This window comes from Serratia sp. BNK-12 (genome assembly GCF_047456085.1).
In the GTDB taxonomy this organism is placed as follows: Bacteria; Pseudomonadota; Gammaproteobacteria; order Enterobacterales; family Enterobacteriaceae; genus Serratia; species Serratia liquefaciens.
In genome coordinates this window covers 4239691-4352817 of sequence record NZ_CP179896.1, presented here as the reverse complement: position 1 = coordinate 4352817, position 113127 = coordinate 4239691, and the positions used below count along the sequence as shown (strand labels likewise).

Sequence of the window (113127 nt, the reverse complement as noted above, 5' to 3'; positions counted from 1 at the left end):
AACCTTTACTGGATTGGGCCTCCGGGTGATAAGTTTGATGTCGGGCCGGACACGGATTTCGCTGCGGTAGAACAGGGTTATGTCGCGATTACACCCTTGCAGGTGGATTTGACCGCTTATGCGGCCCAGGATGTAGTAAAAACGTGGTTAACCAAAGCAGGGGTTGGCGGGGAATGGTGAACAAGCGTATGCAAACATTGCTGACGCAACTGCGTCAACAAGGGATCCAGGACGAACGATTACTGCGGGCCATTGAGGCAGTGCCGCGTGAACGCTTTGTTGATGAAGCGCTTGAGCACAAGGCTTATGAGAATACCGCGCTGCCGATCGGCTCGGGTCAAACGATCTCCCAGCCCTATATGGTGGCACGGATGACCGAACTGCTGAACCTGACGCCCACTTCCCGAGTTCTTGAAATTGGCACGGGTTCCGGCTATCAGACCGCCATCCTGGCGCATCTGGTGCAGCACGTGTGCTCGGTTGAGCGTATCAAGGGATTGCAATGGCAGGCGAAGCGCCGCCTGAAGCAACTCGATCTCCATAATGTTTCTACTCGTCACGGTGACGGTTGGCAGGGGTGGGCTTCGCGGGGGCCGTTCGATGCCATTATTGTCACCGCCGCACCGCCGGAGATCCCCCCGGCGCTGATGGAACAGTTGGACGATGGTGGCATTTTGGTGCTGCCGGTCGGTGAGCAGGCCCAAACCCTCAAACGTATTCAGCGTCAGGGGAACGAATTTGTTATCGATACCGTCGAAGCGGTACGCTTTGTTCCTCTGGTGAAGGGCGAGCTGGCCTAGCGATTGTCTGAATTTTCGGCAGGAAATGAAATCTGTTGCACTTTCATTCACTCCGGTTAAGGTTTTAGCGTTTCAATAAAACTAATTTTCAATACAATTGCCTTTCTGCGCAGTTGTCTTATGGTGCAGCAGCGCTAATGTGGTTAGCATTGGCGCGCTGTTTTGAGGCTCCGGTATGAGGTTTTCTGACGTTCAGAAATCGGCCGCGGGCACCTTTCATTGTAGGAACGTAGAGAATGTTAAAAGCTCAGCTACGATGTAAAGGGTATTTTGGATATATCGCTGATATTGCTGTCATGGGGGAAGCATGAGCACGGGAAGCCCAATGATTACATTACGCCGGGTTGCGGTGTGTACGATGGTAAGTTTGTGGTTGGCGGGTTGTACAAACACTGCGTCGACATCGGCCCCTATCAGTAGCGTGGACGGCGGTGGTGCCGGAGCCGCTGCATCCAGCAATGCTGGGGCGCAGGTGGGCTCTGAGGGGCACATTGTTTACAACCGCAGTTATACTTCGATCCCCAAAGGGAGCTACAGCGGTAATACCTATACGGTTAAGCGCGGAGACACGCTGTTTTACATCGCCTGGATCACCGGAAATGATTACCGTGACCTGGCTCAGCGTAACAATATTCCTGAACCCTACAGCCTGAATGTGGGTCAAAACATTCAGCTTGGTAATGGTTCGGCTAGCGGAAATGGCGGTATGCTGGCGGCGACAGACGCAACCAGCGGCGGCGTACCTAAGCCGCCATCGACCTCCCAGATACAAACTGCAACGGTTGATTCTCAATCAACTAACGCGTATTCTGATAATTCGGGTAAACAGAATGTAGGTAAGATGTTACCTGCAGCAGGCGCAGTGGCGGCAACTACCGCAACAGCCCCTGTTACCGCACCGGTTGTTGCTCCTCCAGTGAGCAGCACCGTCAGCAACAGCGCTCCGGTAAGTACCTGGAGATGGCCGACTGACGGGAAGATTATTGATAACTTTTCCTCATCAGAAGGTGGGAATAAAGGTGTCGATATCGCCGGTTCTCGTGGGCAGCCTATCTTCGCTACCGCCGATGGTCGTGTAGTGTACGCAGGCAACGCTTTACGGGGTTACGGTAATCTAATCATCATCAAACACAATGATGATTACCTGAGCGCCTACGCTCACAACGACACAATGCTGGTCCGGGAACAACAAGAAGTGAAGGCGGGTCAAAAAATAGCCACCATGGGTAGCACCGGAACCAGTTCAGTACGTTTGCATTTTGAAATTCGTTACAAGGGGAAATCCGTAAACCCGCTGCGTTATCTTCCGCAGCGATAGATTGGGCAGAATACGCTGTTATTCTGCTCGCGGTATCACGGGTAGGAGCAGCATATGAGCCAAAATACGCTGAAAGTTAACGAGTTACATGATGATGCGGATTTCGACGAGAACGCAACGGAAGCGGAATCATTCGACGAAAAAGCACTGGTAGAAGAAGAGGCCAGTGAGAATGATCTAGCGGAAGAAGAGTTGTTGTCACAAGGCGTGACCCAACGCGTATTGGATGCGACGCAGCTCTATCTGGGCGAAATCGGTTATTCTCCGCTGCTTACCGCAGAGGAAGAGGTTTATTTTGCGCGGCGTGCACTGCGCGGTGACGTGCCGTCCCGCCGCCGAATGATTGAAAGCAACCTGCGGCTGGTGGTGAAAATCGCCCGCCGTTACAGCAACCGCGGCCTGGCGCTGCTGGATCTGATTGAAGAGGGCAACCTCGGACTGATCCGCGCAGTGGAAAAGTTTGACCCAGAACGCGGTTTCCGTTTCTCGACCTACGCTACCTGGTGGATCAGGCAGACGATTGAACGGGCGATCATGAACCAAACCCGTACCATTCGCTTGCCTATCCACATAGTTAAAGAACTGAATGTCTATTTGCGCACCGCGCGCGAGCTTTCTCACAAACTGGATCATGAACCGAGCGCTGAAGAGATTGCAGAGCAACTCGACAAGCCGGTGGATGACGTCAGCCGCATGCTGCGCCTGAACGAACGTATCACTTCTGTGGATACGCCGTTGGGTGGGGATTCGGAGAAAGCGTTGCTGGACATTCTGGCAGACGAGAAAGACAACGGACCGGAAGACACCACGCAAGACGATGACATGAAACAGAGCATCGTGAAATGGCTGTTCGAACTGAACGCCAAACAGCGTGAGGTGCTGGCGCGTCGCTTTGGCCTGTTGGGCTACGAAGCGGCGACGCTCGAAGATGTGGGCCGCGAAATTGGCCTGACTCGCGAGCGAGTTCGTCAGATCCAGGTTGAAGGTTTGCGCCGCCTGCGTGAAATACTGCAGATGCAGGGCCTGAGTATCGAGGCACTGTTCCGCGAGTAACGTCGGCAGTTGAACCGCATCAAAATAAAAACGGTGAGCATAATGCTCGCCGTTTTTTTCTAACGAATACCCCTGATGCGGATAAAGGCCGTGTTTAGAGAAAACCTTCACCGACTTGGTGGGTGAGGGTCAATGTGAACTTTTTTCTGTCAGCCTATAGAACATTCTTAGAAGTCGCCGATGCGCAGGCACGACGGGAATGAGATCAGTGAGAGTCGTAAAGGTTAGCTTTGGTTGCGTGCGCGACGTAACTGATTGCTTCCTGTGCACGGACACTATTGCCGGCTTTATCCAGGGGGGGTGAGTAGACTGCAATGGCGTATTGGCCTGGGACCACTGCGACCATACCGCCGCCAACACCGCTTTTGGCTGGGACACCCACGTTGTATAGCCATTGGCCTGAGCCGTCATAGAGACCTGCAATCGCCATTTCTGTCAGCACGTTAGGGACGTATTGTTGCTGCAGTAACTGCTTGCCGGTGTAGGGAGATTTCCCTGCGTTAGCCAATACGGCCCCCATCTTGGCCAGTTGCTCAGTGGTGGCACTGACCGAACACTGTTTGGTATAGATATCGAGCGCTTCGTCTGCGTTGCTGTACATGCGGCCATAAGACATCATCAAGCGACTCAGCGCCTGGTTATGCTGGTTAGTCACGGATTCGGAATGATAAACCTCCAGATTAATGCTCAATTTAGCATCGGCGTAGGCGTTCATATTATCGATAATCTGCTGCCAGCGATCGTTGGCATTTTTCGCATTGATAAAGCTGACGGTGCTAATGGCGCCGGCATTAACCAATGGGTTCTGCGGACGCTCTGGACGCAGTTCGATGGCAAGGCCGGAATTAAAGGGTAATCCGGTTGAGTTGGCGCCCAGTTCATTCAGTACTTTGTCTGCGCCATGTTGATTTAATGCGATAGATAAAGAGAATATTTTGGTTAATGATTCCAGTGGAAATGTTTTTTGTGTATCCCCGGCTGTGTAGAGTTTTCCATCTATAGTGGCAATCGCGATAGCGTAATTCTTATCACTGTAAGCCGCCAATGCAGGAATACAATCGGCCACCTTACCACGATTATCATTTTTAAATTTCTGATAAGCCGATTGCACAATGGCAGCATAATCGGGAGAGTCGGCAGCTAAGGCACCGGTGCTTGTCAGGGAAATGAACGGAATGGAAAAAAGTATAGCTAAAAGCTTAGGTTTCATAAAATGACTCCTACAGGATGGATAGGTGTTTGTATTAAATGAAGTTACTGACGTGAGCATTACAATGGGTATTGTGAATGTGAGAATGCTTTATTGATTTAAATACATGCAGCTATAGCGGTACTGTTTTAAAAGGATTTTAATAACAGCGTGGTGGTGCAGAGTACCGTAGGAAAGGTTGTCCTGTCTCCAATGCAGTAGCAGTGGGCGATCCCACATTATCAACTGACTGGATATATTGAGACCTAATTATTCGCTTCGACTTGCATCACGTCCAATTGATTATTTTAATTAATACACATTGGCTAATAGTCATGGCGAATCAAAAACAGGATATGAAACATTGTTACTTTCATTGTGTAACAATAACGATAAACCTTATTAAATAAAAACGGTGAGCGTGATGCTCACCGTTTGCCGTTTATGCGCCGAGTTAGACCATATTCTTCAGGCGGTAAATCCATTCCAGCGCCTGGCGCGGAGACAGTGAATCCGGATCCAGGGCCTCAAGCGCTTCAACCGCCGGAGAGGTTTCCTCGTTCAGCAGCGTCATTTGGGTGGCGTCAACGGTACCGCTGGCGGTGTGGTTGGAGATGGCTTCCAGTTCACGCAATTTCTGGCGCGCGCGTTTGATCACTTCACGTGGCACCCCGGCCAGTGCGGCAACCGCCAGCCCGTAACTTTTGCTGGCGGCACCGTCCTGCACGCTGTGCATAAAGGCGATGGTGTCACCGTGCTCAAGCGCATCCAAATGCACGTTAACCACGCCTTCCATTTTTTCCGGCAGGGTGGTCAGCTCAAAGTAATGAGTGGCGAACAAGGTCATGGCCTTGATGCGGCTGGCCAGATTTTCAGCACAGGCCCAGGCCAGGGATAAACCATCATAGGTCGAGGTGCCGCGGCCAATCTCGTCCATCAACACCAGACTATGTTCGGTGGCGTTATGCAGGATATTGGCGGTTTCGGTCATCTCAACCATAAAGGTGGAGCGGCCGGAAGCCAGATCGTCCGCTGCACCTACGCGGGTAAATATGCGATCGACCGGGCCAATGACTGCCTTGCTTGCCGGCACGTAGCTGCCGATATGGGCCATCAGTACGATCAGCGCCGTTTGGCGCATATAGGTGCTTTTACCGCCCATATTAGGGCCGGTAATGATCAACATTCTGCGTTGGGGCGACAGTGACAGCGGGTTGGAAATAAAGGGTTCGCTCAACACCTGCTCCACCACCGGGTGGCGACCTTCGGTGATGCGCACGCCAGGCTGCTCGCTCATGGTCGGGCAGGCGTAGTTCAGCGTTTCGGCGCGTTCTGCCAGGTTGGCCAGTACGTCCAGTTCTGCCAATGCCGCCGCGCTTTGTTGCAATTCACCCAGATGCGGCAACAGCAAATCGAACAGTTCTTCGTACAGACCTTTCTCGATGGCCAGCGCTTTCCCTTTAGAGGTCAGCACCTTGTCTTCGTACTCTTTCAGTTCGGGAATGATGTAGCGTTCGGCGTTTTTCAGCGTCTGACGGCGTACGTAATGGATCGGTACCAGGTGGCTTTGCCCGCGACTGACCTGAATGTAATAGCCATGAACACCATTGAAACCGACCTTCAGCGTATCCAGCCCCAGTTTTTCGCGCTCGCGGATCTCGAGACGGTCGAGATAGTCGCTGGCACCATCGGCCAAGGCCCGCCATTCGTCCAGCTCACTGTTGTAGCCGGGGGCGATAACGCCACCGTCGCGAACCAGCACCGGCGGGGCTTCCACCACGGCGCGCTCCAGCAAGTCCTGCAGTTCATCAAACTGACCCACCTGGGACAGCAGGTGCTGCACATGCGGAGTATTTACGCCTTTTAACAGCGCATGGATATCCGGTAGCTGCTGGAAGGCATGACGCATGCGTGCCAGATCGCGCGGACGTGCGCTGCGCAACGCCAGACGGGCGAGGATACGTTCCAGATCGCCGACCTGACGCAAAGAAGGTTGCAGTTCAGCATACAGATCCTGCAGTGCGCTTATGGCTTGCTGACGATCATTCAGTACCTTGATGTCACGAGTAGGCATATGCAGCCAGCGCTTAAGCATGCGGCTGCCCATGGCCGTGACGCTGTGATCGAGGATCGCCGCCAGGGTGTTTTCAGTGCCGCCGGACAGGCTCTGGGTCAGCTCGAGGTTACGCCGGGTAGCGGCGTCCATGATGATGCCGTCCTGTTGACGCTCCATGGTGATACCACGGATATGCGGCAATGAGGTGCGCTGGGTATCTTTTACGTATTGCAGCAGGCAGCCGGCGGCACGCAGTGCCTGATGGGCCTGTTCAACGCCGAAGCCGGTAAGATCGCGGGTGCCGAACTGCAGGTTAAGCTGCTGACGGGCGGTCTCCGGTTCGAATTCCCACAGCGGGCGACGACGCAGACCATGGCGCTGTTCAATCAGCGACATCTGTTCAAAGGTTTCGGGATAAAGCAGCTCGGCGGGGTTGGTGCGTTGCAGCTCGGCCGCCATGGTCTCAATATCTGCTGGTTCGGCAACGCGGAAACGGCCGGAGCTGATATCCAGCGTCGCGTAACCAAAGCCACGTGCGTCTTGCCAGATGGCGGCCAGCAGGTTGTCCTGACGCTCCTGTAGCAAGGCTTCGTCGGTGATGGTGCCAGGCGTGACAATACGCACCACTTTGCGCTCAACCGGACCTTTACTGGTGGCCGGATCGCCGATTTGTTCGCACAGGGCAACGGATTCGCCAAGCTGCACCAGTTTGGCTAAATAGTTTTCCACCGCATGATGGGGAACGCCGGCCATGGGAATAGGCTCCCCTGCTGAGGCACCGCGTTTGGTCAGCGAGATATCCAGCAGTTGGGACGCGCGTTTGGCATCATCATAGAACAGCTCGTAAAAGTCGCCCATGCGGTAGAACAGCAGGATCTCGGGATGCTGAGCCTTGAGGCGCAGGTACTGCTGCATCATCGGCGTGTGTGAATCGAGCTTGTCGGTGCTATTCATAAGATTACTGTTTCCAATCCATTGAATTTGAAATGAGTTTTGACGTTGTTTTTCATCATTAGGTATCACGCCGTGTTACAAAAATCACGCCTGCAGGCGGTCGCAGGGCGAGGTAAAGCCATTGATCAAACCAGTCCCAAACGGAACGGAGGGCGCTGCGGCTACCGACGATGGGGATCAATAAGCTTTTATACCGACGCTATACTAGCCCAGCGGGCAATCCGCTGTCACAGGTAAAAATGGGGAGCTTTACGCAAACTGGGGTTGTAATGAACGAAAGGCGTTACAATCCCCGTTCTGGCTCTAAAAACCAAGCGTATCTGCTCAGAAATCACCCCATTCCCATCCGTTTTTCCTTCGGTCTCGACGCCTTCCCTTGATGACCAGTTCTAATCAAGGGCGAACTATTCTGTGCTCACTTATCTCCCGTTGCACGATCCCGCGAGAAGAATAATCCATAAATACTCTGCATGTTTATAACGTATTGTTTATAATTGGTATTTGTTTATTTTCGATGAATTAATTCGGTAATTTAAGGTTATTTGTGAGCCCGGTCACACTAATTTTTTATGCAAAATGTGAAGAGGGTCAATCGGGAAGGTCAAGGAGAGACGGTTCTTTACGCCGATGGCTTACCGGTCCGCTCCGATGCCTCCGTATACTGTTCGCAACCAGGGCAGAGCAACGGAAATTTTCATAAGGAATGTGCGCGAGGCAATCGCTATTGCATCTGGCAAACAAATGACACGGGGCTTTTTTGATTATCTTGAGGGATTGGGTATGGAAAAGAAAAAAATCTATCTGTTTTGTTCTGCCGGTATGTCGACTTCTCTGCTGGTCTCAAAAATGAAGGCGCAGGCCGAGAAGTACGAAGTGCCAGTGATCATTGCCGCTTATCCCGAAGCGCTGGCAGCGGAAAAGGGCGCAGAGGCAGATTTGATCCTGCTGGGGCCGCAGATTGCCTATACGTTAGCCGAAGTACAAAAACAGCTGCCCAATAAGCCCGTCGAAGTGATCGATTCCGCTTTATACGGCAAGCTTGATGGCCTTGGGGTGTTGAAGGCCGCGGTCGCCACCATAAAAAAAGCTAACCAATAAAGGGGTCTGCCGTGAATACGTTAATTGCCTCGTTGGAAAAGGTCATACTGCCCTTTGCCGTGAAAATTGGTAAACAGCCCCATGTTAATGCCATCAAAAACGGGTTCATTCGATTAATGCCGCTGACGTTGACCGGGGCGATGTTCGTTCTGATCAACAACGTATTCCTCAGTTTCGGCGAAGGCTCGTTCTTCTTTTCATTGGGGGTACGGCTGGATGCGTCCACCATTGAAACGCTAAACAGCCTGAAGACCATCGGTGGCAGCGTTTATAACGGCACCCTGGGGATTATGTCCCTGATGACGCCCTTCTTTATCAGCATGGCTTTAGCGGAGGAGCGTAAGGTTGACCCGCTGGCGGCCGCGCTACTGGCGGTTGCCGCCTTTATGACGGTAACGCCGTTCAGCGTCGGTGAGGCTTATGCCGTCGGTGCTAACTGGCTTGGCGGCGCCAACATCATTTCCGGCATGGTGATCGGCCTGGTGGTGGCGGAGATGTTTACCTTTGTGGTGCGCCGCAACTGGGTCATCAGCCTGCCCGACAGCGTACCTTCTTCCGTGTCTCGCTCGTTCTCCGCACTGATCCCCGGATTCCTGATCCTGTCGATCATGGGCGTGATTGCCTATTGCCTGACGCTGTGGGGAACCAACTTCCACCAAATCATCATGGACAGCATCTCGGCTCCGCTGGCGAAAATGGGCAGCGTGGTCGGCTGGGTGTATGTGATGTTCTCCTCGCTGCTGTGGTTCTTCGGGGTGCATGGCTCGATGGCGCTGGCCGCGCTGGACAGCGGCATCATGACGCCATTCGCGTTGGAAAACGTAGAGCTTTACAACAAGTATGGTTCAGTCGAAGCCGCCGTTGCCGCCGGCAAAGAGTTCCATATGTGGGCGAAACCTTTCGTCGACTCTTATATCTATCTGGGCGGGACCGGGTCTACGCTGGGGCTGATTATCGCCATCTTTATCGCCTCGCGCCGTGAAGACTATCGCCAGGTCGCCAAGCTGGCTACCCCGTCGGGCATCTTCCAGATTAACGAACCTATCCTGTTCGGCCTGCCGGTGATCATGAACCCGGTGATGTTTATCCCGTTCATTCTGGTTCAACCGGTATTGACGATCATCACCACGGTGGCCTATTACACCGGAATGATCCCGCCTATCACCAACATTGCGCCCTGGACCATGCCGGTAGGCCTGGGGGCGTTCTTCAACACCAACGGCAGTATCGTCGCCATGTTGCTGAGCTTCTTCAACCTGGGCGTGGCGACCTTGATTTACCTGCCGTTTGTGATGATATCCAACAAGGCGCAGAGCCAGATCGATCAGGCTACCGAAAGCGAAGAAGACATCGCCAAGGCGCTGAAATTCTAACTGTCAGTCTGGGGCAGCCCTTGCTGCCCCGGTTTTAGGGGCGTTTGGATGAAATATCAATTTGCTGACGATTTCTGGTGGGGAAGCGCGACCTCTGCGCCGCAGTCGGAAGGGGCCTCTGCACGGGATGGCAAAAGTCAGAACATCTTCGATTACTGGTATGACATTGCGCCAGAACGCTTTCATCATCAGGTCGGTCCGTCCGAGGCATCCACCTTTTATGACCGTTTCCAGCAAGACATCCTGCTGTTAAAAAAGCTTGGGCATAACACCTTCAGAACCTCTATTTCCTGGTCACGGCTGATCCCGGACGGGGAGGGCGAGGTGAATCCGAAAGCCGTCGCTTTCTATAACGCGCTTATCGATGGCCTGCTGGCTGAGGGCATTACGCCATTTATCAACCTTTACCATTTCGACATGCCGATGTGCATGCAGCGAAAAGGCGGCTGGGAAAGCCGGGCGGTGGTGGAAGCCTATGCCCGCTATGCCAAAACCTGTTTCAGCCTGTTCGGCGATCGGGTCACTCATTGGTTTACTTTTAACGAGCCGATTGTGCCGGTCGAAGCGGGCTATCTGAACGACCTGCATTATCCTTGCGTGGTTGATTTTAAAAGGGCAGTCGCGGTGGCTTATCACAGCGTGCTGGCCCATGCCAAAGCGGTGAAGGAGTTCAGGGCGTTGGGCCACCAAGGCGCGATAGGCATTATTTTGAACCTGAGCCCGACCTATCCGCGTTCGAACAGCCAGGAAGATGGCGTGGCCGCCCATCATGCGGATCTGTTGCTGAACAAAAGCTTCCTTGATCCTGTGACCAAAGGGCGTTATCCGCAAGATTTGGTTGATTTACTGCGCGCCAATGATTTGTTGCCACAAACGGCACCGGAGGACGCACAGCTGATTGCCGACGGCGTGGTGGATATTCTGGGCGTCAATTACTATCAACCGCGCAGGGTTAAAGCGAAAGAAGGCTACCGGGCCGACGCACCCGTGACGATGCCGGAAGATCTGTTCAGCTATTACGACATGCCTGGCCGCAAGATCAATCCGCATCGGGGCTGGGAAATCTATGAAAAAGGGCTGTATGACATCCTGATGGATCTGAAGGAAAACTACGGCAACATTCCCTGCTATATTTCAGAAAACGGCATGGGCGTAGAGGGTGAAGAGGCCTTTATCGGCCCTAGTGGACGGGTGGAGGATGATTATCGAATCGACTTTATCCGCGATCATCTGAAATGGCTGCATCAGGCGCTGTCGGAGGGTTCCAACTGCAAAGGCTATCATTTGTGGACCTTTATCGACTGCTGGTCCTGGCTTAATGCCTACAAGAATCGCTACGGGTTAGTTCGGCTGGAGCGGGAGAGCCAACAGCGCACGTTGAAGAAGAGTGGCTATTGGTTTGCCGAGACGGCCCGGCAGAACGGCTTTGATTAACGGGAGCGCATGCGATGTCTGAGAACCTGGTTTCGCTGAATGCGAACGACGTTAAGCTGATTCGGGAGCAGGATTTCTTTAACTGCAAAGATTTCCATTTGTTCATTTATAACAAGGTGGAAAGCGCCACTGGGCTGCATCAGCATGACTACTATGAGTTCACCATCGTCCTGAGCGGCAAATGTTATCAGGAGATCAACGGCAAGCGCGTGCTGCTGGAACGGGGCGATTTTGTTTTCATCCCCATTGGTTCGCGCCATCAGAGCTTTTATGAGTTCGGCGCCGCGAAAATCTTCAACGTGGCGGTTGGCAAGGTGTTCTTCGAAGAGAACTATTTGCAGCAGTTGCCACGCTGTTTTGTCGCCTCCCAGGCCTATAGCCTGAAGAATGAATTCCTGGCTTATATCGAGTCGGTGGTGGGTTCCCCCCAGTTTCGCGAGGATGATTTTGCCGAATTCCTGGAAACGCTGACCTTTTATATCATCAGCCGCATTCGTCACTATAAGGAAGAGAGCGGCGAGGGGGACGATATCCCGCAGTGGCTGAAAAACACCCTGGCCGGCATGCATGATAAAACCATGTTTGGTGAAAAGGCGCTGCTCAATATGGTGGAGTTGTCGGGAAAAACGCAGGAGTACCTGACCCGGGCGATGCGACGCTATTACCATAAAACGCCAATGCAGGTGATCAATGAAATCCGCATCAACTTTGCCAAAACGCAGCTTGAAGTCACCAACTATTCGGTTTCGGATATTGCCTTCGACTCTGGCTATGGCGACGTGAGCCTGTTTATTAAAAACTTTAAGAGACTCACCGAAGTGACGCCGGGTAATTACCGAAAAAAGTTCTACGGCCCTGTTTAGGGCCGCTCCCGATAAGCATTAACGCCGATATTCCGAATGCCTTTCAGGCCGCCAATAGCCTGATGAAATAAATTTCTTTGCTTAAGCGAAGGGGAATTGCCGTACCTGACGGACGGTATTCCCTTGCCAAAAATTTGTTAAATGGATGCCAAAATGGAAAAGTTACTGATAGTGAATGCCGACGATTTTGGTCTGAGCAAGGGACAGAACTATGGGGTGATTGAGGCGTTTCACTATGGGGTGGTCACTTCAACCACGGCAATGGTGAATAGCCCGGACGTACAGCATGCCGCCAGCCTCAGCCGGCTTTATCCTGGGCTGAAGATCGGCCTGCATTTTGTGCTGACTCACGGGCATCCATTGACGGCCATGCCTTCGCTGGTTAACGAACGCGGAGAGCTGGGCAAGTGGTTATGGGAAAGGGCAGAGTCTGGGCTGCTGAGCATGGACGAAATCCACGATGAGTTGGTGAGCCAATACGACAGGTTCATGGCGGTGTTTGGCAAAGCGCCGACGCATATCGACAGCCATCATCACGTGCATATGCTGCCGCAGATTTACCCGCTGGTCGAGGCATTTGCTCAGTCCCGTGCCATCCCGCTGCGTATTGGGCGTCAGGAGGTTGAACGGCAAGATATCCCATTGCGTTATGACCGCAGTACCGAGTGGTTTGATGCGGGTTTCTATGGCGAATCGATATCCGAAGCGCTGTTTTTACAGGTGCTAGATCGTGCCGATCAACGTGGTGCCAAGTCGGTGGAGATGATGTGCCACCCGGCGTTCCTGGATAACACTATTTTGGCGAGTAAATATTGCTACCCGCGGCTTGCCGAAGTGGACGTCCTGACTTCACCAGGCATGAAAAACGCCATCGCGGAACGCGGTTACCGTCTGGGATCTTTCCTCGATCTGTGACCAGCCTATCGTATACAGCGATGGCCGCTTAAAGCATGGAGTGGGCCTTTTTCAATCCGGTATCTTCCTCAGGATCGGCTCCCTGCGGAACAGGGGGCTCCGCTTCTTCCTGGCCCGACGCTTCGCTGGCCTGCGGCTCTATCGGATCGGGGGCCGCCTCCGGTGGCGGCATGGTGTCATGGATAATCTGTTCATCAAAGGTTGGGTTCAGCGCCGGAGAGAGCGGCGAACTGGTCAGGCTGTCCGGCAGGGGAATGTGCGGCAATGGCGCATCTTGAACAAACTGCGATTCGTCTTGTTTTACCGTCCGGCTGAAGGCCACCAGCAGCACACCACACAGTGCAAAGAAGGCATACAGCGTATTCCCCCCCAGCGGCTCTATCAGCGCGCCGACCGCCAGGGGGCCAACACTGGCGCCCACGCCGAAGGCCATCAGCAAACAGGCGGCTAACGAGACGCGCCGCTCAGGCTCTATCAAATCGTTTGCCAGGGCAACCACCAAGGGATAGAGCGTGAACTGCAGCATGCTGACGATAAAGCCCACCACCAATAGCACTGGGAAATCAATGTGCGGTACCAATGCCAACGGCAGCGCGGCTACGATCAATAAAATGGCGTTGATGCGCATCAACAGCGTACGGTTATAGCGATCCGACAGCCAGCTAAGCGGGAATTGCGCCACCAGCCCGGCGAAGATCGATATCGCCATAAACAAGCCGGTCTGCTGGGTGGTCAGTGCCTGCATGCTGGCATAGACCGGGGCCAGCCCGTAGAAAGATCCCACTACCATGCCGATGACCAGCGTGGTCGCCAGCACCTTGGGGATGGCGCCGATAAAATAGCGTAGCTCCATCGGTGCCGGTGACATATGGCGTGCATTGGTGCGGGTAGTCAGGGCGATAGGCACCAGGCAGAGCGCAAAGCACAGGGCGATCACCAGCAAAGTGGTAATACCGAGGTTGGCCTGCAGCATCAGCACCACCTGGCCTAACGACATGCCCAAATAGGTAGCCGCCATATAGAAGCCGAACACCATCCCGCGCTGATTGGATTCCGACTGATCGTTAAGCCAGCTTTCCAGCACCATGAACTGACACATCATGCACAGGCCGATAATCAGCCGCAGCACCACCCACACGGGGATGTATTCCGTCAGGCCATGTCCCAGCACCGCCGCGGTAATAATGCCGGCGCAGGAAACGTAAGCGCGGATATGGCCGACGCGAGCAATCAGAAAATGGCCGACTTTGCCGCCGATCACCAAACCGATGTAGTTGGCGGCAATAATCGCGCCGATCAACGCGCCGGTCACGTGAATAGACGTTAAACGCAGGGAGATGTAGGTGGTGAGTAACCCTGAACCCAGCAGCATCAGCAGGGTGGTGGTATACAACGGAAAGAAGACGCCTAACGTTTTTTTCACTCTATCATCCTAATCTTTTATCCTGGTTTGCCATGGGCTGGCCATGCCGGCGGCAAAAACAACCCTGTGAGATCCCTCGTGAGAAAACGTCGCTCATTAACCCGAACGTTACATTCGATACTAGCAGTTTGGGTTAAGGCTTAACACCGCATCGCCTGCGAAGCGTCGCGCATTTCTGTCATCGCCGCGTCAGATAAGCTTGATAAATGCTACTATCGGGCGCATATACCTGATTCGCTAAGGAGAGGTTATGAGTGAACAGCAACTGCGTAAACTCAGCGTTGCAGTAGGGGAAAAACTGAAGGCTAATGGCCAGTGGATCACCTGTGCAGAATCTTGCACCGGGGGGGCTATCGCCAAGGCCATCACCGATATTGCCGGCAGCTCCGCTTATTTCGATCGTGGTTTTGTCACCTACAGCAATACGGCGAAGCATGAGCTTCTAGGCGTGGCGGAAGCGACCCTGAATGCCCATGGCGCCGTAAGCGAAGAGGTGGTGCGCGAGATGGCTCAGGGGGCTTTGCATGCGGCTCGGGCCAACCTGGCGCTGTCGGTTAGCGGCATTGCCGGACCGGACGGTGGCAGCGTGGAAAAACCGGTGGGTACGGTCTGGTTTGGTTTTGCCGAATCCTCAGGACGCGTGCTGGCGCAAAAGATGCAATTTTCCGGCGATCGTGATGCAGTGCGGCTTCAGGCGACAATTTTCGCGCTGCAAACCGCCCTTGACGAATTTTTGTGAAATTAGGCTTGATACTGTATGACCATACAGTATAATTAGTGACATTTCCTGCACAACATACATTCAGTGGCAGTGTGGGGTAACACCGACATTGCGTAACGAAGGAGCAACAATGGCTATTGATGAGAACAAGCAAAAGGCGCTAGCTGCGGCACTGGGCCAGATTGAGAAACAGTTCGGCAAAGGCTCCATCATGCGTCTGGGTGAAGACCGTTCTATGGACGTAGAAACGATCTCTACCGGCTCGCTGTCACTTGATATCGCACTGGGTGCAGGCGGCCTGCCAATGGGCCGTATCGTTGAAATTTATGGTCCGGAATCTTCTGGTAAAACCACCCTGACGCTGCAGGTTATCGCTGCGGCGCAGCGCGAAGGTAAAACCTGTGCCTTTATCGATGCAGAGCACGCGCTGGATCCGATTTATGCGAAGAAGCTGGGTGTTGATATCGACAACCTGCTGTGTTCTCAGCCGGACACCGGTGAGCAGGCGTTGGAAATCTGTGATGCCTTAACCCGTTCTGGCGCGGTTGACGTGATTATCGTTGACTCCGTGGCGGCCTTGACGCCGAAAGCGGAAATCGAAGGTGAAATCGGTGACTCACACATGGGTCTGGCGGCACGTATGATGAGCCAGGCGATGCGTAAGCTGGCCGGTAACCTGAAAAACGCCAACACCCTGCTGATCTTCATCAACCAGATCCGTATGAAAATCGGTGTGATGTTCGGTAACCCTGAAACCACCACTGGCGGTAACGCACTGAAGTTCTACGCATCAGTCCGTCTGGATATCCGCCGTATCGGCGCGGTGAAAGAAGGCGATGAAGTCGTCGGCAGTGAAACCCGCGTGAAAGTCGTCAAAAACAAAATTGCTGCGCCGTTCAAACAGGCCGAATTCCAAATCCTGTACGGCGAAGGTATCAACAGCCGCGGCGAACTGGTCGATCTGGGCGTGAAGCACAAGATGATCGAGAAAGCCGGTGCCTGGTACAGCTACAACGGCGATAAAATCGGTCAGGGTAAGGCAAATGCCTGTAACTTCCTGAAAGAAAACCCGGCGGTTGCCGCTGAGTTGGACAAGAAACTGCGTGACCTGCTGCTGCACAGCAACGGTGAACTGGTTGCGGCAACTGACGAAGGCTTCGATGACGAAGCTGAAACCAGCGAAGAGTTTTAATCGCTGCTGACGCCTGTGCATGCCGTTATGGGTTTACGGGCGTCGACTACATCAGGCTTGAATAATGAATGACTTGCTAAGCCGCGCCATGCGCCTGCTGTCGCAACGCGATCATAGTGAAGCTGAACTGCGCCGCAAGCTTGCGGCGCAGCCATTTATGGCGAAAGCCAGATTTGGCACCAAAACGCCGACCTCCTCCACACCTGCTCCGTCTTCCGAAGAACCGATTGATCCTGCCGTTATCGAACAGGTGATTGCCTATTGCTATCAGCATAATTGGTTGGACGATCAACGCTTTGCCCGCAGCTATATCGGTAGCCGCAGCCGTAAAGGTTACGGTGCGCAGCGCATCCGCTCGGAACTGATGCAAAAGGGCGTAGACAAAGAGCTGACGCAAACTGCCCTGGCAGACTGTGATATCGACTGGTGTGAGCAGGCTAAACAGGTTGCGCAGCGTAAATTTGGCGACAAACTGCCAACTGACTGGAAAGAGAAAGCCAAAGTTCAGCGTTATCTGCTCTATCGTGGCTTCTTCCAGGAAGAAATTCAGTCAATTTACCGTGATTTTGCGCAATGAACGCACACGGGGTTTTACTTCCCCTTGAAGAAAATTTATCTTATCCCCACTTTTTGTTCGTGAGTTAGATGCCATCGTCAGGATGTCGCGTATCTTGCTCACGTGTCGTTATTCTAGCCTTTCCGGGAAAATTATGAGCAAGAGCACCGCTGAGATCCGTCAAGCGTTTCTCGATTTCTTTCATAGTAAGGGCCACCAGGTTGTAGCAAGCAGCTCCCTGGTGCCTAACAATGATCCGACATTGCTGTTTACCAATGCCGGCATGAACCAATTTAAAGATGTTTTCCTGGGGCTGGACAAGCGCGCCTATTCCCGAGCCACCACCTCACAACGTTGCGTACGTGCAGGCGGTAAGCATAACGATCTGGAGAACGTCGGTTATACCGCACGTCACCATACCTTCTTCGAAATGCTGGGCAACTTCAGTTTCGGCGACTATTTCAAACATGACGCTATCAGCTTCGCCTGGGAACTGTTGACCGGTGAAAACTGGTTTAACCTGCCTAAAGAAAGGCTGTGGGTGACCGTCTATGAAACCGATGACGAAGCTTTCGACATCTGGCAGAAGCAGATTGGTGTGCCGGCAGAGCGCATTATCCGTATTGGCGACAATAAAGGCGCGGCTTTTGCCTCTGACAACTTCTGGCAGATGGGCGATACCGGCCCGTGCGGTCCGTGCACCGAGATTTTCTACGATCATGGCGATCATATCTGGGGTGGTCCTCCGGGCAGTCCGGAAGAAGACGGCGATCGTTACATTGAGATCTGGAACATCGTTTTCATGCAGTTCAACCGTCAATCCGACGGCACCATGCTGCCGCTGCCAAAACCTTCGGTAGATACCGGTATGGGTCTGGAGCGTATTGCGGCAGTCCTGCAACATGTGAACTCCAACTATGAAATCGACTTGTTCAGTACGCTGATCGCTGCAGTGGCCAAGGTGACAGGCGCGGCAGATTTGAATAACAAATCTTTGCGCGTTATCGCTGACCACATCCGCTCCTGTGCTTTCCTGGTGTCCGATGGCGTGACGCCGTCAAACGAAGGCCGTGGTTACGTGCTGCGCCGCATCATTCGCCGCGCTGTTCGCCACGGCAATATGCTGGGCGCGAAAGACAGCTTCTTCTACAAGCTGGTTGCTCCGTTGATCGAAGTGATGGGGCCGGCCGCTGACGAACTGAAGCGTCAACAGTCTTTGGTTGAACAGGTACTGAAAACTGAAGAAGATCAGTTTGCTCGCACCCTGGAGCGTGGTTTGACGCTGCTGGACGAAGAACTGGCTAACCTGCAGGGCGATACCCTGGATGGCGAAACAGCCTTCCGTCTTTACGACACCTACGGTTTCCCGGTCGATCTGACGGCGGACGTGTGCCGTGAACGTGGCCTGAAAGTGGATGAAGCCGGTTTTGAACTGGCGATGGAAGCGCAGCGTCGTCGTGCACGTGAGTCCAGTGGTTTCGGCGCAGACTACAACAGCATGATCCGCGTTGATGGCGCCAGCCAGTTCTGCGGCTATGACCACGAGCAGCAGCAATCAACCGTGATCGCGCTGTTCCGCGACGGTCAGTCGGTCAATGAGATCCACGCCGGTGAAGAAGCCGTAGTGGTACTGGATGAAACTCCGTTCTACGGTGAATCCGGTGGCCAGGTTGGCGATAAAGGCGTGCTGAAAGCCGCTGGCGCCGATTTTGAAGTGAGCGATACCCAGAAATACGGCCAGGCCATCGGTCATCAGGGCAAGCTGTCTCAAGGTTCCTTGAAAGTGAACGATCGCGTTGATGCGCAGATCGATACCGTTCGCCGCAATCGCATCCGTCTGAATCACTCCGCTACCCACCTGCTGCACGCTGCACTGCGTCAGACGCTGGGTGAGCATGTGGCGCAGAAGGGATCGTTGGTTAACGATAAATACCTGCGTTTCGATTTCTCGCATTTCGAAGCGATGAAGCCGGAGCAGATCCGCATTGTAGAAGACTTGGTGAACCAGCAGATACGTCGCAACCTGCCGGTCCAAACCGAAGTCATGGCGCTGGATGATGCCAAAGAGAAGGGCGCTATGGCGCTGTTCGGTGAGAAGTACGACGATAACGTGCGCGTACTGACCATGGGCGACTTCTCGACCGAACTGTGCGGCGGCACCCATGCCAGCCGTACCGGTGACATCGGTCTGTTCCGCATTCTGAGCGAGTCAGGTACCGCTGCGGGTATTCGTCGTATTGAAGCCGTCACCGGCGAAGGTGCGATTGCTACCCTGCATCAGCAAAATGATTTGTTGCAGGACGTTGCGCACCTGGTGAAAGGGGATAGCAACAACCTGACGGACAAAGTGCGTGCGGTACTCGATCGCACTCGCGCGTTGGAAAAAGAACTGCAGCAGTTGAAGGATCAGCAGGCGGCGCAGGAGAGCGCTTCATTATCCAGCAAGGCCAAAATGGTTAACGGCGTCCCGCTGTTGGTCAGCAAGCTTGATAACGTCGAGCCAAAAATGTTGCGTACCATGGTTGATGATCTGAAAAATCAACTGGGTTCCGCAATTATCGTGCTGGCTACCACGGCCGATGATAAGGTGAGCCTGATTGCCGGCGTGACCAAAGATCTGACCGACCGGGTTAAAGCCGGCGAGTTGATCGGCAACGTGGCGCAGCAGGTTGGCGGCAAAGGGGGCGGACGCCCTGATATGGCGCAGGCAGGCGGGACAGACGTCAGTGCCCTGCCGGCGGCACTAGACAGCGTAGAAGCCTGGGTGGCCTCGAAACTGTGAATATAAATAAATAGCACTTACAAACGCCATAACTCATTGTTGATTATGGCGTTTTTAAACTGTGCTAACACAATTTGGTTACAATTACGGGAACAAAGTTTTTCAGGTCGGCTAAACTTATCATTATCTGAGGTGAGACCAAGTCTGCTTACACTTATTGTGGGTTACATGACTTACGTTTTCACAGCATATGATGGATAATGACGGGGAAACTGAGAGACCCGACTCTTTTAATCTTTCAAGGAGCAAAGAATGTTAATTCTGACTCGTCGAGTTGGTGAAACCCTCATGATTGGCGATGAGGTCACGGTCACAGTGCTAGGGGTCAAGGGCAACCAGGTTCGTATTGGTGTGAATGCCCCCAAAGAGGTGTCAGTTCACCGCGAAGAAATCTATCAGCGCATTCAGGCAGAGAAGTCTCAACAGACGACTTACTGATTTCGAAGCAGCGTCTCGTTGCTCAGCGAGACGCTACTGCGCTTTTTTGTGCCTATCATCGTTCCTTTCCTGACTTCTCCGATTAAATCTTTTTGCTGCCTCCCTGACTTTGTTTGCTATTTCGCTATGGTTGCCTGTTGATAAAACACTCTTTTTGCCGTGAAATCGCCCATGTTGAGTGTGAATTGTGCAAACGCGCATGAGTTGGGAAAAATTGTTTGACTTAAAAGTCGGAGAAAGTAATATGTGCGCCACGCAGTGCCGATGAGCTTCTCCAAAGCAAGTTAGGCACAATTCGAAAGAAGCGTATGGTGAGGTGGCCGAGAGGCTGAAGGCGCTCCCCTGCTAAGGGAGTATGCGGTCAAAAGCTGCATCCGGGGTTCGAATCCCCGCCTCACCGCCATTTGCATCCATAGCTCAGCTGGATAGAGTACTCGGCTACGAACCGAGCGGTCGGAGGTTCGAATCCTCCTGGATGCACCATATTTTGCAGTATGGTGGGGTAGTAACAACGTACCATACGGTATCAAAAAAGAATTCCTGTGCATCCATAGCTCAGCTGGATAGAGTACTCGGCTACGAACCGAGCGGTCGGAGGTTCGAATCCTCCTGGATGCACCATTCTTTCTGTCGAACTTGTTTCTTCAAGCAGACAAACCAAAAAATTAGTAATGCATCCATAGCTCAGCTGGATAGAGTACTCGGCTACGAACCGAGCGGTCGGAGGTTCGAATCCTCCTGGATGCACCATCTAAAGAAAAACCCGCTTCGGCGGGTTTTTCGCTTTTCCGACCGCGAGGAGAGCGGTTGGAGGTTCGAGCCGAGCGTAGCGAGACAACGTTGCTTCAGCAACGGCCCGCAGGGAGAGGCGCAGCCGAATCATCCTCCTGGATGCACCATCTAAGAAAAACCCGCTTCGGCGGGTTTTTCGCTTTCTGGCCCCGAACATAGATTATTGAACCCCCGGTCCTTCACTCTCACGCACAGCACATTCCGCTATTACGCGATCAGCGACAACCTTCCGGCTTTACGCTAAAGTAGTTTTCTTTCCTCAACGATCATGGAGTAACGATGTACGACCGCTATCAGGGTCTTATTTTCGACATGGACGGCACCATTCTCGATACCGAGCCGACGCATCGCAAGGCGTGGCACGAGGTGCTGTCCCGTTACGGTATGACGTTTGATGAGGCGGCGATGGTGGCATTGAGCGGTTCTCCGACCTGGCGCATTGCCCAGGCGATCCTTGCCAGTCATCAAGCCGATCTCGATCCCCATCAGTTGGCTGCAGAGAAAACCCGCGCGGTCGAAGCGATGCTGTTGGACAGCGTGCGTCCATTGCCGTTAATCGAGGTGGTCAAAGCTTATCATGGTCGCCGTCCAATGGCGGTGGGCACCGGCAGTGAGCATCGCATGGCAGAAACCCTGCTGCGCCATCTGGGCCTGTTCCACTGCTTCGATGCGATTGTGGGTGCCGATGACGTGCAACGCCACAAGCCGGAACCGGATACCTTCCTGCGCTGCGCCGAACTGATAGGTGTGCCGCCGGAGAAATGCGTGGTGTTTGAAGACGCAGACTTCGGTATTCAGGCAGCGAAAAGCGCCAATATGGCCGTGGTAGACGTCCGTACGCTGTGAGTAGTACGCTGGCCGTCATGTCGTTATTCGGTAGCAGCTTTCTCAGTGCGACGTTGCTGCCGGGAAATTCAGAAATTGTTTTGGTTGCCTTGCTGACCAACAGCCGTGTCTCACCAGAGTTGCTGGTGTTGGCCGCGACGTTGGGTAATACCCTTGGCGGGCTGACCAATGTCATTATCGGGCGTCTGTTACCGGCGTTGAAACCGCAGCGAGGGCTGGATACAGCGCTCGGGTGGATGCAACGCTTTGGCCCGGCTGCGCTGTTGCTCAGTTGGGTACCGGTAGTGGGCGATTTGTTGTGCGTGTTGGCAGGCTGGCTGCGCATGCCCTGGGGCCCTGTCGCGCTGTTTCTGTGTATCGGAAAGGCGCTGCGTTACATCATTTTGACTATGATAACGTTACAGGGAATGGCCTGGTGGCATTAACGACGTGAATATAACTCAATATTCTCTCGGGTGCAGATTCAGTATGCTTACGAGTTATTGTTTTTAGAAGCGGGAGGTCAATTTGATCCCGGACGTATCCCAGGCGCTTTCTTGGTTGGAAGCCCATCCCCATGCATTAAAAGGCATCCGTCGCGGCATTGAGCGTGAAACGCTGCGTGTCACCGAAAACGGAACGCTGGCAACAACCGGACATCCGGAGAAACTGGGGGCGGCATTAACGCACCACTGGATAACCACAGACTTTGCTGAGGCGCTGTTAGAGTTTATTACGCCGGTTGACGATAACCTCGATCACATGCTGACGTTCTTGCGTGATATTCACCGTTACGTAGCGCGCAATCTGGGTGATGAGCGTATGTGGCCACTCAGCATGCCGTGCTTTATTGAAGCCGAGCAGGACATTGAGCTGGCACAGTTCGGTTCGTCGAACATTGGCCGCATGAAAACGCTGTACCGTGAAGGGTTGAAGAACCGCTACGGTGCGCTGATGCAGACCATTTCTGGCGTGCACTACAATTTCTCATTGCCGCTGGAGTTCTGGCAGGCATGGGCTGGCGTCAAAGATGCCGAAAGCGGTAAAGAGCAGATTTCTGCGGGCTATTTCCGCCTGATCCGTAACTATTACCGTTTTGGCTGGGTGATCCCGTATCTGTTCGGTGCATCGCCGGCAATCTGTTCCTCGTTCCTGAAAGGGCGTGAAACCTCGTTGCCGTTTGAGCGAACCGAGCAGGGCATGTGTTATCTGCCGTATGCCACCTCGCTGCGGTTGAGTGACCTGGGCTACACCAATAAATCTCAGAGCAATTTGGGTATCACCTTCAACGATCTACAAAGCTATGTCGAAGGCCTGAAGCGAGCAATTGCCACGCCTTCCGAAGAGTTTGCCAAACTGGGCGTGAAGGATGGCGATCGTTATCTGCAACTGAACAGTAACGTGCTTCAGATCGAAAACGAACTCTATGCGCCAATCCGGCCGAAGCGTGTGACCAAAAGTGGCGAGACGCCGTCAGATGCGCTTTTGCGCGGCGGTATCGAATACATTGAAGTTCGCTCGCTGGACATCAACCCATTCTCGCCTATCGGCGTGGATGCGGTTCAGGCGCGTTTCCTGGACCTGTTCCTGGTGTGGTGCGTGCTGGCCGATGCGCCAGAGATGAGCAGCGATGAATTGCTGTGTACGCGCAAGAACTGGAATCGGGTGATCCTGGAAGGGCGTAAGCCGGGCCAAACCATCGGCATCGGGTGTGATGACAGCCGTGAACCGCTGGCAAAAGTAGGTAAAGCACTGTTTGACGATCTGCGTCGCGTGGCTGAAGTGTTGGATAGCGAAGCTGGCGATCGCCAGTATCAGCAGGTGTGTGACGAACTGGTCGCGGCGTTTGACGATCCTGATTTGACGTTTTCCGCTCGTATCCTGAAGGCGATGAAGGAAGAGGGGACGGGGCGTGTGGGCCTGCAGCTGGCCGAGCAGTATCGTCAGATGCTGACGGAAGAGCCGTTAGAGATTTTGACGGAGGCTGAGTTGGCACAAGAGCAGAAAGCCTCGTGGCAGCGTCAACGCAACATAGAAGCCAGTGATACGCTAAGCTTTGAAGAGTTCCTGAAGCAACACGGCGGGGGCTAAAAAAGAAAAGGCCACATCAATGTGGCCAAATATGCATCTCTGATGACAGGGATGATGATAACAAATGCGCGTCTTTCACATACTCAGACTCGCTGGGTTGGAAAAGGTTTCCTGGTTAGATAAAAAAGTTTCGAAATAAATACTCTTTTACGAGGAGGTAACGAAATGCCACTGCTGGATAGCTTCACCGTAGACCATACCCGCATGGCAGCCCCGGCTGTCCGCGTCGCGAAAACCATGAAAACTCCTCATGGCGATACCATCACCGTGTTCGATCTGCGCTTCTGCCGGCCGAACCTGGAAGTGATGCCAGAGCGCGGCATTCATACGCTGGAACACCTGTTTGCCGGCTTTATGCGTGACCACCTGAATGGTCAGGGCGTCGAGATTATCGATATCTCCCCAATGGGGTGCCGTACCGGTTTCTACATGAGCCTGATTGGCGTGCCGGAAGAGCAGCGTGTTGCCGATGCGTGGAAAGCGGCGATGGCCGACGTGCTGAAAGTGACTGACCAGCGTAAAATTCCTGAGTTGAACGAATTCCAGTGCGGGACTTACCATATGCACTCGCTGGAAGAAGCGCAGGAAATCGCGAAGCACATTCTTGACCATGACGTCGTAGTGAACCACAACGAAGAGCTGGCGCTGCCGAAAGAGAAGCTGCAGGAACTGCACATCTAGTTCGCCATCCATCGGGCTACAGCGATAAAAAAAGACGCGATATTCGCGTCTTTTTTCCTTTCTGGCGGCTGGTCAGCGTTGCTGAACGCTGGACTGCAGCGACTTGATCGGCGTGACCCGCACCTGTTTGATCATATTGTCCTGCACGTCGAGGATGCTGATGTCGTAATGGCCGATGCGAACACGGGTGCCGACCTCCGGGATCTCTTCCAGTTCTTCCAAAAGCATGCCGTTGATGGTACGCGCATCTGTGGCCGGCAACGTCCAGTTGAATGCCTTGTTTAACTCGCGCACGTTGGCTGTACCGTCTATCAGCACGGAGCCGTCACTTTGCGGATTAACCTCTTCTGCCAGCGTTGGCGACATGGACGTGGTGAAATCGCCGACGATCTCCTCCAGGATATCCTCGACCGTCACCAGCCCCTGAATGTCGCCGTATTCATCGACCACGATGCCGACTTTCTCTTTGTTGCGCTGGAACTTCACCAACTGGACGTTCAGCGGTGTGCCTTCGGGCACATAATAAATTTCGTCGGCTGCGCGCAGCAGGTTCTCTTTGTTGAACTCTTTCTTCTCGGTCATCAGGCGGTAGGCTTCACGTACCCGCAGCATGCCGATGGCATCATCCAGCGAGGTGCGGTAAAGCACGATGCGGCCGTGCGGGGAGTGAGTAAGCTGACGCATGATCGACTTCCAGTCGTCGTTGACATCGATGCCGACAATCTCATTGCGTGGCACCATAATGTCATCGACCGTCACCTTCTCCAGATCCAACACCGAGATCAGCATGTCCTGATTGCGACGAGAAATCTGCGAGTGCGATTCCTTCACAATGGTGCGCAGCTCGTCCTTGCTGACTGCGTCGCTGATCCGCACATTGGTGCGAATGCCGAACAGCCGTAAAATCAGCGTGGTGATGCCATTGAGCAGCCACACCAGTGGGAACATCACCTTTTGCAGCGGTGCCAGCAAGAAGCTGCTGGGGAATGCGATGCGTTCCGGATACAGGGCGGCAAAGGTTTTTGGCAGCACTTCGGCGAACAGCAGCACGGCGAAGGTCAGTACGCCGGTGGCGATGGCAACGCCCAAATCGCCATACAGGCGCATGCCGACAATGGTGGCCAGCGCCGAAGCCAGAATGTTGACCAGGTTATTGCCAATCAGCACCAGGCCTATGAGGCGATCCGGTTTTTGCAGCAGCTTTTCGACCCGGCGGGCGGAACGGTTGCCCTGTTTGGAGAGATGACGCAGACGATAGCGGTTCAGCGTCATCATGCCGGTTTCGGATGCTGAGAAGTAAGCGGAAACCACAATCATGACCACCAGGATAATGATCAGGGTCCCTGTCGAAACGTGCTCCAACGCGGTATTCCTTATGTATGGAGAAAGAGTGCCTGAGAGCTTAGCGAACCATCACTTGCTGAATCAGACGGCTGCCAAAGTAGGCCAGCGTGAGTAGGAAGGCACCGGCAAAGCTGAACCAAACGACGCGGCGACCGCGCCAGCCTTCGTGATAATGGCCCCATAGCAAGACGATATACACAAACCACGCCATGATAGACAGCACGGCTTTGTGCACGTTCTCTTTGCTGAACAGGTTATCCATATAAAGCAGCCCGGTGCACAACGTGAGCGTGAGCAACACGACGCCTATCTGGGTGATGTGGAACATCTTGCGTTCGATGCTCATCAACGGCGGCATATCGGCGCTGAAAGACAGCTTTTTGTTTTTCAGCAGGTAATCCAGCCAGGCCAGTTGCAGCGCATACAGCGCGGCAATGATCAGCGTAGCGTAGGAGAACAGCGCCAGGCCGATATGCACCATCAGTTCCGGGCTGGCTTCCAGATGCGTAATAAATTCACCCGGCATAAAGCTGGCGAAGGCCAGGTTGATCATCGCGAAGCTGTAAACGATAGGCAGCAGGAACCAGCCGCGATCGCGCGAAGCCACGAAGGTCATGACCGAGCAAATGATCAGGCTGACTATCGAACCTATGTTCAGCAAGCTGAGATTTTGCCCGGCGCTGACGTCAAAGATACGCTGCTGAAGTGCGATGGCGTGGCAAATTAGCGCCACCACCGCCGAGACGAGAGCAAGCCGACGGTATGCGCTGTTCTTCCGCAACAAGCTGGGAATAATCAGTCCAAGGCTGAGCAGGTAGGCGATCAAAGCCACAATGGAGAAAACTGGCATAGCGTTTAATTTTGCTTCGACGTGGTGAATTGGATTGTCAGTATAGCGTCGAGCGCGTCCCACTCCAACCGATCTCCAACGCTGAGGCAGAGATCCTCTACGCTTCGTGTTATAATCGCCGCAATTATGTCGCCAGAGCGGCCTGTCATTACACGTTGAGCATGAGACGATGTTTGAAAATTTAACCGATCGTTTGTCGCGCACCCTGCGCAATATCAGCGGCCGTGGGCGGCTGACCGAAGAAAATATCAAGGAAACCCTGCGTGAAGTGCGCATGGCATTGCTGGAAGCGGACGTTGCGTTACCGGTCGTGCGGGACTTTATCAACCGCGTGAAAGAGAGCGCGGTAGGTCATGAAGTCAACAAAAGCCTGACGCCGGGGCAAGAGTTCGTCAAGATCGTCAAGAGCGAGCTGATTGCCGCGATGGGCGAAGTGAACACCGAGCTGAACCTGGCGGCGCAACCGCCAGCAGTGGTGCTGATGGCGGGCCTGCAGGGCGCCGGTAAAACTACCAGCGTCGCCAAGCTTGGTAAATTCCTGAAAGAAAAACAGAAGAAAAAAGTCCTGGTGGTTTCCGCCGACGTTTATCGCCCAGCGGCGATCAAACAGCTGGAAACCCTGGCGGAAAGCGTCGGCATCGACTTCTTCCCGTCTGATGTCAAAGAAAAACCGATCGACATCGTTAACCGTGCGCTGCAACAGGCCAAGCTGAAGTTCTACGACGTACTGATCGTCGATACCGCCGGCCGTTTGCACGTTGACGAAGCGATGATGGACGAAATCAAGCAGGTGCACGCGGCGATCAAGCCGGTGGAAACCCTGTTTGTGGTTGACGCCATGACCGGCCAGGATGCTGCCAACACGGCCAAGGCCTTTAATGAAGCATTACCGCTGACCGGTGTGGTACTGACCAAGGTCGACGGTGATGCGCGTGGCGGTGCCGCGTTGTCTATCCGTCACATCACGGGCAAGCCGATCAAGTTCCTCGGCGTGGGCGAGAAGACCGAAGCGCTGGAGCCCTTCCATCCGGACCGCGTGGCATCACGCATTCTGGGCATGGGCGATGTGCTGTCGCTGATCGAAGATATCGAAAGCAAAGTTGACCGCGAGCAGGCGGAGAAACTGGCTAACAAGCTGAAGAAAGGTGACGGTTTCGATCTGACCGACTTCCTGGAACAGCTGAAGCAGATGCGTAACATGGGCGGTATGGCCAGCATGCTGAGCAAACTGCCTGGTGCCGGCCAACTGCCGGACAATGTGAAATCGCAAATGGACGACAAGGTTCTGGTGCGAATGGAAGCAATCATCAACTCGATGACGCTGAAAGAGCGCGCCAAACCGGAAATCATCAAAGGCTCGCGTAAGCGCCGCATTGCGATGGGGTCCGGTATGCAGGTGCAGGACGTTAACCGCTTGTTGAAGCAGTTCGACGAAATGCAGCGCATGATGAAAAAGATGAAGAAAGGCGGAATGGCGAAGATGATGCGCGGCATGAAAGGTATGATGCCGCCGGGCTTCCCAGGCCGCTGACAGGCGCGTGCCCCTTGGGGTGAGCGTGTTTAAGCATTTGCCGTTCGCGGCAAAAACCGCCCGGAATATTACCGGCTGCAAAAAGTAGTTGACGCTGATCTACGCTTTAGATTGCTTTTTGCGCCAAAATGAGTAAAATTTTCGGGCTTTTTATATTGCAACCGGCTCCGTTCCCTCAATGGGGCCCGGCTGTTTTATTAACTAAAGAGGATGTTATGGTAACAATTCGTTTGGCACGTGGCGGCGCTAAAAAGCGTCCGTTCTATCAAGTAGTAGTGACCGACAGCCGCAATGCTCGTGATGGTCGTTTCATCGAGCGCGTAGGCTTCTTCAACCCGATCGCATCTGGTCAGGCTGAAGCACTGCGTCTGGACCTGGACCGCATCGAACATTGGGTCGGTCTGGGTGCAACCGTTTCTGATCGCGTTCACGCGCTGATCAAAGACGCTAAGAAAGCAGCTTAATCTGTCGCGGTGGTGGCAATGAGCAAGCAACTCAAACCGGTAGCACCTAAGCAGCCGATTGTACTCGGTAAAATGGGGTCTACTTACGGCATTCGTGGTTGGCTCAGAGTATTTTCATCCACCGAGAACGCCGAAAGCATTTTTGACTATCAGCCGTGGTTTATCCAGCGGGCGGGTCAATGGCAGCTTGTCGAGTTGGAAGACTGGAAGCGCCACAGTCAGGATCTGATCATCAAAGTCAAAGGCGTTGATGATCGGGATGCTGCGAATCTACTGACCAATTGCGAAATTCAGGTGGATTCGGAACAACTTCCTCCGTTGGTGGGTGATGATTACTACTGGAAAGACCTTATGGGCTGCCAGGTAGTCACGACCACCGGTTACGAACTGGGTAAAGTCGTCGATATGATGGAAACCGGTTCAAACGACGTGATGGTAGTGAAAGCTAACCTGAAAGATGCGTTCGGCATGAAGGAGCGGTTGGTCCCGTTTCTTCATGGGCAGGTTATCAAGAAAGTCGATCTCACTGCTCGCGTGATTGAAGCAGATTGGGATCCTGGTTTTTGACCTCCGAATCAAACGGTCGAAACAAGTGGAATGACAGTATGGGGATTGGCTTGTGTTCATTGGTATTGTAAGCCTGTTTCCTGAGATGTTCCGCGCAATCACCGATTACGGGGTGACTGGCCGGGCAGTAAAAAATGGCCTGCTGAGCGTGCAGTGTTGGAGTCCGCGTGACTTCACCTACGACCGGCATCGTACCGTGGACGATCGCCCTTATGGCGGCGGCCCGGGAATGTTGATGATGGTGCAACCCTTGCGGGAAGCCATTCATGCAGCAAAAGCAGCGGCAGGCGAGGGAGCAAAGGTGATTTATCTGTCACCTCAGGGGCGTAAGCTGGATCAAACCGGCGTATGCGAACTGGCGACCAATCAGAAGATGATTCTGGTGTGCGGTCGTTATGAAGGGGTAGACGAGCGCGTAATCCAAACCGAAATTGATGAAGAATGGTCAATCGGTGATTACGTACTCAGCGGCGGGGAACTGCCGGCAATGACCCTGATTGATTCAGTCGCCCGTTTTATACCGGGTGTGCTGGGCCATCAGGCCTCAGCAGAAGAAGATTCTTTTGTCGATGGATTGCTGGACTGCCCGCACTATACCCGTCCTGAGGTGTTGGAAGGGATGGAGGTTCCGCCAGTCTTACTGTCGGGCAACCATGCCGAGATACGTCGCTGGCGCTTAAAGCAGTCGCTGGGCCGTACCTGGCTTAGAAGACCTGAACTTCTAGAAAGCCTAGCTCTGACTGACGAGCAAGCGGTGTTGCTGGCTGAGTTCCAACGGGAACATCAGGCCAAGCAACAGGACTATGAAGGGAACGTCTGAGCAACTGGCTCGACGGGACCGATATATCAGTTTACCTAGGGTAAGAGACATATTATGAGCAACATTATTAAGCAAATTGAACAAGAGCAGATGAAGCAAGACGTACCTGCATTCCGTCCGGGTGATTCCGTGGAAGTTAAGGTATGGGTCGTTGAAGGTAGCAAAAAACGTCTGCAGGCATTCGAGGGCGTGGTTATCGCTATCCGTAACCGCGGTCTGCACTCTGCATTCACTGTTCGTAAGATTTCCAACGGCGAAGGTGTTGAGCGTGTATTCCAGACTCACTCCCCAGTAATCGACAGCATTACTGTTAAACGTCGTGGTGCCGTTCGTAAAGCCAAACTGTACTATCTGCGTGAGCGTACTGGTAAGTCTGCTCGTATCAAAGAGCGTCTGAACCGCGTCGGCTAACGCTGCATCCAAAAGTTAATAGCTATGAAGGGGTTGGCACTGTGCCAACCCCTTTTTTTATGCCTGCAGATCGGGGATTGCATCTGCAAGATGCGAAAATGCTCCCAGGACGCCCGTTTTTACAGGCATAAAAAAGCCTGCGTTTGCAGGCTCTTTGCATTACAGCGCCGCGGCGCGCTGTTTGCTTTTTTCCGGATGTGGCTGTGCAGGAACGATATCGCCAGGCTTTACAATCACGCGAGCGACAGACTCGTGCGTGGCAAAGGTACAGCTGCAGTTAATGTTTTGGCATTGGTGATAGCGCTCTTTGGTCGCTTCGCTCAGATAACGGCTGGAGCGAGTATGGGCCACGCTACCGCAGAGTGGACAGTGCATCATAAAAACCCCCTTGCAATATTTTAAGTGAAAACGGGTTGGGCATTAAGCCACAATCAAAATCAGCAGCCTGCCTAATTAGGTGGGAGTTACACCCCAGCTTATTAACGGACACTCCTGATGGTAGTAACGGCTTCAACCGCGATGATTGAGTTTTCTCATGCTCTGCACCCATTCAATTAATACTGTGTATACATACAGTATTAAGCTATTTGCTAAACTCGTCAATAGTAAACGTTATGTTTTTAGCAAAATGTCTAAATTTGATTTTCAGGCATAAAAAAAGCCCATCAATGATGGGCTTAGTCGTATAACAGGTGCAGAAGTAAGAAGGATTACAAACCGTACACCAGGCTGATAGAAGTGGTGGTGTCGGTATTCTTTGGCGCAGAGGCTGGAGGCTTGCTGTTGTAAGTCACGGTGTAAGCCAGACGCAACGCGAACTTTTCGTTAATGGCGACGCTGAGTGCGGTTTCGGAGTTCAGCGTGGTTTCTTCGTTCGCCAGCGCGGAAACGCCTTCAGAGAACTTGGTATTGTCGGTCAATTGGTACGAATAGTTGGCCGCACCGTAAGCCAGCGCTTTGGTGGAACGCCCACCGCCATGGTATTCGTCGTGACGCACGCCCGGACCGAATTCAACTCGCAGATCGCTAAGCGGCCCATTGAGGATTTGGCGACCATAACCGCCGGTCAGCGTCGAGCGGGAATCATAACCGTTGAAGCGATCGCTCAGCCAGCTCGCCTGACCGAACAGGTAGTTACGACCGGACAGGTTATAACGGGTACGGCCGCCGGCCTGATACTTTTCTGACGAGCGCACGTTGGAGGATGTGGTGTTGTTGGCCGCACCCCACAGGCTATAAGCGGCATCGCTGTTGAACCAGGTCATGCTGGTATTGGCCAACAGGGTAGAGCTTTGTGAGTTGCCTGACTGCGAGTTGTAACCGGCCTGGACGTTGCCTTCAAACGGTTTTTTGGCGGTGGCCGGATCGTCCATCGCGGTGAAAAGCGTATTGTCGGCAAGGGCTGAAACACTGGTGAAAGTCGTTAAGCAGCTAATGAACAGCGGAATAGCGCGGCGAGCGCGTAAAGAGAGCATTTTTGATCCAGTTGTTAAGAGTGGTTATAAGTGATTTCGGTCACATTATATCGGTTCGCCATTGCGACCAAAATAGCGACTATTAGCTTAAGTTTTTAATTTATCGTCCTCACTTATTCACTTTTCTTCTACTGACTTTTAACCCTGTTAACGGCATAAAATACTGATTGCCATTATTATTTATGTGGTCAATGGTGTGGGCGGCAACGGGGAATACCGTTGCCGTTGGGGAAATGATTACAGGAAGGTGGTGACCAGAAGATATCCGGTGATACAGGAACACAGCACGCCGATCAGGCCAGGAATAATAAAGCTGTGGTTGATGATAAATTTGCCGATGCGCGTTGTTCCAGAACGGTCAAAACCGATGCAGGCCAAATCGCTTGGATAAGTGGGCAAGACGAAGTAACCGTACGCGGCCGGGAAGAAAGCCAGCAGCATTTTGGGGTCGACGCCCAACTGCAGCGCCATTGGGGCAATGGCGGTGAGCGCAGCTGCCTGGCTGTTGACCAGCTTGGAAACCAGGAACAGAACGATCGCGTAAGTCCACGGCTGACTTTTTACCACGTCTTCAAGCAGGAGTTTTAACTCTCCCATATGTGCCTGGAAGAAGGTATCACTCATCCACGCCACGCCGAATACGGAAAAAATAGCGACCATGCCGGCTTTGAAAACCGCACCATTGGCAATATCGCCGGGTTTGACTTTGCAGCCCATCAGAATAACGGCACCGGCGATCAGCATCATCATCTGGATCACCAGATTCATAGACAGCGGTTTCAGTACCCCTTTGGCATTGGCAAAGGAAGGGCGTAAATCAGCAAAAGCCCCCAAGAGTACGACGATGGCGATAGCCGCAAAGAAGATCGCTGTGGACCAGTAAGCCTGCTTGGGGAATCTCTGATTGAGCAGTGTTTCGGTGCTGCCAAAAATATAGGCCCGTTGTTCTGGATCTTTGATTTTTTCCTGGAATTCAGCGTCCTTATCCAGATCTTTACCGCGGTGCAGGCTCCATAAGGCCGCCATTAGCACCCCGACTAATGAAGCCGGGATCGAGACGGCAAGGATTTCTACCAGCGTGTAAGCTTTGCCAATCCCATGTCCTGCGGCAATGATTGAAACCAGGGACACAACGGCCACGGAAACCGGCGAAGCTGTGATGGCCATTTGCGAGGCGACGGAAGCCACGGCCATTGGGCGTTCTGGGCGGATCCCTTTTTTGATGGCGATATCGGAAATGATCGGGAACATGGTGTACACCACATGCCCTGTGCCGCACAGGAACGTCAGAGTCCAGGTGGTGAAAGGGGCAAGCAGCGTGATGTGCTGTGGGTGGCGGCGCAGCAGTCGCTCTGCATATTGCATCATCACGTTCAAACCGCCGGCAGTTTGCAACACTGAAGCACAACCGATTACTGCAAGAATAGTCAGCATAACCTCAACGGGAGGTTTACCTGGTTCCAACCCGAATATAAAACATAAGAGGAATAAACCAATACCGCTTATTAGGCCCAGCCCCATACCGCCAAACCGAGTGCCGACTAATAAGCAGATTATAATAATTAAGAACTGCAAAGTGATCATGATAGTCCCTTGTCAAGAAATGAAAAGCAGCTAACGCTCATACATTCTCAATGCAGGTGACACGGGCTCTGTCTACGCAGATTAACCCTAAAGAGGTGCGAACGAATAGCACCATAATTATTTATTTTTCGCGCGATAACTGTGAAGTTCCGCAATATTTATTCAATAAGTTTTACTCATATTTTTGTATTTTAATTAATAGATGAAAGTAATTGAAAATAAATTGCCGGTTTATTGTTTGTTATTTGTGTTTCAGTTGTTTAATTTTTAGGTGATTTGATTTACCCGTTAAGGTTCTTGCGGTGGAAAGGGTAAACCTCAGGCTTTTGAACGTTCGGTGGATGAGGCATGTGGGTCGTTGCGTTTCTAGTGTATCGAATTATTTACGATTTTGTCGGGTTTTAGCATTTTGGTGTGCAAGGAAGTCTCGTGTGGTTGAGAGTCTTAAAAATCATTAATAATCATTGTGTTAAGTTATTTATTCTGGTTTTTCTATGACTTATTTAGCGCTTTTTATTTGTGGTAATTTTTTATTTACACCAAATGGATTGAAATCTTTACATTTCGTGGTAGGGTAAGAACCTGAAACGCTCAATGTTCTATCAACGCTTACGCATAACGGCAAACGACAGGAATAGCATCATGCAAAAAGACGCGCTCAATAACGTTCATATCAGTGCAGAACAGATTCTGATTACTCCGGAAGAGCTGAAGAACCAGTTTCCGCTTAGTGCCAGCGACGAGAATGAAATCGCCACGGCACGCAAAACCATCGCCGATATTCTGCAGGGGCGCGATCATCGCCTGCTGGTGGTATGCGGACCTTGTTCTATTCACGACCCGGATGCGGCACTTGATTACGCCCGTCATTTGAAAACCCTGTCAGCTGAATTGAGCGATCAGCTGTATATCGTTATGCGTGTCTATTTTGAAAAACCTCGTACCACCGTCGGCTGGAAAGGTCTGATTAACGACCCATACATGGACGGTTCGTTTGACGTTGAAGCAGGTCTGCACATTGCGCGTCGCCTGCTGCTGGATCTGGTTGGTATGGGCTTGCCGTTGGCGACCGAAGCGTTGGATCCGAACAGTCCGCAATACCTGGGCGATTTGTTCAGCTGGTCAGCGATTGGTGCGCGCACGACTGAATCGCAAACTCACCGTGAGATGGCTTCAGGGCTGTCAATGCCGGTAGGTTTCAAAAACGGTACCGACGGCAGCTTGGGCACGGCGATCAATGCTATGCGCGCCGCAGCAATGCCACACCGTTTTGTCGGTATAAATCAGGCTGGGCAAGTGTGCCTGCTGCAGACGCAGGGTAACCCTGATGGCCATGTGATCCTGCGCGGTGGTAAAACGCCAAACTACAGCGCTGAGGACGTGGCGGCCTGTGAAAAACAGATGCTGGATGCGGGACTCCACCCGTCCTTGATGATAGATTGCAGCCATGGCAACTCGAATAAAGACTATCGCCGTCAACCGGCGGTTGCCGAGTCCGTGGTAGAGCAGATCAAAGCGGGTAACCGTTCGATCACCGGCATCATGCTGGAAAGCCACTTGCACGAAGGCAGCCAGTCTTCTGAGCAACCGCGTGCAGATATGCGCTATGGGGTTTCTGTTACCGACGCCTGTATTAACTGGGAAAGTACAGAGACGCTGTTGCGCCATATGCACCAGGAACTCGGCACCGCGCTGACGGCACGCACTGGAGAGTAGTAAGTTATGGTGGCTGAACTGACCGCGTTGCGCGATCAAATCGACGAAGTGGATAAGGCGCTGCTGGAGCTGCTGGCTAAACGCCTGCAGTTGGTGGCGGAAGTGGGAGAGGTTAAAAGCCACCACGGCTTACCGGTGTATGTTCCAGAGCGTGAGGCGGCGATGCTGGCCTCACGGCGTCAAGAAGCGGAAAACCTGGGTGTGCCGCCCGATTTGATTGAGGACGTGCTGCGCAGGGTGATGCGCGAGTCTTACGTCAGCGAGAACGACAAAGGCTTTAAAACGCTACATCCGCAACTGCGCCCGATCGTCATTATCGGCGGCAACGGTCAAATGGGGCGGTTGTTTAATCGCTTGCTGACGCTGTCCGGTTACCAGGTCAAAGTGTTGGACCAGGAAGACTGGAATCAGGCTGATACGCTGCTTGCCGATGCCGGAATGGTGATTGTCAGCGTCCCTATTCACGTCACCGAACAGGTGATTGAGCGGTTACCGCCGCTGCCGGCGGACTGTATTCTGGTTGATCTGGCCTCGGTAAAAAATCGCCCGTTGAATGCCATGCTGGCGGCGCACAGCGGCCCCGTGGTGGGGCTGCATCCCATGTTTGGCCCAGACGTAGGCAGCGTAGCCAAGCAGGTGGTGGTCTATTGCGATGGCCGCGAACCGCAAGCCTACCAATGGTTGCTAGAACAGCTGCAGGTATGGGGGGCGCGTTTGCACCGTATCAGCGCGGTTGAGCACGATCAGAACATGGCGTTTATTCAAGCCCTGCGCCACTTTGCGACCTTTGCTTATGGTTTGCATCTGGCGGAGGAAAACGTGCAGTTGGAGCAGTTGCTGGCCCTTTCTTCACCGATCTATCGGCTGGAGTTGGCGATGGTCGGGCGGCTGTTTGCTCAAGACCCGCAGCTGTACGCGGATATCATTATGTCTTCCGAAGAGAACATTGCGCTGATCAAGCGTTACTATCAGCGGTTTGGTGAGGCAATAAAACTGTTGGAGCAGGGCGATAAACAGGCGTTTATCCAAAGCTTTCAGAAGGTCGAACATTGGTTTGGCGACTATGCGCAACGTTTCCTGGTGGAAAGCCGTTCGCTGCTACGTCAGGCGAATGACAGTCGCCAATAATAATGATAAGGGTTCGGTTATGCCGAACCCTTTTTAATGGTATTCAGGACGGATTGACTGGCACCACGGTGTCGCTCGGGTAACACCCCAGCACCTTCAGCGAGCGGGTGATTGGCGTCAGATCTCTCAATGCCTTCTGCATCGCCTCAGAACGCAGGTTAGCCTGCACATCGATATAAAACATCTCTTCCCACGGGTTGCCGTTAATCGGGCGCGATTCCAGCTTGGTCATGATGATGCCGTTGTCGCGTAGTACCAGCAGCGCTTCCACCAAGGCACCCGACTGCTGGCCGGTGGCCATAATCAGCGTGGTCTTAGCGGGCACCTGCTCGGAAACTTCGATAGCCTTGCGCGCCAATACGATAAAGCGGGTAATGTTCTGCTGCTGATTGGCCAGGTTATGTTCCAGTACCTGCAGGCCATAGAGTGCACCGCCGGCTTCGCTGCCCAGCGCCGCCGCTTTTGGCGAGTTCAACTTTGCCACTTTTTCCATTGCCGCAGCGGTGCTTTCACAGTATTCGATTTTCCAGTGCGGGTAGCGATTAATGAACTGGCTGCACTGTTGGAAAGGTTGCGGGTGGCTATATACGGTTTCGATCTGATCAAGGTCAGTATCGCTGGCGATCAGCACACAGTGATCGATAGGGTTAGTCAGTTCGCCGACGATCGACAAACTGGTGTGTTGCAGCAGGTCGTAAACGTCATTAATCGAGCCGGAGCTGGTGTTTTCGATCGGCAGGATGGCGTAATCCGCCTGGCCGGTTTCAACCTGGGTGAAGATATCCTGGAATTTCTGGCAGCCGCACTCGATCAACTGATCGAAATGGCGAGCGGCGTATTGGCGGGCTGCCAGGTGCGAATAAGAGCCTTTCGGGCCAAGGAAAGCGATGCGGGCAGAATGCTGGCTGATTTGATTGAGCTGGTGCTGCAACAGCGCCTGCTGAGTCAGTACGGAGTCTTCGATAATCAGTTGAAACAGACGGGTGACGTAGAATCCGTCCAGATCGTACGGCTTGGCTGCGGCGATCAGGGCGTCCAGCAGGTCGCGTTCACGCTCTTTATCACGGATTGGCCGATGAGAGTGCAACTTGGTTTTACCTACCTCTACCGCCAGCTCACGGCGTTCTGCCAGCAAGGACAGCAGTTTAAGATCCAGTGCGCTGATGCGTTGGCGCAGCACGAGTAACGGGTTGTCGGTCATAATCAGCTTCTGCCTTATATTTTTATACGTCGTAAAATAGCCATAAAAAAAGCCCCCTGATTTCAGGAGGCTTTGCTGTTCGTCTTCGCATTCTTTATCACACGACGAAACGCCTCCCAATCAGGGGAAGGTAAAAAAGAATGCGAAGAAAAACGGTTTACGGACCATGTACTATCCAAAGTGTGTGAGACAGGTTTTAAAGTAACCGCAGGTTTTTATCTCGTCAATAAAAAAACCAGACAAAAAACGCGCCCTCAGGCGCGTTTGATGTGAAACAGCCGCTAAACGGTTATTCCTGTTCCGGCTCCACTTCCGGAACGATGTCCTTCACGCTGGCGGCGGCACGGCGTGCTTCGCCTTTGTGCTGCACCTTGTTCAACTGACGCTCCAGCTTGGCGATCAGTTCGTTAACGGCGGTATACATGTCTTCATGTTTTGCGCTGGCGACCAGCGGGCCGTTAGGTGTGGTAATGGTGGCGTCGGCAACAAACCCTTTCGGTTCTTTGGATAAGACGATATGCGGGTTAATCAGTTGGGCCTGCCATTTTTCCAGTTTGGTGAGACGGTCTTCGACGTGACTGCGGATTGCGGGAGTGATATCCATTTGTTTGCTGGTAATGTTCAATGTCATATAACTTACCTCTCTGTCTTTCCGTCTTGGATGAGTCCAGCATACCCCGCTTTTTGCTGAAATGCGTGATGAAAATCACGTTTTTTTGTCACTTTTTGCAAAGTTAGTTCAATCTGTGATTCAGCATCTGAAATGGCCATCTAACGCTTGAGTCTTGGAAGCGGAACGCGCATTATTGAAAGGATAAGCGGTGTTGCAGTCTTGCTAACATCGTGTTTTTGCTTGTGTATTTATCCGGGTCTGGGTGAATTTACAGCAAATAAAAACGGCAGCCGAAGCTGCCGTTTTGTTTTCCTGCCGTTACCCATCAGACTATGCCGGGTTGGCGCTAATCACTTTGGCCACTTTGTCGGCCTGGCCGTTCAGTTGCAACTGCTTGTACGCATTTTCCATCAGCGGCAGCGCGTCGCGCGTCGCTTGAGTATCAGGGAATTCACGCAGCATCTGTTCAGCACGATTAACGACCGCGACGTAGGCACCGCGTTTAGTGTAGTATTCCACCACCGAAAGCTCATACTTGGCCAGGCGGTCTTTTAGATACACCAGACGCTTGTTGGCATCGGTTACATACTGGCTGTTCGGGTACTGCTGAATCAGCTGGCTGAAATCGCGAAATGCAGCGCGAGCATGCTGTGGATCGCGGTCTGAACGATCGACCCCGAAGAAGCCTTGCAGTGCACTGTCATCCAACGCCATATCGGTCAGGCCACGCATATACATCACGTAGTCGATGTTTGGGTGCGTTGGGTTCAGACGCATGAAACGATCGATAGATGCCTGAGCCATAGGTAAATCGGCAGATTTATAGTAGGCATAAATCAGGTCCAACTGTACCTGCTGAGAGTAGGGTCCGAAAGGATAGCGGTTATCCAACGCTTCGAGTTGCGTAATCGCGCCCTTAAAGTTACCGTCCTGCAGTTTTTGCTGGGCAGTAGCATAGATTTCCGAAGGCGGGTTGTCGGGAACCGCATCCTTGGATGTGGAGCAACCTGCCAGCGCCAGGCTCAACGTGGCTGCCGCCACCAGATATTTCATACGCGTCATGACGTTTTGATTATCCTCAGGGTGTTATTCCGGGAGACTGTCCGTTAAGCTCCCGACAAAGACCAGTTACAATAGCACATTATATTAAACGGCATCGCCGTGAAAACCCAACGTTAACGAAGAAGCTGCATATGGCACAACAAGTACAACTCACCGCAACGGTGGCCGAATCTCAACTCGGACAACGTTTAGATCAGGCTTTGGCCGAATTGTTCCCTGATTATTCACGATCTCGCATAAAAGATTGGATCCTGGACGATCGGGTGCAGGTCAATGGCAAAACGATAAACAAACCGAAAGAGAAGGTGCTGGGGGGAGAGACGGTCGCCATTGATGCACAGATAGAAGAAGAGGCCCGTTGGGAACCGCAGGACATCGCGCTGAATATCGTCTACGAAGACAGCGACATTTTGGTCATCAACAAGCCGCGCGACCTGGTTGTGCATCCTGGCGCCGGTAACCCGGACGGCACGGTGCTCAATGCGTTGCTGCATTACTATCCTGAAATCGCCGACGTACCGCGTGCCGGTATCGTGCACCGTTTGGACAAGGACACGACCGGCCTGATGGTAGTGGCGAAAACCGTTCCGGCGCAGACCCGGTTGGTAGAAGCGTTGCAGGCACGTGAAATCACCCGTGAATACGAAGCTGTCGCCATCGGTACCATGACCGCCGGCGGTACCGTCGAAGAGCCGATTTCGCGCCATTCGACCAAACGTACCCACATGGCGGTGCACCCGATGGGGAAACCGGCGGTGACGCATTACCGCATTATGGAACACTTCCGCGCGCACACTCGCCTGCGTCTGCGTCTGGAAACCGGCCGTACCCACCAGATCCGTGTGCATATGTCGCACATTAACCACCCGCTGGTGGGCGATCAGCTGTACGGTGGTCGTCCACGTCCGCCAAAAGGGGCTTCGGAGGCATTCATTGCCACACTGCGCGGTTTCGATCGCCAGGCACTGCACGCCACCATGCTGCGTTTATATCATCCGATCAGCGGTATCCAGATGGAGTGGCATGCGCCGCTGCCGCAGGATATGGTCGATCTGATTAACGCACTGAAGCTCGATACCGAAGAATTCAAAGATCAGATGAACTGGTAATGGATTCGCTTATCTTGCCCGATTGGCCACTGCCTGCAGGGGTAAAAGCCTGCAGCAGCACCCGTAACGGTGGCGTAAGTCGGCCGCCGTACGGTTCGCTCAATCTCGGCACTCACGTGGGTGACGAGACTCAGGCGGTGGCGGATAACCGTCAACGTCTGGTCGCGGCGGCGAACCTGCCGCAGATGCCAGTCTGGCTGGAGCAAGTGCATGGCACGCGCGTGGTGCGACTGGATGGGCAAACGCCTGTCGATTTGCAAGCGGACGCGGTTTACAGCAATGTGTCAGGGCAGGTGTGCGCAGTGATGACAGCAGACTGCTTGCCGGTTTTATTCTGCTCGCAGTCTGGTGATGAAGTCGCTGCAGCTCATGCCGGTTGGCGTGGATTGTGCAACGGCGTGCTGGAGCAGACTTTAGCGGCGTTTTCCACTCAGCCTGCAGGCATCAGCGTTTGGCTCGGCCCGGCGATCGGCCCGCAGCAGTTTGAGGTAGGGCCGGAGGTCCGCGCGGCATTTATTGCTGTTGATCCCGGCGCTGAGCTGGCTTTTGCCCCTCGCGGCGATAAATACCTCGCAGATATCTATTTACTGGCTCGTCAGCGTCTACAACGCGCAGGGGTTCATGCTATCTATGGCGGAGACCGTTGTACGGTGAGCGAAATCAGTCATTTTTTCTCCTATCGACGCGACGGAATAACCGGACGTCTGGCAAGTTTAATCTGGCTGATATAACCTATTGAATTAGGACGGTCCAACGGCGCATGATGTAGTACCGAAAATATACAGTCGAAATAACCTTGAAAATTTGAGGGATGACCTCATTTAATCTCCAGTAGCAATTTCGACCAATCTTGGAGGTGTTATGCGTCTGGATCGTCTTACTAACAAATTCCAGCTTGCCCTCGCCGATGCCCAATCTCTAGCCCTTGGGCGCGACAACCAATTTATTGAACCGTTACATCTGATGAGCGCTCTGCTCAATCAGGATGGGGGCACGGTTCGCCCATTATTAACTTCTGCCGGTATCGATGCTGGGCGCGTGCGCACCGAGATCGAACAGGCCTTGTCTCGTCTGCCTCAAGTTGAAGGTACCGGTGGTGACGTTCAACCGTCGCATGAGCTGGTGCGTGTCCTGAATTTGTGCGACAAGCTGGCACAAAAGCGGGCGGACAAATTTATCTCATCCGAACTCTTTGTTCTGGCGGTGCTTGAAGATCGCGGTAACTTGACCGATCTGTTGAAAGCAGCCGGTGCAACGACCGATAAAATCAGTAAGGCCATTGAGCAAATGCGAGGCGGTGATAGCGTGGAAGATCAAGGTGCTGAAGACCAACGTCAGGCGTTGAAGAAATACACTATCGATCTGACCGAGCGTGCTGAGCAGGGCAAACTGGACCCGGTTATCGGCCGTGACGAAGAGATACGCCGTACCATTCAGGTGCTGCAACGTCGTACCAAAAACAACCCTGTGTTGATCGGCGAACCTGGCGTGGGTAAAACCGCCATCGTCGAAGGCCTGGCTCAGCGCATCATCAATGGCGAAGTGCCGGAAGGTTTGAAGCATAAGCGCGTGTTGTCCCTCGATATGGGGGCGTTGATCGCTGGTGCTAAATATCGCGGCGAGTTTGAAGAGCGTCTGAAAGCCGTTTTGAGCGATCTGTCTAAACAGGAAGGCAGCGTCATCCTGTTTATAGATGAGCTGCACACAATGGTTGGTGCAGGTAAAGCCGATGGTGCGATGGATGCGGGCAATATGTTGAAACCTGCGTTGGCACGCGGGGAGCTTCACTGTGTCGGCGCGACAACTCTCGACGAATATCGTCAATATATAGAGAAGGACGCGGCGCTTGAACGTCGTTTCCAGAAAGTGTTTGTCGCCGAACCCAGTGTTGAAGACACCATCGCTATCTTGCGCGGTTTGAAAGAACGTTATGAACTGCATCACCACGTGCAGATCACCGACCCGGCAATCGTTGCGGCGGCGACGCTGTCGCACCGCTATATTTCCGATCGTCAACTGCCGGATAAGGCCATTGACCTGATTGATGAGGCGGCGTCCAGCATTCGCATGCAGATGGACTCCAAGCCGGAATCGCTCGATCGCCTTGAGCGCCGGATTATTCAGCTCAAGCTGGAGCAGCAGGCCTTGAGTAAAGAGTCGGACGACGCCAGCAAGAAACGCCTGGAAATGCTGAGCGGTGAGCTGGAGCAGAAAGAACGCGAGTATTCAGAGCTGGAAGAAGAGTGGAAAGCGGAAAAAGCTTCGCTCTCCGGCACGCAAAATATTAAAGCGGATCTTGAGCAGGCCAAAATCAGCCTGGAGCAGGCGCGTCGCGTTGGCGACCTGGGGCGGATGTCGGAGCTGCAGTACGGCAAGATCCCAGAGCTGGAAAAACAGCTTGCCGCTGCCACGCTGGCCGAAGGCAAGACTATGAAACTGCTGCGTAACCGGGTGACCGACGCAGAAATCGCTGAAGTGCTGGCGCGCGCTACCGGTATTCCTGTCGCCAGAATGCTGGAAGGCGAACGGGATAAGCTGTTACGTCTGGAACAAGAGCTGCATTCGCGGGTCATTGGCCAGAACGAAGCGGTGAGCGCGGTATCCAACGCGATCCGTCGTAGCCGTGCCGGGCTGTCAGATCCGAACCGACCTATCGGTTCGTTCCTGTTCCTCGGTCCGACCGGGGTAGGTAAAACCGAACTGTGTAAAGCGTTGGCTTCGTTCCTGTTCGACAGCGACGACGCTATGGTGCGTATCGATATGTCCGAGTTTATGGAGAAACATTCGGTATCGCGGCTGGTGGGGGCGCCTCCAGGTTATGTCGGTTATGAAGAGGGCGGTTATCTGACCGAGGCAGTGCGTCGCAGACCTTATTCAGTGATCCTGCTGGATGAAGTGGAGAAAGCGCACCCGGATGTGTTCAACATCCTGCTGCAGGTATTGGATGATGGCCGCCTGACCGATGGTCAAGGCCGTACCGTCGATTTCCGCAATACGGTGGTGATCATGACTTCCAACCTGGGGTCTGATCTGATCCAGGAACACTTTGGTCAGATGAACTATACGCAGATGAAAGAATCGGTAATGGAAATGGTAACGCACCACTTCCGCCCGGAATTCATCAACCGTATAGATGAGGTGGTAGTGTTCCACCCGCTCGGTCAGAAACACATCGCCGAGATCGCCAAGATTCAGTTGGCACGTCTGTACAAACGTTTGGAAGAGCGTGGTTACGAAGTGACTATGACCGAACCGGCGTTGGAGCTGTTGGGCAAAACCGGTTTCGATCCTGTGTATGGGGCTCGTCCACTGAAACGAGCTATTCAGCAGGAGATCGAGAACCCGCTGGCGCAGCAAATCCTTTCCGGCAAGCTGATCCCGGGTATACCGGTGACGCTGGATGTCGAAGACGAGCATATCGTCGCCAAACAGTAACGGCTATCTATTATCTATATAGTGATTACGATAAAAGGGAGCGGGCGACCGCTCCCTTTTTTTATCGGCTTTGGTTGGGTTTAAGCTGTTTGCCCTGGCAATGGCGCTAAAATCCCGTAATTTCGTCTAATAAATATCCTAAAATGGCTTTATTGGTGGTTATTTGAGCGCTTGAAAAGTTTTTTGCATTTAGGGGTTGCGGCCTTCTGAGAACTCCCTATAATGCGCCTCCACTGACCGGGAACAACGACTCATCTAACGAGAACCAGTCGCCCAGCCAGAAAGATTCAAGCCGGTGAAAACACCGTTTCTTAATAAGAAAAAAGCTTGACTCTTTAGGTGAAAAGCGTAATATACGCCACCTCGAGTTAGCAACCTAACTCACTGCTCTTTAACAATTTATCAGACAATCTGTGTGGGCACTCCACAAGACGATATCCAGAACCTTCGGGTTCAAAAAAATATCAAGTCTTGAAGAGTGACCAAGCAGTAATTCATTTAGTTGAATTATTACGAAAGTTATTTTCGAGCATCGCTTCACGAGTTGAAGCAAATCAAGCTTTTAATTGAAGAGTTTGATCATGGCTCAGATTGAACGCTGGCGGCAGGCCTAACACATGCAAGTCGAGCGGTAGCACAGGGAGCTTGCTCCTGGGTGACGAGCGGCGGACGGGTGAGTAATGTCTGGGAAACTGCCTGATGGAGGGGGATAACTACTGGAAACGGTAGCTAATACCGCATAACGTCTACGGACCAAAGTGGGGGACCTTCGGGCCTCATGCCATCAGATGTGCCCAGATGGGATTAGCTAGTAGGTGGGGTAATGGCTCACCTAGGCGACGATCCCTAGCTGGTCTGAGAGGATGACCAGCCACACTGGAACTGAGACACGGTCCAGACTCCTACGGGAGGCAGCAGTGGGGAATATTGCACAATGGGCGCAAGCCTGATGCAGCCATGCCGCGTGTGTGAAGAAGGCCTTCGGGTTGTAAAGCACTTTCAGCGAGGAGGAAGGGTAGTGTGTTAATAGCACATTGCATTGACGTTACTCGCAGAAGAAGCACCGGCTAACTCCGTGCCAGCAGCCGCGGTAATACGGAGGGTGCAAGCGTTAATCGGAATTACTGGGCGTAAAGCGCACGCAGGCGGTTTGTTAAGTCAGATGTGAAATCCCCGCGCTTAACGTGGGAACTGCATTTGAAACTGGCAAGCTAGAGTCTTGTAGAGGGGGGTAGAATTCCAGGTGTAGCGGTGAAATGCGTAGAGATCTGGAGGAATACCGGTGGCGAAGGCGGCCCCCTGGACAAAGACTGACGCTCAGGTGCGAAAGCGTGGGGAGCAAACAGGATTAGATACCCTGGTAGTCCACGCTGTAAACGATGTCGACTTGGAGGTTGTGCCCTTGAGGCGTGGCTTCCGGAGCTAACGCGTTAAGTCGACCGCCTGGGGAGTACGGCCGCAAGGTTAAAACTCAAATGAATTGACGGGGGCCCGCACAAGCGGTGGAGCATGTGGTTTAATTCGATGCAACGCGAAGAACCTTACCTACTCTTGACATCCAGAGAATTCGCTAGAGATAGCTTAGTGCCTTCGGGAACTCTGAGACAGGTGCTGCATGGCTGTCGTCAGCTCGTGTTGTGAAATGTTGGGTTAAGTCCCGCAACGAGCGCAACCCTTATCCTTTGTTGCCAGCGCGTAATGGCGGGAACTCAAAGGAGACTGCCGGTGATAAACCGGAGGAAGGTGGGGATGACGTCAAGTCATCATGGCCCTTACGAGTAGGGCTACACACGTGCTACAATGGCGTATACAAAGAGAAGCGAACTCGCGAGAGCAAGCGGACCTCATAAAGTACGTCGTAGTCCGGATCGGAGTCTGCAACTCGACTCCGTGAAGTCGGAATCGCTAGTAATCGTAGATCAGAATGCTACGGTGAATACGTTCCCGGGCCTTGTACACACCGCCCGTCACACCATGGGAGTGGGTTGCAAAAGAAGTAGGTAGCTTAACCTTCGGGAGGGCGCTTACCACTTTGTGATTCATGACTGGGGTGAAGTCGTAACAAGGTAACCGTAGGGGAACCTGCGGTTGGATCACCTCCTTACCTAATGATATTGATTCGCGTGAAGTGCTCACACAGATTGTCTGATAGAAACGTAATGAGCAAAAGCGCTACCTGTTGATGTAATGAGTCACTGACTCATGCTGATACGAACCGATTAAGACAGTCAGTTTAATCGGATTTTCGTGTCCCCATCGTCTAGAGGCCTAGGACACTGCCCTTTCACGGCTGTAACAGGGGTTCGAATCCCCTTGGGGACGCCATCCGATAATGAGTGAAAGACATTATCACCGGTTCTTGGAACCGAAAACATCTTAAAGATGACTCTTGCGAGTCGTGTTTAAGATATTGCTCTTTAACAATCTGGAACAAGCTGAAAATTGAAACATGACAGCTGAAACTTATCCCTCCGTAGATGTATTGGGGTAAGGATTAACCTGTCATAGAGTCTCTCAAATGTAGCAGCACGAAAGTGGAAACACCTTCGGGTTGTGAGGTTAAGTGACTAAGCGTACACGGTGGATGCCTAGGCAGTCAGAGGCGATGAAGGGCGTGCTAATCTGCGATAAGCGTCGGTAAGGTGATATGAACCGTAATAACCGGCGATACCCGAATGGGGAAACCCAGTGCAATTCGTTGCACTATCATACGATGAATACATAGTCGTATGAGGCGAACCGGGGGAACTGAAACATCTAAGTACCCCGAGGAAAAGAAATCAACCGAGATTCCCCCAGTAGCGGCGAGCGAACGGGGATGAGCCCAGAACCTGAATCAGTTCTTGTGTTAGTGGAAGCGTCTGGAAAGTCGCACAGTAAAGGGTGATAGTCCCGTACACTAAAATGCATTAATTGTGAGTTCGATGAGTAGGGCGGGACACGTGACATCCTGTCTGAATATGGGGGGACCATCCTCCAAGGCTAAATACTCCTGACTGACCGATAGTGAACCAGTACCGTGAGGGAAAGGCGAAAAGAACCCCGGCGAGGGGAGTGAAATAGAACCTGAAACCGTGTACGTACAAGCAGTGGGAGCACCTTCGTGGTGTGACTGCGTACCTTTTGTATAATGGGTCAGCGACTTATATTTTGTAGCAAGGTTAACCGTATAGGGGAGCCGTAGGGAAACCGAGTCTTAACTGGGCGAATAGTTGCAAGGTATAGACCCGAAACCCGGTGATCTAGCCATGGGCAGGTTGAAGGTTGGGTAACACTAACTGGAGGACCGAACCGACTAATGTTGAAAAATTAGCGGATGACTTGTGGCTGGGGGTGAAAGGCCAATCAAACCGGGAGATAGCTGGTTCTCCCCGAAAGCTATTTAGGTAGCGCCTCGTGAACTCATCTTCGGGGGTAGAGCACTGTTTCGGCTAGGGGGCCATCCCGGCTTACCAAACCGATGCAAACTCCGAATACCGAAGAATGTTATCACGGGAGACACACGGCGGGTGCTAACGTCCGTCGTGAAGAGGGAAACAACCCAGACCGCCAGCTAAGGTCCCAAAGTCATGGTTAAGTGGGAAACGATGTGGGAAGGCATAGACAGCCAGGATGTTGGCTTAGAAGCAGCCATCATTTAAAGAAAGCGTAATAGCTCACTGGTCGAGTCGGCCTGCGCGGAAGATGTAACGGGGCTAAACCATGCACCGAAGCTGCGGCAGCGACGCTTAGGCGTTGTTGGGTAGGGGAGCGTTCTGTAAGCCGTTGAAGGTGGCCTGTGAGGGTTGCTGGAGGTATCAGAAGTGCGAATGCTGACATAAGTAACGATAAAGCGGGTGAAAAGCCCGCTCGCCGGAAGACCAAGGGTTCCTGTCCAACGTTAATCGGGGCAGGGTGAGTCGACCCCTAAGGCGAGGCCGAAAGGCGTAGTCGATGGGAAACAGGTTAATATTCCTGTACTCGGTGTTACTGCGAAGGGGGGACGGAGAAGGCTAGGCTAGCCGGGCGACGGTTGTCCCGGTTTAAGCGTGTAGGGGGAGTGACCTGGTAAATCCGGTTACTTGTCAACCCTGAGGCGTGATGACGATGCACTACGGTGCAGAAGTAGTTGATGCCAAGCTTCCAGGAAAAGCCTCTAAGCATCAGGTAACACAGAATCGTACCCCAAACCGACACAGGTGGTCAGGTAGAGAATACCAAGGCGCTTGAGAGAACTCGGGTGAAGGAACTAGGCAAAATGGTGCCGTAACTTCGGGAGAAGGCACGCTGGCGCGTAGGTGAAGAGACTTGCTCTCGGAGCTGAAGCCAGTCGCAGATACCAGCTGGCTGCAACTGTTTAATAAAAACACAGCACTGTGCAAACACGAAAGTGGACGTATACGGTGTGACGCCTGCCCGGTGCTGGAAGGTTAATTGATGGGGTCAGCCGCAAGGCGAAGCTCTTGATCGAAGCCCCAGTAAACGGCGGCCGTAACTATAACGGTCCTAAGGTAGCGAAATTCCTTGTCGGGTAAGTTCCGACCTGCACGAATGGCGTAATGATGGCCAGGCTGTCTCCACCCGAGACTCAGTGAAATTGAACTCGCTGTGAAGATGCAGTGTACCCGCGGCAAGACGGAAAGACCCCGTGAACCTTTACTATAGCTTGACACTGAACATTGAGCCTTGATGTGTAGGATAGGTGGGAGGCTTTGAAGCGTGGACGCCAGTCTGCGTGGAGCCAACCTTGAAATACCACCCTTTAATGTTTGATGTTCTAACTCGGCCCCGTGATCCGGGGTGAGGACAGTGTCTGGTGGGTAGTTTGACTGGGGCGGTCTCCTCCCAAAGAGTAACGGAGGAGCACGAAGGTTAGCTAATCACGGTCGGACATCGTGAGGTTAGTGCAAAGGCATAAGCTAGCTTGACTGCGAGAGTGACGGCTCGAGCAGGTACGAAAGTAGGTCTTAGTGATCCGGTGGTTCTGAATGGAAGGGCCATCGCTCAACGGATAAAAGGTACTCCGGGGATAACAGGCTGATACCGCCCAAGAGTTCATATCGACGGCGGTGTTTGGCACCTCGATGTCGGCTCATCACATCCTGGGGCTGAAGTAGGTCCCAAGGGTATGGCTGTTCGCCATTTAAAGTGGTACGCGAGCTGGGTTTAGAACGTCGTGAGACAGTTCGGTCCCTATCTGCCGTGGGCGTTGGAAGATTGAGAGGGGTTGCTCCTAGTACGAGAGGACCGGAGTGAACGCACCACTGGTGTTCGGGTTGTCATGCCAATGGCACTGCCCGGTAGCTAAGTGCGGAAAAGATAAGCGCTGAAAGCATCTAAGCGCGAAACTTGCCTCGAGATGAGTCTTCCCTGGGCCTTTAAGGCCCCTGAAGGAACGTTTAAGACTAAGACGTTGATAGGCTGGGTGTGTAAGTGCAGCGATGCATTGAGCTAACCAGTACTAATGATCCGTGAGGCTTAACCTTACAACACCAAAGGTGTTTTAGAGAGATTGTAGAGATTTTCAGCGAGTTCCGAGATTGGTTTCAATGGCTGCTGGAGTGGCGGTTGGAATGAAACAGAATTTGCCTGGCGGCAATAGCGCGGTGGTCCCACCTGACCCCATGCCGAACTCAGAAGTGAAACGCCGTAGCGCCGATGGTAGTGTGGGGTCTCCCCATGCGAGAGTAGGACACTGCCAGGCATCAAATAAACGTTATCAGCCTGACAACTGGTAATGAGCAGGATCGCCAAGCGCGGTTTTGCCCACATCGAAAGATGTGACGTAAAAGAATCGGTGGAGCGGTAGTTCAGTTGGTTAGAATACCTGCCTGTCACGCAGGGGGTCGCGGGTTCGAGCCCCGTCCGTTCCGCCACTTATTTGATAAGCCCTGAGTCTATGACTCAGGGCTTTTTCATATGCAAAATTCAAGAAAAGCCAAATCACTACGTGATTTATGCGGTGAAAATCTGCTTTTATAAATCATTGTCTGAATTGTGCACCAATATAAAGAATAATATACCCGGCAATGTTATTCTCGCCGGGTAGTCTTTTTCTTTATCGTTATTTGATATTCTGACGGGCCAGTTCCAGTTGAATATCTTTATCCAGGTTGGCGACCCAGCGGTTATAATTCGGGTGAATATTTCCGCCTTTGGCATCCATATTACTGCTGGCAATATACTTAATCTGATAACTATTCGAATTGTAATTTATACGAATATCGGCGCTATGGCCACGCAGTAAGATCTTGCCATCGATCACACCGTCACTGACTGGGTTCATGATCCAACCACGGTTAAGCCCTGCGGCGAGAATGGCCTGACGCACCTGCGCATTACTGTGGCTACCTGCAACGTTTTGACTGACGTTTTTTACTGGCGCAGTGCCTGCACAGCCGCTGACCAGAATCGCTGCGAATACACCAGTTAAAATGAGTTTTAAAGGTTTCATACTCTTTTCCATGAGTGTTCGTTATTAAGATGTGTAATATTCATACATGAGATGTTATGTATGCTTACCCTCAATAAGATACTCCTCCGGGAGATTTTCGACAAATATTGCGGCTTTTCATTGTGATAATTCCCTCTGCGCTCAAGTCTCATGGCGTTATGTCGATAAATAACTCTAATCGGTTAATCGCGCATTTCAACTAAAAATAGGAATTTTGGGAATGCAATCCAGGATTAAATATAATAGATTTAGCCACGGAACTTTTCTGACCGGTAATACCATTAATGGCGGGCGACATGAATATACTCAGTTGGTGGGCAATGGCTCCCGATCGTGGAACGCGTGAAGCATGGCGTCAATGGTCATCAGATGACTTTCTTGCCTCCGATTATCAGGGCTCGTTGCCTGCCTGTTCTCATATCCCCATGATGTCGCTACGCCGAATGAGCGCCGGAACGCGTTTGGCAGTAGAAAGCGGGCTGATCTTATTGAAGGACTACCGGGCAGATATGGCGATCTTTACCAGTCGGCATGGTGAACTGGAGCGGACGCACAAGATTCTTCAACACCTGCATCAGGAACAACCGCTATCGCCAACGGATTTTGCCATGTCGGTGCATAACACGGCGGCGGGATGGTTAACGATTATAGCGAAGAATACCTTGCCAACCACCTCGTTGGCTGCCGGCGAGGACAGTTTTCAGCAGGGCATGATAGAGGCTCAGGCCTTGTTAGCTACGGGCAGTGCGCAGCGGGTGTTATTAATTGATTTCGACGGTACCGTACCGGATGTCTATCTGCCCTTTGCGCCAGAAAATACATTCCCTTATGCCATCGCCCTGTTGCTGGAAAACGGTGGCTCGTTACACTGCAAGGTTGCTGAATCGGCGCAGGTTCAGGCTTGCATTCAGGAACCTCAGAGTCTGGCATTCTTGCGCGGTTGGCTTGGCGCTGATGATGCATTCACGGTCCCCGGCCAACGGCATGACTGGGTGTGGGGACGCTGATGGAAAAGGCGATGCCTGCAGAAAATACGCCGGAACAATCCTCATGGTTTAACCGTTGTTGGCGGGTGATAGCTACGGGTTTTTGTTTCTCGTTGTTTGGCCTGGGCGGTCTGTTATTGTCCGGTGTTTGGTTTAATCTTACGCGTCTTGCAGTGCGTGATCCTGCTCGTCGCAACCAACTGACGCAAAGTTCTATCCGCCACAGTTTCCGTTTCTTCCTGGCTACCACGAGGTTTTTCGGCGTACTGGACTACCATTTCGACAATGCGGAGCGCTTTCGCGAAGATCCCGGCTGTTTGGTGATCGCCAATCATCCCAGCCTGTTGGATTACGTGTTATTGGCTTCGCAAATGCCACGTTGCGACTGCATAGTGAAAGAGGCTTTGCTGAGCAATGTGTTTGTCAGCGGAGTGATCAAGGCCGCCGGATATCTGGCCAATGCGCAGTCGGATATATTGTTGGAACAGTGCGGACAAAGGCTGGCTGCCGGGGGGACAATCTTAATCTTCCCGGAAGGCACCCGCACCACACCAGGCAAGGCTCTGGCACTGCAGCGAGGAGCGGCCAATATTGCGCTGCGCGGTCAATGTAGCATCCGCATTGTGCATATCCACTGCCACCCCCCCATGCTGACGAAGCAAGGCAAATGGTATAAGATCCCGGCGGTAAAACCGCAATTCCGGATCACCGTTCAGGATAAGATCGACACCCGCGCATTCATTCATGCAAATGATGTTTCGCCCGCCCTTGCGGCAAGAAGATTAACCCAGCATTTAACTGACGCTTTACAGTCAGAACCTATAAATAATGAGAAATAGCGTAATGAATTTATTGAGCACCGAAATCAAGCAATTGATCATTGATACGCTCAATCTTGAAGGTATGACACCGGAGGAGATTGACGCCGAAGCGCCGCTGTTTGGTGATGGACTGGGTCTGGACTCCATTGATGCATTGGAACTGGGGCTGGCTTTAAAAAACCGTTACGGCGTGGTGCTGTCGGCTGAAAGCCAGGATATGCGCCAACACTTTTATTCCGTGGAAACGCTGACGAAGTTTGTTTCTGCACAGCGTAGCCAATAAGGGGTTTTCATGGATAAGCAAGAAATTTACCTGCAAATTCAAGCGCTTCTGGTCAAGCTGTTCGAGCTGGACGCCGATGATATCAAGCCAGAGTCCCGTTTGTACGAAGAGCTGGAGCTAGACAGCATCGATGCGGTGGATCTGGTGGTGCACCTGCAGAAAACGACCGGCAAAAAGATCAAACCGGAAATGTTCAAGTCAGTGCGAACCGTACAAGACGTGGTTGACGCCATTGATGAACTGCTGAAGTCAGAAAGCTAAGGCTGCGGGCTAAGGTGGAGAGTCGTTGGCTGACCCCGATGTTGCGGTTGCTGCAGGGCGCAGTATGGCTGGTGCTGTTGCTGTATCCGCTGGCGGTTTGGGTCGGCCTGATGCATTGGGGAACCGCTCTCCTGGCACCGTTGTTGGTGGGAGTCTTTAGCTTGCGCCTGCTGATGTTGCGCGGGAAACTGCGCCAACAGATGTGGCTGGGAAAAGCCTTGGCCCTAGTGGGCATCTTGCTGGCGCTCGCCAGTTGGGCGTTAAAGCAGAGCCACTGGTTGCTGTACTACCCGGTGCTGGTCAACGCAATACTGCTGCTGCTGTTTGCCTATTCGCTGTTTGCCCCGCCTACGGTGGTGGAGCGATTGGCCCGTATAACGGAACCGCAGTTGGACGCTGCCGGCATTGCTTATACTCGCCGGGTGACTCAGGTGTGGTGCGGGTTCTTTATTGTTAACGGTGCGATAGCGCTGACAACCTGTCTGTCCGGTGATATCACACTCTGGACGCTGTATAACGGCGGCATCAGCTATCTGCTGATGGGGGCATTAATGAGTATTGAATGGATAGTCAGGAAAAGGATCCGGCACGCCTGAGTTTGCCAATGAACCGCTGGCTCAGCACGCAACGCGATGATTCGGTGCCGATCGCCTGGCGTGGCGATCAGCTATTCTGTCTCGGCCAATTTCGCCGTGACGTTGCCGCATTGGCCGCGATACTGGCGAGTAGGGAAGAGCACCGCTGGGCGCTGTGCTTTGATGATAGCTATCGCTTTGCCGTCGCCTTGCTGGCGTCGTTGTATGCCGGCAGGCTGCCGGTGATTTTTGGTCACCAGCGAGAAGCTATCCTCAAAGAGCAACGAGCGGATTACGATGCGCTACTGACCGATTTGCCTCTCGATCCTGGCGTGCCCGTTTTGGCGGTGCGCGAGGGCGGTTGTGAGGATATCGCGCTACCCGCCTGGCCTCAGGATCCTCGTTTTATTCTTTACACTTCCGGCTCGACCGGCCAACCGCAGGCTGTGTGCAAATCCGTCGCCTGCATGGACCGTGAAAGCGAACTGTTGGCAGCCGCTTTTGGTGACGTCTTGCGAGGATGCCGCGTCGTCGCATCGGTATCCCATCAGCATATGTATGGCCTGAGCTTCCGGCTGTTTCTGCCGCTGGCTTTAGGGCTGCCGTTTGATGCGCAGTTGACGCAATACCAAGAGCAGTTGATTGCCCGACATCAGGGCCGGCGTTTGGTGTTTGTCAGCAGCCCGGCATGGCTCAAGCGTTTGGATAATCGTTTGACGCTCGCCGAGTGCGCGGAGGTTTTTTCCGCCGGCGGCCCGTTATCCGAGGTGGAAGCACAGCTTGCCCGGCAAATGCTGGGGGTATTGCCACTGGAAATCTACGGTACCACGGAAACCGGTTCACTGGCCTGGCGCAGGCAAAATCGGGACATTGCCCTGTGGCAGCCGTTTGCTTGCGTCAGGTTAAAGGTGGATTCAGACAATCGGATTGAGGTTATGTCACCCCTGATACCTGACACGGGTAAAACGTTGCTGAGCGACATTATCGAACTGGCGCCGGATGGTCGACAATTCCAGTTAAATGGCCGCGCCGACCGCATTATCAAGCTGGAAGAGAAACGGTTGTCGTTAACCGAGGTGGAACGTCGCCTGGTGGCCTTGCCGGAGGTTGCCGATGCTGCCGTGCTAACGCAGCAGCAAAGAGGGCGCACGCTGCTGGTGGCCGTTGTCGTGCTATCTCCGTACGGCGAGCTCCGCCGACAAAGCTTGTCCGAAGGGGCTTTTACCCGTGAACTGCACCAGGCGCTGCGAGGCTGGCTGGAGCCGGTGGCTCTGCCGCGCAGTTGGCGCATTATCGATGCCATTCCGCTTAATCCGCAGGGCAAGCGCGCCTATGCTGAGCTACAGGAGCTGTTCTTATGATGCAACCTGAGGTGCTGCAACGGCAGGTGAGCGATGCTACCCATGCCAGCCTGCAGCTGCATTTGCCCGCTGAACTGTTTTGGTTTCGCGGCCACTTTCCGCAGCATCCAATCCTGCCGGGGGTCACGCAACTGAACTGGGTCATGCAGTATGCCCGTCAGCTGCTGGCTATCGAGGCCGGATTCAAAGGGATCGAGGTGGTCAAGTTCCAACAACCGTTACTGCCGGGGCAGAGGGTGTTGCTGCAACTCGAATGGCAACCGGAACGGCACAAGCTGTTGTTCAGCTATCGCGTCGGTGAGGCGATCGCCAGCAGCGGCAAGATCTCGTTATGTCAGTAAGCGCCCCTTTTTCCCCTGTCTTCTTATCCCTTGTTTTAATCACGGGCAGATGATGGCCGCGGTACTGACATCGTTGGCGGATTATGGCCTGCCTTGCCTGGTGGTGGACGACGGCAGCGCTGCTGCCACCGCCGAAACGCTACAGCGGCTGGCCGCCGAACTGCCCTGGGTTAGCCTGTTGCGGTTGGAAAAAAACCAGGGGAAGGGCGCAGCGGTCATCGCCGGTCTGCAATTGGCTCAGCGACAGGGCTACAGCCATGCTTTGCAGGTGGATGCCGACGGTCAGCATCAACTGAGTGATATACCGGCCATGATTGCCGAAGCGCGCGCTCATCCGGACTGTCTGATTTCCGGCCGGCCAGTCTATGACAGCTCGGTACCCAAAGCGCGCCTGTATGGGCGTTACGTCACCCACGTCTGGGTGTGGATCGAAACCCTGTCGCTGTCATTAAAGGACAGCATGTGCGGTTTCCGCGTTTACCCGGTAGCGCCGACGCTGGCGTTGACGGCGCGCCAACCGCTTGGCAAACGCATGGATTTCGATACCGAAGTGATGGTCCGGCTGTATTGGCAGGGGGTGCAAAGCCGTTTCTTGCCGACGCGGGTTACTTACCCGGTCGATGGCGTTTCGCATTTCGATGCGCTGCGCGATAACTTGCGTATTTCCTGGATGCACACCCGGTTGTTTTTCGGCATGTTGCCGCGGATTCCGCGTTTACTGCGTCAACGCCAACGGGCGAAGAAAGCGCAGCATTGGTCAGCAACTCAGGAGCGTCATGGCCTGTGGGGGATTCGGCTTATGCTGCAGGTCTACCGGATGTTTGGCCGCCGGGCATTTCAATGGCTGCTGTACCCGGTGATTGGCTACTTCTGGCTGACCGGGCGTGCCCAACGTGAAGCTTCGCGTGATTATCTGCAACGTCTGCGGCAGTTTGCCCACAATCGACAGCAACCATTACCCACGCCGCTTAACAGCTTTCGGCACTTTATGCGTTTTGGCGATGCGATGCTCGACAAGCTGGCGAGCTGGCGTGGTGAACTTCGTGACGTTCGGCTGGTAGATCCCGCGGCCTGTGAACGGCAGATCGCTTCCGGCAGAGGTACGCTGATCCTGGCCTCGCACTTGGGGGATATCGAGTCTTGCCGCGCGTTGGGTGAGTTGGATTCTGGCGTCAAGGTGAATGCTCTGGTGTTTACCGAGCATGCCGAGCGCTTCAATCAGGTGATGAAAGAGGTCAACCCTCGTGCCAACCTTAACCTGATACCGGTGACTTCACTGGGGCCTGAAACCGCCATGCGTCTGCAGGACAAACTCGATGCCGGCGAGTGGGTGGCTATCGTTGGCGATCGCACCTCGGCCGGAAAACATCAGCGCGGTGAGCAACCGAGGGTGGTGTGGAGCCGCTTTCTCGGTCAATCGGCTCCTTTCCCTCAGGGGCCTTTTGTTCTGGCCGCTGCGCTGCGTTGTCCGGTATACCTGATGTTCGGTCTCAAACAGCAGGGGCGTCTGAACGTTTATTTCGAACCGTTTGCCGATCCGCTGTCATTACCCCGGCAGCAGCGCCAACAGGCGTTGCAGGATGCGGTGGACCGCTATGCCGCCCGGCTGGAGCATTATTGCCTGCTGGCGCCGCTCGACTGGTTTAATTTTTTCGATTTCTGGCAGTTGGCGGCACCGTCGCCAACGCAACAGGGGCCTGAGACATGAAGCTTAAAGACAATCCGCGATTCTCCGTCAGGGTTGAAATCACCATCCCTTTCCATGATACCGATGCCATGGGCGTGGTGTGGCACGGTAACTACTTCCGTTATTTCGAGATCGCTCGTGAAGCCTTGCTCAAACAGTTCAATTACGGGTACCGGCAGATGCAGGCCTCGGGCTATGTCTGGCCGATCGTAGATACGCGGGTGAAATATATTGCGCCTGTCCTGTTTGAGCAGCGCATCATCGTCTGTGCAGAGCTGGAAGAGTATGAAAACCGCCTGCGCATCGGCTACCGCATTCTGGATGCAGAGAGCGGAATAACCACCACCCGCGGCCATACTATTCAGGTCGCGGTGGACGCCGACAGCAAAGAAATGTGCTTTGTCTCCCCGCAAGTACTGTTGGATAACATCGAGGGGGCGCAATGAAATTTTGGATACTGGTTGTTGTGACCTTCTTCAGTCTGGGCGTGCAGGCGGTAACGCTGCCGGAGCTGCAGCAGCGGTTTAGCCAACAGCCGGTGCTGCGCGCCGAATTTGAGCAGCAGCGCAGTATCAGCGGCATAGTAAAACCGTTAAAGTCCAGCGGTGAGCTGTTGATTTCTCAGCAGAAAGGATTGTGGTGGGCGCAACAGAAGCCTTTCCCGCTGACCCTGCTGCTGGATGATAAACGCATGGTGCAAACCCTGGCGGGCCAGCCGCCGCAGGTGATAACGGCGGACAACAACCCGCAGATGTTCCAGTTCAATCACCTGCTGACCGCGCTGTTTCATGCCGACAGCCAGGCGCTGGAACAAAACTTTGCTCTGCAGTTCACCGATTTGGGGCATAACCACTGGCGGCTGGTGCTGACGCCGAAAACCACACCGCTCGACAAACTGTTCAAGCGCATCACCCTCAACGGCGAACAGTACCTGGAAACTATTGATATCGACGATATGCAAAGTGACGCCACCCATATTCGCTTCTTTAATCAACGTACGGTGCCGCAGGCGCTGACTGACGAGGAGCAACAGCGTTTTGCGTCCTGAACTGCATCGGCGGCTGGCATTTGGCTGGCTGGCGATTTGCCTGCTGCTGATTGCGGCCTTGTGCTGGCTGTTGCCGCGCAGTCAAATCAACAGCAGCGTCCTGGCGTTATTGCCGAAACAGCAACTGGTTGGCGTGCCGGATGAATTGGCCGACGGCTTCAGCCGCCGCCTGGATCGTCAACTGATGTGGCTAGTCAGCCCGCCGCCAGGGGCGGATAGCGCCGCAGTGGATTGGTGGTGGCAGCAGCTACGTCAGATGCCTGAGCTGCAGCGGGTTGGCGGGCCTATGGATGCACAACGTCAGCAACAGTGGGGGCGTTTTTTCTACCAGCATCGCAATGTGCTGCTGGATGATGCCACCCGGCAACGTTTGCAGCAGGGGGCAGACGTGCAGAGCCAGTGGATCCTCGGCCAACTCTATTCTGCTTTCGCCGGCGTCAGCGGCAAAGAGCTGGCGAACGATCCGTTGATGCTGGTACGTGCCTCACAGTTGGCGCAGCAACAGAACGGCGGCTTGCTAAGCCTGTCCAAGGGGTGGCTGGTGGCGCGTGATGCACAGGGGCGCAGTTGGTATTTGTTGCACGCCGAGCTTAGCGCATCATCTTATGACATCAGCAGTGCCCGGCTAACGGTAGATAAACTGACAGCGTTGCAGCAACAGCTGCAGCAGCGCTGGCCGGGAGCCGAAGTGCTCAGCCGCGGCACGTTGTTTTACAGCAACTACGCCAGCCAGCAGGCCGAAAAGGATATTTCCACGATTGGCCTGGCGTCGGTGGCGGGCGTGTTTTTATTGGTGTTGTTTATGTTCCGCTCACCTTTGCCGCTGGTGTTGTGCGCGCTGTCGGTGGGTATTGGCGCTCTGGCCGGCACCGTCGCTACGCTGCTGGCCTTTGGCGAAATACATTTGATGACGCTGGTGCTGAGCATCAGCATCGTAGGCATTTCGGCTGACTACACGCTCTATTTCCTGACCGAGCGAATGGTGCATGGTCGGCAGTCGACGCCATTAGCCAGTTTGCAAAAGCTGTTGCCGGCATTGTCGATGGCGTTGCTTACCACCGTAGTGGCCTACCTGGCGCTGTTGATTGCGCCGTTCCCCGGTTTGCAGCAGTTGGCGGTATTTGCCGCTGCCGGATTGAGCGCCGCCTGCATTACCGTTATTTGCTGGTACCCGCAATTGTCGCGACGGTTGCCGGTACGCCCAGCGCCGGGGTTAACGCTGATCCTGAATTGGCTGCATGCCTGGCGCCATCGGCCGCTGTTGCGTTATGGGTTGCCCGGCGCGGTGCTGTTGCTGGTGGTCGCGGGGTTCAGCCAGTTGAAGGTAGATGACGACATTGGCCAACTGCAGGCATTACCTGTGGCGTTACAGCAGCAGGAGCAGCGTATCGCCGCACTGACGGGCCAACATAACGATCAGAAGTGGCTGGTGGTCTACGGCGCCAATGCCGAGCAGCTGTTGCAACGTATCGAGTTGTTGCAACCCAAACTGGCTGAGGCCAAACGGCAAGGCGTGCTGGCGGATTATCGTCTGTTGCCTCTGCCTTCTCTCCAACGCCAGCAAGAAAACATCGCTTTATTGCAGCGCGTGGCGCCGCAGGTGATGAACAACCTGCAGCAGGCAGAGTTGGTATTGAGTACACCAGATTTAACGCCTGAATGGGTCAGCCCGCAGCAGTGGTTGGGCAGCGTGGTTAGCGAGGGTTGGCGTCTGCTGTGGCTGACGTTGCCCGATGGGCGCAGTGCGGCGCTGGTGCCCGTTAACGGCGTGAAGAACAGTGCGATGATGAAGACACTGGCGGAGCAGGTTCCCGGCACCGGTTGGATCGATAGGAAAACCGAGTTCAGTGACCTGTTTGGTCAATATCGCCTGTATCTTTCTTATCTGTTGGCATTGTCGGTTGCAGCGATTGCGCTGATTTACCTGTGGCGTTTTGGTCTGCGTCATGGCTTGCGCTGCATGGTGCCGACGCTATTGTCACTGGGTAGCGGTATTGCGGTATTGGCACTGAGTGGCCATACGCTAAATCTGTTTTCACTGTTGGCGCTGGTGCTGGTTTTGGGGATCGGCATTAACTATACGTTGTTCTTTACCAATCCCCGGGGCACGCCGACCACCTCGATGTTCGCCATTTTTATGGCGGTATTCACCACCCAACTGACGTTCGGCATGCTGGTACTGAGCCACACTCAGGCCATCAGCAGTTTTGGTATCGTATTGAGCAGCGGAATTGCCGTGGCATTTTTATTGGCACCGCTGACGTTAGTATCGAAAAGAAAAAGAGGGAAAGCCTGATGCGCGGCTTACGAATGGTGCTGTTAATGTGGATTGTCGTGCTGGCCGGCTGCGCTGGTTCGCAGGATCCGACGCTGCCGCAGGCGTGGCTAAAACCCGGTACGCAGGTGACCTTACCACCTCCTGCGCTGGCTCAGCCGATTAATCAGCAACAGTTGCTGACCGCCGAAGTCAAAGGGCAACAGCACTCGATGCTGGTGCTACTCAATGCCGACGGTCAGCACTTGCAACTGGTGGGCATGTCGCCGCTCGGTATCCGTCTGTTTAACCTGACCTACGATCGTCAGGGGATCCACACCGAACAATTGATCAAGGTGGGGGAACTGCCGCCAGCCGGCCAGGTACTGGCGGATATCATGTTGAGCTACTGGCCGGTGAAGGACTGGCAACCCTTGCTGCCAGCAGGGTGGCGACTGGAAGACCAGGCGCTGGTACGTCGCTTGTATGACGAGCATGGGGCGGTGATCAATGAAATCCGTTACCAGCAGATGGACGGAAGGCGAGAGCCGGTGTCGATCGCTCAATCCGCCTTCCATTACCGCATCATCATTCAAACGCTGGGGAACGAATAATGATCTATTTCTCCGCCGTAGGGATGGTGAATGCGCTGGGCAACGATCTGCCCCAGATCGCGCAAAACCTGGCGCGCGGTATTTCGCCCGGCATGCAGCAGCAGACGCAGTGGCTGACGGGCGGCGCGCCATCCTGGTTTGGCAACGTACAGGGTGATTTACCGGTGATCCCCGAGTTGCTCAAGCGGCATAATTCTCGCAATAATCGCCTGCTGTTGGCCGCTTTGGCGCAGATCGAGACGCCAGTACGCGAGGCCATTGCCCGTTACGGCGCCGATCGTGTCGCGGTGATTATGGGTACCAGTACTTCCGGCATTCACGAAGGCGAACTGGCGCTGCAACAGTATCAGGCGGGACAGTGGCCACCGGGTTACCATTATCACCAGCAGGAGCTGGGCGATCCGAGCCAGTTTCTCAGCGCTTTTATCTCGACGCGTGGTCCGGCCTATACTCTGTCGACGGCCTGTTCCTCAAGCGCGCGGGCCATCATCAGCGGTAAACGTCTGATTGACGCCGGGTTAGTGGACGCGGCGATTGTAGGCGGGGCAGACAGCCTGTGCCAAATGCCGATTAACGGTTTCCACAGCCTGGAGTCACTGTCCGCGGAGCGCTGCACGCCTTTTGCAACAGGACGCAGCGGGATTAATATCGGCGAGGCGGCGGCGTTAATGCTGTTGACGCGGGAACCTGCGCCGGTGGCGTTGTTGGGCGTTGGTGAATCTTCGGATGCCTGGCACATGTCGGCACCGCATCCAGCCGGTGAAGGCGCCGAGCGTGCAATGACCATGGCATTGCAGCAGGCCGGTTTGAGTACCGACCAAGTTGGTTATATTAATTTGCACGGCACGGCCACGCGGCTTAACGATCAGGTTGAAGCCCTGGTGGTGAATCGCCTGTTTGGCGAACAAACGCCGTGCAGTTCAACCAAGCATCTTACCGGCCATACGCTGGGGGCAGCTGGAGCGGTGGAAGCAGCGCTGAGCTGGCTGTTGTTGACCCAGTCATTGCCGCTGCCGCAGCAAGATTTCAGTGCAGTTCCCCGCGATGCCGAACTGGCGCCGATCGGTCTGGTGTGTGAGCCCCAGACGTTGGGAGCGCGCGCTATCCTCTCCAATTCATTTGCCTTCGGCGGCAACAATGCCTGCCTGTTATTGGGAGATGCTCCATGAATGCTTACCGGACGGCAGAATATTACTTACCTCATGCCTCACCGATGGTGCTGCTGGAACGGGTGCTGGAAGTGGGTGAAGAGCATGCACGCTGCGCGGTCAACGTCAGTGCGAATAGCGTGCTGGCGCCGTTTCTCGACGAGCAGGGGGCACTTCCTGGTTGGTACGGCATTGAGCTGATGGCGCAGGCGATTGGGGTTTGGAGTGGCTGGCACGGTCGCCAGAGTGCCAAGCCGCCGCAGCTGGGTATGCTGCTTGGCGGGCGGGCCATTCACTGTGAGTTGCCCGCTTTTCCTGCCGGCAGCGAGCTGGTGGTTAGCGTGCAACAGTTGTTGAAAGACGAGAAATTAGCCAGTTTTGAGTGTGAAATCAGTATCGATAATGTGCCGATCGCACAGGGCAGGTTGAACACCTATCAACCTGATCAACAAGAAATTATTCAATTGACGACCTTAAGGGGAGACGCATGATGCGTTCCGTTTTAGTCACCGGCGCCAGTAAAGGGATCGGTCAGGCCATAGCCTGCCGTCTGGCTGCGGATGGCTTTTTGATTGTAGTCCACTACCACAGCGATAAGACCGGGGCAGAACACACCTTGCAGCAAATTGTCAGTGCCGGCGGGCAAGGGCGATTGATGCAGTTTGATATCAGCAACCGCATGCAGTGCCGTGAGGTGTTGGAGCAGGATATTGAAACCCACGGCGCCTACTACGGCGTGGTGAATAATGCAGGGATCACCCGCGACGGCGCTTTCCCGGCGTTAAGCGAGGAGGATTGGGATGGGGTGATCCATACCAATCTCGACAGCTTCTACAACGTGCTTCACCCCTGTGTCATGCCAATGATTGGCCTGCGCAAGGGCGGGCGGATCATCGCGCTGTCGTCGGTGTCGGGCGTCATGGGCAACCGTGGACAGGTAAACTACAGTGCGGCCAAGGCAGGTGTGATCGGTGCCTGTAAGGCGTTGGCTATCGAACTGGCGAAACGCAAAATTACCGTTAACTGCATCGCCCCGGGTTTGATTGACACTGGCATGATCGACATCGAGCCGGCGGCGCTGGATGAAGCGATGCGGGCAATCCCGCTTAAGCGTATGGGATCGGCGGAAGAGGTGGCGGGGTTGGCCAGCTACCTGATGTCGGATATCGCCGGCTATGTAACGCGGCAGGTCATTTCCATTAATGGAGGAATGGTATGACGCAACGAGTGGTCGTCACCGGCATGGCGGGCGTTACGGCGTTCGGCAATAGCTGGGCAGAGGTGTCCAGCCGGTTGAAGCAGGGCAAGAATGCGGTGCGTTACATGACGCAATGGGAAGAATACCAGGGGTTGAACACCCACCTCGGTGCCCCGATCGAGAATTTCGTACTGCCTGATCACTATACGCGCAAGCGTATTCGTTCCATGGGCCGTGTTTCGCTGTTGGCGACTCGAGCGACGGAACTTGCGCTCGAACAGGCCGGGTTGCTGGGCGAGAAGGTGCTGACTAACGGTGAGACCGGTATCGCCTACGGCTCTTCGACCGGCAGCACCAAGCCGGTCAGTGAATTCGCCACCATGCTCACCGAGAAGCACACCGGCAATATTACCGGCACCACCTATGTGCAGATGATGCCTCATACCGCGGCGGTAAACACTGGCCTGTTCTTCGGCCTGCGGGGCCGGGTGATCCCGACATCCAGTGCCTGCACCTCCGGCAGTCAGGCGATTGGTTATGCCTATGAGAGCATCCGCCACGGTTATCAGACGGTGATGGTGGCCGGCGGGGCCGAAGAGCTGTGCCCTTCGGAAGCGGCGGTGTTCGATACGCTGTTTGCAACCAGCCAGCAGAACGATCGCCCCGAGTTTTCGCCACGGCCGTTTGACCGTCAGCGAGATGGATTAGTGATTGGCGAAGGGGCAGGTACGCTGATCCTGGAGTCGCTGGAACATGCACAGGCGCGTGGTGCGACCATTTACGGCGAGGTTATCAGCTTTGCCACCAACTGTGATGCGGCACATATCACTCAGCCGCAGCAGGAAACCATGCAGATTTGCATGCAGCAGGCGCTGAGGGCTTCCGGGTTGGCAATCGGTGATATCGGCTATATCAGTGCCCACGGCACGGCGACCGATCGTGGTGATATCGCGGAAAGTCAGGCAACGGCGGCGATTTTCGGCAATCAAACGCCGATCTCCTCGCTGAAAAGTTATTTTGGCCATACGTTGGGCGCCTGTGGTGCGTTGGAAGCCTGGATGACGTTGGAGATGATGCGCGAAGGCAGCTTCGCCCCTACCATCAACCTCAGCGAACCGGACAGCGCCTGTGGCGACCTGGACTACATCATGGGCGGCTATCGTCAGATTGATACCGAGTTTGTGCAGTCGAATAACTTCGCTTTCGGCGGCATAAATACTTCACTGATCCTGCGCCGCTGGGCGTAATCTTGCACTGCCGGAGGTTTTCCTCCGGCAATTGTTGCTATCTAATCAAAAGTCTTATGCACAATAGGGCGTTTTTGATCAACAAAACAGTTGCCATAATCCTCCCATATCGCTTCAACATCCTAATGAGAGAATAAAATTATGAGCATCCCTGCATTTGGTTTAGGCACCTTCCGTCTCCAGGATCAGGTGGTGATCGACTCGGTCACTACGGCACTCGAGCTGGGATACCGCGCGATCGATACGGCGCAAATCTATGAAAACGAAGCGGCGGTGGGGCAGGCGATTGCCGCCAGCGGCGTACCGCGTGAAGAGCTGTTTATCACCACCAAGATCTGGATCGCCAATTTGGCGAAAGGCAAGCTGATCCCGAGCCTGCAAGAGAGCCTGAGCAAGTTGCAAACCGGCTATGTTGATCTGACCCTGATTCACTGGCCTTCGCCGAACGACGAAGTTCCTGTTGCCGAGTTTATGGCCGAACTGGCGGAGGCGAAAAAATTAGGCCTGACGCGCCAAATTGGCGTTTCCAACTTCACTCTGGATCTGATGCAGCAAGCGATTGACGCCGTTGGGGCAGAGCAGATCGCCACAAACCAGATTGAGCTCTCGCCCTACCTGCAAAACCGCAAAGTGGTGGAGTTTGCCCAGCAGCACGGCATTGCCATCACTTCCTACATGACGCTGGCCTATGGTCAGGCGCTGAAGGATGAGACCATCAAGGCGATTGCGGCACGCCGCAATGCCACTCCGGCACAGGTTATTCTGGCCTGGGCGCTGCAGCTGGGTTACGCGGTGATCCCATCATCGACCAAACGTGAAAACCTGGCGAGCAACCTGTTGGCGCAGCAGTTGACGTTAAGCAGTGAGGAAATGGCAGAAATTGCCAAGCTGGAAAGCAATGGCCGTTTGGTCAGCCCCGAAGGCCTGGCACCGAACTGGGATTAATTTTCCGTACCTTTACATCAGAGGCGCCCAGACGGGCGCCTTTTTTATTGCCCCAGATGTTTGCTGAGAAAGTCGATAAAGCTGCGCAGGCGGTTGCTGACGGCACTGTCGCTGTAATACACCGCATTGATTGGCATGGCGACCGGCAGCGTCTCCTCCACCAAGATCGGCACCAGATCGCCGCGCTCGATGTCTGCGCTAATCATAAAATCGGACAGGCAGGCAATGCCGTTGCCATGCAGGCACAGGTGACGCTGAGTTTCACCACTGTTGGTGGTGAGGCCCGGGGTGATTTCCAACTGCCGACCGTCGGCGCAGGCCAGTGGCCAGCGATTCAAACTGGGCAGATCGTTAAAACCGATGCAGCAGTGTTGCGCCAGGTCTTCCACCTTTTGTGGCATGCCGTATTGTGCCAAATAGGCAGGGGAGGCCAGCACGCGTCGATAGCTGGTCATCAGTTTGCGTGCCTTCAGGCTGGAGTCGGTCAACTCACCGACGCGGATGGCAATATCCACCTTACGCTCGATCAGGTTAATAAAGTTCTCTGAAGACACCAGTGACAGCGACATTTCCGGGTACAGGGCCCTAAATTCCGCCACTAGCGGCGTTAATACGTGCAGCACGACTGGCGTGGCAGCATCGACGCGCAACAGCCCCTGTGGACGCTGACGGCTTTCCATCAGCGCATTCTCCGCCGCGGCCATATCACTCAGTACCTTCTGCACCTGGCGGAAATAGTTTTCCCCCTCCTGCGTCAGGCTGATCTGACGCGTCGTGCGGTTGAGCAGCGTGACTCCGAGCTTGGTTTCCAGCTTTTTGACGGTGCGGCTAACCACCGAATTGGCCTGATCCAGCCGTTCGGCCGCACGACTGAAACTGCCGCTTTCCACCACGGTCACGAAAGTAATCAACTCATCGGAATTCGCTTTCACTGTTGCTCCATTGGCAAAATTCATTTGATATTTTGAGCATTTTTATCATTTAAGCACAGGCCGATAATAGTCGCCATCAACCTGAACGCTATTTGGAGTAAAAAAGATGCCTCTCGCATTACTTGCATTGACCATCAGCGCCTTTGCTATTGGTACTACCGAGTTTGTGATCGTTGGGCTAATCCCGACTATCGCGGAACAACTGGGGGTGACAGTACCGTCCGCCGGGCTGCTGGTTACCATTTATGCTATTGGCGTGGCGATTGGTGCGCCGGTACTGACGGCTTTAACCGGCCGCGTACCGCGCAAGCTGCTGCTGATCAGCCTGATGGTGCTGTTTACCCTCGGCAACCTGCTGGCCTGGCAGTCGCCGAGCTACGAGTCGTTGGTTGTGGCCCGCTTGTTGACCGGTCTGGCCCACGGGGTATTCTTCTCCATCGGCTCTACTATCGCCACCAGTCTGGTTGCGAAAGAGAAAGCCGCCTCGGCGATCGCCATTATGTTCGGCGGCCTGACCGTGGCGTTGGTGACAGGGGTACCCTTGGGGACCTTTATCGGCCAGCATTTTGGCTGGCGTGAAACCTTCCTGGCGGTGTCGCTTATTGGCGTGATTGCCACGGTGGCCAGCGTCATCCTGGTACCCAACAACATTAAAAATCAGGCCAGCGCGAGCATTGGCGAGCAGTTTAAAGTGCTGACTCATCCACGCCTGCTGCTGATTTACGCCATCACCGCGCTGGGTTACGGTGGCGTATTCACCACCTTCACCTTCCTGGCGCCAATGATGCAGGAACTGGCGGGGTTCTCCGCCCCCGCGGTCAGTTGGATCCTGCTGGCCTACGGCATTGCGGTAGCGATTGGCAACATTTGGGGCGGAAAATTGGCCGACCGCCATGGTGCCGTCCGTGCCCTCAGCTTTATCTTTGCCGCGCTGGCCGTTTTGCTGCTGGTGTTCCAGTTCACAGCCAGCCATAGCATCGCAGCGCTGATGACGGTGGTGGTGATGGGCGTATTCGCCTTCGGTAACGTACCGGGGCTGCAGGTTTACGTGGTGCAGAAAGCCGAACAGTACACGCCGAATGCGGTAGATGTCGCTTCCGGTCTGAACATCGCAGCTTTCAACGTGGGCATTGCTCTGGGATCGGTCATCGGCGGTCAGACCGTATCCACGCTGGGCCTGGCGCAAACGCCGTGGATTGGTGCGCTGATCGTGCTGGTGGCTCTGCTGCTGGTGGGGGTTAGCGGGCGTCTGGATAAGAAGTACCGGCAGCAATTGGCTTGATAGCCACACTTTCCCCTTCTTTGGCCCGCAAAATGCGGGCCTTTTCGCATTTATCATCGATCACCGCTAACCTTTACACACATATACTGTCAGAAGATTGAAATCCCTACCTCACGCCCCTATAACTGGAAAGGATATACCCCGTAAAAGCCATGCCGTCAGGTGAGGGCAGGCGTATAATCGATTCAATGTTGGCGGGAATGTCACCGTCAGTTTCATCCTAATGGGAAATAGGCGAATAGCGTGCCGAAACGAACTTATGCAATGAGGTATGTTGCAGGTCAGCCAGTTGAGCGAATTTTCCCTGGCGCTATTAATCAACCGCTGCCGCCCGGGGCTGCATTGCCTACGTCCGGCGCGTTGCGAGTGATGGTGTGGAACATCTTTAAACAGCAACGGGCAGACTGGCTCTCGGTGTTGAAAAGCTATGGCAAGGATGCGCAACTGGTCCTGCTGCAGGAGGCGCAAACCACGCCTGAACTGGTGAGCTTTGCCACGTCAAACTATCTGGCTGCCGATCAGGTGCCGGCTTTTGTATTGCCGCAACACCCTTCGGGCGTGATGACTTTGGCGGCAGCGCATCCGGTGTATTGCTGCCCATTACGCGAACGCGAACCACTGCTGCGGCTGGCCAAATCGGCGTTAATCACCGTCTACCCGTTGTTTAACGGCCAGCTTTTGATGGTCGTAAATATTCATGCGGTGAACTTCAGCCTGGGCGTGGACGTCTACAGTAAGCAACTGGGGCCGATTGGTGAGCAGATTGCCAACCACCACGGGCCGGTGATTATGGCCGGGGATTTTAATGCCTGGAGCCGCAAACGAATCAATGCGCTGTATCAGTTCGCCAGCGATATGGCACTGCGTGAGGTGAACTTCACGGACGATCATCGTCGTAAGGCGTTTGGCCGCCCGCTGGACTTTGTGTTTTATCGCAATATGGGCGTGGCGGAGGCTTCGGTGCTGGTGACCAGCGCGTCAGACCATAATCCGCTGCTGGTGGAGTTTCATCCCGAGGCTGACAAACCGCACTGGTGATTATCGTCCGTATTCAGTGACTAGTCCTGATATAGGTTGACACTTTTCAGCCGGATAACGCCCGATGAACCTCATCGGGCGTTTTATATTTTAGCGACAGGTGCGGCCGCCGTGTGTTGTAGATGTTCACCGATTCCCTGACCATCTTTCTTGCCTGCGCGATGTCTTCTGGCCTGCCGAGCAGGTATTCCGTTTTAAGTATCCCGTTTACCCGTTCCGCCAGCGCATTCTGATAACAGTCATACCCGTCCGTCATCGAGCAAGTGACACCATACTTCTGATGTAACGCCTGATATTCTTGCGAGCAGTACTGGATACCCCTGTCCGAGTGATGCACCAACGGCAGCGCCGAGCGTCTGCTGGCCAGCGCCATTTTGAACGCGCAGGCGACATGTCGTGTATGCAGACTGTCATGCACGTGATACCCCACGATTTTTCTCGACCAGGCATCCGTTATCAGGCTGACATACGCCGTTCCCGTTCTCAGCGGCAGGTAGGTGATATCTGCCACCCATACTTGTTCCGGACGGCTGGCTATTACCTGATTATCCCCCGCCTTCAGCAAGTTGGGATGGCGATAAAAACGATGATGACTCTGCGTCGTCTTGTGATACGCCCGTTTGGGCATCACCAGTAACCGTGCACAACGCAGGATACTGAACAGCCGGTCTCGCCCCACATGCAACGCTGGTTCGGGGCGTCGTCGCAACAGGTGATGCAGCTTACGCGCCCCTAACCGGGGCTGGTGCAAGCGGATAGCCATCACCTGTTCGATGAGATGCCGGGCCTGCTCCTCTCTGCCTGCTTCGCGTTGCAGGGACTGATACCACGCCTGTCGGCTGATACCCATCCATCGGCAAGCGCGCGTTACTGTGAGTCGCGGCGTTTGTGTTTGCGCGATAAGGCGGCTAACTGCTTTTTTGTCAGCGTGGCACCGAACTCGGTATTCATCACTTTGACGACGGCTTCGAAGAACTGGGCTTTAACCTCGGATTCAGCCAATTGCTGTTCGAGTTCCTTAATGCGCTGTTCGGGCGTCAGAGGGAGTTTAGGCATGTTGTCTCCGCACGTTCTGGTGGCAGGGGAGGTCCGCCAGTCAAACTGACCGTATTTACGCAGCCAGTTCATAACCGTGTGGCTGCCCTGAATACCGTAGCGGTCTTGCGCCTGACGGTAAGTCATCTCGCCTTTTTCGACCTGTTCGACGACGGCTAATTTAAAGGATAGAGAATAATCGCGTTGTGTGCGTTTAACATACTGGTTCATCACATTTTCCTCTGTGCGTGAGTAAAATGTGTCAACGCTATTCAGGACGGGTCACAGACAATAAAAAAGCACCCCGAAGGGTGCTTTTTTTGTGCCGAAAATTTAGGTATCCGGCGACGACTTATCACTGACAAACAGGGTCAATTTCAGACCCGGTTGCAGATTGTTAGCCTTGGCTAGCGTTGAGTTCCAACGCATCACGTCGTTAATATCGACGCCGTGACGACGTGCAATACTGGCCAGCGAATCACCTTTGCGAACCTGATAGGTGATACTGCTGTTACTGCCGGTGTTGCTGGCCACTTGCAGGGTTTGCCCAACTTTTAAGGTGCTCTTGGCACGTAAGTTGTTCCAACTCTGCAAATCGCTGGACTTAATATTCAACCGCTTGGCAATGCCCGATACCGTGTCGCCGGAGCGAACCTTATACGAGCTACCGCCTGTCAAACCGCTATTCTTCGCCAACTGAGTGGTTGGCTGAGTCACTGCGATCTGGCCATCGGCCAACGAGTCTTTCAGCTGATCGGCATGACCTTTGGGAACCATAATGTAATGGGGCCCGTTGGGTGCCGTAACGCCTTTTTTGTAGCCTGGGTTATAAGCTTTCATCTTGGTGATTGAAAGCCCAGCCATCTCAGCCGCCTGAGTTAACTGTATTTGCTGCCCAACATCGATACGCGCCAGTGCACGGGTATTATCAGTCTTCGGAAGATTGATACCGTACTTCTTGCTGTTTTTAATGATGTCGCTCAGCGCCAGCATTTTCGGAACATAAATTGACGTTTCACGCGGAAGCGACAATGCCCAGAAATTGGTTGGCTTACCCTGGCGTTTATTCGCCTTAACCGCTTGCATGACACGGCCTTCACCACTGTTATAAGCGGCAACGGTCAGTAACCAGTCACCGTTAAACATGCGGTTCAAATACTGCATCATATCAAGCGCAGCAGTCGTCGAGGCGACGACATCGCGTCGCCCGTCATACCACTGGTTGTTTTTCAAACCATAATTGCGACCCGTTTGCGGCACGATTTGCCATAGCCCTGCGGCGTTGGCACTTGACGTGGCGTGTGGGTCAAAAGCGCTCTCCACTATGGGTAGCAGTACCAGTTCCATCGGCATATTGCGTTTCTTAATCTGCCCGACTATCCAGTACATGTACGGCTCTGCCCGTAATGTTACATCGTGGAGATAGCTCTTACTTTTTAGGTACTTTCTTTTTTGATCACGGATCCGGGAATTTTCCGGAACCTCCATCTTCAGCTCGTCGCTAATGAAGTTCCACAGGTTCTGTTGCGCGGCACCACTATTGTTATCTAGCCACCGCGCCGAGCTCGCTCGACCATTCGCTGTGTACTCTCCTGCTTCACTCTCTTGACCTGCCGAAGACAAACTCTGTGCATGCTGTTCTGGGGCCGGTGCGTCCTGCCTGGACGACTGGCACCCCACTAGCAAGACTGAGGCGAGAAATATCGCTTTAGCCTTCATGTGTGTGTCAATGTAGTTGCTTAAAAGACGAGCAATCATACTTTGCTTCGTCAAATAACACAACTAAAAGCTCAGAAGTTGTCTTTTCGCAGGCGTAATTCGGAAAAAACCGAATGAAGGTGCTGTGGTGGCGAGTGAAAGCCTAATTTTCTTTGTAAATCAGTGTCATGACAGCGTAAAAATAGGTTAATTTTACGCTCTAATTGTAGCTGAGTGGGGACGCTAGGCAGGCCTTTTGCCCGTAACGCTTCAACTTGTTGCTGATATGTTTCAATTCCTCGATCTTCCGGCAAAATAGCCCGCGCAAACTTAAGATTTGAAAGTGTATATTCATGCGCGCAACAAATTAAGGTGTTATCGGGAAGTTGCGCGAGTTGTTGAAATGAGTCGTACATTTGTTCTGCGGTCCCTTCAAACAACCTGCCGCAGCCGGCAGAAAAAATAGTGTCTCCGCAGAAAAGATAAGGGGCGCTATAGAATGCAATATGACCCAAGGTATGTCCGGGAACCGCGATTACGGCGAATTTTCGGCCATCGATCTCGAGGGTTTCTCCGTCATGAACGATGTGGTTAGCGCCTTTGTCGGCAGTTTCCTGTGGCCCATAGACCTTCAGCCCAGGATAGCGTGCCACAATTTGCGCTACGCCACCGACGTGATCGTGATGATGGTGGGTCAACAGAATCGCGTCAGGCGTCAAATTCAGGCGTTCCAGCGCATCAAGTACCGGCTGTGCCTCACCGGGATCGACAATGATGCCGTGCCCCTGCTGGTTATCTAACAACCAAATGTAATTGTCCTGGAAGGCGGGAATACTGATAAGATTCATCTTGGACCTCTCGTTGGCAACGGCTTGAAAGAAGATAATAAATCATGAAACCAGCCCATACTCTACAAAAGCTCGCCAGCCCACAGTCTTGGGCCGAGTTGCCGTGGGGGGAATACTATCGTGAGGCGCTAGAGCGGCAGTTGCAACCCTGGTGGCCGAAGCTGTTTGGTTTCCACCTGCTTAAAATCGGTAATCTCAGCGCCAGTCTGGCAACGGATAAATGCGCCATTTCCCACCAGGTCAACGTCAGCCTGGAAGGCGATAACCTGCAGGTAGTCGCAGATGCTTACCAATTGCCCTTCGCCGCCAAGTCGGTAGATGCCTGTTTGCTGGCACACACGCTATCCTATGCTGACGATCCGCACCGCATGCTGCGTGAAGTCGATCGCGTGTTGATCGACGACGGCTGGCTGGTGATCAGCAGCTTCAACCCGTTCAGTCTGTTGGGGTTGGGGAAACTGGTGCCAGGGTTACGTCGCCGCCAGCCTTACGTCAGCCGGATGTTTACTCAAATGCGCTTGCTGGACTGGCTGAGCCTGTTGAATTATGAGGTGTTGCATCAGTCGCGTTTTCACGTGCTGCCGTGGCAGCGTAAGGGCGGGAAGTTTTTGTGCACCCATTTACCGGCGCTGGGGTGTATGAGCGTGATTGTGGCGCGTAAGCGCACTTTGCCGTTGACGCCAACGCCGATGAAGTTCGGGGCGCGAAAGCCTTCTCTCAGCCGCGCCGTCGGCGCGACCAAGAGTTATCGCAAGCAGCCTTAGTTTTCCGGTTTGTAACCCACGTCTTCCTGCGTTGGATTGCCGGCCGCCTCGCGTGCCAGTACGTCGCAGCGTTCGTTTTCCGGATGGCCGGCGTGGCCCTTGACCCATTCCCATTTGACGGTGTGGCGCTGAATGGCCAGGTCCAGACGCTGCCAAAGATCGACATTCTTGACCGGCTTTTTGTCGGCGGTCTTCCAGCCACGCTTTTTCCAGTTATGGATCCAACTGGTAATGCCCTGGCGTACATATTGGCTGTCGGTGCTGAGGATCACTTCGCAAGGCGTGGTCAGCGCTTCCAATGCGACAATCGCCGCCATCATTTCCATGCGATTGTTGGTGGTCAGGCGGAAGCCCGCGCTAAAGGTTTTTTCCGTCTGCTTATAGCGCAGTATGGCGCCGTAACCACCGGGACCCGGGTTGCCAAGGCAGGAGCCGTCGGTGAAAATTTCTACCTGTTTAAGCATCTCTGGTAGACTCTTCCTATCAGTTTTATAAAAGCCAAGTCTGACATAAACGAACGCTGTGAGCACTGCAATATGATCACTACAACCACCAGACAGATTGTCCTCGATACCGAAACCACCGGTATGAACAAGCTCGGGGTGCATTACGAAGGCCATCGCATCATTGAAATTGGTGCGGTCGAGGTCATTAACCGTCGCCCGACCGGTCGCCACTACCACGTCTACATCAAGCCGGATCGGCTGGTGGACCCGGAGGCCTATGGGGTTCACGGCATCAGCGACGAGTTCCTAGCGGATAAACCGACGTTCGACCAAATTGCCGATGAGTTTATCGACTTTATCCGCGGCGGTGAGTTAGTTATCCATAATGCGGCGTTCGACATCGGCTTTATGGATCACGAATTCCGCATGCTGCAGCAGGGCATTCCGAAGACCGATACCTTCTGCACCATCACCGACAGCCTGTTAATGGCGCGTCGCCTGTTCCCGGGCAAGCGCAACAACCTCGACGCCCTGTGCAGTCGTTATGAGATAGACAACAGCAAGCGTACGCTGCACGGCGCATTGCTCGATGCCGAGATCCTGGCGGAAGTCTATCTGGCGATGACCGGCGGTCAGACGTCAATGGCCTTCCAGATGGAAGGGGATACGCAAAACAACAATTCGACGCAGGACATTCAGCGCATTGTGCGTCCGGCAACGGCAATGAAAGTGGTCTACGCCAGCGATGAAGAAGTGATGGCCCATGAGGCGCGTCTGGATTTGGTGGCGAAAAAGGGCGGCAGTTGCCTGTGGCGTACGGAAGTGGAATAACGGTATTTTCGCCGTAAATAAACCGGGCGTTATCACCTTTGGGTTCCGTTAGCTGAAAAACTGTGCAAACGGTTCATTTGGTAAGAAAAAGGCATTGACGACATAGTGGCTCAACCGTAATATGCGCCTCGTTCCTCTCGCAAGAGAAGAACGGCGCGGAGCGGTAGTTCAGTTGGTTAGAATACCTGCCTGTCACGCAGGGGGTCGCGGGTTCGAGCCCCGTCCGTTCCGCCAACATTTAGAAGCCCTGAGTTAGCAATAACTCAGGGCTTCGTTGTTTTTAATCTTTGCTCAATTGCGTTTTGGCGAAGGTCACCGCCTGATTGGCTGCCCACTCCCGGCGAGCAATGATGCGATAACAGCCCCCACCCAACGCTGCCCCGATAAACCAACTGAAGTTAGCCACCTGATGCAAACTCGGCGTGAAGCTGATCGCCAACCCGATAATCACTGAGGGTACCAGTGCCCAAATCGCATTCGGATTGAAGCCGTTTTTATACCAGTAACGGCCGCCTGGCGTGGCATTGTACAGGTCGTCGACGTGCAGTTCACCGCGTTTGATAATGTAGAAATCCACCAACAGAATGCCGAACAACGGGCCGATAAAGGCCGCTAATACGTCCAGCGTGTAGTGAATCAGCTCGGGTGACTGGAACAGGTTCCAGGGGGTCAACAGGAACGAGCCGACGGCGGCAATCATCCCGCCGGTACGGAAGCTGATCTTCTGCGGCGAACAGTTGGAAAAATCAAAGGCCGGCGAGACAAAGTTGGCCACGATATTGATACCGATGGTGGCGACGATCATCGTCAGCAACCCAAGGGCCACGGCGATATCGCTGTCGAGGCGGGTGACGGTTTCGATCGGATCGGTGATCAGTTGCCCGAACAATGGCAGGGTGCCGGAAACGATCACCACGGTGACCAACGAAAACAGCAGATAGTTGAAGGGTAAACCCCAGCGATTGCCGCGCTGTACCTCAGCAAAACTTTTTCCGTAGCGGGTAAAGTCGCCGAAGTTAAGCAGCGGGCCGGAGAAGTAAGAGACCACCAGCGCGGTGGCGGTCAGCATCAGCCAGCCTTGCTCACCGGCACTCAGGTTTTTGTTCGCCAGAGTAAGGGAGAGATTAGAGAAACCGACTCGGTATACAATCCAGCCTGCCAGCGCGAACATCACCACGTAAACCGCCGGCCCGGCGATGTCGATAAAACGCTTAATTGCCTGCATACCGTGCCAAAACACCATCGCCTGCAGCAGCCACATGGTGATGTAACAAACCCAGCCAAGCTGCGACAGCCCAAGAAAATGCGGCTGGGTCATCGGTTCCAGCGACGGGAAGAATTTCAGCAGTGTGAGCATCAGGGCGTTGGAGGCCAGATAGGTTTGGATGCCATACCAGGCGAAGGCGATCATGCCGCGGATCACCGCCGGGATATTGGCGCCGAACACGCCAAACGCCTGGCGGCTTAATACGGCGTAGGGCACGCCGCCGAGCTGGCTGGGCTTGGCCACCAGGTTAGCGCAAAACTGCACGATGCAAATCCCCACCAGCAGGCAAATCAGGACCTGCCAGCTCGACAGGCCGAGGGCGAAGAAGCTGGCGGCCACCACATAGCCGCCCATGCTGTGTACATCGGACATCCAGAAAGAAAAAATGTTGTACCAGCTCCAGTTCTGGTCACGCGTTGGTGCCAGATCGTCGTTGCACAGCTTGGGACTGTAGTTTTCATTAGGGTTTGGCATAAATCGTGCTCCTCTCAAGAACGTCACCCGGATGTTGTTATCTGTTTTTTGGCAAAGGTTGCTGAGAGGGCTTTTGCAGGATCCAGGCCAGACTTTTCTTTTTTGTATACAAAAGATCTTCATCTTGTATACGATTTGACTATTCAAGGGGACGGGGAGCAGAAAAATGGTCGGCACGACGATCGGTACCAACGCCGCGTGGCATGGGCAACAGGCCACTTATTTCATTGAAGATAAAGACGATCATATTTACAACTCGTTGGTGAAAGCCATTGTCGAACATCGGTTGCTGCCCGGCAGCAAATTGCCGGAAGAAGCCTTGGCCGAGACCTTCGGCGTAAGCCGAACCGGGATCCGTCGGGTACTGCAGCGCCTTGCCGCAGTGCAATTGGTGACCCAACTGCCCAAACGTGGTGCACAGGTCGCTACGCCCGGGCAGGACGAGGCAACCCAGGTGTTCCAGACGCGCAAGATGCTGGAATGCACCAACCTGCCGCAGGTGCTTGCCCACTGCGACGAAAATCATCTGCTGGCGATGGAGGAGATCGTGGCGCAGGAACAGCAGGCGCACCGCGATCAGGACGGCGCTGCGGCGATCCGTCTGTCCGCCGCGTTTCACGTTCAACTGCAGGCTATCGCCGGTAATCAGGTGCTGACCGAAATGGTGTCGCAGCTCACTTTGCGATCGTCGCTGGCGATTGCCGTTTATGGTTCACCCTGGCAGCAGGGATGTCGCTGCCACGATCACAGCGATTTGCTGGCGTTGTTGAGGGGGAAAGACAGCGCGGCGCTGGCAGATCATATGGTCCGCCATTTTGACGATATTGTGGCTAATTTACGGTTTAACCACGACGCGAATGAAACGCCGGATTTCGCCCATATTTTTGCCGACGCCGATCCGCGGGAGACGCTATGACAACTCGCTGCATTATTCAGGTCATCAATCCGAACACCAGCCAGGCAATGACCGAAACCATCGCCGCTGCGGCGCGTGCGGTGGCTGCGCCGGGCACCGAAATCCTGGCGGTCTGCCCGCAGGAAGGGGCGCCATCGATAGAGGGACATTTTGACGAAGCCATTGCTGCCATTGGCGTTTTGCAGCAGGTGAAAGCCGGCCGAGAAGCCGGTGTGAGCGGTCATGTCATTGCTTGCTTTGGCGATCCGGGTTTGCTGGCCGCGCGTGAGCTGGCCGACAAGCCGGTGGTCGGTATCGCCGAGGCGGCAATGCACATGGCGACGCTGGTGGCGACGCGTTTTTCCATTGTTACCACGCTGCCGCGCACGTTGGTCATTGCAAGGCATTTACTGCATCAATACGGTTTTGAGCGGCACTGTGCGGCGCTGCATGCGATTGATCTGCCGGTGTTGGCGCTTGAGGACGGTAGCGGTCGGGCTCAGCAAAAAGTGCGTGAGCAGTGCATCCGGGCTAAGCAACAGGATGGCAGCGGGGCGATTGTGCTTGGCTGCGGCGGCATGGCCGATTTGGCGCGCGAACTGACGCTGGAATTGGGGATCCCGGTAATCGACGGCGTCAGCGCTGCGGTAAAAATGATCGAATCGCTAAGCGCGCTCGGTCTGAGCACCAGCAAGCACGGCGATCTGGATTTTCCGCGGGCAAAACCTTTGTCCGGCATGTTCAGTCATTTTAACGGGTGATCGGTAAGGGGAAACAACGATGAGTGATTTCGCGTTCAATAAAGATTATCCCCGTGATTTGATCGGCTACGCCGGTCGTCCGCCGCATGCTCGTTGGCCTGGTCAGGCGCGCATCGCGGTGCAGTTTGTCCTCAATTATGAGGAAGGGGCTGAAAACAACGTGCTGCATGGCGACGCCGGCTCCGAACAGTTTCTTTCCGATATCATCGGCGCGGCCAGCTATCCAGAACGGCATATGTCGATGGATTCTCTTTACGAATATGGTTCACGCGCCGGGTTCTGGCGCATCCACGATGAGTTTCAGCGTCGCGGCCTGCCCTTGACGGTGTTTGGCGTGGCGATGGCGCTGGCGCGTAACCCGCAGGTGGTCGAAGCGATTAAAAATGCCGGTTACGATGTGGTCAGCCACGGCTGGCGCTGGATCCACTATCAGCAGATGGATGAAGTGACCGAACGGCAGCACATGCAGCAGGCGATGACGGTATTGCGGGATCTGTTCGGCCAGGCACCGCTCGGTTGGTATACCGGGCGGGACAGTCCCAATACCCGTCGTTTGGTGGTAGAGCACGGTGGCTTGCAATACGACAGCGACTATTACGGAGACGATTTACCGTTCTGGACCGAGGTGCAGTGCGCCAATGGTGAAACAAAGCCGCACCTGATCGTACCCTATACCCTCGAGGCCAACGATATGCGCTTTGCCTCGCCACAGGGGTTTAACACCGGCGAGCAGTTCTTTACCTATCTGAAAGACAGCTTCGACGTGCTGTATGCCGAAGGCGAGGAGTCGCCGAAGATGCTGTCGATCGGCATGCACTGCCGTTTATTGGGCCGTCCGGGCAAGTTTCGCGCGCTGCAGCGATTCCTGGACTATATCGAGCAATACGATCGGGTTTGGGTATGTCGACGCCAGGATATTGCTGACCACTGGCTGGCACAACATCCCTTTAAGAAGTAAAAAAGGGCCGATGTGGCCCTTTTCGTTATGTTTGAGCGCAGGATTCACTCCTGCATGGATCAGAACAGTACGGAGTAGTTCAGACCAAAGGTACGGCCGCGGCCTTTATAGCTGTAAAGCTCGGGCGAGCCGTAGGTCGGGCTATAGAGAATGGGTGCGCGCTGGCCCCAAACGGTGGTGTATTCCTTATCCAGCAGGTTTTCCACGCTGAAGCTGAGTTTACCCACCGGCAACGCGTAGCTGCCGAGGAAATCGATGGTGTTGTAGCCATCAATTTTACGTCCCTGGGTAGAGCCGGCCTTGGTGTAATCGCCGTCATCCGATACGTCGAAAGTCTGCTGTGACTGCAGGCGCAGGTTCCAGTCGCCCGGCGCCCAGCCGACATAGGCAGTCACTTTGGATGGGCTGGCGGTATCCACTACCAGCTTTTTCCATTCGCCGTTGACCTTGGTCTCGGAGCGGATGAAGTTAAAGTTGGTGCCCGCGCTCCAGTCGCTGTCTTCGAAGAAGTAATCGACCGCGCCTTCCATCCCGTAAATACGGCGTTTGTCCGAGTTGACGTTAATGGTCATGTCGGTTTTGTTGATCGAAATACTCTTATCGGACAGGGAGTAGTAGCCGGCAATCTGCGTGCGCAGGTTATCGCCGGTGTAACGCCAGCCAAGTTCGTAGGAGTTAACCTTAATGCCTTCCAGCTTGGAGTCGCCAACGTTGACGCTTTTGTTCAACTGGTAGTGGCCGTTGTTCAGCGCATAGGTACCGTTGCCGTAATATTTGCCCGGATCCGGGATCTCGTAACCCTGCGAGAAGTTGATCCAGGTCTGCTGGCGTTCGGTCAGGTGTGCCAACAGGCCGGCGTTGAACAGGGCGTTGTTGTAGTCCGTTTTCCCGCCCGGGATAGCATCAGCCGAGGTGGCGGCGCCGGTAGCGATAGCCTGCTGCTGGTTGTAGCCGACGAAGTCATCAATCTTGTTTTCGGTGTACTGGTAGCGCACGCCGCCGCTCAGGGTAAAGATAGGGTTGATGTCGTAGCTGGCCTGCAGGAAGGACGCCAGGTTGGTGGTGCTGTAGCCTGGGTAGCGGCCGGTGTTATAGGCGTTTTGCAGGTCCATACCGCCAGACTGCTGCGCTTTCGCCAGATCGAAGAACTGCTGGTTGGAGTTGAACGTCTCATGCTCGGCGTCGATGCCGTAGGTTAACGTCAGGGCCTCGATCGGCTTACTGTTCAACGTCAGTTTGCCGCCGTAAAAGTCGGTCTTTTGCTGGGAAGCGCCGATGCTGCTGACGTAATAATCCGGGGCTTTGCCTGCCAGCGTCGGGAACGGATAGAAGGTCAGCGACTCATCGCGATAGTAGACCTGCGCCACCAGATCCTGGCCGAGGAAATCGGTGTTGGAGTACTGCAGGTTGATCAGGTGGCGTTCGGTGCCTGGAATACGATCCGAATTGAGATTACTGCTGTTGTACGCCTTGGCGCTGCCGGTCACCGCGGCGAAATTTTCCCCCAGGAACAGGCCATGGTCGCCATCGGACTGGCTTTTGTAATACTGAGTGGTCAACTGCAACTGCTGGTGGTCATCGATATTGATGGTGCCGGTGCCCATCACGTCGAGGCGATCGGAATATTGCAGGCCGGTCTGAGTATTATCAATCAGGACTTCGTTGCCCTTGCCGTCATACCAGCCACCGTAGCGCTGATAGGAGACCGACAACCGGCCCGAGGCGTTGTCGTTGCCGCCGCTGACCGCTGCCGCTACGTTCTCGTCGTGGTCGGTGTGGCCGCCAAAGCCGGTTTTACCGCCGATCTGCAGTTCAACCTGCTGCTCTTTCTGGCCTTTTTTGGTAACGATGTTGATCAAGCCACCGGTGCTGCCGCCGCCGTACAGCGAGGTAGCACCGGAGATCACTTCAATGTGATCGATATTAAAGGGATCGATCGAATCCAACTGGCGACTGTCGCTGCGCGATGAGTTCAAACGTACGCCGTCGATCATCACCATCATTGAACGGCCGCGCAGGTTCATGCCGTAGTTGGTACGCCCCTGACCGCTGACGTCCATGCCCGGGATCAACTGCGCCAACATGTCCTTGATCTCTTTGCCGCCCTGGACTTGCTGCTCAATTTCCTGGCTCTCAATCACCCAGGTGGTCTGCGCCATTTCTGCCACTGTACGGTGCGTACGGCTGGCGGAAACCACCATTTGCTCTTCGCTTTTTTGTTCTTCTGCCCAGGCCGTAGGGGCGAGCATCGCCAGCAGGCAAGGGTTTAATACCCAGAGGTGTTTGCGTTTCATCGTTATTTTCCAGAGTGTCCCATATTGGTGTGTAGTTAAAACTCGGTGTAATTGAGCATGACGTGCTCGGCGCGGGACGGAATACCCGGCTGCCGACTACGCCATTGGATCACAGCCGGGGTGGACGTTAAATCGAACTGGTCGCGTCCTAAAGCCCGGTTGAGAATGCGTGCCGAACGCCAGGCCATCAGGCTGAGCTGGGGTTCGGCGATGCCGTGGCTGTGCATGCCGGCATTTACGGCAAACAGGCAGTTTTCCTTGGGGCCTTCCCACTCCAGGCTGAAGTCGGGGGCTACGCGGAACTGGTCATCGGCGGTGGTCAGCAGGCGATTGGCCAGCGGTTCGAGGAACGCCGGACGATCCTGCTGATAGCCGGTGGCGAAAATCACCACGTCGGTGTCGAAGGTTTCTTTACCCTGATCAAGATGGTGATGGGTAACCAACTGCCAGCCATCGCCTGCGGCCTGGATTGCCGCCAGCGAGCGGCTTGGCAGCAGGTGCGCCCAGGGCTTTTCGCGCAACACTTCAAACTGGTGATACATCGCGCGGTAAATAGCCAGCAGCGAATCGCTGGTGATGCCGTCAGAGGTCATCTTCTGCTCGATCAGCATGCGCTGCTTGGCACCGTCGTTCAGGCCATAGAAGCTGTCAACGTAGTCCGGCGTGAAGTACTCGTTGGCGAAGGCGGCTTCATCCAGCGCGTTATAGTTATTGCGGCGCGAGATCCAATTCAGTTGCGCAGGCTGCCCCCATTCGGCGCGGAAGATGTTCAGGAACAGGTCTGCACCGCTCTGGCCGCCACCGACGATGGTGACGCGTTTTCCGGCCAGGTTCGGGTTGCGCATCGTCATTTCGCTGGCATGGAAGCAGCGATCGTTTTGCTCGGTAACGCAGTCCGGCAGTTTGATGCGTTTGCCTATGCCCAGGCAGACGTGGCGCGCCCGGTAAGTCGCACGCTGGGTAGTGACGACGAATTGGCGCTGCTGGTCGTCAAAATCGACGCTCTGAATATCCTGACTGAACTCCAGCGACTTCAGCCCGTTGGCGGCCCAGTCCAGGTAGTCGGCGAACTCTTCGCGCGACACCGTACGCAGCTCGGTGGTCAGGAATCGATAAAACTTCTTCCTTTTCACCAGGTAGTTAAGAAAGCTGTAGGGATTGGTGGGCGATACCGCGCTGACCAGATCTTTCAGGAAGCTGGTCTGCATATGGCAATCCGGCACCATCATGCCGGGATGCCAGGAAAAGTGCGGCTTGCGTTCGAGGAATTTACTGTTAAAACCGGCAACTTCACTGCCGAGTGCGGCAATGCTGAGGTTGAACGGGCCGATACCAATGCCGATGAAATCCAGGGGCTGATTCATTGGGCAAACTCCTTGGTGACCAAGTAAAGAGGGTTATCCAGATCCTGCAGATAGTTTGGCAACATGCGGCTGCCGCCATCCTGCTCTGAGTAGGTGAGTTTTACCGGGTTGAGCACCACGCGAATAATTTGTGGTTTGAAAAGATCAAACAACGCAAAGCGTTCCGCCATGTCCGGATGCTGTGCCATATAGCCTTTCAGCACCTGTGCCAGCAGTTGATAGAAGCGGGTTTCACTGACCCCACAGGCCTTCATCAGCGGCGAGATAAAGCGCAGCACGGTGACGAAATGCCCGGTTTGCAAATCATGGATCAAATAGTCGGCGGACAGGCGCACGGTGACGTCTCTCACCACTTTCGGCAGTGATGCTGCCTCGGGGAAGTCCTGATCCACCAGACGCATATCGCCCTGGAAGTCTTTCAACAGCACGCGCTGCGGCACATGATCTTTCATCACCAGCGTGATGTTTTGCCCATGGGCGATCAGCGCTACGCCGTAGCGGCACATCAGGTGGTACATCGGCACCACCACCACCCTGAACATCTGCTGCAGCCAGGCTTCAGCGCTCAGGCCGGAACGGGCGATATAGGCGGCAATCAGCGGCTGGCCGTGGTTGTCGGTTTCCATCAGCGTCGCCATCAAGATGGCCTGTTCGCCTTCCTGCAGGTAGCAAGAGGGGTTTTCACGCCAGATCACCCCCAGCATTTCCTGGTAGCGATAAGGCGCTTTGGCCAAAGAGGCGTAGGTCGGGTGGGTCATATAGCCTGCCGCCGGCTCGCCGAGGATCTCGGCACCGCTGGCGCTCAGCGTATCGTCCTCGGTAAAAATCTGCTGCAGCCAACGGGAAGCGGCCGGCCCGGCGCTGATGTACTTGCCCGGAATGCCGCGATAGCACGAGGTGTTGTAAATGGTCAGCGGTAGCTTGATGTCGAAAGCGGAACGGCGGCTGATGTTGGTCAGCGTGCGTAACGATTGCTGCGCCAGATAGCTGTCGCCGAATTCACCCAGTTCCACCAGATCCCCTTCGGCCAACTGCGGCAGGAAGTGCAAAGCGATCTTTTGCTGCCACTGCCACGGGTGCAGCGGGACCGGGATCCAGTCATGGGTCAGTTTCAGCTCGCGCCAGCGGCGGTCGAAGCGTTGGCGTTCGGCACTGTCCATCGCGCTGTTAAGCAGGTTATCCAGTGAATACTCTTCGTCGGCGCACCAGACAAAGCTGCCGCGTTTAGCCGCCACCCAGTACAGTTGGAACTGCCCCTGGTATTCGGGCGCGTACTGATGCAGCGCGGTCAGGCCCCAGCCACGACGACCTTTATTGAAGATAAACTTGGGGTGTCCGGCCAACAGGCACTGCAGCGCGTCAGCATCCAGGGCAATCAAATCCTGTGCGCTCATGCCGTGACGGGCGGACAGCAACTGCATATCGCCGCGCAGCGTGGCGTACAAATCCTCCAGATGTTCGGCGACCTGCGCATCGTCCATTTTCAACACCTGAGCCAGTTGGCGCAGCGTTTGGTCGGCGGCTAACGGCGATTGATCGCAGGCCAGCGTTGCCGGGTCGATGTGCAGCCAACCCCAAATGCCGCGTTCGGCGCTGAAGCTATACTGAGCGTCGCCCAGCAGAATGCGCCATTGCTCGCCGTGCTGTTCGGCCTGCAGCGTGCGTTCATATTCCAGCTCTGCGAGGATCTTGGCGATCATCTGGCGGTTTACGCGCTGCCAGTCGGCGTAATCTACGGTGTTCATACTGAAGCCCCCCGGAAGAATTCATCACGCTGATTCATGATCAAACGCGAGCGCTTATGCGGGAAATCGAACTCTTTGACTGTGTGGTAGCCGGCTGTCGGCAGGTGACGGAACAGTCGCTGGTTATCCGCGCGCGGTTCGGCGACCACGCGCGTGGTGCGCGGTTCATCCAGATACAGATAATGCGTCAGGCCGCGTAGCCAACTGCGGATGTATTGCGCGCCGCGGCAGTCTTCTTCACCGACCAGCATGTGCAGCCCGCGGTCGAACGGCTGCCAACGGTAGTGGCGGCCGATGCGATCTTCCGGAGCCCAATAGACTTCGAAATAGCCGAACGGGCGATCGTCAAAGCACCCCAGCAACGGATAGCAGTAGCTGGAGTCCAACTGACGCTGCAGGTAGGCGGCCTGGGTTTCGAGCGGGCCACTCATTTCCCAGAAGGCATCCACGCGCGGTGAATTCATCCAGCGGGTGAACTGCTCGGCGTCGTGTGCCACTTCCGGCAGGCGGAAGCTCAGGGTTCGCTTGAGCTGCGGATCGTAACGACGATACACCTCGCCGCTGGGGCGAGCGGGGCGCTGTGGGAACCACAGGCTACGCTCGGCGTCATACTGCATTTTCCCGGACGCGGAGTGTCGTTCGGCACCGAGCCACAGCGGTAACTGATAAAAGGTTTCGCGCGCCAGATAGTCACTGCTGGCTAACGCGAACAGCGCCTGTGCCTGCGGTTCTTCGCACCATTGCGCATAGGGCAAGGTGACACCGCTGAGCTGTGGTGCCGCCACCAGCAACTGGTCCAGCGCCTGCACCAGCCAGTCCTGCGGCAGTGGCCCCGGATAGTGCAACACCGCGCTACCGTCCAGGCCCAGACTGAGTTGCAGCGCCTTTCCCAGCTGCTCGCAGCAAAAACCGTTGCCGGCATGCGTCAGTTTGGCTTGCGGCATCATTGAGCGGCTCCCTGGCGCAGCGGGTTGACGAAGTCGAAATAAATCACCGCCGGATCGACGATGGTGTTTTCGTTATGGTCATGCAGGTAACAGAAGAAGTTGCCTTTGCAGTTCCAGTGGCTGCTGTCGAGGACGTAGTCCAGACACAGGGTGTTTTTGGCGTTGGCACGCAGACCACTCAGCGCATCGCGCACCCGGGCCATCAGCTGTTCTTCAGTGTCGAAACCGGCCGCGGCTAACGCCGCAGTGACCGCCAGGCTGGAGTTCACCAGCAGGTAGTAAGGGAAGTAACGCAGTAACTGCTGTTCGCTGAAGCGGTTTTCCGCCTCGGCCTCGCCAATTTCTTCTAACCACGGCCCGGCGTCGCGGGTAAAGCCGCTGCCCTGACAGTCGCGATACAGCATGCCGATCGGCAGATCCTGCTGCATTTCCACCAGAATATTTTGTTGGTGGGCCAGCAGCACCAGCCCGTAATCGGCTTCGGTGCTGAACAGCGGCAGTAAGACGTGTTGGCAGTAAGCATCCAGCCAGGTATGAGCGGCCTGTTGCACCGGCAGATTCAGTCGGGCGGCTAAACGTCGCACCGCCGCTGCCAGCAGGCTGTCACCGCCGTCCGGTGCGGCCTGGGTCAGGGTCACCAGCACATTGGTCTGACTTTCCGGCTGCTCAAACAGCAGGTTATCGCGCAGTGCCATCAGGCTTTCTTCCTGAATCGTCCCGTCCGCAGAACGCAGCCCGGCCCAGCCGTCTTCCTGCATCACGCGGAAGGTGGGATAACGTGCCTGCAGTTGCTGCCAACGTGGCGTTTGCGCCAAACGAGCCAAACGGATGCCGCGCTTCACTTCTTTTACCGACAGGGTACGCACCGAGTTGGTCAGGCGCACGCTGAGGGAGAATTTAATCATGTCGCGATTGCTGGCGCTGTACAGCGAGCGGGAAGAGCTGGTTGGCAGCCAGCGCTCGCCGGCTTCGCCCAGATCGCTGAGTAATCCCTGGGTCACCAGTTCCTGGCACCAGGTCTGAGTCAGTAAATGGTCGGCCTGCCACGGATGCATCGGCAACAGCCAGACGTCATCGGTAAAATGCGCCAGCAGTTGCGGTGCGCTTTCGGCGGCAAAACGCTGCAGGCGCTGCTGCAACGTCAGGTTCAGGCTGTCGCCGCACAGGTGGTTTTTATCGACGGCAAACCAGCGCAGCGGGAAACGGGCACCAAAATCTGGCAGGTAACGGCGCGCCTGCTGTTCGTCGAAAGGTTCATGGGATTTAGGCGCCGGGTGGAAGGCGTGGCCTACCAACAGACCCTGTTCCGCCTGAGCGAAGTTGAGCGGCTTGTCGCGCAGCGTCGGCCAGTCCAGGCGAACCGCGATCGCCTGTTGGGTATTGTCATGACTCTCCAGTACGCGCTGGCGGAAACGGGTAACGACCTCATCCGGCAGTTCCCCCTTCACCGACGGTTTTTCCAGCAACAGGGTCACCAGTTGCTCCACGCTCAGCGCAACACCAGCGCCGTCGTCTTGCTGATGCAAGCGGGCAGGGAACAGATACTGGTGATGTTGGGTGGGGGAGGTGTGACGTAAAGTGATGCGGATAGCCTGAGAAGGCGAAAGTGGAATATGAAGCTGCGGATACTGTTGGTTGTTGGCCGCCGGAACGATTTGCCAGTCCCGGGTTTCACGCATCAACGCGTTGAGAAAACATTGCGCAGCCACGTCGGTCGTCGCGGTTTCAAACTGGATTGTCATGATCCCATTTCACTATTGAATCAATTGAGAATGATTCTTATATCAATAATATTTATTGTTATCAATCGTCGTATGATACAATTTTTCAATGAATTGAACATAACCTTATAATTTTATTAACGGTAAATTTACGTTTGATGCATATTTCATCTCCCCCTAAATCACCGCCAATAGCGAATACGTCTCCTTCCAACTGGCCGCTGGCGTTGTGCGCCGGGCTGCTGGGTATCGGGCAAAACGGCCTGCTGGTGGCGTTACCGGTGCTGGTCAGCATGACCCAGCTGTCGCTTTCAGTCTGGGCCGGGCTATTGACGCTCGGCTCGATGCTGTTTTTGGTGGGGTCACCCTGGTGGGGCAGGCAGTCTGAAATTCGCGGCTGCAAGTTCGTAGTAACCATGGCGTTAGCAGGGTATTTGTTCAGTTTTGCTTTACTGGCATTGGCGGTTTGGGGGTTGGCGGCTGGCTGGCTTTCATCGACGCTGGGGCTGGGCGGCCTGATTGCGGCACGCATTATCTACGGGCTGACGGTGTCCGGCATGGTGCCAGCGAGCCAGACCTGGGCGCTACAGCGTGCCGGCTATGAACAGCGTATGTCGGCGCTGGCGACCATCAGTTCCGGGCTGAGCTGCGGGCGACTGTTGGGGCCGCTGTGCGCCGCGCTGGCGTTGTCGATTCATCCGATGGCGCCGCTGTGGTTGATGGCGCTTGCGCCATTGATCGCCCTATTGGTGGTGTGCCGCCAGCATAACGATCCACCGCTGCCGCCGGTTGCCCATCAGCAAAACCGACTTCGCCTCAATATGATGCCCTACCTGCTGTGCGCACTGTTGCTGGCCGCGTCGGTCAGCTTGATGCAATTGGGATTGGCACCGCATTTGACCGGTTTATTCAGTCATTCCGCCACCACCGTCAGTCATCACGTTGCGGTGTTGCTGAGCGTGGCGGCGGCCTGTACGCTGTTGGCTCAGTTTCTGGTGGTGCGCCCGCAGCGTTTTAGCGCGTCGCAGCTGCTGCTGATTGCCGCCGTGCTGATGATAGTGGGACTGGGCCTGATGTGCGCTCAGCCTTTGGCGCTATTCTATGTCGGTTGCGCACTGGCCTCTTTTGGCGCAGCCATGGCGACGCCGGGTTATCAACTGATGTTGAACGAGAAATTGTCTACCGGCAAAGGGTCGGGGGCCATTGCTACCAGCCATACGCTGGGTTACGGCCTGAGCGCATTGATGGTGCCGGTGGTGGCCAAATTTTATGGTGAGTCGCAGCTGATTGCGGCGGCTTTGACGATGGCGGTTCTGCTGGGGGGTATCAGCGGCTGGCTGTGGCGCCAGCACCGCATCAGTGCAAATTCTGCGGGAGAGTAACAAGTATGTCCGGCGCATCAAGCTACAGAATTTTTGATATCACACTGAAAATAAAAGAAAACGTATCACCTTCCTTGCTGCGTTGCGTTTTTGAGGGGCCGGATGTCCATCGCATGAAGCTGGAGGCGCCGGATCAGCGCATCAAACTGTTGTTCCCGGCCGAAGAGGGGCAGATCCTGCGTCTGGAAAACAGCGACGACTGGTATCGCGACTATATGGCGATACCGAAAGATCAACGCCCGGTGATGCGCACCTATACGCTGCGGGCGCTGCGTACCGAACAGAATCAAATGGACGTCGAGTTTGTGCTGCATGGTGTGAACGGCCCGGCCTCGGCGTGGGCGACCCATGCCAAACCGGGGGATGTTATTCAAACCGTAGCCCCCAATGCCGATTTTGACGGTGACAGCGGCGGTTACGAATGGGTTCCCCCGAGCGAGCTGCAGCAGGCGCTGTTAATCGCCGACGAGACGGCGGTACCGGCGGCGGTAGGCATTCTGGAACAGCTGGCGCAGCGGGCCAATCCGCCGCGGGTACAGGCTTTCTTCGAGGTTCCTGTGGCGGGCGACTGCCTGAACATGGATCGCTTCCCATTCGCCGAGGTCTATTGGCTGCCGCGTGACGTCGGGCATCAGCAGATGCACGGTACGCTGCTGGTGGAGTCGGTGCGCCAACGGGTAAATATTCCCGAATCGGCGCGGACGCAAGCGCAGTCGCTGGCGGAAAACAGTTTGGGCGGCGATCTGCTGTGGGAACGAGCCGAAGGGGCGAAAAGCTTCTACGCCTGGGTTGCGGCAGAGTCTTCCGCGGTGAAGGCGCTACGCCGTTATCTGATTGGCGAACGCGATCTCGATCGCTCCACCGTTAACTTTATGGCGTACTGGTGTTGAGGGACCCGGTCAGTAACCGGCTTCACTTTGATAGCGCACTGCCAGCAGTACAGCGGTGCTGCCATCAAAATGATACAGGGCAATATAGCCGCTGTTGCCGAAATCGTTCGGCCATTCCCTAAATTCAATTTCCATATCTTCAATGGGCCGACCGGCCTGAGGATGATGGGCCAGGATATTGATGCTGCTACGAATGGATGCCACGGCCTTTTGCGCAGCGCTTCGCGCTTTTCTTCTCGCTCGACGTATTCACGGATAGCCTCGCGCATAATCCAGTGCGCACTTCGCTGACGCGTGGCCGCGATTTGTTGTACCCGTTGCTTGAGCTCATCATCAATTTTTATCGATGTAGCCGTAGTCATAAGTAGCCTCAGTTAGCTAAAGGTAATACCTCTGACGACTATAAGGCTCAACATGCCAGACTATCCATTTTTTGTGCGCCGGGTTTGCCTTAAGCCATCAAGCTCACGTGCGCGGCGACGATGCGCCAACCGCAGGGCAATTTGACCCAGGTTTGCATCTGGCGGCCAACGCTTTCGCTGCCGGGGCGGCGGAATTCGGTACTGGCGACGGCCATATCGTCACCGTAGGTGGTGATAACGGTGTTCTCCAATAGGCGATCCAACCCTTTGGAAGGACGCTGTTGGCGGAAGTCACGGATCTGATCGATGCCGTACAAATTCTCCGTCGCGCCGTAACGGACGGTACGACCATCGTGCCAAAACAACTCATCCAGCACCTCAATATCATTGCCGATCAGCGCCTGTTCGTAACGGTAAAAGGCGGCGTTCACCTCTGCCAGCACCGCCGGACGATCGATATACTCACTTTTCATCATTTAGTCCTGTTTTCCCGGTAAAACACATCTTGCCACGCCACGTTGTTCCAGCGCATAGGCGGCACGCAGTGCCAGATCCTCTCGCCAGGGGGGGGCAATCAGCTGCAGGCCTATCGGCAGGCCAGAGTCGGTTTTCAGCGGCACCGTCACTACCGGCAGGCCGAGGAAAGAGACCGGCTGCGTCAGCATGCCCATACTGGCGCGGATCGGCAGATCCGTGCCGTTGATATGCATGGTTTCCTGGCCGATCGGCGTGGCGCTGCAGGGCGTTGCGGGGGCGATGAGGATGTCCCAGCGTTCGAACAGCGGCAGCACCTGTTGCTGAAAATGGGTACGAAAGCGCTGCGCCTGCACATACCAGGCGGAGGGCAGCATGGCACCGGCCAGCAGGCGTTCACGCGACAGCGGCTCAAAGCGGTTTGGCTGGCTGCGCAACAGCGGCAGATACTGATTGCCCCCCTCGGCGGCGCTGATGATGAACGCTGCCGACCGGGCCAATTCGGCCTGCGGAAATTCAACTTCAGCCACGGCCTCCAGTGCCTGCGCAGCCTGTCTTACAGCGGTTTTAGCATCATCGTTGCACCATTGCTGAAAATACCCGCCCAGCACCGCGCAGCGCAGGCCTTGTTGGCCACGGGGCAACAGCGATTCGGTTTGCGTGACCGGTTTATCCGCCTGAAAACGGTCTTCAATATCCGTGCCCTGCATCACGTCATACACCGTTGCCAGATCTCGCACCCGGCGGGCAAAGGGGCCGAGATGATCCAGACTGGCGACGAATGGCTGACTACCGCTGCGCGACAGACGGCCAAAGGTTGGCTTCAGCCCAAAGATGCCGCACAGCGACGCGGGTACGCGTATTGACCCATTGGTGTCGCTGCCGAGGGAAAATGTCACCAGCCCGGCGGCGACCGCCGCTGCCGAACCGCCTGAGGAGCCACCGGCAATACGCGTGGTGTCATGCGGGTTACGCGTCGCGCCGTAGTGGCTGTTTTCGGTGGTAAAACCGTACGCATAGGCGTCCATATTCAGCATGCCGGACAGCAAGGCACCTTGGCCGGCCAGTTTGCCGATCGCCCAGGCGTCCTGTTTGGCCGGCGGGTTATCGCTGAACAGACTGGCCCCCGCCAGGGTGGTTTCGCCGGTGACGTCGAACAGGTTTTTTACCGCGTAAGGGATCGCCGCCAGGCTCGGCAATGGGAGACCTTTGGCACGTGTGCGATCGAGGTGATCGGCTTCGCTCAACATGCGTTCGCGCGTGATGTGGGTATAGGCGTTCAGCGCCGGATCCCGTGCGTCAATATTCTCTAACGTCTGTTGGGCAATCTCACGTGCAGAAATCGCACCTTGCTTCAGGGCCGCGCGGATCTCGGCGATCGATAGGGCACTTAACGAATTCATGCGCGATACACTCCTGCGATCTCCAGGCGTGGATCGAGCGGGAAGGCCATCAAGGGTTCCGCCAGTGCAGCAATGCGATTGAACTGGGTCAGCAGTTCCTGACGGCGCGCGTCATCCATTTCCAGCGCCAGTATCGCTTCCATTTGGCTGATATAGGCCGCCCAGTCGACGACAGGTTGGTTTTTCATTTTACTTCTCCCCAATAAAAATGGCGGCTAGAAGCCGGCGGCACTGCCGTTGCTGCGGGGATCGAAAGCCCCTTCAAGCATGCCGTTAGTATGGCGAACAATAGCGCCGGCATGGCCGACCGCTTCGCTAAAGTCCGGTAACAACTCCACGTCGTGGCCCCGTTGGCGCAGGTAGTCGACGGTTTCCGCGCTAAAGCGACCTTCCAGCTTCAGCGAGTCAGAGCTTTCACCCCAGGTACGGCCCAGCAGCCAGCGCGGCGCGCTGATCGCCTGCTGCAGCGGCAGGCCCTGCACCACATGGCGAACAAACACCGCCGCCTGGGTTTGCGGCTGGCCGTCGCCGCCCATGGAGCCATACACCAAGGTGCGTCCGTCATACAGGCGAGCCGCCGCGGGGTTCAGAGTGTGGAAAGGCTGTTTGCCTGGCGCCAGTGCCAGCAGATGGGCGGCATCCAGGCTGAAGGACGCTCCGCGGTTTTGCCACAGCACGCCACTTTGCGGCAATACCACGCCGCTGCCGAATTCGTGGTAAATGCTTTGGATAAAGGACACCGCCAGACCGCTGCTGTCCATCACGCCCATCCAGACGGTATCGCCCGGCCCCTTGCCTTTGCCCCAGGCCGCGGCATGCTCAGGATCGATATGCTTGGCCAGCGTATCCAGGCGTTCTGTCGTCAGGAGTGCCTGCGGATCCTGTGTCATTTGGCGTGGATCGGTGATGAATTGGTCACGCAGACCGAAAGCCAGCTTGGTGGCCTCGACGATGCCATGCACCACTGCGCCTTCGCTTTTGCTGGCCAGGGGCAGGCGATCGGTCAAACCGAGGATTGCCAGCGACACCAGGCCTTGAGTCGGTGGGGTGAGATTGAAGACTTCACCTTTCTGATGCTCAAGTCGCAAAGGCGTGCGCCGACGCGGCCGATAATCCGCCAGATCTTGGGCGGTGAGCGGCATGCCCAGCCGGGCCATATCGGCCGCCATGCTTTGCGCCAGTCGGCCGCGATAGAAGCTGTCCAACCCCTCTTCGGCCAGGGCAATCAGGGTATCCGCTAACCGTGGCTGGCAGAAACGCTGTCCGGCAAGGGGGATTTCCCCCTGCGGTAAATAAGTGCGGGCAAAATGTTCCACATGCGCCAGTTCATGATATTTGCTGCGTGTGGCGGCCTCCTGCGAGGCGGTAACCGGAATGCCGTCCGCCGCATAGCGAATGGCATCGGCCAGCAGACGCGGTAGCGGCAGCTGTTCGCCGCCCAGCTCGCCGGAATAGTCTAGCGCTTCACGCCAGCCGCCAACGGTGCCGGCAACGGTCAGCGCCGCCCTGGGGCCGCGATGCGGGATGTGGCTTTCACCGGCGTAAAAATCCAGCGTGGCTAAGGAACCGGCAGCGCCGCTGGCGTCGATCGCCACCGGATCGCCCTGTGGCGGCACAATCAGCCAGAAGCCGTCACCGCCCAGGCCATTCATGTGCGGATAAACCACGGCGATAGTCGCGGCGGCGGCGACCATGGCTTCGATGGCGTTACCCCCTTCACGCAGAACCGCCAGCGCGCTTTCGCTGGCGAGGTGGTGAGGCGTGACGGCCATGCCCAATGGCGCGGTATTGCTGTTAATCATTTCTTGGCCCTTGTTTGAGGTCAGCTTCTGTCTCAAAGACAAGCAAGAGGCGTTCCATGTTTTGTTCGGTGGTAATAAACGCTTGCCAGCGGGTAGATTGGCCGTGCTATGTTCCGCTGAAACAAAGGTTACAAGCAGGAGCAGCAATGAAGCAGATCGATGAACGCCTGCGCGGGGAATATTCGCAACTTACGCCGCAGGAACAGCGGGTAGCCGATTTTATTTTCGATCACTTTGACGACCTGATCAGCTACAACAGCGCCGAGTTGGCGCGCCTGAGCGGCGTATCTAAAGCTACCGTCAGCCGCCTGTTCAAGCGCCTGGGCTACCCAAGCTACCGTGCAATGCGTGATGAACTGCGCACCCTGCGCCAGAGCGGTATGCCGCTGACGGATAATCGTGATGCGGTGCAGGGCAACACCCTGTTGGCGCGGCACTACAAGCAGGAAATGGCCAACCTTACTCAGTGGGTGAACCATATTGACGCCGGCCAGTTCAATGCGGTGATCGCCGCCCTGGTGCAGGCTCGGCGTGTGGTACTGATGGGGTTTCGCAACAGTTATCCGATTGCCATGCACCTGCGCCAGCAACTGATGCAGGTACGTGAGCAGGTGTTATTGATGCCGCAGCCCGGGCAAACGCTGGCGGAAGAGCTGGTCGATTTGGACCACGGGGACGTGGCCGTAGTTGTGGCTTTTCGCCGCCGGCCGCGTCAGTTGCGGGCCTTGCTGACGCAGTTGCAGATTCAGCAGGTTCCGACGCTGCTGGTCTGCGAACCGCAGGCGCAGTCGCTGATCCCACTGGCGAACTGGCACCTGGCGGCACCGCTGGATAGCGTTTCCGCTTTTGACAGCTATTCCGCCGCCATGAGCCTGGCCAATCTGCTCAGCAATGCCTTGCTGCATGAGACGCTGACGCAAGGACGCCAACGGATCCATCAGATCGCCGATCTGTATGGCGATCTGGATGAGTTGGAACAGCGCTAATTTCCGCGCCATTTTGGTGCCTTCGCACTTTGATGGTGCGCATTTTTCTCCGTGATATCCCTTCCTCCTGCCACAGTCATGGCAGGGGAGTTTCCTCTTAGCCCCCTAACTCAAAGACAGCAAAGGTTAAGCTGGTTGCCGCTTCCGATTGGCACATTAGTTGCAAAGTGATAATTAAAGAATCTTTTGTTTCATCATTTCACCATCGGGGATAGTCTATGAACTTCAAGAAAATCGGGGTAGCGGCGTTAGGGGCGGTGCTGTTGATGGCGCAGGCCACGTCGGTGATGGCGGATCAACTACAAGAAATCCAGCAGCGCGGCGTGTTGCGGGTAGCGGTACCGCAAGACTTCCCGCCGTTTGGCTCGGTAGGCACCGATCTGCAGCCGCAGGGTTATGACATCGATATGGCGCAGTATCTGGCCGACAAGATGAAACTTAAGTTGCAGCTGGTGCCGGTCACCAGTGCCAACCGCGTCCCTTATCTACAGACTAACAAAGTGGATTTGGTGATTTCCAGCCTGGGCAAAAACCCTGAACGCGAAAAGGCTATCGCTTTCAGCCGTGCCTATGCGCCGTTCTTCCTGGGGGTGTTTGGCCCTAAAGACACCGCGTTGAGCGCTGCCGCTCAATTGGAAGGCAAGACCGTTGGCGTGACGCGCGGGGCGGTTGAAGACATGGTGTTGAGCGACACTGCGCCGAAGGGCGCGCAGATCAAACGCTACGAAGACAACAACACCACGCTGTCGGCCTACCTGTCCGGTCAGGTGCAATACATTGCTACCGGCAATCTGGTGGTGAGCGCTCTGGCGCGACAGAACCCGACCAAAGCGCCGGTGGCCAAGTTTATGTTGAAGGATTCGCCATGCTTCGTCGGCCTGCGTCTGGGCGAACCGGCGCTGAAAGCCAAAGTGGATGAATTGATTGAACAAGCGCTGAAAGACAACACCCTGAATGGGCTGTCGGAAAAATGGCTGAAAGCGCCGCTGCCCGCCCATCTTGGCGCGTAATGGGAGCACCCGATGACCTATCAGCTAAATTTTCCCGCGCTGTGGCCCTATCTGCCGGAGCTGTTGGCCGGTTTGCTAACCACGATTGAGTTGACGGCACTGGCCACCCTGATGGGCGTTGCGCTGGGGATTTTCGGGGCGGCGATCCGCAGCGGCAAAGCCAACCTGTTTAGCCGTGCCTGGGGGATTTACGTCGAGGTGGTGCGCAACACGCCGTTCGTGGTGCAGCTGTTCTTCATTGTCTTTGGTCTGCCGAGCCTGGGGTGGAAGCTGACCGCCGGGCAGGCGGCTCTGTTGGCGATGGTGATTAATCTGGGCGCCTACAGCACCGAAATTATACGCGCAGGCATTCAGGTGACGCCGAAAGGGCAGTGGGAGGCCGGGCGGGTGCTGGGCTTTAGCCGCAGCCAGACATTTTTGCGCATCGTGTTACCGCCTTCGCTGCAGCGCATTTACCCGGCGTTGGTCAGCCAGTGCATTATCGTCATGCTGGGCTCGTCGGTGGTGTCGCAGGTGTCGTTCGAAGAATTGACCTTTGCCGCCAACCTGATCCAGTCGCGCACCTTCCTCAGTTTTGAGGTGTATTTAGTGACGGCGTTGTTTTACCTGCTGTTATCGATACTGATGCGCCAACTGTTGCTGGCCGCCGGCCGCCGCTTTTTAGGGAGCCAGAACTGATGCTGACTTTTACCGACTGGGACATTGTGCGCAACCTACTGCTGGCCGCGCGCTGGACGCTGTTGCTGTCGCTGACGGCGTTCTTTGGCGGCACACTGGTGACGCTGCCGCTGTTATTGCTGCGCCTGAGCAAGCGCCGGTGGGCGCTGCGTTTTGTCCGCTGTTATTCAGAGCTGTTTCAAGGCACGCCACTGCTGATGCAGCTGTTCCTGGCCTTCTTTGGGCTGGCGCTGTTCGGCATTGATGTTAGCCCCTGGGCCGCTGCGGCACTGGCACTGACGCTGTTTACCAGCGCTTTTCTGGTGGATATCTGGTCCGGCAGCATCGCCGCGTTGCCCAAAGGCCAATGGGAAGCGTCGCGCTGTCTTGGGCTGAGCTTCGGCCAGACCCTGGTGCGGGTAGTGGTGCCACAGGCGGTTCGCATTGCCATTGCGCCGACCGTCGGTTTTTCAGTTCAGGTGATCAAGGGCACCGCGTTGGCGTCGATCATTGGTTTTGTCGAACTGACCAAGGCAGGCGCCATGTTAAACAACGTCACTTATCAACCCTTTAAAGTGTTCGGCCTGGTCGCGCTGGGCTATTTCCTGATGTGTTACCCGCTGTCGCGCTACAGCCATTATCTGGAGAGGAAGTTCCATGCCGCTCATCACAATTAATCAGGTTCAAAAATATTACGGCCAGAACCACGTGCTGAAGGGCGTGGATCTGGATATCGATATGGGCCAGGTGATTTCGATTATCGGCCGTAGCGGGTCGGGCAAGAGCACCCTGTTGCGCTGCATCAACGGGCTCGAGGGGTACCAGGAAGGCAGCATCAAACTGGGTGGCATGACCATCACCGACCGTGATTCGCAGGCGCGTGAGATCAGTCGCTCCATTGGCATGGTGTTCCAGAACTTCAATCTATTTCCCCACATGACCGCGTTGGAAAACGTGATGTTGGCACCGCGTCGGGTGCTGAAGAAAAGCCCGGCGGAATGCCGCGAGCTGGCGGAAGAGATGCTGAACAAGGTTGGGCTGGGTGAGCGGATGCATTATTCCCCGGCTAACCTTTCCGGAGGGCAGCAGCAGCGGGTGGCGATTGCCCGGGCGCTGGCGATGAACCCGAAGGTGTTGCTGTGCGACGAAATCACCTCGGCGCTGGATCCTGAGCTGGTGGGCGAGGTGCTGAAAGTCCTGGAGCAGTTGGCCAAAGAGGGTATGACGCTGATTCTGGTGACCCATGAAATGAACTTTGCCCGTGAGGTCGGTGACCGGGTGGTGTTTATGCACCAGGGCAAAGTGTGGGAGCAAGGCGACAGCCGCACGCTGTTCGCCAATCCGCAAACGCAGGAATTAAAACAGTTTATTGCTTCAGTTCGCGGCCTGTCCGAGGCGTGATATGCCATGAGGCGTGTGCTGAGTTCTGAGTTTACTGAGTTATTAAGCTGGTAAGGAATTAACATGTTGGATATTACCCAGTTCGATCAGATTAACCCACCTGCCCGTCTGCTGATGGGGCCAGGGCCGATCAACGCCGATCCGCGCGTGCTGCGTGCCATGTCTAGCCAGTTGATTGGGCAGTATGATCCGGCAATGACCGGCTACATGAATCAGGTTATGGAGCTGTATCGCGCGCTGTTTCGTACCGAAAACCGCTGGACGATGCTGATCGACGGCACCTCCCGTTCGGGCATCGAAGCGATGCTGGTCTCCTCCATCCGCCCCGGCGACAAAGTGCTGGTGCCGGTGTTTGGCCGTTTTGGCCATTTGCTGTGTGAAATTGCCCGCCGCTGTCGTGCCGAAGTGCACACCCTCGAGGCGCCGTGGGGGGAAGTGTTCAGTGCCGATCAGATTGAAGATGCGATCAAGAAGGTGCGTCCGCGTCTGCTGTTGACGGTGCAGGGAGACACTTCGACCACCATGCTGCAGCCGCTGGATCAACTGGGGGATATCTGCCGCCGCCACGGCGTATTGTTTTATACCGACGCGACCGCATCCTTCGCCGGTAACCCGCTGGAAACCGATGCCTGGGGGCTGGACGCGGTATCCGCAGGCCTGCAGAAATGTCTGGGTGGGCCGTCCGGCAGTTCGCCGGTCACCCTAAGCCCGCAGTTCGAAGAGATCGTCCGCCGTCGCAAGTGCGTGGAGCAGGGGATCCGCACAGCCGACCATGCCGACGGCGACGATGAGATGATCTACTCCAACTATTTTGATCTCGGCATGATCATGGATTACTGGGGCCCCGAGCGTCTGAATCACCACACCGAAGCCACCAGCATGTTGTTTGCCGCGCGCGAATGTGCCCGGGTGATCCTGGAAGAGGGGCTGGATAACACCATCGCTCGCCACAGGCTGCACGGCGCGGCGATGCTGGCCGGCATTCAGGGCATGGGGCTTGAGGTGTTCGGCGATCTCGATAACCGCATGAACAACGTGTTGGGCGTAGTGATCCCGCCGCAGGTGCATGGCGAACAGGTGCGGCAGATGATGCTCAATGATTTCGCTATTGAGATTGGCACTTCGTTTGGCCCGCTGCAGGGCAAGATTTGGCGCATCGGCACCATGGGCTACAACGCGCGTAAAGACTGTGTGCTGCAAACCTTGACTGCGCTGGAAGCGGTGCTGAACCGTCTGGGTTTCGCCAGCAAGCAGGGGGAAGCGCTGCAGGCGGCCTGGAACACCTACGACGACGGGAGCCGGTGATGGCGTTGCGGTTAACCGTCCAGGAGGCGGAACAGGCGGCCGCACGGGTGATGGCGCGTTGCGACGCGCTGGCGGCGATCAGCGCTACGCCAGGCCAGCTGACGCGGGTTTATCTGTCGCCGGAGCATCGGCGCGCCAACCTGTTGGTAGGCGACTGGATGCGCAGTATCGGTATGCGGGTCTGGCAGGACGCCGTTGGCAATGTTTGTGGCCGCTACGAAGGTCAAACGCCAGGTGCGCCCGCGCTGTTACTCGGTTCGCATTTGGATACGGTGCGCAATGCCGGCCGTTATGACGGCATGCTCGGCGTATTGACCGCCTTGGAGGTGGTGGCGCATTTGCAGCAGCAGCAGCGGCGTCTGCCGGTGGCGGTTGAAGTGATTGGCTTTGCCGATGAAGAAGGGACGCGATTTAGCGCCGCCCTGCTGGGCAGCCGGGGTATTACCGGCCAGTGGCCAGCCGAGTGGTTGGCGCGTACTGATGCCGAGGGCATCAGCGTGGCGCAGGCGTTGCGCGAGTTTGGCCTGGATCCGGCGGCGGTGGTTGAGGCGCGGCGAGCACCAGGTGATATCTTGGCTTATCTGGAATTGCACATTGAACAAGGGCCTTGTCTGGAGGCCGCCGATCTGGCTCTGGGCGTGGTGACGGCGATTAACGGCGCGCGTCGACTCCATTGCACCTTTAGCGGCGAGGCAGGCCATGCAGGCACTGTGCCGATGGGGCAACGCAAAGACGCCTTGGCGGCCGCGGCGGAGTGGATGGTGGCGGTTGAAGCAATAACTCGTACCCGCGATGAACATTTGGTGGCGACTGTCGGCTGTATCGAAAGTCTTCCGGGGGCGGTTAACGTCATTCCCGGTGAGGTGAAACTGTCGCTGGACGTTCGCGGCCCGCAAGATGGCCCGCTGGCGGCATTGCTTACGCAGCTGTTGGAACGGGCGCAGGAGATCTGCGCACGTCGCGGATTAGGTTTTGCCAGCGAGGAGTTTTATCGCATAAACGCAACGGAATGTGATGCAGATTTGCAGCAACGTTGGCAGCAGAGCGTGGCGGCGGTGCAGGGGCGCAGCATGGCTTTGCCCAGCGGTGCCGGGCATGACGCGATTGCCGTGGCGGCTTGCTGGCCGGTGGGCATGCTGTTTGTCCGTTGCGATCGCGGCATCAGCCATCATCCGGCCGAAGCCGTAAGCCAGGCCGATGTGGCGCTGGCTATTCAGGCCTACTGCCAGACGGTGGCCAGTTGGGAGAATACCGATGAACCTGCAGCAGTTTAATCAATTGCCCGTGGCGGAAGCCGAGCGATTGCTGCAGCCCTGCGTGAACATTGCGAGCTGGATAGCTTCAGTGATTGCGGCCCGGCCGTTCAGCAGCAGCGATGCCGCGTTGGCGGTGGCCTGGCAGGCGGCGCAGCGTTGGCGACCTGAAGAGGTCAGCCAGGCATTGGCGCAGCACCCGCGTATTGGCGAACGTGCCGCAGGCCAGGGGAAAGAGGCGCAGTTCTCCAAGCGTGAACAGTCGGCGGTCAATGACCGGGATCCGGAATTGGCTCAAGTGCTGCTGGTGGGCAACCGGCGTTATGAACAGCAATTTGGCCAGGTGTTTTTGATCCGTGCCGCCGGCCGAGATGGGCGAGCCATTCTGAGTGAGCTGGAACGACGCTTGAACAACGACGTGGAGCAGGAGCGGCAGGAAACCGCCGAACAGCTGCGCGAAATCGTGATGCTGCGTTTTAAGGAGTTACTGAGCGATGAGTAATATCAGCACCCATATTTTGGATACCTCCCTGGGTAAACCGGCGGCAAAGGTGCGAGTCTGGCTGGAGCGGGAACAGCAGGGGCAATGGCGGGCGATAGCCGAAGGCACCACCGATGCCGATGGCCGCGCCCGTGAGCTAACGCCGGATGAGCTGCCCGCGGGGCATTACCGCCTGCATGCCGACGTGGGCGGTTACTTTACCGCAGACAATCGTGAAACGTTATACGCCACGGCGATCATCGATTTTGTCATCAAGGATGCGGCGCAGCATTACCATTTACCGCTGCTCATCAGCCCGTATTCCTATTCAACCTACCGGGGCAGCTAAACGCCCTTAGCGGTTAACCCGCATTGACGAGGTATCTATGGCTCTGTCTCAGGATAAGGGCGCGGCTTCGTGCTGCCCGGAAGATGAAAAATTGCCGCTGGCAAAAACCTTCGCCTACGGCCTGCAGCATATTCTGACCATGTATGGCGGCATCATAGCGCCGCCATTGATCATAGGTTCTGCCGCAGGGTTAGACGCCGCGCAAATTGGCCTGCTGGTGACGGCAGCGCTGTTTGTCAGCGGTTTGGCGACGTTATTGCAAACGCTTGGTGCGCCGGGTTTCGGCTCTCGTTTGCCGTTGGTGCAGGGCGTTTCCTTTGCGGGAGTCGCGACCATGGTGACCATAGTCACTGGCGACGGCGGGTTGCCTGCGGTGTTTGGTGCGGTGATCGCGGCGTCGTTGATTGGGTTACTGATCGCGCCGTTTTTCTCGCAGATTATTCGCTATTTCCCGCCGGTGGTGACCGGCACCGTGGTGACGGTGATTGGGTTGTCGCTGATGCCGGTGGCGGTACGCTGGGCGATGGGGGGCAACGCCAAGGCCGCAGATTGGGGATCAACCGGAAATATTGGCCTGGCGGCTTTCACACTTGCGGTTATTTTGTTGCTGAACAAGGTGGGTTCCCCGGGGTTAAAACGGTTATCGGTGCTGCTGGCGATGGCTGTCGGCTGTGTGGCGGCCGCGTGGGTGGGTAAGCTGAGCTTCGCTGCCGTAGGCCACGGGCCTTGGCTGGCATTCCCCGCGCCTTTTGCCTACGGTTGGCCAACCTTCGAACTGAGCGCAGTGCTATCCATGCTGTTGATCGTACTGGTATTACTCACGGAAACCACCGCCGGGCTGATGGCCGTCGGTGAAATTGTCGGTTCGCCGGTGAATGCGCGCCGTATCGCCAACGGGTTGCGTGCCGATATGTTGTCCAGCGCCCTGTCGCCGGTATTTAACTCGTTTCCGCAAAGCTCGTTTGCCCAGAATATCGGGCTGGTGGCGATCACCGGCGTGAAGAGCCGCTTTGTGGTCAGCGCCGGCGGGACGATTCTGGTGCTGCTGGGGCTGTTGCCGGTCCTGGGGCGACTGGTGGCCTGCATTCCGCTGCCGGTCTTGGGCGGCGCGGGTGTGGTGCTGTTCGGCTCGGTGGCCGCCAGCGGCATCCGCACTCTGGCCAAGGTTGAGTATAAGGACAACATGAATCTGGTGGTGGTAGCGACGGCGATTGCCTTCGGCATGATCCCTATCGTGATGCCGACCTTCTACGATCAGTTTCCGAACTGGGTGCGTACTTTGCTGCATTCAGGCATCAGTGCCTCGTGCCTGGTGGCGCTGTTGCTGAACCTGTTGTTTAACCGCATTGGGGGGACAGAAGAAAAAGCGGCGGAAGAAGAGCTTTCCTGAAGCAACGGGCGCGGTGTACCGGTACCGCGCCCGAAATGCTTAATCGTGGCGCAGGAAACTGTCAGCATCCCGCCAGGCCGGGAAGGCACTGCGATAGCTTTGCAGGGATTCCAGCGACAGTTCCGCGTCAAGCCTTGCGGCAATGCCGGGTTCCGCCTGCGCCAGCGTTTCGCCCTGCGGGCTAAGGATCAGGCTGTCACCGCTGTAGTTCAGACCGTTGCCGTCTTCGCCGACGCGGTTGCAACCGGCCACGTAGACCTGATTCTCAATGGCCCGTGCCGCCAGCAGCGTTTGCCAGTGTTTGCTGCGCGGTGCCGGCCAATTGGCGACGTACAGCGCCAGATCGTAATCCTGCTGGTAGCGAGACCAGACCGGAAAACGCAGGTCATAACAGATTTGCGGCAGGATGCGCCAGCCGCGCCATTCGAAGATTTCACGTCGTTTGCCTGCCTGATAGTGCAGGTGTTCACCCGCCATGCGGAACAGGTGGCGCTTATCGTAGGCATGCACCCGGCCGTTGGGCTCCACCAGCAGGAAACGGTTAACCGCGCCCTCGGCGGTTTTCAGCGCCACGCTGCCGCCAACCAGCGCGTTGTTTTTGTTCGCCCAACCGTGCAGCCAGTCAATCACCTGCTGTTCCGGCAGCGCACTTTCCCCGGCATCCATGGCAAAACCGGTAGTAAACATCTCCGGCAATACGATCAGATCGCGGCCGCTTAAGGGGGCCAGCAAGGCGTCAAAATGTTGCAGATTGGCTTGGCCATCTCGCCACACCAGGGGTTGCTGCAACAGGGTAATTTTTAAAGTCGACATAACCGCTCCGCAGCTGCATCCAGCGTGGCATCCTGTTTAGCGAAGCACAGCCGGATCAATTTATGAGGGAAAGGATCGGCACAGAAGACCGACAGCGGGATCGCCGCCACGCCTACGTGCTCGGTTAACCAATGACAAAATGCCACGTCGTCCAGATCCGAGACCGCGCTGTAATCCGCCAGTAAGAAGTATGTCCCTTCGCAGGGTAAAATTTCCAGTCGGCTACTGGACAGCGCCTGCACGAAACGGTCGCGCTTGGCGCGGTAAAACGCAGATAGCTGCTGCCAGTGTTCCGGTTCGCTGCGTAGCATATCGGCCAGCGCCAACTGTGCCGGGGTGTTAACCGAGAAGGTCAGGTACTGGTGTACCTTGCGCACTTCCGCACTCAGCGCTGCCGGGGCGACGCAATAACCCACTTTCCAGCCGGTCATGTGGAAGGTTTTGCCGAAGGATGACACCGCAATGGCGCGTTGACGCAGCTGCGGGTGGGCCAGCACGCTGGCATGTCCCCCTTTGGCGAAACAAATATGCTCATAGACTTCATCGCTGAGCACATAGATTTCACGCTCGCTAATGGCATGCCACAGCTGTTGCATATCTTCCGCCTGCCAGGCGGTGGCGGAAGGGTTGTGCGGCGTATTGAGGATCACCAGGCGGGTGCGGGGCGACAATAATTCTTCGAACTGTCGCCAATCGACGCTAAAGGCCGGCGGCTGCAGCGCAATGCGTTTCAGCGTACCGCCGGACAAGGTGACCGCCGGCGCATAGCTGTCATAGCTGGGATCGAAGCAAATTACTTCATCTCCCGGACGCACCAACGCGCTGATGGCGGCGAACAGCGCTTCGGTAGCCCCAGCCGTGACGGTAACTTCGGTGGTCGCGTCCGGCAGCCAGCCATACAGCGCCGCCGTTTTCTCGGCGATGGCTTCGCGCAGGGGCGCGACGCCGGTCATCGGTGCATATTGGTTTGCGCCCTGGCTGACATGCCAGGTCAGACGCTCTTTCAGATAGTCCGGGCCATCGAAATCGGGGAAACCCTGAGACAGGTTGATTGCCTGATGCTGCGCTGCCAGCGCGCTCATCTGGGTGAAAATGGTGGTGCCCAGAGCGGGCAGTTTGCTTTCGGGAATCAATGCTGAAGTGCTCATAGCAGGCTAATACTCCTGGCGCTTATGTTGCCGTCAATATAACACGATGTTAGTATTTGGCAATCAAGACGCTTAGATGGCTAAATGAAGAAAAAATCTAATCATTAATCAAATCATTCTAAGCTTCACCTGCTGGACGACCTTACTGACCGGGAAACGATAATGACCGAAAATCCGCAACTTACAGCGCTGTTGTCTGCCTGTCACTGGATTGGCGAAAAGGGCTGGTGCCCGGCGACCGGCGGCAACATGTCGCTGCGTCTTGATGACCGACACTGTCTGGTGAGCGAATCCGGCAAGGATAAAGGCAGCCTGAGCGAATCGGATTTCCTGCTGGTGGAAACCGCCACCAACCATGTGCCGAGTGGCCGCACACCCTCGGCGGAAACCGGCCTGCATACCTTGATTTACCGGCTGTACCCGCAGATTGGCGCGGTGTTGCATACGCATTCGGTGAATGCGACAGTGTTGTCACGCGTTGAATCCAGTGAGCGTTTGGTGTTGCAGGGCTATGAGATGCAAAAATCTCTCGCCGGGCAGAGCTCTCATCTGGATACCGTAGCGATCCCCATTTTCGACAACGATCAGGACATTCCGCACTTGGCCGCACGCGTCGCGGCCTATGCCGAAGTGACGCCATTGCAGTACGGTTTTCTGGTGCGGGGTCACGGCCTGTATTGCTGGGGCCGCCAGGTTGCGGAGGCTCGTCGTCACCTTGAAGGACTGGAATTCCTGTTCCAGTGCGAACTGCAACGCCGTTTACTGGAGGCAAAATGATCCGCGCCATCGTCACTGACATTGAAGGTACCACCAGCGATATCCGCTTTGTTCATCAGGTGCTGTTTCCCTATGCGCGTGAACGTTTGGCACCGTTTATCCGTCAGCACCAGGCAGAGGCTGAGGTGGCTGCGCCGCTGGCTGCCCTGCGTCATGAGATTGACCAACCGCAGGCGGATATTGAGCAGCTTATTGCCGCGCTCTACCGTTTTATGGACGAAGATCGCAAATCCACCGCATTGAAGGCACTGCAAGGCATCATCTGGCGCAGTGGTTACCACAACGGTGATTTCCGCGGGCATTTATACCCTGAAGTGGTCGGGCAGCTAAGCGCCTGGCAGCAGCAGGGGCTGAAGCTATACGTTTACTCTTCCGGCTCGGTGGAAGCGCAAAGACTGCTGTTCGGCAACAGTGATGCCGGCGATCTGCAGCCATTGTTCAGCGGGTATTTCGATACCCACGTCGGGGCCAAGCGTGAAACCGCCTCGTACCGCAATATTGCCAATGAAATCGGTATCGCCGCCGACGAGCTGCTGTTCCTTTCCGATATTCATCAAGAGCTGGATGCCGCGCGAGCCGCCGGTTGGCATACCTGTCAGCTGATCCGCGACGACGCCGATGCGCAGAGCCGGCACCCGCAGGTTAACCGTTTTGATCACATCGATTTAGGGGAGTTTGCCTCATGAGTGGATTGACGATTTTCAGCGATAAAGAGCCGCAGCAGCCGCTGTGGCAGAGCCGCGACGCCGAAGCTATTCAGCAGCAACTGGCACAAATCGGCGTGCGTTTTGAACGCTGGCAGGCCGATCGTGAACTGGGTGACAACCCGGAACCGGCGGCGGTGATTGCCGCTTACCAGCATGAAATTGATCGTCTGGTGGCGGAAAAAGGCTACCAGAGTTGGGATGTGATCAGCATGCGTCCGGACAACGCCCAGCGCGAAGTGCTGCGCGAGAAGTTTCTTTCCGAACACACCCATGGTGAAGATGAAGTGCGGTTTTTTGTCGAAGGCGCGGGGTTGTTCTGTCTGCATCTGAACGGCAAGATCTACCAGATCCTGTGCGAGAAGAACGATCTGATTTCAGTGCCGGCAGACACTCGCCATTGGTTTGACATGGGATCGGCGCCGAATTTCACGGCGATCCGCGTGTTCGATAACCCGGAAGGCTGGGTGGCACATTTCACCGGCGATAAAATCGCCGATGCTTATCCGCGTCTCAACTGATACTGCGCGGGCGTTAGCCTAACGCCCGCTGGAAGATCCCATCATTGACCTGCTGTGGTGTAATCACACCGCTGTCAAACACCCAACCGCTGATAAGCTTCGCCGGCGTGACGTCAAACGCCGGGTTGTAAACCTGCGCATCGGTTGGCGCCCATTGGCATGAGCCAAAACTGCCCGACACACCGGTCACCTCAGCTGCGGCGCGCTGCTCGATAGGGATGGCTGCGCCGTTCGGACAGTGGGGGTCGTGCGTTGTATGCGGGGCGGCAACGTAGAAGGGGATGTTGTGGTAATGCGCCAGGACTGCCAGGCTGTAGGTGCCTATTTTATTGGCAACGTCACCGTTGGCAGCGATGCGATCGGCACCCACCCATACGGCGTCGACCTGGCCCTGCGCCATCAGGCTGGCAGCCATGGAGTCGCAAATCAACCGATAAGGAATACCCAGTTCGCCCAGCTCCCAGGCGGTCAAGCGGCCACCCTGCAGCAGCGGCCGGGTTTCATCCACCCACACCTGCTGCACTTTGCCCTGCTGATGGGCGCGTAGTAGCACGCCAATGGCAGTACCGACGCCAGCGGTCGCCAAGCCACCGGTATTGCAATGGGTCAGCAGGCGACTGCCGGGTTTTACCAGTTCGGCTCCGTGGTCGGCAATGCGATCGCACAATTTGCGGTCTTCTTCCACTAGCCGCAAGGCTTCTTCCACCATCGCCGCCACCCAGTGCGGTTGCGCCAGCGCCAGCTTCATGCGGTCCAGATTGTTCATCAGATTGACCGCCGTCGGCCTTGAAGCACGCAGAGTGATCAGTGCCTGCTCAAGCTGTTCACGCGGCAGCCCACGTTCTGCCAACAGGGCCAACAGCAGGCTGGCGGACAGGCCGATCAGCGGTGCGCCCCGCACCCGCAAGGTATGAATATGATCAACCAGTTCCTCTACGCTGTCGCAGGTTCGCCACTGTTTTTCCTGCGGCAAAGCCTGCTGATCGAGGATCCAAAGTCGGTTGTCACGCAGGGTCAAACTGGTGGTGTTAAGCGCTTGCATCGGCGGTTAATTCCTTGTTGCGTAGTTATTGCATCTGGAAAGCTATTCTGCCAACATGACTTCCAGATGTATAGACGTCCAAATGCTTTTGCGTCTAAAAAATAATAATCGTTGTGTCAGAGAGACAGGAAAGAGGGGTTGGGAATGTCGCATTATCGTACGTTTACTGCTGCCGATGCCGTTGAGTATGCTCGCCAATACGGGCAGTTAGCCGATCCGCAGGCGCTGGTGAGCGCTGACGAGATTGGTGACGGCAATCTGAACCTGGTGTTCAAGATCCGCGATCGCGATGGCGTGAGCAGGGTGATCGTTAAACAGGCGCTGCCGTATGTACGCTGCGTGGGCGAATCCTGGCCACTGACCCTGGATCGGGCACGGATCGAAGCGGAAACTCTGTTGATCCACGGCGGTTTTTGCCCAAGGCATACGGTAAAAGTGTTGCATCATGATCCCGAGCTGGCGGTGATGGTGCAGGAAGATCTTTCCGACCACCACATCTGGCGCAGTGAATTGCTCAAGGGCCACTATTACCCGCTGGCGGCCGGGCAATTGGCGGAATATTTGGCGCAGACCCTGTTCCATACCTCCGATTTCTATCAGACGGCACAGGCAAAAAAGGCCGAAGTTAGTCGCTTCACCAACCCTGAACTGTGCCAGATCACCGAAGATCTTTTCTTTACCGATCCCTATATCGATCATGAGCGTAATCAGTTTGACCCGGTGCTGCTGCCCCAGGTGCTAGAGCTGCGTAGCGATTCCGCGTTGAAACTGGCGGTGGCTGGACTGAAACACCGTTTTCTGAGCAAGGCGGAAGCGTTGCTGCACGGCGATATCCACAGCGGCTCAATTTTTGTTGCGGAAGGCAAGTTGAAGGCGATAGACGCCGAGTTTGGTTTCTATGGGCCGATCGGGTTTGACGTCGGCAGCGCCTTGGGCAATCTGTTGTTGAACTACTGCGGTCTGCCGGGGTTGTTAGGGCCGCGTGACGCCGCCGCCGGGCGAGAACAACGCCTGCAGGATGTGCGTGAACTCTGGCTGATTTTTGCCGATCGCTTCCTGGCGCTGTGCCACCAATACACTCGTGAGCCGGCGCTGGCGGTGCCAGGTTACGCCGAGCAGTTCCTGCAGCAGGTGTGGACGGATGCGGTAGGTTATTGTGGCAGCGAACTGATTCGCCGCACTATCGGTCTGGCACACGTGGCCGATCTGGACAGTATTAGCGATGCCGAGATGCGTGCAGAATGCCAGCGCCACGCATTGAGCCTTGGCCGAGCGCTGATCGTTAATGCGTCGCAGATCGAACATATCGATGCACTGCTGGCGCGCATTCGCCAAAACGGCTAGCAGCCTGACGGATACGGCGAGGAAGGGTGCTCATGGATCTGTCGTAACAACCAACAGGCGGGGCGAGCCCCGCCGTTGGGTTGCCTTACCGTTCGGGTTCGTAAGCCAAAATGGCTGCAACCTCCGTGTCCCCCAGTTTGATGCGCAATTCACACAGTGAACCGCGAGTGATCCACATCAGCGCGATAAGCGTTATGCAGATAATCATCAGCCTAAGAACGACCCGTTCCTGCTGCATTTTTGACCTCCTTATCCTTGCCTTCCGGCGGGTAAGAGGCTAACCTGACGTTGTTGAGACGTTCAGAGTGGCCTCGGGTTGATGTATCGACTCGGGGCCTTTCTCTTTCTATCCTCGACTAAACTGAAGCTCCGGACAGAAAGATCCAGAGCACCCACCGGCAGTCTATCCGATAATCCTCAGGGTTAAATTAGCCGTTCTGGTAACGTTGCGAACGGCTGCGCATTTCTCAGTGGAAATAAAAAAGGGGCGATGATTATCGCCCCTGAGTGCACGTGTTTATTGCCGTTACGCGGCTTCGGTATGCTTCTGACGTTTATCCTGCTTTAGCGGCTTTTCCGGCTTGCTGGCCGCCAGCGCATCCGGCTCGAAATCATCCACGTTGATGGAACGCAGACGGCTCTCTTCGGCTTTCACCAGGATCTTCGCTTCATCGGCGCTGATTTTGCCTTCTTCCAGCGCCCGCTGTGCCAAACGATCCAGTCGGGTGAATGGCAGGTTTTTACCACTCTCTTTACACAGACGCAGGTGAATCGGCTCGGCGGCAATCACGTCCGCCAATGCGGCTTCCAACAAACCTACCGGGTTATGCTCGCTCGGCGTCAGATACTGACCGCGCCCCAGACGGCTGCGGGTGGCAGACGGCTGTTGGAGGATCTTGGCCAATTGGTGATCCAGACGGTCAGAAGGTGCAGTATGCACGCGGCCGAACGGGAAGATCACGAAGCGCATCGCACCGGCGATAAAGCGGTTCGGGAAGTTGCGCAGCAGATCGTCCAACGCTTGTTCCGCCTGGTGCAGACTGTCCTGCACGCCCCAGTGGACCAGCGGTAAATCTTCTTTCTGACGGCCTTCGTCTTCAAAACGTTTCAGCGTAGCGGAAGCCAGGTACATTTGGCTGAGAATATCCCCGAGACGAGCGGAGATACGCTCGCGGCGCTTCAGGCTGCCGCCCAGCACCCCCATAGAAACGTCCGACAGCAGCGCCAGGTTAGCGCTCAGGCGGTTCAACTGCTGATAATAGCGACGAGTCGCGTCTTTGGTCGGTGTACCACTGGTGCGGCCGTTGGTCAGGCCCAGCCAGAAGCTGCGCACCTTGTTGCTGCCTACATGGCCCAGATGGCCGAACAGCGATTTATCGAAGGCGCTCAGGTCGTTATTTTGCGCTGCCGCCATTTCATCCAGTACATAAGGATGGCAACGGATAGCGCCCTGACCGAAGATCATCATGGTACGGGTCAGGATATTCGCGCCTTCCACCGTGATGGCGATAGGCGCGCCCTGATAGGCACGGGCCAGGAAGTTGGATTTGCCCAGCATGATGCCTTTACCGCCGGCAATATCCATTGCATCGATGATTGCCTGCTGGCCTCTGTGGGTACAGTGGTATTTCACGATGGCCGACAGCACCGCCGGTTTCTCGCCCAGCATCAGGCCGCTGGTGATAAGCGTAGCCGCGGCATCCATCACATAGGTGTTACCGGCGATACGCGCCAGTGGCTCTTCGATGCCTTCCATTTTGCCGATCGAGATTTTGAACTGACGGCGGATATGGGCGTAAGCGCCAATGCCCAATGCCATGGATTTTACGCTACCGGTGGAGTTGGAAGGCAAGGTGATGCCACGGCCTACCGACAGACATTCAACCAGCATGCGCCAGCCCTGACCGGCCATTTTTGGCCCGCCAATGATGTAATCGATAGGTACGAACACGTCGTTACCGCGGGTAGGGCCGTTTTGGAACGGCACGTTCAGCGGGAAGTGACGGTTACCGATTTCAACGCCCGGAGTGCTGGTTGGGATCAGCGCACAGGTGATGCCCGGTGATTCGTTATTGCCCAGCAGGTGGTTCGGGTCATAAAGTTTGAACGCCAGGCCCAGCACGGTCGCCACCGGTGCCAGCGTGATGTAGCGCTTGTTCCAGGTCAGGCGCATGCCCAACACCTGCTCGCCTTGCCACTCACCCATGCAGACGGTACCGACATCCGGAATAGCGCCGGCATCGGAACCCGCTTCCGGACTGGTCAGGGCGAAACAAGGGATCTCGTCGCCGCGCGCCAGGCCCGGCAAGTAATGATTTTTCTGCTCGTCAGTCCCGTAATGCTGCAGCAGTTCGCCCGGACCGAGGGAGTTGGGCACGCCAACGGTGATCGCCAGGATACCAGAAACGCCAGCCAGTTTTTGCAGCACGCGAGCCTGAGCATAAGGAGAGAAGTCCAGGCCGCCGTACTCTTTCTTGATGATCATCGCGAAGAAGCGGTGTTCTTTCAGGTACGCCCACAGTTCCGGGGGCAAATCGGCCAGTTCGTGGGTGATCTGGAAGTCGTTGGCCATGCGGCAAGCTTCTTCCACCGGGCCGTCAATAAACGCCTGCTCTTCGGCGGTCAGCTGCGGTTTCGGGTAATTATGCAGCTTGTTCCAGTCCGGCGTCCCGCGGAACAGATCGCCTTCCCACCAGGTGGTACCGGCTTCGATCGCTTCCTTTTCGGTGGTGGACATAGGCGGCATTACCTTGCGGAACGCACGCAGCGCCGGTGCAGACAGCATCGAACGGCGCAGTGACGTGATGTTCAGCGGCAGCAGGATAATCGCCAGCGGCAGCAGCATCCAGAAGGTCCAAAGACCGATGGCGCCCATGGCGGCGGTGTATGCCAGCAGGATAAGGCTACTGAGGGTGAGGTTCACTCGGTGATAGAACACCACACCAATGAGTGCCAGTAAAACAACAATACTAAGAACCATCATAAGAAGCTCCAAAGTGGCAAGAGGTCTGACCTGTTGTGTGTATGTAATAGGTTTTAGTACAAGCCCATATTTTTATCAATGCATTTACAGTTTAATTACAACTTAAGTCACAATCTGACCGCACCAATCATCAAAAACCTCAGCGGCACCTCAACGAAGGCGCTGTTTGACTCAGAGTGCTTCTCGGTTTTTCCCCGATCCGGTACACTGCGGGGCGGAAGATTGACGATAACAAGAGGTTCCTCATGTACCACGACCTTATTCGCAGTGAACTGAACGAAGCGGCCGATACCCTGGCGAAATTTATCAATGACGATGCCAATATCGACGCCATTCAACGTGCGGCAGTGCTGCTGGCCGACTCCTTCAAAGCCGGCGGGAAAGTCATTTCCTGCGGTAACGGTGGCTCCCACTGTGACGCCATGCATTTTGCCGAAGAGCTGACCGGCCGCTACCGTGAAAACCGCCCAGGCTATCCGGCGATTGCCATTTCCGACGTCAGCCACCTGTCTTGCGTCAGCAACGACTTCGGCTACGAGTATGTGTTTTCGCGCTATGTGGAAGCGGTAGGCCGCGAAGGCGACGTACTGCTGGGTATTTCCACCTCAGGCAACTCCGGCAACATCATTAAAGCTATCGAAGCGGCACGTGCCAAAGGGATGAAAGTGATCACCCTGACCGGCAAAGATGGTGGCAAAATGGCCGGTTCCGCAGACGTGGAAATCCGCGTACCACACTTCGGTTACGCCGATCGCATCCAGGAAATTCATATCAAAGCGATCCACATCTTGATTCAGCTGATCGAAAAAGAGATGGTTAAGGCTTAACGGCTTTAGGGGGCGCACTGCCCCCGCTAATATTGTATTGGGGTGCGCCTGTCGCGCTCCAATAGACGGCGTCAGGGTGGTTAAGGAGTGGCAAGCGATGTGTGAACTGCTCGGGATGAGCGCAAACGTACCGACCGATATTTGCTTTAGCTTTACCGGGCTGGTTCAGCGCGGTGGCCGTACCGGGCCACATAAAGATGGTTGGGGCATTACCTTCTATGAAGGGAACGGTTGCCGCACGTTTAAAGATCCCCAGCCGAGTTTCGACTCGCCGATCGCCCGTCTGGTGCAAGAATATCCGATTAAGTCCTGTGCGGTGGTTTCGCATATCCGCCAGGCTAATCGCGGTGAAGTGGCGCTGGAGAATACCCACCCTTTTACCCGTGAGCTGTGGGGCCGTAACTGGACCTACGCGCACAATGGCCAATTGAAAGGCTATCGCCAGTTGGAAACCGGCAACTTCCGCCCGGTCGGCCAGACTGACAGCGAATATGCTTTCTGCTGGTTGCTGCACCAGCTTTCCCTGAAATACCCTCGTACTCCGAGCCGTTGGCCGCCGGTATTCCGCTATATCGCGCTGTTGGCGGATCAACTACGCCAGAAAGGGGTATTCAACATGCTGCTGTCGGACGGGCGCTTTGTGATGGCGTACTGCTCCACCAATTTGTATTGGATCACGCGTCGTGCGCCATTCGGGAAAGCGACGTTACTCGATCAGGACGTGGAGATTGATTTCCAGCAGCAGACCACACCCAACGATGTGGTCACGGTGATTGCCACCCAACCGCTGACGGCGAATGAAACCTGGCACAAGATCGCACCAGGCGAATTCGCGTTATTTCACTTCGGTGAGCGGCTTGGCCTGAGCGAAGGGATTGGTGCTGACAGCGGGAGCCGTGGTTGACGCATACTGCGTCATCTGGCTGCTGCTCATCAACGGTTGGCCCAGCACGTACTGACCGTTGGATACCCCCACCATTGGCGGTTGATGGTTTTTGACGAAGTAGTCATAACCCGGCTTCAACTGGCGCCAAAAAGCGATGTAGTTAGACGAACTGTGTCGCTTCAGGTTTTGATCGGTCATGCGGAACGGGTAGATACTGATATCAATCCGGCTCTGACCATAAGCGAACGCGGCTTCGACATAACGATAAATCTCATCCATATAGGTGTTGGTCATCGCGTAACACCCAATTGATTTGCATTCACCGTGGATCATCAGATAAGCGCCGGAATACCCCTGTGATTTATCGTAATCATTAGGGAAGCCGATATTTATTGCCCGATAATACTTACTGTCGGGTTTCAGATGGCGCGAGTCGACGCTATAAAAGCCTTCCGGACTTTTAAAGTCACCTTCACGACGTTTCGGGCCGAGGCCGCCGGAGAAATTGCAGATAGGGAAAGAGTTCACCAGGCGGAATTCATTGCCCATTTTGGCATACAACTCCAGCGTG

Annotated in this window: 104 protein-coding genes, 7 tRNA genes, 3 rRNA genes, 1 other RNA gene, 2 pseudogenes and 1 other annotated feature (2 of these 118 cut by a window edge); of the genes and pseudogenes, 81 read left to right on the top strand and 36 right to left on the bottom strand. The window is 55.2% G+C overall.

What is annotated here, in order from left to right; all coding sequences use genetic code 11:
- From surE to rpoS, 4 genes are all read left to right on the top strand, one after another.
- Nucleotides 1-180 carry the 3' portion of a 5'/3'-nucleotidase SurE gene (gene surE / locus ACMGG1_RS20370; protein WP_046374485.1) on the top strand. 582 nt of this gene lie to the left of the window's left edge, so only the last 180 of its 762 coding nucleotides appear in the window; the start codon falls outside the window, past its left edge; its stop codon occupies nt 178-180.
- A complete protein-coding gene (locus tag ACMGG1_RS20365) occupies nt 174-800 on the top strand; it encodes a protein-L-isoaspartate(D-aspartate) O-methyltransferase (RefSeq protein ID WP_128864986.1) in 627 nt (208 codons plus the stop codon). The genes surE and ACMGG1_RS20365 overlap by 7 nt, the downstream gene beginning before the upstream one ends.
- A gap of 325 nt (nt 801-1125) precedes the next feature.
- Nucleotides 1126-2118, top strand: a complete 993-nt coding sequence (gene nlpD, locus ACMGG1_RS20360) for a murein hydrolase activator NlpD (protein WP_162302863.1) — start codon at nt 1126-1128, stop codon at nt 2116-2118.
- A gap of 54 nt (nt 2119-2172) precedes the next feature.
- A complete protein-coding gene (gene rpoS / locus ACMGG1_RS20355) occupies nt 2173-3171 on the top strand; it encodes an RNA polymerase sigma factor RpoS (protein WP_044554227.1) in 999 nt (332 codons plus the stop codon).
- 205 nt (nt 3172-3376) lie between these two features.
- On the opposite strand, the gene glsA is transcribed toward rpoS, so the two are convergent.
- Entirely contained in the window at nt 3377-4381 is a 1005-nt protein-coding gene (gene glsA / locus ACMGG1_RS20350) for a glutaminase A (protein WP_414160978.1), read from the bottom strand.
- Nucleotides 4382-4814: 433 nt separating this feature from the next.
- The gene (mutS, locus tag ACMGG1_RS20345; RefSeq protein ID WP_414160977.1) at nt 4815-7370 is read right to left on the bottom strand and encodes a DNA mismatch repair protein MutS; all 2556 of its coding nucleotides are present in this window, start codon (nt 7368-7370) and stop codon (nt 4815-4817) included.
- A gap of 780 nt (nt 7371-8150) precedes the next feature.
- Between mutS and ACMGG1_RS20340 the strand changes: the two genes are divergently transcribed.
- From ACMGG1_RS20340 to chbG, 5 genes are all read left to right on the top strand, one after another.
- Complete coding sequence (locus ACMGG1_RS20340; RefSeq protein ID WP_020825274.1) at nt 8151-8468, top strand: PTS sugar transporter subunit IIB; 318 nt, start codon at nt 8151-8153, stop codon at nt 8466-8468.
- 11 nt (nt 8469-8479) lie between these two features.
- Nucleotides 8480-9841 carry a PTS N,N'-diacetylchitobiose transporter subunit IIC gene (gene chbC / locus ACMGG1_RS20335; protein ID WP_020825275.1) on the top strand — a complete coding sequence of 454 codons (1362 nt, stop codon included), beginning with the start codon at nt 8480-8482 and terminating at the stop codon, nt 9839-9841.
- A 48-nt stretch (nt 9842-9889) separates the two neighbouring features.
- Entirely contained in the window at nt 9890-11275 is a 1386-nt protein-coding gene (locus tag ACMGG1_RS20330; RefSeq protein ID WP_142815857.1) for a glycoside hydrolase family 1 protein, read from the top strand.
- A gap of 14 nt (nt 11276-11289) precedes the next feature.
- Entirely contained in the window at nt 11290-12138 is an 849-nt protein-coding gene (chbR, locus tag ACMGG1_RS20325; protein ID WP_414160976.1) for a transcriptional regulator ChbR, read from the top strand.
- 153 nt (nt 12139-12291) lie between these two features.
- Nucleotides 12292-13053 carry a chitin disaccharide deacetylase gene (chbG, locus tag ACMGG1_RS20320; protein WP_122077288.1) on the top strand — a complete coding sequence of 254 codons (762 nt, stop codon included), beginning with the start codon at nt 12292-12294 and terminating at the stop codon, nt 13051-13053.
- Nucleotides 13054-13081: 28 nt separating this feature from the next.
- Here chbG and ACMGG1_RS20315 read toward each other — a convergent pair whose 3' ends face one another.
- Nucleotides 13082-14476 carry an MFS transporter gene (locus tag ACMGG1_RS20315; RefSeq protein ID WP_198640261.1) on the bottom strand — a complete coding sequence of 465 codons (1395 nt, stop codon included), beginning with the start codon at nt 14474-14476 and terminating at the stop codon, nt 13082-13084.
- 250 nt (nt 14477-14726) lie between these two features.
- Here ACMGG1_RS20315 and pncC point away from each other — a divergent pair, with 250 nt between their 5' ends.
- From pncC to luxS, 14 genes are all read left to right on the top strand, one after another.
- Nucleotides 14727-15215, top strand: coding sequence for a nicotinamide-nucleotide amidase (gene pncC, locus ACMGG1_RS20310; RefSeq protein WP_020825280.1), 489 nt, complete (start codon nt 14727-14729; stop codon nt 15213-15215).
- A 112-nt stretch (nt 15216-15327) separates the two neighbouring features.
- Entirely contained in the window at nt 15328-16389 is a 1062-nt protein-coding gene (gene recA / locus ACMGG1_RS20305) for a recombinase RecA (RefSeq protein WP_020825281.1), read from the top strand.
- Between the two features lie 64 nt (nt 16390-16453).
- Nucleotides 16454-16966, top strand: coding sequence for a recombination regulator RecX (gene recX / locus ACMGG1_RS20300; protein WP_020825282.1), 513 nt, complete (start codon nt 16454-16456; stop codon nt 16964-16966).
- A gap of 133 nt (nt 16967-17099) precedes the next feature.
- The gene (alaS, locus tag ACMGG1_RS20295) at nt 17100-19727 is read left to right on the top strand and encodes an alanine--tRNA ligase (RefSeq protein WP_020825283.1); all 2628 of its coding nucleotides are present in this window, start codon (nt 17100-17102) and stop codon (nt 19725-19727) included.
- 252 nt (nt 19728-19979) lie between these two features.
- On the top strand, nt 19980-20165 hold the full coding sequence (gene csrA / locus ACMGG1_RS20290) for a carbon storage regulator CsrA (RefSeq protein ID WP_004091602.1): 186 nt from the start codon (nt 19980-19982) through the stop codon (nt 20163-20165).
- A 310-nt stretch (nt 20166-20475) separates the two neighbouring features.
- Nucleotides 20476-20568: transfer RNA gene (locus ACMGG1_RS20285), tRNA-Ser, on the top strand.
- Nucleotides 20569-20571: 3 nt separating this feature from the next.
- Nucleotides 20572-20648: transfer RNA gene (locus ACMGG1_RS20280), tRNA-Arg, on the top strand.
- A 61-nt stretch (nt 20649-20709) separates the two neighbouring features.
- Nucleotides 20710-20786 (top strand) — tRNA-Arg (locus tag ACMGG1_RS20275).
- A 52-nt stretch (nt 20787-20838) separates the two neighbouring features.
- Nucleotides 20839-20915: transfer RNA gene (locus ACMGG1_RS20270), tRNA-Arg, on the top strand.
- A 29-nt stretch (nt 20916-20944) separates the two neighbouring features.
- Nucleotides 20945-21064, top strand: a non-coding RNA gene (locus ACMGG1_RS20265) — RtT sRNA.
- Nucleotides 21065-21236: 172 nt separating this feature from the next.
- Entirely contained in the window at nt 21237-21803 is a 567-nt protein-coding gene (gene yqaB / locus ACMGG1_RS20260) for a fructose-1-phosphate/6-phosphogluconate phosphatase (protein WP_020825284.1), read from the top strand.
- Entirely contained in the window at nt 21800-22228 is a 429-nt protein-coding gene (locus ACMGG1_RS20255) for a YqaA family protein (RefSeq protein ID WP_041414225.1), read from the top strand. Before yqaB ends, ACMGG1_RS20255 begins: the two co-directional genes overlap by 4 nt.
- An 82-nt stretch (nt 22229-22310) precedes the next feature.
- Nucleotides 22311-23873: a glutamate--cysteine ligase gene (gene gshA / locus ACMGG1_RS20250; protein ID WP_041414227.1), complete on the top strand. Its 1563-nt coding sequence runs from the start codon at nt 22311-22313 to the stop codon at nt 23871-23873.
- 165 nt (nt 23874-24038) lie between these two features.
- The gene (luxS, locus tag ACMGG1_RS20245; RefSeq protein ID WP_020825287.1) at nt 24039-24554 is read left to right on the top strand and encodes an S-ribosylhomocysteine lyase; all 516 of its coding nucleotides are present in this window, start codon (nt 24039-24041) and stop codon (nt 24552-24554) included.
- 72 nt (nt 24555-24626) lie between these two features.
- Here luxS and ACMGG1_RS20240 read toward each other — a convergent pair whose 3' ends face one another.
- Nucleotides 24627-25916 (bottom strand): HlyC/CorC family transporter, encoded by a 1290-nt coding sequence (locus tag ACMGG1_RS20240; RefSeq protein WP_046374472.1) that lies wholly within the window; start codon nt 25914-25916, stop codon nt 24627-24629.
- Nucleotides 25917-25956: 40 nt separating this feature from the next.
- Complete coding sequence (locus ACMGG1_RS20235; RefSeq protein WP_020825289.1) at nt 25957-26748, bottom strand: inner membrane protein YpjD; 792 nt, start codon at nt 26746-26748, stop codon at nt 25957-25959.
- A gap of 169 nt (nt 26749-26917) precedes the next feature.
- Here ACMGG1_RS20235 and ffh point away from each other — a divergent pair, with 169 nt between their 5' ends.
- From ffh to rplS, 5 genes are all read left to right on the top strand, one after another.
- Nucleotides 26918-28279, top strand: a complete 1362-nt coding sequence (gene ffh, locus ACMGG1_RS20230; RefSeq protein ID WP_020825290.1) for a signal recognition particle protein — start codon at nt 26918-26920, stop codon at nt 28277-28279.
- Between the two features lie 215 nt (nt 28280-28494).
- The gene (rpsP, locus tag ACMGG1_RS20225) at nt 28495-28743 is read left to right on the top strand and encodes a 30S ribosomal protein S16 (RefSeq protein ID WP_004932501.1); all 249 of its coding nucleotides are present in this window, start codon (nt 28495-28497) and stop codon (nt 28741-28743) included.
- Nucleotides 28744-28761: 18 nt separating this feature from the next.
- Nucleotides 28762-29310: a ribosome maturation factor RimM gene (rimM, locus tag ACMGG1_RS20220; RefSeq protein ID WP_020825291.1), complete on the top strand. Its 549-nt coding sequence runs from the start codon at nt 28762-28764 to the stop codon at nt 29308-29310.
- 52 nt (nt 29311-29362) lie between these two features.
- Nucleotides 29363-30130: a tRNA (guanosine(37)-N1)-methyltransferase TrmD gene (gene trmD / locus ACMGG1_RS20215; protein WP_020825292.1), complete on the top strand. Its 768-nt coding sequence runs from the start codon at nt 29363-29365 to the stop codon at nt 30128-30130.
- Between the two features lie 54 nt (nt 30131-30184).
- Complete coding sequence (gene rplS, locus ACMGG1_RS20210; protein ID WP_004950372.1) at nt 30185-30541, top strand: 50S ribosomal protein L19; 357 nt, start codon at nt 30185-30187, stop codon at nt 30539-30541.
- A 159-nt stretch (nt 30542-30700) separates the two neighbouring features.
- Here the strand turns inward: rplS and ACMGG1_RS20205 are convergent, their stop codons facing one another.
- From ACMGG1_RS20205 to ACMGG1_RS20195, 3 genes are all read right to left on the bottom strand, one after another.
- Nucleotides 30701-30919, bottom strand: coding sequence for a DNA-binding transcriptional regulator (locus ACMGG1_RS20205; protein WP_020825293.1), 219 nt, complete (start codon nt 30917-30919; stop codon nt 30701-30703).
- A gap of 332 nt (nt 30920-31251) precedes the next feature.
- Nucleotides 31252-32016: a YdiY family protein gene (locus tag ACMGG1_RS20200; RefSeq protein ID WP_414160975.1), complete on the bottom strand. Its 765-nt coding sequence runs from the start codon at nt 32014-32016 to the stop codon at nt 31252-31254.
- A gap of 237 nt (nt 32017-32253) precedes the next feature.
- Entirely contained in the window at nt 32254-33600 is a 1347-nt protein-coding gene (locus ACMGG1_RS20195; protein ID WP_046374471.1) for an anaerobic C4-dicarboxylate transporter, read from the bottom strand.
- A gap of 642 nt (nt 33601-34242) precedes the next feature.
- Here ACMGG1_RS20195 and ACMGG1_RS20190 point away from each other — a divergent pair.
- Both ACMGG1_RS20190 and tyrA read left to right on the top strand, forming a co-directional pair.
- Nucleotides 34243-35316, top strand: a complete 1074-nt coding sequence (locus ACMGG1_RS20190; RefSeq protein ID WP_122077302.1) for a 3-deoxy-7-phosphoheptulonate synthase — start codon at nt 34243-34245, stop codon at nt 35314-35316.
- 6 nt (nt 35317-35322) lie between these two features.
- The gene (gene tyrA / locus ACMGG1_RS20185; RefSeq protein ID WP_130016208.1) at nt 35323-36444 is read left to right on the top strand and encodes a bifunctional chorismate mutase/prephenate dehydrogenase; all 1122 of its coding nucleotides are present in this window, start codon (nt 35323-35325) and stop codon (nt 36442-36444) included.
- A gap of 43 nt (nt 36445-36487) precedes the next feature.
- On the opposite strand, the gene pheA is transcribed toward tyrA, so the two are convergent.
- The 4 genes from pheA to bamD all read right to left on the bottom strand — a co-directional run bounded on the left by pheA (nt 36488) and on the right by bamD (nt 39320).
- Nucleotides 36488-37645, bottom strand: coding sequence for a bifunctional chorismate mutase/prephenate dehydratase (gene pheA / locus ACMGG1_RS20180; protein WP_020825297.1), 1158 nt, complete (start codon nt 37643-37645; stop codon nt 36488-36490).
- A 42-nt stretch (nt 37646-37687) separates the two neighbouring features.
- Nucleotides 37688-37814, bottom strand: a sequence feature (Phe leader region).
- Complete coding sequence (gene pheL / locus ACMGG1_RS20175) at nt 37766-37813, bottom strand: pheA operon leader peptide PheL (RefSeq protein ID WP_187962929.1); 48 nt, start codon at nt 37811-37813, stop codon at nt 37766-37768. It overlaps the preceding feature by 48 nt.
- Nucleotides 37815-37934: 120 nt before the next feature.
- Nucleotides 37935-38276: a ribosome-associated translation inhibitor RaiA gene (gene raiA / locus ACMGG1_RS20170; RefSeq protein ID WP_020825298.1), complete on the bottom strand. Its 342-nt coding sequence runs from the start codon at nt 38274-38276 to the stop codon at nt 37935-37937.
- A 312-nt stretch (nt 38277-38588) separates the two neighbouring features.
- Nucleotides 38589-39320, bottom strand: coding sequence for an outer membrane protein assembly factor BamD (gene bamD, locus ACMGG1_RS20165; RefSeq protein WP_020825299.1), 732 nt, complete (start codon nt 39318-39320; stop codon nt 38589-38591).
- A gap of 131 nt (nt 39321-39451) precedes the next feature.
- On the opposite strand from bamD, the gene rluD reads away from it, so the two are divergent.
- From rluD to ACMGG1_RS20125, 8 genes are all read left to right on the top strand, one after another.
- On the top strand, nt 39452-40429 hold the full coding sequence (gene rluD / locus ACMGG1_RS20160; RefSeq protein WP_020825300.1) for a 23S rRNA pseudouridine(1911/1915/1917) synthase RluD: 978 nt from the start codon (nt 39452-39454) through the stop codon (nt 40427-40429).
- Nucleotides 40429-41160 (top strand): purine nucleoside phosphorylase YfiH, encoded by a 732-nt coding sequence (gene yfiH / locus ACMGG1_RS20155; protein WP_128864978.1) that lies wholly within the window; start codon nt 40429-40431, stop codon nt 41158-41160. Before rluD ends, yfiH begins: the two co-directional genes overlap by 1 nt.
- Before the next feature lie 130 nt (nt 41161-41290).
- Entirely contained in the window at nt 41291-43864 is a 2574-nt protein-coding gene (clpB, locus tag ACMGG1_RS20150; protein ID WP_020825302.1) for an ATP-dependent chaperone ClpB, read from the top strand.
- A gap of 563 nt (nt 43865-44427) precedes the next feature.
- Nucleotides 44428-45968, top strand: a 16S ribosomal RNA gene (locus tag ACMGG1_RS20145).
- A gap of 145 nt (nt 45969-46113) precedes the next feature.
- Nucleotides 46114-46189, top strand: a tRNA-Glu gene (locus tag ACMGG1_RS20140).
- 232 nt (nt 46190-46421) lie between these two features.
- Nucleotides 46422-49329 (top strand): 23S ribosomal RNA (locus tag ACMGG1_RS20135).
- A 102-nt stretch (nt 49330-49431) separates the two neighbouring features.
- Nucleotides 49432-49547, top strand: a 5S ribosomal RNA gene (gene rrf, locus ACMGG1_RS20130).
- Together the 16S, 23S and 5S rRNA genes with 2 tRNA genes alongside form the textbook arrangement of a ribosomal RNA operon.
- 95 nt (nt 49548-49642) lie before the next feature.
- Nucleotides 49643-49719, top strand: a tRNA-Asp gene (locus ACMGG1_RS20125).
- Nucleotides 49720-49907: 188 nt separating this feature from the next.
- Here the strand turns inward: ACMGG1_RS20125 and ACMGG1_RS20120 are convergent.
- Nucleotides 49908-50297, bottom strand: coding sequence for a hypothetical protein (locus tag ACMGG1_RS20120; RefSeq protein WP_115060041.1), 390 nt, complete (start codon nt 50295-50297; stop codon nt 49908-49910).
- 284 nt (nt 50298-50581) lie between these two features.
- Between ACMGG1_RS20120 and ACMGG1_RS20115 the strand changes: the two genes are divergently transcribed.
- From ACMGG1_RS20115 to dkgB, 17 genes are all read left to right on the top strand, one after another.
- Nucleotides 50582-51304, top strand: coding sequence for a beta-ketoacyl synthase chain length factor (locus ACMGG1_RS20115; RefSeq protein ID WP_217330842.1), 723 nt, complete (start codon nt 50582-50584; stop codon nt 51302-51304).
- A complete protein-coding gene (locus tag ACMGG1_RS20110; RefSeq protein ID WP_262255053.1) occupies nt 51304-52122 on the top strand; it encodes a lysophospholipid acyltransferase family protein in 819 nt (272 codons plus the stop codon). Before ACMGG1_RS20115 ends, ACMGG1_RS20110 begins: the two co-directional genes overlap by 1 nt.
- Nucleotides 52123-52126: 4 nt before the next feature.
- Complete coding sequence (locus ACMGG1_RS20105; protein ID WP_262244621.1) at nt 52127-52387, top strand: phosphopantetheine-binding protein; 261 nt, start codon at nt 52127-52129, stop codon at nt 52385-52387.
- A 9-nt stretch (nt 52388-52396) separates the two neighbouring features.
- Entirely contained in the window at nt 52397-52648 is a 252-nt protein-coding gene (locus tag ACMGG1_RS20100; protein ID WP_046374464.1) for an acyl carrier protein, read from the top strand.
- 38 nt (nt 52649-52686) lie between these two features.
- Complete coding sequence (locus tag ACMGG1_RS20095; RefSeq protein ID WP_414161460.1) at nt 52687-53244, top strand: hypothetical protein; 558 nt, start codon at nt 52687-52689, stop codon at nt 53242-53244.
- Nucleotides 53211-54584, top strand: coding sequence for an AMP-binding protein (locus ACMGG1_RS20090; RefSeq protein ID WP_414160974.1), 1374 nt, complete (start codon nt 53211-53213; stop codon nt 54582-54584). Before ACMGG1_RS20095 ends, ACMGG1_RS20090 begins: the two co-directional genes overlap by 34 nt.
- Entirely contained in the window at nt 54581-54925 is a 345-nt protein-coding gene (locus ACMGG1_RS20085; protein WP_217330845.1) for a 3-hydroxyacyl-ACP dehydratase FabZ family protein, read from the top strand. Before ACMGG1_RS20090 ends, ACMGG1_RS20085 begins: the two co-directional genes overlap by 4 nt.
- A gap of 52 nt (nt 54926-54977) precedes the next feature.
- Nucleotides 54978-56633: a glycosyltransferase family 2 protein gene (locus ACMGG1_RS20080; protein ID WP_414161459.1), complete on the top strand. Its 1656-nt coding sequence runs from the start codon at nt 54978-54980 to the stop codon at nt 56631-56633.
- Complete coding sequence (locus tag ACMGG1_RS20075) at nt 56630-57058, top strand: acyl-CoA thioesterase (RefSeq protein WP_046374459.1); 429 nt, start codon at nt 56630-56632, stop codon at nt 57056-57058. The genes ACMGG1_RS20080 and ACMGG1_RS20075 overlap by 4 nt, the downstream gene beginning before the upstream one ends.
- On the top strand, nt 57055-57660 hold the full coding sequence (locus tag ACMGG1_RS20070) for a LolA family protein (RefSeq protein WP_414160973.1): 606 nt from the start codon (nt 57055-57057) through the stop codon (nt 57658-57660). The genes ACMGG1_RS20075 and ACMGG1_RS20070 overlap by 4 nt, the downstream gene beginning before the upstream one ends.
- The gene (locus ACMGG1_RS20065; RefSeq protein ID WP_414160972.1) at nt 57650-59956 is read left to right on the top strand and encodes an MMPL family transporter; all 2307 of its coding nucleotides are present in this window, start codon (nt 57650-57652) and stop codon (nt 59954-59956) included. Before ACMGG1_RS20070 ends, ACMGG1_RS20065 begins: the two co-directional genes overlap by 11 nt.
- The gene (locus tag ACMGG1_RS20060) at nt 59956-60528 is read left to right on the top strand and encodes a DUF3261 domain-containing protein (RefSeq protein ID WP_130016754.1); all 573 of its coding nucleotides are present in this window, start codon (nt 59956-59958) and stop codon (nt 60526-60528) included. The genes ACMGG1_RS20065 and ACMGG1_RS20060 overlap by 1 nt, the downstream gene beginning before the upstream one ends.
- Nucleotides 60528-61697: a beta-ketoacyl-[acyl-carrier-protein] synthase family protein gene (locus ACMGG1_RS20055; RefSeq protein ID WP_201895719.1), complete on the top strand. Its 1170-nt coding sequence runs from the start codon at nt 60528-60530 to the stop codon at nt 61695-61697. The genes ACMGG1_RS20060 and ACMGG1_RS20055 overlap by 1 nt, the downstream gene beginning before the upstream one ends.
- A complete protein-coding gene (locus ACMGG1_RS20050) occupies nt 61694-62167 on the top strand; it encodes a hotdog family protein (protein ID WP_002488030.1) in 474 nt (157 codons plus the stop codon). Before ACMGG1_RS20055 ends, ACMGG1_RS20050 begins: the two co-directional genes overlap by 4 nt.
- A complete protein-coding gene (locus tag ACMGG1_RS20045) occupies nt 62164-62895 on the top strand; it encodes a 3-ketoacyl-ACP reductase FabG2 (RefSeq protein ID WP_115060019.1) in 732 nt (243 codons plus the stop codon). Before ACMGG1_RS20050 ends, ACMGG1_RS20045 begins: the two co-directional genes overlap by 4 nt.
- Nucleotides 62892-64121 (top strand): beta-ketoacyl-ACP synthase, encoded by a 1230-nt coding sequence (locus ACMGG1_RS20040; protein ID WP_262244612.1) that lies wholly within the window; start codon nt 62892-62894, stop codon nt 64119-64121. The genes ACMGG1_RS20045 and ACMGG1_RS20040 overlap by 4 nt, the downstream gene beginning before the upstream one ends.
- A gap of 141 nt (nt 64122-64262) precedes the next feature.
- Complete coding sequence (dkgB, locus tag ACMGG1_RS20035) at nt 64263-65066, top strand: 2,5-didehydrogluconate reductase DkgB (protein ID WP_020825319.1); 804 nt, start codon at nt 64263-64265, stop codon at nt 65064-65066.
- 44 nt (nt 65067-65110) lie between these two features.
- Here the strand turns inward: dkgB and yafC are convergent, their stop codons facing one another.
- Complete coding sequence (gene yafC, locus ACMGG1_RS20030; protein ID WP_020825320.1) at nt 65111-65998, bottom strand: DNA-binding transcriptional regulator YafC; 888 nt, start codon at nt 65996-65998, stop codon at nt 65111-65113.
- Between the two features lie 106 nt (nt 65999-66104).
- On the opposite strand from yafC, the gene ACMGG1_RS20025 reads away from it, so the two are divergent.
- Both ACMGG1_RS20025 and ACMGG1_RS20020 read left to right on the top strand, forming a co-directional pair.
- Nucleotides 66105-67280 carry an MFS transporter gene (locus tag ACMGG1_RS20025; protein WP_020825321.1) on the top strand — a complete coding sequence of 392 codons (1176 nt, stop codon included), beginning with the start codon at nt 66105-66107 and terminating at the stop codon, nt 67278-67280.
- Nucleotides 67281-67523: 243 nt separating this feature from the next.
- A complete protein-coding gene (locus tag ACMGG1_RS20020) occupies nt 67524-68318 on the top strand; it encodes an endonuclease/exonuclease/phosphatase family protein (protein WP_071844577.1) in 795 nt (264 codons plus the stop codon).
- A gap of 20 nt (nt 68319-68338) precedes the next feature.
- Here the strand turns inward: ACMGG1_RS20020 and ACMGG1_RS20015 are convergent.
- From ACMGG1_RS20015 to gloB, 3 genes and pseudogenes are all read right to left on the bottom strand, one after another.
- Nucleotides 68339-69584: pseudogene (locus tag ACMGG1_RS20015) on the bottom strand (IS3 family transposase).
- Between the two features lie 102 nt (nt 69585-69686).
- Nucleotides 69687-71072, bottom strand: coding sequence for a murein transglycosylase D (gene mltD / locus ACMGG1_RS20010; protein WP_170868526.1), 1386 nt, complete (start codon nt 71070-71072; stop codon nt 69687-69689).
- Nucleotides 71073-71143: 71 nt separating this feature from the next.
- Nucleotides 71144-71899: a hydroxyacylglutathione hydrolase gene (gene gloB, locus ACMGG1_RS20005; protein ID WP_046374451.1), complete on the bottom strand. Its 756-nt coding sequence runs from the start codon at nt 71897-71899 to the stop codon at nt 71144-71146.
- A gap of 44 nt (nt 71900-71943) precedes the next feature.
- Here gloB and ACMGG1_RS20000 point away from each other — a divergent pair, with 44 nt between their 5' ends.
- Nucleotides 71944-72663, top strand: a complete 720-nt coding sequence (locus tag ACMGG1_RS20000) for a class I SAM-dependent methyltransferase (RefSeq protein WP_020825326.1) — start codon at nt 71944-71946, stop codon at nt 72661-72663.
- Here the strand turns inward: ACMGG1_RS20000 and rnhA are convergent.
- The gene (gene rnhA, locus ACMGG1_RS19995) at nt 72660-73127 is read right to left on the bottom strand and encodes a ribonuclease HI (protein ID WP_020825327.1); all 468 of its coding nucleotides are present in this window, start codon (nt 73125-73127) and stop codon (nt 72660-72662) included. The genes ACMGG1_RS20000 and rnhA overlap by 4 nt on opposite strands.
- Before the next feature lie 72 nt (nt 73128-73199).
- Here rnhA and dnaQ point away from each other — a divergent pair, with 72 nt between their 5' ends.
- Both dnaQ and ACMGG1_RS19985 read left to right on the top strand, forming a co-directional pair.
- Nucleotides 73200-73940 (top strand): DNA polymerase III subunit epsilon, encoded by a 741-nt coding sequence (gene dnaQ, locus ACMGG1_RS19990; RefSeq protein ID WP_122077363.1) that lies wholly within the window; start codon nt 73200-73202, stop codon nt 73938-73940.
- Nucleotides 73941-74097: 157 nt separating this feature from the next.
- Nucleotides 74098-74174, top strand: a tRNA-Asp gene (locus tag ACMGG1_RS19985).
- Nucleotides 74175-74220: 46 nt separating this feature from the next.
- Here ACMGG1_RS19985 and ACMGG1_RS19980 read toward each other — a convergent pair.
- Entirely contained in the window at nt 74221-75681 is a 1461-nt protein-coding gene (locus ACMGG1_RS19980) for an NCS1 family nucleobase:cation symporter-1 (RefSeq protein ID WP_128864355.1), read from the bottom strand.
- Between the two features lie 166 nt (nt 75682-75847).
- Between ACMGG1_RS19980 and ACMGG1_RS19975 the strand changes: the two genes are divergently transcribed.
- The 3 genes from ACMGG1_RS19975 to puuE are packed head-to-tail and all read left to right on the top strand — an operon-like array spanning nt 75848 to nt 78295.
- Entirely contained in the window at nt 75848-76597 is a 750-nt protein-coding gene (locus tag ACMGG1_RS19975; RefSeq protein ID WP_020825330.1) for a GntR family transcriptional regulator, read from the top strand.
- Nucleotides 76594-77337, top strand: a complete 744-nt coding sequence (hpxA, locus tag ACMGG1_RS19970) for an allantoin racemase (RefSeq protein WP_046374450.1) — start codon at nt 76594-76596, stop codon at nt 77335-77337. Before ACMGG1_RS19975 ends, hpxA begins: the two co-directional genes overlap by 4 nt.
- A gap of 19 nt (nt 77338-77356) precedes the next feature.
- Nucleotides 77357-78295: an allantoinase PuuE gene (gene puuE / locus ACMGG1_RS19965; protein ID WP_020825332.1), complete on the top strand. Its 939-nt coding sequence runs from the start codon at nt 77357-77359 to the stop codon at nt 78293-78295.
- A 59-nt stretch (nt 78296-78354) separates the two neighbouring features.
- Here the strand turns inward: puuE and ACMGG1_RS19960 are convergent, their stop codons facing one another.
- Genes ACMGG1_RS19960 through ACMGG1_RS19940 form a run of 5 tightly spaced genes read right to left on the bottom strand, consistent with a single transcriptional unit; the run spans nt 78355 to nt 86387 of the window.
- Nucleotides 78355-80589, bottom strand: coding sequence for a TonB-dependent siderophore receptor (locus ACMGG1_RS19960; RefSeq protein ID WP_414160971.1), 2235 nt, complete (start codon nt 80587-80589; stop codon nt 78355-78357).
- 35 nt (nt 80590-80624) lie between these two features.
- Nucleotides 80625-81953 carry a lysine N(6)-hydroxylase/L-ornithine N(5)-oxygenase family protein gene (locus tag ACMGG1_RS19955; protein WP_414160970.1) on the bottom strand — a complete coding sequence of 443 codons (1329 nt, stop codon included), beginning with the start codon at nt 81951-81953 and terminating at the stop codon, nt 80625-80627.
- Nucleotides 81950-83698, bottom strand: a complete 1749-nt coding sequence (gene iucC / locus ACMGG1_RS19950; protein WP_414160969.1) for an aerobactin synthase IucC — start codon at nt 83696-83698, stop codon at nt 81950-81952. The genes ACMGG1_RS19955 and iucC overlap by 4 nt, the downstream gene beginning before the upstream one ends.
- Nucleotides 83695-84645: a GNAT family N-acetyltransferase gene (locus ACMGG1_RS19945; RefSeq protein WP_048759745.1), complete on the bottom strand. Its 951-nt coding sequence runs from the start codon at nt 84643-84645 to the stop codon at nt 83695-83697. Before ACMGG1_RS19945 ends, iucC begins: the two co-directional genes overlap by 4 nt.
- Nucleotides 84642-86387, bottom strand: coding sequence for an IucA/IucC family protein (locus ACMGG1_RS19940; RefSeq protein WP_116691239.1), 1746 nt, complete (start codon nt 86385-86387; stop codon nt 84642-84644). The genes ACMGG1_RS19945 and ACMGG1_RS19940 overlap by 4 nt, the downstream gene beginning before the upstream one ends.
- A gap of 137 nt (nt 86388-86524) precedes the next feature.
- Here ACMGG1_RS19940 and ACMGG1_RS19935 point away from each other — a divergent pair, with 137 nt between their 5' ends.
- Together ACMGG1_RS19935 and ACMGG1_RS19930 are read left to right on the top strand one after the other, a co-directional pair.
- Nucleotides 86525-87748, top strand: a complete 1224-nt coding sequence (locus ACMGG1_RS19935) for an MFS transporter (protein WP_259219011.1) — start codon at nt 86525-86527, stop codon at nt 87746-87748.
- A gap of 5 nt (nt 87749-87753) precedes the next feature.
- Nucleotides 87754-88638 carry a siderophore-interacting protein gene (locus ACMGG1_RS19930; protein ID WP_414160968.1) on the top strand — a complete coding sequence of 295 codons (885 nt, stop codon included), beginning with the start codon at nt 87754-87756 and terminating at the stop codon, nt 88636-88638.
- Between the two features lie 9 nt (nt 88639-88647).
- Here ACMGG1_RS19930 and ACMGG1_RS19925 read toward each other — a convergent pair whose 3' ends face one another.
- From ACMGG1_RS19925 to ACMGG1_RS19900, 6 genes and pseudogenes are all read right to left on the bottom strand, one after another.
- Entirely contained in the window at nt 88648-88842 is a 195-nt protein-coding gene (locus ACMGG1_RS19925; RefSeq protein WP_238387424.1) for a type II toxin-antitoxin system RelE/ParE family toxin, read from the bottom strand.
- Nucleotides 88830-89000, bottom strand: a pseudogene (locus ACMGG1_RS19920) (CopG family ribbon-helix-helix protein); the annotation flags it as partial. The gene ACMGG1_RS19925 and the pseudogene ACMGG1_RS19920, both read right to left, overlap by 13 nt.
- An 89-nt stretch (nt 89001-89089) precedes the next feature.
- Nucleotides 89090-89473, bottom strand: coding sequence for an oxalurate catabolism protein HpxZ (gene hpxZ / locus ACMGG1_RS19915; RefSeq protein WP_041415223.1), 384 nt, complete (start codon nt 89471-89473; stop codon nt 89090-89092).
- A 3-nt stretch (nt 89474-89476) separates the two neighbouring features.
- Nucleotides 89477-90877: an AtzE family amidohydrolase gene (locus ACMGG1_RS19910; protein ID WP_130016286.1), complete on the bottom strand. Its 1401-nt coding sequence runs from the start codon at nt 90875-90877 to the stop codon at nt 89477-89479.
- The gene (hpxX, locus tag ACMGG1_RS19905; RefSeq protein ID WP_115059989.1) at nt 90874-91065 is read right to left on the bottom strand and encodes an oxalurate catabolism protein HpxX; all 192 of its coding nucleotides are present in this window, start codon (nt 91063-91065) and stop codon (nt 90874-90876) included. Before hpxX ends, ACMGG1_RS19910 begins: the two co-directional genes overlap by 4 nt.
- Nucleotides 91066-91092: 27 nt before the next feature.
- On the bottom strand, nt 91093-92679 hold the full coding sequence (locus tag ACMGG1_RS19900) for a gamma-glutamyltransferase family protein (RefSeq protein WP_414160967.1): 1587 nt from the start codon (nt 92677-92679) through the stop codon (nt 91093-91095).
- A 146-nt stretch (nt 92680-92825) separates the two neighbouring features.
- Here ACMGG1_RS19900 and ACMGG1_RS19895 point away from each other — a divergent pair, with 146 nt between their 5' ends.
- The 10 genes from ACMGG1_RS19895 (at nt 92826) to ACMGG1_RS19850 (ending at nt 101511) form a co-directional block, all read left to right on the top strand.
- The gene (locus tag ACMGG1_RS19895; protein ID WP_020825346.1) at nt 92826-93665 is read left to right on the top strand and encodes a MurR/RpiR family transcriptional regulator; all 840 of its coding nucleotides are present in this window, start codon (nt 92826-92828) and stop codon (nt 93663-93665) included.
- 218 nt (nt 93666-93883) lie between these two features.
- Nucleotides 93884-94675 (top strand): transporter substrate-binding domain-containing protein, encoded by a 792-nt coding sequence (locus ACMGG1_RS19890; RefSeq protein WP_129982480.1) that lies wholly within the window; start codon nt 93884-93886, stop codon nt 94673-94675.
- 12 nt (nt 94676-94687) lie between these two features.
- Nucleotides 94688-95353, top strand: coding sequence for an amino acid ABC transporter permease (locus tag ACMGG1_RS19885; protein ID WP_020825348.1), 666 nt, complete (start codon nt 94688-94690; stop codon nt 95351-95353).
- On the top strand, nt 95353-96009 hold the full coding sequence (locus ACMGG1_RS19880) for an amino acid ABC transporter permease (protein WP_414160966.1): 657 nt from the start codon (nt 95353-95355) through the stop codon (nt 96007-96009). The genes ACMGG1_RS19885 and ACMGG1_RS19880 overlap by 1 nt, the downstream gene beginning before the upstream one ends.
- Complete coding sequence (locus ACMGG1_RS19875; RefSeq protein WP_044548464.1) at nt 95990-96733, top strand: amino acid ABC transporter ATP-binding protein; 744 nt, start codon at nt 95990-95992, stop codon at nt 96731-96733. Before ACMGG1_RS19880 ends, ACMGG1_RS19875 begins: the two co-directional genes overlap by 20 nt.
- 63 nt (nt 96734-96796) lie before the next feature.
- Nucleotides 96797-98038 (top strand): pyridoxal-phosphate-dependent aminotransferase family protein, encoded by a 1242-nt coding sequence (locus ACMGG1_RS19870; protein WP_046374436.1) that lies wholly within the window; start codon nt 96797-96799, stop codon nt 98036-98038.
- Nucleotides 98038-99312 carry an allantoate amidohydrolase gene (hpxK, locus tag ACMGG1_RS19865; protein WP_414160965.1) on the top strand — a complete coding sequence of 425 codons (1275 nt, stop codon included), beginning with the start codon at nt 98038-98040 and terminating at the stop codon, nt 99310-99312. The genes ACMGG1_RS19870 and hpxK overlap by 1 nt, the downstream gene beginning before the upstream one ends.
- A complete protein-coding gene (uraD, locus tag ACMGG1_RS19860) occupies nt 99293-99793 on the top strand; it encodes a 2-oxo-4-hydroxy-4-carboxy-5-ureidoimidazoline decarboxylase (protein ID WP_414160964.1) in 501 nt (166 codons plus the stop codon). Before hpxK ends, uraD begins: the two co-directional genes overlap by 20 nt.
- Nucleotides 99786-100121 (top strand): hydroxyisourate hydrolase, encoded by a 336-nt coding sequence (gene uraH / locus ACMGG1_RS19855; RefSeq protein WP_046374433.1) that lies wholly within the window; start codon nt 99786-99788, stop codon nt 100119-100121. The genes uraD and uraH overlap by 8 nt, the downstream gene beginning before the upstream one ends.
- A gap of 37 nt (nt 100122-100158) precedes the next feature.
- Nucleotides 100159-101511, top strand: coding sequence for a nucleobase:cation symporter-2 family protein (locus ACMGG1_RS19850; protein ID WP_410529179.1), 1353 nt, complete (start codon nt 100159-100161; stop codon nt 101509-101511).
- 39 nt (nt 101512-101550) lie between these two features.
- On the opposite strand, the gene ACMGG1_RS19845 is transcribed toward ACMGG1_RS19850, so the two are convergent.
- A complete protein-coding gene (locus tag ACMGG1_RS19845; protein WP_414160963.1) occupies nt 101551-102324 on the bottom strand; it encodes an amidohydrolase in 774 nt (257 codons plus the stop codon).
- The gene (locus ACMGG1_RS19840; RefSeq protein ID WP_048759722.1) at nt 102312-103472 is read right to left on the bottom strand and encodes a pyridoxal phosphate-dependent aminotransferase; all 1161 of its coding nucleotides are present in this window, start codon (nt 103470-103472) and stop codon (nt 102312-102314) included. The genes ACMGG1_RS19845 and ACMGG1_RS19840 overlap by 13 nt, the downstream gene beginning before the upstream one ends.
- A 162-nt stretch (nt 103473-103634) precedes the next feature.
- Between ACMGG1_RS19840 and ACMGG1_RS19835 the strand changes: the two genes are divergently transcribed.
- Genes ACMGG1_RS19835 through ACMGG1_RS19825 form a run of 3 tightly spaced genes read left to right on the top strand, consistent with a single transcriptional unit; the run spans nt 103635 to nt 105474 of the window.
- Nucleotides 103635-104249 carry a methylthioribulose 1-phosphate dehydratase gene (locus tag ACMGG1_RS19835; RefSeq protein WP_122077382.1) on the top strand — a complete coding sequence of 205 codons (615 nt, stop codon included), beginning with the start codon at nt 103635-103637 and terminating at the stop codon, nt 104247-104249.
- Nucleotides 104246-104935, top strand: a complete 690-nt coding sequence (gene mtnC, locus ACMGG1_RS19830; protein ID WP_414160962.1) for an acireductone synthase — start codon at nt 104246-104248, stop codon at nt 104933-104935. Before ACMGG1_RS19835 ends, mtnC begins: the two co-directional genes overlap by 4 nt.
- Nucleotides 104932-105474 (top strand): 1,2-dihydroxy-3-keto-5-methylthiopentene dioxygenase, encoded by a 543-nt coding sequence (locus ACMGG1_RS19825; RefSeq protein ID WP_044548476.1) that lies wholly within the window; start codon nt 104932-104934, stop codon nt 105472-105474. Before mtnC ends, ACMGG1_RS19825 begins: the two co-directional genes overlap by 4 nt.
- A gap of 13 nt (nt 105475-105487) precedes the next feature.
- On the opposite strand, the gene mtnA is transcribed toward ACMGG1_RS19825, so the two are convergent.
- Nucleotides 105488-106516 (bottom strand): S-methyl-5-thioribose-1-phosphate isomerase, encoded by a 1029-nt coding sequence (gene mtnA / locus ACMGG1_RS19820; RefSeq protein ID WP_020825361.1) that lies wholly within the window; start codon nt 106514-106516, stop codon nt 105488-105490.
- 144 nt (nt 106517-106660) lie between these two features.
- On the opposite strand from mtnA, the gene mtnK reads away from it, so the two are divergent.
- Nucleotides 106661-107860, top strand: coding sequence for an S-methyl-5-thioribose kinase (mtnK, locus tag ACMGG1_RS19815; protein ID WP_020825362.1), 1200 nt, complete (start codon nt 106661-106663; stop codon nt 107858-107860).
- An 85-nt stretch (nt 107861-107945) separates the two neighbouring features.
- Here mtnK and ACMGG1_RS19810 read toward each other — a convergent pair whose 3' ends face one another.
- A complete protein-coding gene (locus tag ACMGG1_RS19810; RefSeq protein WP_041414251.1) occupies nt 107946-108098 on the bottom strand; it encodes a Hok/Gef family protein in 153 nt (50 codons plus the stop codon).
- Nucleotides 108099-108386: 288 nt separating this feature from the next.
- Nucleotides 108387-110843 (bottom strand): acyl-CoA dehydrogenase FadE, encoded by a 2457-nt coding sequence (gene fadE, locus ACMGG1_RS19805; protein ID WP_198639687.1) that lies wholly within the window; start codon nt 110841-110843, stop codon nt 108387-108389.
- Nucleotides 110844-111088: 245 nt separating this feature from the next.
- Here fadE and lpcA point away from each other — a divergent pair, with 245 nt between their 5' ends.
- Nucleotides 111089-111670, top strand: coding sequence for a D-sedoheptulose 7-phosphate isomerase (lpcA, locus tag ACMGG1_RS19800; RefSeq protein ID WP_004949058.1), 582 nt, complete (start codon nt 111089-111091; stop codon nt 111668-111670).
- Nucleotides 111671-111767: 97 nt separating this feature from the next.
- Nucleotides 111768-112574 carry a class II glutamine amidotransferase gene (locus ACMGG1_RS19795; protein WP_020825364.1) on the top strand — a complete coding sequence of 269 codons (807 nt, stop codon included), beginning with the start codon at nt 111768-111770 and terminating at the stop codon, nt 112572-112574.
- Here ACMGG1_RS19795 and dpaA read toward each other — a convergent pair.
- A protein-coding gene (gene dpaA / locus ACMGG1_RS19790; RefSeq protein WP_020825365.1) for a peptidoglycan meso-diaminopimelic acid protein amidase crosses the window boundary here: on the bottom strand, nt 112506-113127 show its 3' portion. It continues 149 nt past the right edge of the window; 622 of the gene's 771 nt are visible here — the last part of the coding sequence; its start codon lies beyond the right edge, outside the window; its stop codon occupies nt 112506-112508. The two genes, ACMGG1_RS19795 and dpaA, sit on opposite strands and share 69 nt — an antisense overlap.

Coding starts and splice junctions, on each gene's coding strand:
- ACMGG1_RS20365 (WP_128864986.1), top strand. CDS start 174: ATGGTGAACAAGCGTATGCAAACATTGCTGACGCAACTGCGTCAACAA.
- nlpD (WP_162302863.1), top strand. CDS start 1,126: ATGATTACATTACGCCGGGTTGCGGTGTGTACGATGGTAAGTTTGTGG.
- rpoS (WP_044554227.1), top strand. CDS start 2,173: ATGAGCCAAAATACGCTGAAAGTTAACGAGTTACATGATGATGCGGAT.
- glsA (WP_414160978.1), bottom strand. CDS start 4,381: ATGAAACCTAAGCTTTTAGCTATACTTTTTTCCATTCCGTTCATTTCC.
- mutS (WP_414160977.1), bottom strand. CDS start 7,370: ATGAATAGCACCGACAAGCTCGATTCACACACGCCGATGATGCAGCAG.
- ACMGG1_RS20340 (WP_020825274.1), top strand. CDS start 8,151: ATGGAAAAGAAAAAAATCTATCTGTTTTGTTCTGCCGGTATGTCGACT.
- ACMGG1_RS20330 (WP_142815857.1), top strand. CDS start 9,890: ATGAAATATCAATTTGCTGACGATTTCTGGTGGGGAAGCGCGACCTCT.
- chbR (WP_414160976.1), top strand. CDS start 11,290: ATGTCTGAGAACCTGGTTTCGCTGAATGCGAACGACGTTAAGCTGATT.
- chbG (WP_122077288.1), top strand. CDS start 12,292: ATGGAAAAGTTACTGATAGTGAATGCCGACGATTTTGGTCTGAGCAAG.
- pncC (WP_020825280.1), top strand. CDS start 14,727: ATGAGTGAACAGCAACTGCGTAAACTCAGCGTTGCAGTAGGGGAAAAA.
- recA (WP_020825281.1), top strand. CDS start 15,328: ATGGCTATTGATGAGAACAAGCAAAAGGCGCTAGCTGCGGCACTGGGC.
- recX (WP_020825282.1), top strand. CDS start 16,454: ATGAATGACTTGCTAAGCCGCGCCATGCGCCTGCTGTCGCAACGCGAT.
- alaS (WP_020825283.1), top strand. CDS start 17,100: ATGAGCAAGAGCACCGCTGAGATCCGTCAAGCGTTTCTCGATTTCTTT.
- csrA (WP_004091602.1), top strand. CDS start 19,980: ATGTTAATTCTGACTCGTCGAGTTGGTGAAACCCTCATGATTGGCGAT.
- yqaB (WP_020825284.1), top strand. CDS start 21,237: ATGTACGACCGCTATCAGGGTCTTATTTTCGACATGGACGGCACCATT.
- luxS (WP_020825287.1), top strand. CDS start 24,039: ATGCCACTGCTGGATAGCTTCACCGTAGACCATACCCGCATGGCAGCC.
- ACMGG1_RS20235 (WP_020825289.1), bottom strand. CDS start 26,748: ATGCCAGTTTTCTCCATTGTGGCTTTGATCGCCTACCTGCTCAGCCTT.
- ffh (WP_020825290.1), top strand. CDS start 26,918: ATGTTTGAAAATTTAACCGATCGTTTGTCGCGCACCCTGCGCAATATC.
- rpsP (WP_004932501.1), top strand. CDS start 28,495: ATGGTAACAATTCGTTTGGCACGTGGCGGCGCTAAAAAGCGTCCGTTC.
- rimM (WP_020825291.1), top strand. CDS start 28,762: ATGAGCAAGCAACTCAAACCGGTAGCACCTAAGCAGCCGATTGTACTC.
- rplS (WP_004950372.1), top strand. CDS start 30,185: ATGAGCAACATTATTAAGCAAATTGAACAAGAGCAGATGAAGCAAGAC.
- ACMGG1_RS20205 (WP_020825293.1), bottom strand. CDS start 30,919: ATGATGCACTGTCCACTCTGCGGTAGCGTGGCCCATACTCGCTCCAGC.
- ACMGG1_RS20200 (WP_414160975.1), bottom strand. CDS start 32,016: ATGCTCTCTTTACGCGCTCGCCGCGCTATTCCGCTGTTCATTAGCTGC.
- ACMGG1_RS20195 (WP_046374471.1), bottom strand. CDS start 33,600: ATGATCACTTTGCAGTTCTTAATTATTATAATCTGCTTATTAGTCGGC.
- ACMGG1_RS20190 (WP_122077302.1), top strand. CDS start 34,243: ATGCAAAAAGACGCGCTCAATAACGTTCATATCAGTGCAGAACAGATT.
- tyrA (WP_130016208.1), top strand. CDS start 35,323: ATGGTGGCTGAACTGACCGCGTTGCGCGATCAAATCGACGAAGTGGAT.
- pheA (WP_020825297.1), bottom strand. CDS start 37,645: ATGACCGACAACCCGTTACTCGTGCTGCGCCAACGCATCAGCGCACTG.
- raiA (WP_020825298.1), bottom strand. CDS start 38,276: ATGACATTGAACATTACCAGCAAACAAATGGATATCACTCCCGCAATC.
- bamD (WP_020825299.1), bottom strand. CDS start 39,320: ATGACGCGTATGAAATATCTGGTGGCGGCAGCCACGTTGAGCCTGGCG.
- rluD (WP_020825300.1), top strand. CDS start 39,452: ATGGCACAACAAGTACAACTCACCGCAACGGTGGCCGAATCTCAACTC.
- yfiH (WP_128864978.1), top strand. CDS start 40,429: ATGGATTCGCTTATCTTGCCCGATTGGCCACTGCCTGCAGGGGTAAAA.
- clpB (WP_020825302.1), top strand. CDS start 41,291: ATGCGTCTGGATCGTCTTACTAACAAATTCCAGCTTGCCCTCGCCGAT.
- ACMGG1_RS20120 (WP_115060041.1), bottom strand. CDS start 50,297: ATGAAACCTTTAAAACTCATTTTAACTGGTGTATTCGCAGCGATTCTG.
- ACMGG1_RS20115 (WP_217330842.1), top strand. CDS start 50,582: ATGGCGGGCGACATGAATATACTCAGTTGGTGGGCAATGGCTCCCGAT.
- ACMGG1_RS20110 (WP_262255053.1), top strand. CDS start 51,304: ATGGAAAAGGCGATGCCTGCAGAAAATACGCCGGAACAATCCTCATGG.
- ACMGG1_RS20105 (WP_262244621.1), top strand. CDS start 52,127: ATGAATTTATTGAGCACCGAAATCAAGCAATTGATCATTGATACGCTC.
- ACMGG1_RS20100 (WP_046374464.1), top strand. CDS start 52,397: ATGGATAAGCAAGAAATTTACCTGCAAATTCAAGCGCTTCTGGTCAAG.
- ACMGG1_RS20095 (WP_414161460.1), top strand. CDS start 52,687: ATGTTGCGGTTGCTGCAGGGCGCAGTATGGCTGGTGCTGTTGCTGTAT.
- ACMGG1_RS20090 (WP_414160974.1), top strand. CDS start 53,211: ATGGATAGTCAGGAAAAGGATCCGGCACGCCTGAGTTTGCCAATGAAC.
- ACMGG1_RS20085 (WP_217330845.1), top strand. CDS start 54,581: ATGATGCAACCTGAGGTGCTGCAACGGCAGGTGAGCGATGCTACCCAT.
- ACMGG1_RS20080 (WP_414161459.1), top strand. CDS start 54,978: ATGGCCGCGGTACTGACATCGTTGGCGGATTATGGCCTGCCTTGCCTG.
- ACMGG1_RS20075 (WP_046374459.1), top strand. CDS start 56,630: ATGAAGCTTAAAGACAATCCGCGATTCTCCGTCAGGGTTGAAATCACC.
- ACMGG1_RS20070 (WP_414160973.1), top strand. CDS start 57,055: ATGAAATTTTGGATACTGGTTGTTGTGACCTTCTTCAGTCTGGGCGTG.
- ACMGG1_RS20060 (WP_130016754.1), top strand. CDS start 59,956: ATGCGCGGCTTACGAATGGTGCTGTTAATGTGGATTGTCGTGCTGGCC.
- ACMGG1_RS20055 (WP_201895719.1), top strand. CDS start 60,528: ATGATCTATTTCTCCGCCGTAGGGATGGTGAATGCGCTGGGCAACGAT.
- ACMGG1_RS20050 (WP_002488030.1), top strand. CDS start 61,694: ATGAATGCTTACCGGACGGCAGAATATTACTTACCTCATGCCTCACCG.
- ACMGG1_RS20045 (WP_115060019.1), top strand. CDS start 62,164: ATGATGCGTTCCGTTTTAGTCACCGGCGCCAGTAAAGGGATCGGTCAG.
- ACMGG1_RS20040 (WP_262244612.1), top strand. CDS start 62,892: ATGACGCAACGAGTGGTCGTCACCGGCATGGCGGGCGTTACGGCGTTC.
- dkgB (WP_020825319.1), top strand. CDS start 64,263: ATGAGCATCCCTGCATTTGGTTTAGGCACCTTCCGTCTCCAGGATCAG.
- ACMGG1_RS20025 (WP_020825321.1), top strand. CDS start 66,105: ATGCCTCTCGCATTACTTGCATTGACCATCAGCGCCTTTGCTATTGGT.
- mltD (WP_170868526.1), bottom strand. CDS start 71,072: ATGAAGGCTAAAGCGATATTTCTCGCCTCAGTCTTGCTAGTGGGGTGC.
- gloB (WP_046374451.1), bottom strand. CDS start 71,899: ATGAATCTTATCAGTATTCCCGCCTTCCAGGACAATTACATTTGGTTG.
- ACMGG1_RS20000 (WP_020825326.1), top strand. CDS start 71,944: ATGAAACCAGCCCATACTCTACAAAAGCTCGCCAGCCCACAGTCTTGG.
- rnhA (WP_020825327.1), bottom strand. CDS start 73,127: ATGCTTAAACAGGTAGAAATTTTCACCGACGGCTCCTGCCTTGGCAAC.
- dnaQ (WP_122077363.1), top strand. CDS start 73,200: ATGATCACTACAACCACCAGACAGATTGTCCTCGATACCGAAACCACC.
- ACMGG1_RS19980 (WP_128864355.1), bottom strand. CDS start 75,681: ATGCCAAACCCTAATGAAAACTACAGTCCCAAGCTGTGCAACGACGAT.
- ACMGG1_RS19975 (WP_020825330.1), top strand. CDS start 75,848: ATGGTCGGCACGACGATCGGTACCAACGCCGCGTGGCATGGGCAACAG.
- hpxA (WP_046374450.1), top strand. CDS start 76,594: ATGACAACTCGCTGCATTATTCAGGTCATCAATCCGAACACCAGCCAG.
- puuE (WP_020825332.1), top strand. CDS start 77,357: ATGAGTGATTTCGCGTTCAATAAAGATTATCCCCGTGATTTGATCGGC.
- ACMGG1_RS19960 (WP_414160971.1), bottom strand. CDS start 80,589: ATGAAACGCAAACACCTCTGGGTATTAAACCCTTGCCTGCTGGCGATG.
- ACMGG1_RS19955 (WP_414160970.1), bottom strand. CDS start 81,953: ATGAATCAGCCCCTGGATTTCATCGGCATTGGTATCGGCCCGTTCAAC.
- iucC (WP_414160969.1), bottom strand. CDS start 83,698: ATGAACACCGTAGATTACGCCGACTGGCAGCGCGTAAACCGCCAGATG.
- ACMGG1_RS19945 (WP_048759745.1), bottom strand. CDS start 84,645: ATGATGCCGCAAGCCAAACTGACGCATGCCGGCAACGGTTTTTGCTGC.
- ACMGG1_RS19940 (WP_116691239.1), bottom strand. CDS start 86,387: ATGACAATCCAGTTTGAAACCGCGACGACCGACGTGGCTGCGCAATGT.
- ACMGG1_RS19935 (WP_259219011.1), top strand. CDS start 86,525: ATGCATATTTCATCTCCCCCTAAATCACCGCCAATAGCGAATACGTCT.
- ACMGG1_RS19930 (WP_414160968.1), top strand. CDS start 87,754: ATGTCCGGCGCATCAAGCTACAGAATTTTTGATATCACACTGAAAATA.
- hpxZ (WP_041415223.1), bottom strand. CDS start 89,473: ATGAAAAGTGAGTATATCGATCGTCCGGCGGTGCTGGCAGAGGTGAAC.
- ACMGG1_RS19910 (WP_130016286.1), bottom strand. CDS start 90,877: ATGAATTCGTTAAGTGCCCTATCGATCGCCGAGATCCGCGCGGCCCTG.
- hpxX (WP_115059989.1), bottom strand. CDS start 91,065: ATGAAAAACCAACCTGTCGTCGACTGGGCGGCCTATATCAGCCAAATG.
- ACMGG1_RS19900 (WP_414160967.1), bottom strand. CDS start 92,679: ATGATTAACAGCAATACCGCGCCATTGGGCATGGCCGTCACGCCTCAC.
- ACMGG1_RS19895 (WP_020825346.1), top strand. CDS start 92,826: ATGAAGCAGATCGATGAACGCCTGCGCGGGGAATATTCGCAACTTACG.
- ACMGG1_RS19890 (WP_129982480.1), top strand. CDS start 93,884: ATGAACTTCAAGAAAATCGGGGTAGCGGCGTTAGGGGCGGTGCTGTTG.
- ACMGG1_RS19885 (WP_020825348.1), top strand. CDS start 94,688: ATGACCTATCAGCTAAATTTTCCCGCGCTGTGGCCCTATCTGCCGGAG.
- ACMGG1_RS19880 (WP_414160966.1), top strand. CDS start 95,353: ATGCTGACTTTTACCGACTGGGACATTGTGCGCAACCTACTGCTGGCC.
- ACMGG1_RS19875 (WP_044548464.1), top strand. CDS start 95,990: ATGCCGCTCATCACAATTAATCAGGTTCAAAAATATTACGGCCAGAAC.
- ACMGG1_RS19870 (WP_046374436.1), top strand. CDS start 96,797: ATGTTGGATATTACCCAGTTCGATCAGATTAACCCACCTGCCCGTCTG.
- hpxK (WP_414160965.1), top strand. CDS start 98,038: ATGGCGTTGCGGTTAACCGTCCAGGAGGCGGAACAGGCGGCCGCACGG.
- uraD (WP_414160964.1), top strand. CDS start 99,293: ATGAACCTGCAGCAGTTTAATCAATTGCCCGTGGCGGAAGCCGAGCGA.
- uraH (WP_046374433.1), top strand. CDS start 99,786: ATGAGTAATATCAGCACCCATATTTTGGATACCTCCCTGGGTAAACCG.
- ACMGG1_RS19850 (WP_410529179.1), top strand. CDS start 100,159: ATGGCTCTGTCTCAGGATAAGGGCGCGGCTTCGTGCTGCCCGGAAGAT.
- ACMGG1_RS19845 (WP_414160963.1), bottom strand. CDS start 102,324: ATGTCGACTTTAAAAATTACCCTGTTGCAGCAACCCCTGGTGTGGCGA.
- ACMGG1_RS19840 (WP_048759722.1), bottom strand. CDS start 103,472: ATGAGCACTTCAGCATTGATTCCCGAAAGCAAACTGCCCGCTCTGGGC.
- ACMGG1_RS19835 (WP_122077382.1), top strand. CDS start 103,635: ATGACCGAAAATCCGCAACTTACAGCGCTGTTGTCTGCCTGTCACTGG.
- mtnC (WP_414160962.1), top strand. CDS start 104,246: ATGATCCGCGCCATCGTCACTGACATTGAAGGTACCACCAGCGATATC.
- ACMGG1_RS19825 (WP_044548476.1), top strand. CDS start 104,932: ATGAGTGGATTGACGATTTTCAGCGATAAAGAGCCGCAGCAGCCGCTG.
- mtnA (WP_020825361.1), bottom strand. CDS start 106,516: ATGCAAGCGCTTAACACCACCAGTTTGACCCTGCGTGACAACCGACTT.
- mtnK (WP_020825362.1), top strand. CDS start 106,661: ATGTCGCATTATCGTACGTTTACTGCTGCCGATGCCGTTGAGTATGCT.
- ACMGG1_RS19810 (WP_041414251.1), bottom strand. CDS start 108,098: ATGCAGCAGGAACGGGTCGTTCTTAGGCTGATGATTATCTGCATAACG.
- fadE (WP_198639687.1), bottom strand. CDS start 110,843: ATGATGGTTCTTAGTATTGTTGTTTTACTGGCACTCATTGGTGTGGTG.
- lpcA (WP_004949058.1), top strand. CDS start 111,089: ATGTACCACGACCTTATTCGCAGTGAACTGAACGAAGCGGCCGATACC.
- ACMGG1_RS19795 (WP_020825364.1), top strand. CDS start 111,768: ATGTGTGAACTGCTCGGGATGAGCGCAAACGTACCGACCGATATTTGC.